This window comes from Psychrobacter immobilis, from assembly GCF_904846065.1.
In the GTDB taxonomy this organism is placed as follows: Bacteria; Pseudomonadota; Gammaproteobacteria; order Pseudomonadales; family Moraxellaceae; genus Psychrobacter; species Psychrobacter immobilis_H.
Genome location: NZ_CAJGZV010000001.1, coordinates 1 through 115,343, shown reverse-complemented (window position 1 = coordinate 115,343; position 115,343 = coordinate 1). Strand labels below are relative to the sequence as shown.

95 protein-coding genes and 1 tRNA gene (1 of these 96 running past the window's edge) are annotated in these 115,343 nt (G+C 42.8%); 51 read left to right on the top strand and 45 right to left on the bottom strand.

The features are described 5' to 3' along the window. The 3 genes from oppC to JMW64_RS00470 all read right to left on the bottom strand — a co-directional run. On the bottom strand, positions 1 to 78 hold the 5' end (the start) of the coding sequence (gene oppC / locus JMW64_RS00480; RefSeq protein WP_060490135.1) for an oligopeptide ABC transporter permease OppC. The gene continues 828 nt to the left of window position 1, outside the view; 78 of the gene's 906 nt are visible here — the first part of the coding sequence; it begins with the start codon at positions 76 to 78; the stop codon falls past the left edge of the window. Between the two features lie 90 nt (positions 79 to 168). Beyond that, positions 169 to 1,089 carry an oligopeptide ABC transporter permease OppB gene (gene oppB, locus JMW64_RS00475; RefSeq protein WP_045442924.1) on the bottom strand — a complete coding sequence of 307 codons (921 nt, stop codon included), beginning with the start codon at positions 1,087 to 1,089 and terminating at the stop codon, positions 169 to 171. Positions 1,090 to 1,390: 301 nt separating this feature from the next. Beyond that, positions 1,391 to 3,058: an ABC transporter substrate-binding protein gene (locus JMW64_RS00470; protein ID WP_227694006.1), complete on the bottom strand. Its 1,668-nt coding sequence runs from the start codon at positions 3,056 to 3,058 to the stop codon at positions 1,391 to 1,393. An 856-nt stretch (positions 3,059 to 3,914) separates the two neighbouring features. Between JMW64_RS00470 and JMW64_RS00465 the strand changes: the two genes are divergently transcribed. The 5 genes from JMW64_RS00465 to JMW64_RS00445 all read left to right on the top strand — a co-directional run bounded on the left by JMW64_RS00465 (position 3,915) and on the right by JMW64_RS00445 (position 9,063). Then, positions 3,915 to 4,967, top strand: a complete 1,053-nt coding sequence (locus JMW64_RS00465; RefSeq protein WP_201552254.1) for a DUF2157 domain-containing protein — start codon at positions 3,915 to 3,917, stop codon at positions 4,965 to 4,967. Further along, complete coding sequence (locus tag JMW64_RS00460; RefSeq protein WP_201552253.1) at positions 4,960 to 6,147, top strand: DUF4401 domain-containing protein; 1,188 nt, start codon at positions 4,960 to 4,962, stop codon at positions 6,145 to 6,147. Before JMW64_RS00465 ends, JMW64_RS00460 begins: the two co-directional genes overlap by 8 nt. Beyond that, a complete protein-coding gene (locus JMW64_RS00455) occupies positions 6,144 to 6,824 on the top strand; it encodes a GDYXXLXY domain-containing protein (RefSeq protein WP_201552252.1) in 681 nt (226 codons plus the stop codon). The genes JMW64_RS00460 and JMW64_RS00455 overlap by 4 nt, the downstream gene beginning before the upstream one ends. A gap of 168 nt (positions 6,825 to 6,992) precedes the next feature. Continuing rightward, complete coding sequence (locus tag JMW64_RS00450) at positions 6,993 to 7,970, top strand: zinc-binding dehydrogenase (RefSeq protein ID WP_201552251.1); 978 nt, start codon at positions 6,993 to 6,995, stop codon at positions 7,968 to 7,970. Between the two features lie 85 nt (positions 7,971 to 8,055). Beyond that, on the top strand, positions 8,056 to 9,063 hold the full coding sequence (locus JMW64_RS00445; protein WP_265089798.1) for a YhdH/YhfP family quinone oxidoreductase: 1,008 nt from the start codon (positions 8,056 to 8,058) through the stop codon (positions 9,061 to 9,063). Between the two features lie 97 nt (positions 9,064 to 9,160). On the opposite strand, the gene JMW64_RS00440 is transcribed toward JMW64_RS00445, so the two are convergent. From JMW64_RS00440 to guaA, 4 genes are all read right to left on the bottom strand, one after another. Continuing rightward, entirely contained in the window at positions 9,161 to 10,312 is a 1,152-nt protein-coding gene (locus tag JMW64_RS00440) for an SH3 domain-containing protein (RefSeq protein WP_201552250.1), read from the bottom strand. A gap of 110 nt (positions 10,313 to 10,422) precedes the next feature. Continuing rightward, complete coding sequence (locus tag JMW64_RS00435; protein ID WP_201552249.1) at positions 10,423 to 11,022, bottom strand: hypothetical protein; 600 nt, start codon at positions 11,020 to 11,022, stop codon at positions 10,423 to 10,425. Between the two features lie 253 nt (positions 11,023 to 11,275). Next, positions 11,276 to 11,962, bottom strand: coding sequence for a zinc ribbon domain-containing protein (locus JMW64_RS00430; RefSeq protein WP_201552248.1), 687 nt, complete (start codon positions 11,960 to 11,962; stop codon positions 11,276 to 11,278). A 370-nt stretch (positions 11,963 to 12,332) separates the two neighbouring features. Further along, the gene (guaA, locus tag JMW64_RS00425; RefSeq protein ID WP_201552247.1) at positions 12,333 to 13,928 is read right to left on the bottom strand and encodes a glutamine-hydrolyzing GMP synthase; all 1,596 of its coding nucleotides are present in this window, start codon (positions 13,926 to 13,928) and stop codon (positions 12,333 to 12,335) included. 615 nt (positions 13,929 to 14,543) lie between these two features. Here guaA and JMW64_RS00420 point away from each other — a divergent pair. The 3 genes from JMW64_RS00420 to JMW64_RS00410 all read left to right on the top strand — a co-directional run bounded on the left by JMW64_RS00420 (position 14,544) and on the right by JMW64_RS00410 (position 19,662). Beyond that, positions 14,544 to 16,301, top strand: coding sequence for an FAD-binding oxidoreductase (locus tag JMW64_RS00420; RefSeq protein WP_201552246.1), 1,758 nt, complete (start codon positions 14,544 to 14,546; stop codon positions 16,299 to 16,301). Between the two features lie 80 nt (positions 16,302 to 16,381). Beyond that, a complete protein-coding gene (locus JMW64_RS00415; RefSeq protein ID WP_201552245.1) occupies positions 16,382 to 18,049 on the top strand; it encodes a glycerol-3-phosphate dehydrogenase/oxidase in 1,668 nt (555 codons plus the stop codon). 44 nt (positions 18,050 to 18,093) lie between these two features. Then, a complete protein-coding gene (locus JMW64_RS00410) occupies positions 18,094 to 19,662 on the top strand; it encodes an FGGY-family carbohydrate kinase (protein WP_201552244.1) in 1,569 nt (522 codons plus the stop codon). Between the two features lie 2 nt (positions 19,663 to 19,664). On the opposite strand, the gene JMW64_RS00405 is transcribed toward JMW64_RS00410, so the two are convergent. Further along, positions 19,665 to 20,831, bottom strand: a complete 1,167-nt coding sequence (locus tag JMW64_RS00405) for a MalY/PatB family protein (protein ID WP_201552243.1) — start codon at positions 20,829 to 20,831, stop codon at positions 19,665 to 19,667. 247 nt (positions 20,832 to 21,078) lie between these two features. Between JMW64_RS00405 and JMW64_RS00400 the strand changes: the two genes are divergently transcribed. After that, a complete protein-coding gene (locus JMW64_RS00400; RefSeq protein WP_201552242.1) occupies positions 21,079 to 21,912 on the top strand; it encodes a hypothetical protein in 834 nt (277 codons plus the stop codon). Positions 21,913 to 22,224: 312 nt separating this feature from the next. Here JMW64_RS00400 and JMW64_RS00395 read toward each other — a convergent pair whose 3' ends face one another. The 3 genes from JMW64_RS00395 to JMW64_RS00385 are packed head-to-tail and all read right to left on the bottom strand — an operon-like array spanning position 22,225 to position 23,815. After that, the gene (locus JMW64_RS00395) at positions 22,225 to 22,680 is read right to left on the bottom strand and encodes a hypothetical protein (RefSeq protein WP_201552241.1); all 456 of its coding nucleotides are present in this window, start codon (positions 22,678 to 22,680) and stop codon (positions 22,225 to 22,227) included. Further along, complete coding sequence (locus JMW64_RS00390; RefSeq protein WP_201552240.1) at positions 22,673 to 22,996, bottom strand: hypothetical protein; 324 nt, start codon at positions 22,994 to 22,996, stop codon at positions 22,673 to 22,675. The genes JMW64_RS00395 and JMW64_RS00390 overlap by 8 nt, the downstream gene beginning before the upstream one ends. A 3-nt stretch (positions 22,997 to 22,999) precedes the next feature. Continuing rightward, on the bottom strand, positions 23,000 to 23,815 hold the full coding sequence (locus tag JMW64_RS00385) for a crotonase/enoyl-CoA hydratase family protein (protein WP_201552238.1): 816 nt from the start codon (positions 23,813 to 23,815) through the stop codon (positions 23,000 to 23,002). A 217-nt stretch (positions 23,816 to 24,032) separates the two neighbouring features. Here JMW64_RS00385 and JMW64_RS00380 point away from each other — a divergent pair, with 217 nt between their 5' ends. Then, the gene (locus JMW64_RS00380; protein WP_201552235.1) at positions 24,033 to 24,710 is read left to right on the top strand and encodes a LysE family translocator; all 678 of its coding nucleotides are present in this window, start codon (positions 24,033 to 24,035) and stop codon (positions 24,708 to 24,710) included. A 65-nt stretch (positions 24,711 to 24,775) separates the two neighbouring features. After that, positions 24,776 to 25,813 carry a 23S rRNA (adenine(1618)-N(6))-methyltransferase RlmF gene (gene rlmF / locus JMW64_RS00375; RefSeq protein WP_201552233.1) on the top strand — a complete coding sequence of 346 codons (1,038 nt, stop codon included), beginning with the start codon at positions 24,776 to 24,778 and terminating at the stop codon, positions 25,811 to 25,813. A gap of 123 nt (positions 25,814 to 25,936) precedes the next feature. On the opposite strand, the gene JMW64_RS00370 is transcribed toward rlmF, so the two are convergent. The 5 genes from JMW64_RS00370 to dnaA form a co-directional block, all read right to left on the bottom strand. After that, positions 25,937 to 26,518: a manganese efflux pump MntP gene (locus JMW64_RS00370; RefSeq protein ID WP_201552231.1), complete on the bottom strand. Its 582-nt coding sequence runs from the start codon at positions 26,516 to 26,518 to the stop codon at positions 25,937 to 25,939. A gap of 154 nt (positions 26,519 to 26,672) precedes the next feature. Next, the gene (gyrB, locus tag JMW64_RS00365; RefSeq protein WP_201552222.1) at positions 26,673 to 29,288 is read right to left on the bottom strand and encodes a DNA topoisomerase (ATP-hydrolyzing) subunit B; all 2,616 of its coding nucleotides are present in this window, start codon (positions 29,286 to 29,288) and stop codon (positions 26,673 to 26,675) included. A 500-nt stretch (positions 29,289 to 29,788) separates the two neighbouring features. Then, positions 29,789 to 30,988, bottom strand: a complete 1,200-nt coding sequence (gene recF / locus JMW64_RS00360; protein ID WP_201552220.1) for a DNA replication/repair protein RecF — start codon at positions 30,986 to 30,988, stop codon at positions 29,789 to 29,791. A 169-nt stretch (positions 30,989 to 31,157) separates the two neighbouring features. Further along, positions 31,158 to 32,333 carry a DNA polymerase III subunit beta gene (gene dnaN / locus JMW64_RS00355; protein ID WP_201552217.1) on the bottom strand — a complete coding sequence of 392 codons (1,176 nt, stop codon included), beginning with the start codon at positions 32,331 to 32,333 and terminating at the stop codon, positions 31,158 to 31,160. A gap of 161 nt (positions 32,334 to 32,494) precedes the next feature. Beyond that, positions 32,495 to 33,940: a chromosomal replication initiator protein DnaA gene (dnaA, locus tag JMW64_RS00350; protein WP_109592278.1), complete on the bottom strand. Its 1,446-nt coding sequence runs from the start codon at positions 33,938 to 33,940 to the stop codon at positions 32,495 to 32,497. Positions 33,941 to 34,563: 623 nt separating this feature from the next. Here dnaA and rpmH point away from each other — a divergent pair. The 8 genes from rpmH (at position 34,564) to JMW64_RS00310 (ending at position 41,997) form a co-directional block, all read left to right on the top strand. Then, positions 34,564 to 34,698: a 50S ribosomal protein L34 gene (rpmH, locus tag JMW64_RS00345; RefSeq protein ID WP_007394757.1), complete on the top strand. Its 135-nt coding sequence runs from the start codon at positions 34,564 to 34,566 to the stop codon at positions 34,696 to 34,698. 200 nt (positions 34,699 to 34,898) lie between these two features. Beyond that, positions 34,899 to 35,270: a ribonuclease P protein component gene (gene rnpA / locus JMW64_RS00340; protein WP_109592276.1), complete on the top strand. Its 372-nt coding sequence runs from the start codon at positions 34,899 to 34,901 to the stop codon at positions 35,268 to 35,270. A gap of 1 nt (position 35,271) precedes the next feature. Further along, positions 35,272 to 35,649, top strand: a complete 378-nt coding sequence (gene yidD, locus JMW64_RS00335) for a membrane protein insertion efficiency factor YidD (protein WP_201552215.1) — start codon at positions 35,272 to 35,274, stop codon at positions 35,647 to 35,649. Between the two features lie 211 nt (positions 35,650 to 35,860). Continuing rightward, entirely contained in the window at positions 35,861 to 37,558 is a 1,698-nt protein-coding gene (gene yidC, locus JMW64_RS00330; protein WP_201552213.1) for a membrane protein insertase YidC, read from the top strand. Positions 37,559 to 37,750: 192 nt separating this feature from the next. Further along, positions 37,751 to 39,196: a tRNA uridine-5-carboxymethylaminomethyl(34) synthesis GTPase MnmE gene (gene mnmE / locus JMW64_RS00325; protein ID WP_201554968.1), complete on the top strand. Its 1,446-nt coding sequence runs from the start codon at positions 37,751 to 37,753 to the stop codon at positions 39,194 to 39,196. A 135-nt stretch (positions 39,197 to 39,331) separates the two neighbouring features. After that, complete coding sequence (gene nrdR / locus JMW64_RS00320; protein ID WP_045442876.1) at positions 39,332 to 39,808, top strand: transcriptional regulator NrdR; 477 nt, start codon at positions 39,332 to 39,334, stop codon at positions 39,806 to 39,808. A gap of 37 nt (positions 39,809 to 39,845) precedes the next feature. Then, the gene (gene ribD, locus JMW64_RS00315; protein ID WP_201552211.1) at positions 39,846 to 40,901 is read left to right on the top strand and encodes a bifunctional diaminohydroxyphosphoribosylaminopyrimidine deaminase/5-amino-6-(5-phosphoribosylamino)uracil reductase RibD; all 1,056 of its coding nucleotides are present in this window, start codon (positions 39,846 to 39,848) and stop codon (positions 40,899 to 40,901) included. A 421-nt stretch (positions 40,902 to 41,322) separates the two neighbouring features. Next, positions 41,323 to 41,997: a riboflavin synthase gene (locus JMW64_RS00310; RefSeq protein ID WP_060492108.1), complete on the top strand. Its 675-nt coding sequence runs from the start codon at positions 41,323 to 41,325 to the stop codon at positions 41,995 to 41,997. Between the two features lie 50 nt (positions 41,998 to 42,047). On the opposite strand, the gene JMW64_RS00305 is transcribed toward JMW64_RS00310, so the two are convergent. After that, positions 42,048 to 44,879: a response regulator gene (locus JMW64_RS00305; protein WP_201552209.1), complete on the bottom strand. Its 2,832-nt coding sequence runs from the start codon at positions 44,877 to 44,879 to the stop codon at positions 42,048 to 42,050. Between the two features lie 349 nt (positions 44,880 to 45,228). On the opposite strand from JMW64_RS00305, the gene fmt reads away from it, so the two are divergent. The 15 genes from fmt to JMW64_RS00230 all read left to right on the top strand — a co-directional run bounded on the left by fmt (position 45,229) and on the right by JMW64_RS00230 (position 61,103). Then, on the top strand, positions 45,229 to 46,278 hold the full coding sequence (gene fmt, locus JMW64_RS00300; RefSeq protein ID WP_406947494.1) for a methionyl-tRNA formyltransferase: 1,050 nt from the start codon (positions 45,229 to 45,231) through the stop codon (positions 46,276 to 46,278). Between the two features lie 119 nt (positions 46,279 to 46,397). Beyond that, a complete protein-coding gene (locus JMW64_RS00295; protein WP_201552205.1) occupies positions 46,398 to 47,966 on the top strand; it encodes a transcription antitermination factor NusB in 1,569 nt (522 codons plus the stop codon). A gap of 41 nt (positions 47,967 to 48,007) precedes the next feature. Beyond that, positions 48,008 to 49,429 (top strand): threonine synthase, encoded by a 1,422-nt coding sequence (thrC, locus tag JMW64_RS00290; RefSeq protein WP_201552202.1) that lies wholly within the window; start codon positions 48,008 to 48,010, stop codon positions 49,427 to 49,429. Between the two features lie 372 nt (positions 49,430 to 49,801). After that, the gene (locus JMW64_RS00285) at positions 49,802 to 50,899 is read left to right on the top strand and encodes a LysM peptidoglycan-binding domain-containing protein (RefSeq protein ID WP_227690087.1); all 1,098 of its coding nucleotides are present in this window, start codon (positions 49,802 to 49,804) and stop codon (positions 50,897 to 50,899) included. Positions 50,900 to 50,975: 76 nt separating this feature from the next. Beyond that, positions 50,976 to 52,247: a DNA-processing protein DprA gene (dprA, locus tag JMW64_RS00280; RefSeq protein ID WP_201552200.1), complete on the top strand. Its 1,272-nt coding sequence runs from the start codon at positions 50,976 to 50,978 to the stop codon at positions 52,245 to 52,247. A gap of 344 nt (positions 52,248 to 52,591) precedes the next feature. After that, positions 52,592 to 53,221: an L-threonylcarbamoyladenylate synthase gene (locus tag JMW64_RS00275; protein ID WP_201552198.1), complete on the top strand. Its 630-nt coding sequence runs from the start codon at positions 52,592 to 52,594 to the stop codon at positions 53,219 to 53,221. 123 nt (positions 53,222 to 53,344) lie between these two features. Continuing rightward, complete coding sequence (locus JMW64_RS00270; protein WP_045447558.1) at positions 53,345 to 53,863, top strand: GbsR/MarR family transcriptional regulator; 519 nt, start codon at positions 53,345 to 53,347, stop codon at positions 53,861 to 53,863. 152 nt (positions 53,864 to 54,015) lie between these two features. Next, positions 54,016 to 54,969, top strand: a complete 954-nt coding sequence (locus JMW64_RS00265; RefSeq protein WP_201552196.1) for a fatty acid desaturase — start codon at positions 54,016 to 54,018, stop codon at positions 54,967 to 54,969. 117 nt (positions 54,970 to 55,086) lie between these two features. Next, the gene (locus JMW64_RS00260) at positions 55,087 to 55,587 is read left to right on the top strand and encodes a hypothetical protein (protein WP_201501688.1); all 501 of its coding nucleotides are present in this window, start codon (positions 55,087 to 55,089) and stop codon (positions 55,585 to 55,587) included. Between the two features lie 23 nt (positions 55,588 to 55,610). Next, entirely contained in the window at positions 55,611 to 56,576 is a 966-nt protein-coding gene (locus JMW64_RS00255; RefSeq protein WP_201552194.1) for a TIGR01777 family oxidoreductase, read from the top strand. A gap of 83 nt (positions 56,577 to 56,659) precedes the next feature. After that, positions 56,660 to 57,115: a hypothetical protein gene (locus tag JMW64_RS00250; protein WP_109592250.1), complete on the top strand. Its 456-nt coding sequence runs from the start codon at positions 56,660 to 56,662 to the stop codon at positions 57,113 to 57,115. 115 nt (positions 57,116 to 57,230) lie between these two features. Then, on the top strand, positions 57,231 to 58,100 hold the full coding sequence (locus JMW64_RS00245) for a fatty acid desaturase family protein (RefSeq protein WP_201552192.1): 870 nt from the start codon (positions 57,231 to 57,233) through the stop codon (positions 58,098 to 58,100). Position 58,101: 1 nt separating this feature from the next. Further along, a complete protein-coding gene (locus JMW64_RS00240; RefSeq protein WP_201552190.1) occupies positions 58,102 to 58,563 on the top strand; it encodes a thiol-disulfide oxidoreductase DCC family protein in 462 nt (153 codons plus the stop codon). A gap of 206 nt (positions 58,564 to 58,769) precedes the next feature. Next, positions 58,770 to 59,804, top strand: a complete 1,035-nt coding sequence (locus tag JMW64_RS00235) for a metallophosphoesterase (protein ID WP_227694004.1) — start codon at positions 58,770 to 58,772, stop codon at positions 59,802 to 59,804. Between the two features lie 156 nt (positions 59,805 to 59,960). After that, positions 59,961 to 61,103 (top strand): metallophosphoesterase, encoded by a 1,143-nt coding sequence (locus JMW64_RS00230; RefSeq protein ID WP_201552186.1) that lies wholly within the window; start codon positions 59,961 to 59,963, stop codon positions 61,101 to 61,103. Positions 61,104 to 61,227: 124 nt separating this feature from the next. Here JMW64_RS00230 and JMW64_RS00225 read toward each other — a convergent pair whose 3' ends face one another. Then, positions 61,228 to 62,631 (bottom strand): alpha/beta hydrolase, encoded by a 1,404-nt coding sequence (locus JMW64_RS00225; protein WP_201552184.1) that lies wholly within the window; start codon positions 62,629 to 62,631, stop codon positions 61,228 to 61,230. Positions 62,632 to 63,085: 454 nt separating this feature from the next. Here JMW64_RS00225 and grpE point away from each other — a divergent pair, with 454 nt between their 5' ends. Both grpE and dnaK read left to right on the top strand, forming a co-directional pair. Next, the gene (gene grpE / locus JMW64_RS00220) at positions 63,086 to 63,685 is read left to right on the top strand and encodes a nucleotide exchange factor GrpE (protein WP_201552182.1); all 600 of its coding nucleotides are present in this window, start codon (positions 63,086 to 63,088) and stop codon (positions 63,683 to 63,685) included. Between the two features lie 192 nt (positions 63,686 to 63,877). After that, on the top strand, positions 63,878 to 65,821 hold the full coding sequence (gene dnaK / locus JMW64_RS00215) for a molecular chaperone DnaK (RefSeq protein WP_045453885.1): 1,944 nt from the start codon (positions 63,878 to 63,880) through the stop codon (positions 65,819 to 65,821). 108 nt (positions 65,822 to 65,929) lie between these two features. On the opposite strand, the gene JMW64_RS00210 is transcribed toward dnaK, so the two are convergent. Together JMW64_RS00210 and JMW64_RS00205 are read right to left on the bottom strand one after the other, a co-directional pair. Continuing rightward, positions 65,930 to 66,739, bottom strand: coding sequence for a methyltransferase domain-containing protein (locus JMW64_RS00210; RefSeq protein ID WP_201552180.1), 810 nt, complete (start codon positions 66,737 to 66,739; stop codon positions 65,930 to 65,932). A 74-nt stretch (positions 66,740 to 66,813) separates the two neighbouring features. After that, positions 66,814 to 68,046: an 8-amino-7-oxononanoate synthase gene (locus JMW64_RS00205; protein ID WP_201552178.1), complete on the bottom strand. Its 1,233-nt coding sequence runs from the start codon at positions 68,044 to 68,046 to the stop codon at positions 66,814 to 66,816. Positions 68,047 to 68,353: 307 nt separating this feature from the next. Here JMW64_RS00205 and JMW64_RS00200 point away from each other — a divergent pair, with 307 nt between their 5' ends. The 6 genes from JMW64_RS00200 (at position 68,354) to JMW64_RS00175 (ending at position 73,425) form a co-directional block, all read left to right on the top strand. After that, positions 68,354 to 68,899 (top strand): porin family protein, encoded by a 546-nt coding sequence (locus JMW64_RS00200; protein ID WP_201552176.1) that lies wholly within the window; start codon positions 68,354 to 68,356, stop codon positions 68,897 to 68,899. A gap of 111 nt (positions 68,900 to 69,010) precedes the next feature. Beyond that, positions 69,011 to 69,553 carry a porin family protein gene (locus JMW64_RS00195; protein WP_045447596.1) on the top strand — a complete coding sequence of 181 codons (543 nt, stop codon included), beginning with the start codon at positions 69,011 to 69,013 and terminating at the stop codon, positions 69,551 to 69,553. Between the two features lie 209 nt (positions 69,554 to 69,762). Further along, on the top strand, positions 69,763 to 70,311 hold the full coding sequence (locus tag JMW64_RS00190; RefSeq protein ID WP_060492090.1) for a porin family protein: 549 nt from the start codon (positions 69,763 to 69,765) through the stop codon (positions 70,309 to 70,311). A gap of 184 nt (positions 70,312 to 70,495) precedes the next feature. Continuing rightward, positions 70,496 to 70,993, top strand: a complete 498-nt coding sequence (locus JMW64_RS00185) for an NfeD family protein (protein WP_193008888.1) — start codon at positions 70,496 to 70,498, stop codon at positions 70,991 to 70,993. 15 nt (positions 70,994 to 71,008) lie between these two features. Further along, positions 71,009 to 71,869: an SPFH domain-containing protein gene (locus tag JMW64_RS00180; RefSeq protein WP_045447605.1), complete on the top strand. Its 861-nt coding sequence runs from the start codon at positions 71,009 to 71,011 to the stop codon at positions 71,867 to 71,869. A gap of 164 nt (positions 71,870 to 72,033) precedes the next feature. Next, positions 72,034 to 73,425 carry an esterase-like activity of phytase family protein gene (locus JMW64_RS00175; RefSeq protein ID WP_201552174.1) on the top strand — a complete coding sequence of 464 codons (1,392 nt, stop codon included), beginning with the start codon at positions 72,034 to 72,036 and terminating at the stop codon, positions 73,423 to 73,425. Between the two features lie 279 nt (positions 73,426 to 73,704). On the opposite strand, the gene hemN is transcribed toward JMW64_RS00175, so the two are convergent. Both hemN and JMW64_RS00165 read right to left on the bottom strand, forming a co-directional pair. Next, entirely contained in the window at positions 73,705 to 75,246 is a 1,542-nt protein-coding gene (hemN, locus tag JMW64_RS00170) for an oxygen-independent coproporphyrinogen III oxidase (protein ID WP_193008886.1), read from the bottom strand. A gap of 469 nt (positions 75,247 to 75,715) precedes the next feature. Further along, positions 75,716 to 78,199: a penicillin acylase family protein gene (locus tag JMW64_RS00165; RefSeq protein ID WP_201552172.1), complete on the bottom strand. Its 2,484-nt coding sequence runs from the start codon at positions 78,197 to 78,199 to the stop codon at positions 75,716 to 75,718. A gap of 370 nt (positions 78,200 to 78,569) precedes the next feature. On the opposite strand from JMW64_RS00165, the gene JMW64_RS00160 reads away from it, so the two are divergent. Further along, the gene (locus tag JMW64_RS00160) at positions 78,570 to 80,147 is read left to right on the top strand and encodes a YifB family Mg chelatase-like AAA ATPase (RefSeq protein WP_201552170.1); all 1,578 of its coding nucleotides are present in this window, start codon (positions 78,570 to 78,572) and stop codon (positions 80,145 to 80,147) included. A gap of 45 nt (positions 80,148 to 80,192) precedes the next feature. On the opposite strand, the gene JMW64_RS00155 is transcribed toward JMW64_RS00160, so the two are convergent. Together JMW64_RS00155 and JMW64_RS00150 are read right to left on the bottom strand one after the other, a co-directional pair. After that, positions 80,193 to 80,894 (bottom strand): phosphoglycolate phosphatase, encoded by a 702-nt coding sequence (locus JMW64_RS00155; RefSeq protein WP_201552168.1) that lies wholly within the window; start codon positions 80,892 to 80,894, stop codon positions 80,193 to 80,195. 152 nt (positions 80,895 to 81,046) lie between these two features. Further along, positions 81,047 to 81,547: a DUF4385 domain-containing protein gene (locus tag JMW64_RS00150; RefSeq protein WP_201552166.1), complete on the bottom strand. Its 501-nt coding sequence runs from the start codon at positions 81,545 to 81,547 to the stop codon at positions 81,047 to 81,049. A gap of 210 nt (positions 81,548 to 81,757) precedes the next feature. On the opposite strand from JMW64_RS00150, the gene JMW64_RS00145 reads away from it, so the two are divergent. Continuing rightward, positions 81,758 to 82,126: a hypothetical protein gene (locus tag JMW64_RS00145; RefSeq protein ID WP_201552164.1), complete on the top strand. Its 369-nt coding sequence runs from the start codon at positions 81,758 to 81,760 to the stop codon at positions 82,124 to 82,126. Between the two features lie 87 nt (positions 82,127 to 82,213). Here JMW64_RS00145 and JMW64_RS00140 read toward each other — a convergent pair. Both JMW64_RS00140 and JMW64_RS00135 read right to left on the bottom strand, forming a co-directional pair. Continuing rightward, positions 82,214 to 82,289: transfer RNA gene (locus JMW64_RS00140), tRNA-Phe, on the bottom strand. Positions 82,290 to 82,411: 122 nt separating this feature from the next. Further along, positions 82,412 to 82,834: a hypothetical protein gene (locus JMW64_RS00135; protein ID WP_201552162.1), complete on the bottom strand. Its 423-nt coding sequence runs from the start codon at positions 82,832 to 82,834 to the stop codon at positions 82,412 to 82,414. Between the two features lie 401 nt (positions 82,835 to 83,235). Between JMW64_RS00135 and hisB the strand changes: the two genes are divergently transcribed. The 4 genes from hisB (at position 83,236) to JMW64_RS00115 (ending at position 86,323) form a co-directional block, all read left to right on the top strand. Continuing rightward, positions 83,236 to 83,901 (top strand): imidazoleglycerol-phosphate dehydratase HisB, encoded by a 666-nt coding sequence (gene hisB, locus JMW64_RS00130; RefSeq protein ID WP_045453866.1) that lies wholly within the window; start codon positions 83,236 to 83,238, stop codon positions 83,899 to 83,901. Further along, positions 83,901 to 84,545: an imidazole glycerol phosphate synthase subunit HisH gene (hisH, locus tag JMW64_RS00125; protein WP_201552160.1), complete on the top strand. Its 645-nt coding sequence runs from the start codon at positions 83,901 to 83,903 to the stop codon at positions 84,543 to 84,545. The genes hisB and hisH overlap by 1 nt, the downstream gene beginning before the upstream one ends. Positions 84,546 to 84,728: 183 nt before the next feature. After that, on the top strand, positions 84,729 to 85,103 hold the full coding sequence (locus JMW64_RS00120) for a hypothetical protein (protein WP_045453863.1): 375 nt from the start codon (positions 84,729 to 84,731) through the stop codon (positions 85,101 to 85,103). Positions 85,104 to 85,201: 98 nt separating this feature from the next. Continuing rightward, complete coding sequence (locus JMW64_RS00115) at positions 85,202 to 86,323, top strand: hypothetical protein (protein WP_201552158.1); 1,122 nt, start codon at positions 85,202 to 85,204, stop codon at positions 86,321 to 86,323. Between the two features lie 25 nt (positions 86,324 to 86,348). On the opposite strand, the gene JMW64_RS00110 is transcribed toward JMW64_RS00115, so the two are convergent. The 15 genes from JMW64_RS00110 to JMW64_RS00040 all read right to left on the bottom strand — a co-directional run bounded on the left by JMW64_RS00110 (position 86,349) and on the right by JMW64_RS00040 (position 104,316). Beyond that, on the bottom strand, positions 86,349 to 87,665 hold the full coding sequence (locus JMW64_RS00110) for a valine--pyruvate transaminase (RefSeq protein WP_201552156.1): 1,317 nt from the start codon (positions 87,663 to 87,665) through the stop codon (positions 86,349 to 86,351). Positions 87,666 to 88,154: 489 nt separating this feature from the next. Then, positions 88,155 to 89,063: a TRADD-N-associated membrane domain-containing protein gene (locus tag JMW64_RS00105; protein WP_201552154.1), complete on the bottom strand. Its 909-nt coding sequence runs from the start codon at positions 89,061 to 89,063 to the stop codon at positions 88,155 to 88,157. 447 nt (positions 89,064 to 89,510) lie between these two features. After that, the gene (locus JMW64_RS00100) at positions 89,511 to 92,156 is read right to left on the bottom strand and encodes an ABC transporter permease (protein ID WP_201552152.1); all 2,646 of its coding nucleotides are present in this window, start codon (positions 92,154 to 92,156) and stop codon (positions 89,511 to 89,513) included. A gap of 19 nt (positions 92,157 to 92,175) precedes the next feature. Continuing rightward, a complete protein-coding gene (locus JMW64_RS00095; protein WP_201552150.1) occupies positions 92,176 to 92,895 on the bottom strand; it encodes an ABC transporter ATP-binding protein in 720 nt (239 codons plus the stop codon). Between the two features lie 21 nt (positions 92,896 to 92,916). Further along, complete coding sequence (locus JMW64_RS00090) at positions 92,917 to 93,732, bottom strand: arylesterase (protein ID WP_201552148.1); 816 nt, start codon at positions 93,730 to 93,732, stop codon at positions 92,917 to 92,919. Between the two features lie 87 nt (positions 93,733 to 93,819). After that, entirely contained in the window at positions 93,820 to 95,088 is a 1,269-nt protein-coding gene (locus JMW64_RS00085) for an MFS transporter (RefSeq protein WP_227694002.1), read from the bottom strand. A gap of 433 nt (positions 95,089 to 95,521) precedes the next feature. Then, positions 95,522 to 95,767 (bottom strand): (Na+)-NQR maturation NqrM, encoded by a 246-nt coding sequence (gene nqrM, locus JMW64_RS00080; protein ID WP_045453840.1) that lies wholly within the window; start codon positions 95,765 to 95,767, stop codon positions 95,522 to 95,524. A 153-nt stretch (positions 95,768 to 95,920) separates the two neighbouring features. Then, entirely contained in the window at positions 95,921 to 97,051 is a 1,131-nt protein-coding gene (locus tag JMW64_RS00075; protein WP_227694000.1) for an FAD:protein FMN transferase, read from the bottom strand. Positions 97,052 to 97,193: 142 nt separating this feature from the next. Then, positions 97,194 to 97,994, bottom strand: coding sequence for an SDR family NAD(P)-dependent oxidoreductase (locus JMW64_RS00070; RefSeq protein WP_201552142.1), 801 nt, complete (start codon positions 97,992 to 97,994; stop codon positions 97,194 to 97,196). A gap of 202 nt (positions 97,995 to 98,196) precedes the next feature. Then, positions 98,197 to 99,432 (bottom strand): NADH:ubiquinone reductase (Na(+)-transporting) subunit F, encoded by a 1,236-nt coding sequence (gene nqrF / locus JMW64_RS00065; RefSeq protein ID WP_045447641.1) that lies wholly within the window; start codon positions 99,430 to 99,432, stop codon positions 98,197 to 98,199. Between the two features lie 123 nt (positions 99,433 to 99,555). Continuing rightward, positions 99,556 to 100,164, bottom strand: a complete 609-nt coding sequence (gene nqrE, locus JMW64_RS00060) for an NADH:ubiquinone reductase (Na(+)-transporting) subunit E (RefSeq protein ID WP_011281361.1) — start codon at positions 100,162 to 100,164, stop codon at positions 99,556 to 99,558. Continuing rightward, positions 100,164 to 100,835 carry an NADH:ubiquinone reductase (Na(+)-transporting) subunit D gene (locus tag JMW64_RS00055; RefSeq protein ID WP_055125671.1) on the bottom strand — a complete coding sequence of 224 codons (672 nt, stop codon included), beginning with the start codon at positions 100,833 to 100,835 and terminating at the stop codon, positions 100,164 to 100,166. Before JMW64_RS00055 ends, nqrE begins: the two co-directional genes overlap by 1 nt. Before the next feature lies 1 nt (position 100,836). Continuing rightward, positions 100,837 to 101,742, bottom strand: a complete 906-nt coding sequence (locus JMW64_RS00050) for a Na(+)-translocating NADH-quinone reductase subunit C (protein WP_201552140.1) — start codon at positions 101,740 to 101,742, stop codon at positions 100,837 to 100,839. After that, positions 101,723 to 102,958 (bottom strand): NADH:ubiquinone reductase (Na(+)-transporting) subunit B, encoded by a 1,236-nt coding sequence (locus JMW64_RS00045; RefSeq protein WP_055125672.1) that lies wholly within the window; start codon positions 102,956 to 102,958, stop codon positions 101,723 to 101,725. Before JMW64_RS00045 ends, JMW64_RS00050 begins: the two co-directional genes overlap by 20 nt. A 5-nt stretch (positions 102,959 to 102,963) precedes the next feature. Next, positions 102,964 to 104,316, bottom strand: coding sequence for a Na(+)-translocating NADH-quinone reductase subunit A (locus JMW64_RS00040; RefSeq protein WP_201552138.1), 1,353 nt, complete (start codon positions 104,314 to 104,316; stop codon positions 102,964 to 102,966). Between the two features lie 1,113 nt (positions 104,317 to 105,429). On the opposite strand from JMW64_RS00040, the gene hisA reads away from it, so the two are divergent. The 3 genes from hisA (at position 105,430) to JMW64_RS00025 (ending at position 108,257) form a co-directional block, all read left to right on the top strand. Further along, a complete protein-coding gene (hisA, locus tag JMW64_RS00035; protein ID WP_201552135.1) occupies positions 105,430 to 106,167 on the top strand; it encodes a 1-(5-phosphoribosyl)-5-[(5-phosphoribosylamino)methylideneamino]imidazole-4-carboxamide isomerase in 738 nt (245 codons plus the stop codon). A 63-nt stretch (positions 106,168 to 106,230) separates the two neighbouring features. Further along, complete coding sequence (locus tag JMW64_RS00030; RefSeq protein ID WP_201552133.1) at positions 106,231 to 107,871, top strand: mechanosensitive ion channel family protein; 1,641 nt, start codon at positions 106,231 to 106,233, stop codon at positions 107,869 to 107,871. 83 nt (positions 107,872 to 107,954) lie between these two features. Continuing rightward, complete coding sequence (locus JMW64_RS00025) at positions 107,955 to 108,257, top strand: hypothetical protein (protein ID WP_045447653.1); 303 nt, start codon at positions 107,955 to 107,957, stop codon at positions 108,255 to 108,257. An 87-nt stretch (positions 108,258 to 108,344) separates the two neighbouring features. Here JMW64_RS00025 and rnr read toward each other — a convergent pair whose 3' ends face one another. The 4 genes from rnr to thrS all read right to left on the bottom strand — a co-directional run bounded on the left by rnr (position 108,345) and on the right by thrS (position 114,809). Next, on the bottom strand, positions 108,345 to 110,639 hold the full coding sequence (rnr, locus tag JMW64_RS00020) for a ribonuclease R (RefSeq protein ID WP_201552131.1): 2,295 nt from the start codon (positions 110,637 to 110,639) through the stop codon (positions 108,345 to 108,347). 142 nt (positions 110,640 to 110,781) lie between these two features. Then, positions 110,782 to 112,026 (bottom strand): toxic anion resistance protein, encoded by a 1,245-nt coding sequence (locus JMW64_RS00015; RefSeq protein WP_109592179.1) that lies wholly within the window; start codon positions 112,024 to 112,026, stop codon positions 110,782 to 110,784. Positions 112,027 to 112,347: 321 nt separating this feature from the next. After that, on the bottom strand, positions 112,348 to 112,851 hold the full coding sequence (gene infC / locus JMW64_RS00010) for a translation initiation factor IF-3 (RefSeq protein WP_045447656.1): 504 nt from the start codon (positions 112,849 to 112,851) through the stop codon (positions 112,348 to 112,350). Between the two features lie 23 nt (positions 112,852 to 112,874). After that, positions 112,875 to 114,809, bottom strand: a complete 1,935-nt coding sequence (thrS, locus tag JMW64_RS00005) for a threonine--tRNA ligase (protein ID WP_201552129.1) — start codon at positions 114,807 to 114,809, stop codon at positions 112,875 to 112,877. Between the last annotated feature and the right edge of the window lie 534 nt (positions 114,810 to 115,343).

The window sequence follows — 115,343 nt, the reverse complement described above, 5'->3', positions numbered from 1 at the left end:
TTGCAAAAGGCTGCGGCCTTTGATTTCCTGAGCCCCTATTTCTGCTAGGTCAGTTGTCTGGTCTGCGGTAAGGCTCATAGTCGTCCTTTTAATAATCTATTTAGCATAATAATAATGAATGATACCCATCAAACCGTATTGGAATGATAATGCGCTTAAATGGTCGCCTTAATACTGAATCTTTGGATCAATTACCGCATATAAAATATCGACGATAGCATTAAAGGCAATGGTCAATACCCCGACTAAAATGGTCAAACTAAGCACTACCCCATAATCACGATTGAGTGCGCCATTAATGAATAACTGTCCGATACCAGGTAAACCAAAGATAGTCTCAATCACAATAGAGCCTGTGATAATACCGACAAAGGCTGGGCCCAAATAAGAGATAACGGGTAGTAGTGCGGGTCTCAGCGCATGCCTCATCACTATTTGGCGCATCGGCAAACCTTTCGCCTTAGCCGTTCGGATATACTGGCTATTCATCACCTCAATCATCGAGCCACGCATGATACGAGCAATACTCGCAACATAAGCGAGCGCTAAAGCGGCAACTGGTAATACAAGGTTTTTGAGTGCCCCGTCATTCCAGCCACCAGCCGGTAGCCATTGCAAAATAATGGCAAAAATCAGCACTAATAATGGCGCTTTAACGAAGCTTGGAATCACAACGCCTGTCATAGCAAAGGCCATCAGTACGTAGTCTATCCATGAGTTTTGCTTAAGGGCTGCGATAACACCGAAGATAAGTCCTAAGACCAATGCCAATATAAAAGCGTATAGACCCAACTCCATAGAGACAGGAAACGACTGCGACAACAGCTCGTTAACCGTATAATCTTTATACTTAAAAGACGGTCCAAAGTCGCCTACCGCTAGCTGCTTTAGATAATTAACATACTGTAGCCACATAGGATCGTTAAGATTGTATTTGGCCTCGATATTGGCCAGTACCGCAGGTGGCAAGCTACGCTCACCCGTAAACGGACTGCCTGGCGCCAAACGCATCATAAAAAAGGAGACCGTGATCAATACGAATAAGGTCGGAATGGCCTCTAAGATACGCCGAAAAATCAGTTTTAGCATAATGCCTCTTTTATAATGATGCTTATTTTTCAGCTAAACTAAAATGAGATAACTAGCACAAACCTAACGCCCAGTTATCACTCAACTAGCAATATTCAATGACTTGGTTTTAAATAAATGATCGATAATCGTCGTTTATAAATAACAAGAGTTTCATCTAACACGCCTAATGAGAGTGGTCGTGAAAAATGAAACTAATGACGCTATCAGCGTTACTTAATAGGAGCGATAAATGAAACCAACTGTTTTTACCGCTCTCAGACATTCAATCGATAGAATTATTCAGCGATCAGTCAAACGATTAGTGCTTAGCAATTGAGAGATTTTTTACCTGCCAATTGTCTAATATATCCTTAGTTGGAAACCCAATGACATAAGGTTTTACTAGACGCGGGCTGACGTAATGATAAATGTTAAGTAAACCCATATCTTGATCAAGCTGAGCTTCAGCTTGCTTGTATAGATTGGCACGCTGCTCAGGGCTAACGCCAGCTTTCAGCGTTTGCGCCATTAAACTGTCAAAGTTAGCATTATTGTATTTACCGTAGTTGCCACTATTGTCAGATTTGGCAATATTTAAGAAAGCTGACGCTTCGTTATAATCACCACACCAGCCAGCACGCGCGATTTGATAATTACCATTACGGCGGGTATCCAAATAGGTTTTCCATTCTTTATTGGTCAAAGTCACATCGACGAAGCCGAGCGCTTGCTTCCATAGTGAAGTAGCCGCGACCGCAGTCTTTTTATGATTGTCATTGGTGTTGTATAGCAGCTCAAAAGTCAGCGGATTGCTATCGCTATAGCCTGCTTCAGTGAGCAGTTTTTTGGCCTCAGTAACCCGCTTTTCTTGATCCCAAGTCGACCATTCTGGACTATTTGCAATATCGCCATTGGTGGCAGGGGGTGTCAACTGATAAGCGGCCGTCTGTCCTTGACCGATAACTTTATCCGCAATGGTATCGCGGTCCAAAGCTAAGGCTAAAGCGCGGCGTACGTTGGGATCGTTGAACGGTGGCTTGACCGTATTAAACTCGTAATAATAAGTACAAAGATAAGGAGATACGGTTAGCTGATCGCCCACTTGCTCTTTAAGCGAAGCGAACTGCTCGGTTGGAATCTCATTGTAGGTCACATCGATTTCACCCGCCTGATAGCGTGCGACGTCAGTCGTACTAGAAGGAATCGGCAGGAAAGTGACGGTATCGATAGTCGTATTAGCATCGTCATAATAAGAAGCGTTGCGCGTTAAAATGATTTTGTCGTTAATTTGCCACTGGGTAGGCTTGTAAGGACCGTTAACCACGATGTTCTCAGGAGCTGTCCACTTATCACCAAAGGCTTCAACGGTCTTTTTATGAACGGGCTTGACTGAATTATGAATCAACATATCTGGAAAATAAGGCACTGGCTCTGATAACGTAATTTGCAAAGTTTTATCATCGATAGCCTTTACGCCAAGGGTTTCAATGCTTGCCTTACCATTAACGATTTGATCAGCGCCTACTACTTTGGCATCGACCAAATAGCTTGAATACGGCGACGCAGTATTTGGATCGACCAAGCGGCGCATACTGTAGACAAAATCCTCTGCCGTTACTGGATCATCATTTGACCATTTAGCATCGCGCAGCTTAAAGGTCCATACTTTATTGTCTTCGCTTTCCCAACTGGTTGCCATTGCTGGAATGGTCTTACCTTCGGCATCCGTATTGGTTAAACCTTCTAACATCTGGCGGCCAAGGGTAGATTCTGGTACACCCGATACTTTGTGTGGATCAAGTGATTCAGGTTCAGTACCATTATTGACGACGAGCGCTTGAGTATCAGCCAGTACATTAGGATCAACGTCAGCTGCTTGGCTGTCAGTGCCAGACTTCTCGCTACTACAGCCAGTCATAGACATGGCGAGCGCAAGAGAGGTAGGCAAAAATATAGAGGACAAAAAGTGATTAGGAGTGCGCATCATATAATAGCTATCCTTGCTGGTCAGTGGCTGGGCGGATCAACTAAATAGTAGTGATTCGAGTTAATATATCCGTATATTGACTACGTTTATTAACAATACTTTAACTAACTATTGGTCATATTGTAGACAACTATTATAATTAAAAACGATACAAATGTCAATAAGTTTTAATTCCTCCCTGATACTAACAAGCAAAATAAGATTGCCGTCAAAGCAGTTTCGACGACCAAAACTTAGATGTGATTACTATTAATTGAGTAACTTTTATAGCTACTTATTACCTTTCATCAGCAATATACTACCGCTCATTCGAAACCTGTCTTATTACCACAAATCTCAGTTTCTAAATCACTAATTATCACTGTCAAGTGAATGAAATCAATGCTATCAAGCAATAAAACCCTAGTAGATATGATGAATTTTATTTATAAGACTATTGTTAATAACTAATCATTTGATAGATTTTTTAAGCCGATGCTGATGAATGATAGTGTGGTATTTTCGACACTCAAAACCAGAATTATTCGCTATTTCAAATCGTACAATTTTTTGATTTTTGCAATTACTTATTTTTGTAATAGCTGAGTAAGACCATGATAAAAATCACTAAATTTAGAATTAATACCTACCAATATCACTATTAATTCCTTTTTATAAAGCTAATAATGCTGATCTCTTGATGAAATTTTGATTGTATAGTCGCGTGGCCGAGCGCTTATATTTGCGCCTATCTCATCCAAGAGCATTTGCTCAGTAGGATTGAGTTTTTTTGAGTAAAAAACTATAAACTTTAGTACACCCACCTCTCACAAAAAAGCTAAGATAAGCAACATCATCTTTTTATTTAGAGGACGCTATGAGCCAACCACGGCGTACTATCGAGCATTTACTCAAGCAAGGCATACTGCCATTGACGCATGCCAACGATGCAGCGATTCATTTGCAAGTCTATCCTAGCAAACGCTCATGGCTGGTCTTTTTTGATAAAGCCATGCTGATTATCGGGGCGATAGCGCTGGTATTATCGCTGGTATTTTTCATTGCCTATAACTGGGTAAATATGGGCAAAATGGGCAAGTTCGCTTTGGTCGAAGGGGCCTTGGTTATCACGATTGCCCTTTACGTTGCGCTCTCTTTTAAACAGAAATTTCAGCTGGTTCGGCAGTTATTATTGCTCATTGCCAGCGTGGTCACGGGCAGCTTATTGGCGCTATTTGGGCAGGTGTATCAAACGGGCGCGGATACGTGGCAGCTGTTTTTTGGCTGGGCAGTATTGATTATTCCGTGGGTAATTATCGCCCGCTCCCCTGCGCTATGGCTGCTATGGTTGGGGCTCGTCAATACTGGTCTCATCTTATATTTCGGCGTTATGGACTTTGCCTTTGTCAGTTATTTTTATGAAGGTGTCTTACAAATAGGCGTGCTTGCCGCTGTTAATTTTGTGGCGCTAAACTTGTGGCTCGTGTTTATCGACCGTCAACCACCATCAGTCACACGCAGCCGATTTAAATCTGAGCTGGATTGGAGCGCTTATGTCGTCGGTTTACTCAACAGCTATTTTATTACCTACCTTGCCATTCTTTATGTCTTTGATGACGCCAATATTGTAATGATGCTGATCACTTTGCTGCTATGGATGAGCTGGTGCGGATTTATGGTTTGGCGATTTTATTGGTATCGCATCAATCTATTAATGCTGACCTATTTATGTGGCTCTGTCATTGTCGTGGTGATGTTTTGGGCGGGTAAGTTGTTTTTAGACAATTTTGATATGGGTGGTTTTCTCATCTTAGCCCTATTATTGATTGGCATGAGTTCAGCGGCGGTTGTTTGGCTGCGTCATGCGGCACGTTTAAACAGCGAAAACAACCTCCCAAGTGCTGTCGTCAAAGGAGGTAATTATGAGTAATGATATGAATAATCAACACTCAGACAATGTCCTTTTACAGCTGCAACAGCTTGGATTAATTGACGGCAATGTGACTGATGCCCGTACTGGTGAGACCAGCGCTAAGGCAACGATAGCGAATAATCACTCTCAAAACGATATTCCTTGGTTTATACAAATACTTTTTGGTCTTAGCGGTATTGTAGCGAGTCTGTTTCTAATCGCCTTTCTGTCTTTATTATTGTTTGGCATCGATGGCTTTGACAGCGTGATTGCCTTGTTAATTACAGGTCTAGTACTCAGCGCGGCGGGTTTTGTGCTATTTAGAAACAAGCAAAGCCGTGATAATACCTTTATCAGTAGCCTAGCATTGGCTATTAGCTCGGCTGGACAAGCCTACATTGGCTTTGCTTTATTTGATAATAATTTGTCACATCCTATAGATGTTTGGCTTTTTTTAATCGTGCAAGCCGTTGTGACGGTCATTATGCCCAACCGTATCTATCGCCTATTGGGTAGCATAATGACGCTAGGTTTGATGATTTATTTGCTTAACTATTATCATCTACCTGAGCTCAACTTGGGATTATTGGCGCTGATTACGACTGGCAGCAACTTATCACGTTATTCTCTATTGCAGCGTATACCCAGCAAATGGCGAGCGGATGTTTTCGATATTATTAAAGCCATTGGTTACGCCAGCGCGCTGATGCTGTTGTGCTTTTCTGTGTACTTTATCGCCGCTGAACATAGTCATAGTCTTGCTTCTTATTATGGCGACACTTTCAGCTATAACTACTATTTGGCGCAAGGGTTGCTTACACTTGCCAGCCTTTATGCCGCTTATCTGATTCTAAAACGTTACGACGTTAAATTACTATCGGCAGCGGGACTCTTCATTGGTGGTGCGATTGTATTGCTTGGGATAATATCGATTTACGTCTCAGGTTTACTGGCGACTAGCCTTATCATCGTCATTGCGATTGCCAATAGCCAACGGGTGCTGTTAGGTTTGGGCGTCACCGCCTTGGTCAGCTATATATTTTGGTATTACTATCAGCTCGATACTTCGTTATTGGTTAAATCTATCTCTATGCTGGTCATCGGTATCGCGCTATTACTCATACGCTGGACACTTATTAAAGGATATCTTGCAAATATAAAACCGAGCGCTAACAACAATCAGGAGCGCTACTCATGAACCAGAAAGTTTTGACTAAGCGCTTGATTGATGACACGTCACCATCCACGCATTGGCTAAAAAAACGAGCCGTTACGATTACGATTGCCCTACTGGGGTTAGCACTGATATTGGTCGTAATGACGATGAATATCATCAAATACGAAACCCATCTCACCACTGGCAAAACGGTATTATTAGCACTTGCACCCGTTGATCCCCGTGGTTTTATGCAAGGCGATTATATGGCGTTAAGCTATGCGCTCGAGCGCGATATTTTTGATGCCATGCGACCAAAGCACCCTCATTCAACACAAGACGAATTAGGCTCAGAACTAGATGTAGAATTAGACGAGCTTGATACAGATTTTCGTATTTATGAGCCAAGCGACGGTTATGTCATTGTGAAAATCGATGACAATAATGTGGGGCATTTTGTCCGCTTAGCTGATAGTAATAGTCGTGAAGGTTTAACTAAAAGTGAGCTGCCCATTTATTACCGCATCCGTAACGGCAGTGTGCAATTGGCGACCAATGCGTTCTTCTTTCAAGAAGGTCATGCCGAGGCGTTTGAAGCGGCTGAATATGGTCTGTTTCGCGTCAATGACAAAGGTGAGCCATTACTCACAGAGATGGTAGACGGTGATTTTACAGTCATCGTCGGCGACATAAGCCAAGAAGATAAAGCCTCTCAGTAGACGTTAATGGTGCGACTACTTATTCGTTACTTATTATGCATTACTACTTATGCTTTACTATACGCGATACGTGTAACGTATAACATTCCTTAACTAAAGTAACATTGAGGGTACTGAGACAAACTTGTTACTGTTGCTCACGACTTAAAAATAATAAAGGAAATGATTATGCGTAGCGCAACTTATAGTACCTTCGGTAAACCATCTGACGTCCTCAGTTTAGGTGACACACCTATTCCTGAACCAAAAGCCAATGAAGTACGAGTCAAAACGATACTCGCCTCTATCCACAACCATGATTTATTAACCATTCGCGGTCAATATGGCTTTAAACCTGAGCTGCCAGCGGTTGGTGGTAGCGAAGCGGTCGGCATTATCGATGCCGTCGGTCAGGATGTCAAAGACTTAAAAGTGGGTCAGCGCGTGGCAGCGGCGAGCGTACAAGCGACATGGGCAGAGTATTTTGTCGCCTCAAAAGACATGGTATTCGTCATGCCTGATAGCTTAGAAGACGAAATGGCGGCGCAGCTCATTGCGATGCCACTCAGCGCGCTGATGCTGATTGAGTTTTTAGCACTAACAAGCGGTCAGTGGGTGATTCATAATGCTGCCAATGGCGCGGTCGGCAAATCGCTCGCCATGCTAGCCGCCGCGCGTGGTATTAACACCATTAATGTCGTGAGAAGTGGCGATGCTATCAAGGAATTAGAAGCACTGGGTATCAAACATAATATCAACACCTCAGATGACGACTGGAAGGATCAAGTAAAAGCCATCCTTGGTGATGAGAAAATCAGTGCCGCGGTTGATTCTATCGGTGGTGAGTCGAGTAATGATCTGCTGGCGTTACTGGGTCATGGTGGCACATTGGCATCGTTTGGCATCATGTCAGGCAAACCAATGGTGCTAGATCCAACCCATATCATTTTTAAACAAGCGATAATTAAAGGCTTTTGGGGCAGCAAAATCAGTCAAGAAATGAGCGTTGAAAACAAACAACGTTTGATTGATGAGCTGATCGAACGTGCTAACAATGGCAATTTAAAACTGCCCGTTGAGGCGACGTTTGATTTGGCAGATATCGTCAAGGCCGTCGATGGCAAATTGCAGGCAAGTAAGAATGGTAAGGTGTTGTTAAAAGCATAAATGACTGTCTTACATACATCGATGTAGTTGCAAATGATGTACGTGCAAGTAAAAACACACACCAAACAACCTCACTAGGAATAATATGATGTCTAATAATAAAACCTTTAAAGCCTTAGTCGTCGAAGAAAATACCGACGGCAGCTTTAGCAAAAGTATTCAAGAACGCAACGTCAGTGACTTGCCAGAAAATGACTTGTTGATAGAAGTGCATTATTCCTCGTTAAATTTCAAAGATGCGATGTCGGCATCAGGCAATAAAAGAATCACCAGACAATATCCGCATACTCCCGGTATTGATGCAGCTGGCGTCGTCGTCAGTGACAAATCAAGCACGTTTACCGCAGGGCAAGAAGTATTGGTATTTGGCTATGATTTGGGCATGGATACAGATGGCGGTCTGGGTCAGATGATCTCTATACCTGCCGATTGGGCATTGCCCTGCCCAGAAACGCTGACGTTAAAAGAAGCAATGACTTACGGTACGGGCGGCTTAACCGCAGCACTCAGTATCCAAAAATTAGAAAAAATGGGTGCAAAACCCAGTGATGGTCCAGTCGCGGTAACTGGTGCAACAGGCGGCGTCGGTACGATCAGTATCGCTATTTTGAGTCAGCTGGGTTATGAGGTGATTGCCTTCTCAGGTAAGCCAGAGCAAAGCGAGCATTTGAAAGCATTGGGCGCGAGCGAAGTGCGTCATCGCGATACCATCAATGAAATTGGTAACAAGCCTATCGGTCGTGAGCTGTGGGCAAATGCTATTGATACCATTGGCGGCGACTACTTACCCAACCTGCTAAAGCAAACCAAATCTGGCGGTGCAGTGACCAGTTGTGGTTTAGCCAGCGGCGCTGAGTTTTCGATGTCAGTGATACCTTTTATCACCCGTGCGGTGTCATTATTGGGTATCGATTCAGTCTATATTCCACTGGCTGATAAAGAAGCTATTTGGCAGCGTGTCGCGACTGATATGAAACTGCCTAATCTTGAAAGCTATGGCGAAGAGATTTCGCTAGAGCAAACGCCAGAATACTTAGATCGCTTTATGTCGAGTAAAGTGGTTGGGCGTTATGTGGTGAATGTGAAAGGTTAGGTTTTTGGTTTAGAAGTTAACTTTATAGATAATGGCAGCATCTCTTTTGAGATGCTGCCTTTTTTATATTTCAAAAATAGCCTTATCTAGACTAAATTTATTTAAAATAAGTCGTATAACGTCTTAGAACCCAACCTTGCTCTAATTCACCATTAATTTCGACTTCTACAAGAAGCCACGAGCGGTCAGATTTGTTTATGACCCTTACAGTAGTACCAATCGGTAAAGAATCAATCACGTTAGAACTCATACTAGGTCTATCGCGAAAATTAAGTAAATCAACCATAACAAATCGATGACCTTTTAATGCTTGACGGTCAAACGCAGTATGTGAAGATCTTATAAATGACCTTATTTCCTGCTTAGTTTCCATTAATTTTGACTCTTCTTTAGCCTGAAGAATATTCGACATATTTAAAAATAAATAGCCAAAAAATAATGGTAATAGATAATAATGGTAAATATAAGATAAATACTTCTTATCTTGATCTGAATATAAACTGAAACCCTTTCCTGATTTGATTTCATCACTTAAATCAGACTCAATTTCAGATATCGGTTTTTCTGTAAATCTCGTTATATCTCCTTGCGTTAAATTAGTGCTTACAACTTCTTCAAACTGAAAATCATTTAGTTTAAATATTGATTGAAAATACTCAAGATTGCGTAACGATTCAAACTGCTCAAAAACACCCGAGTATTTTGATAAGGTGGAATTAGCTAAAGCTACTTGCGATTGTAACTCTCTTGCAAGTTTAAAAGATTCGCTTGCTTCAAATGAGGTACGCGCTGCATCAAAAGCACTTCTATATGGTTCTAATGAATCCCTAATTAGATTTAATGATGAAATCATATCTTCATATACACTAGTTCCTCCTGTACTTTGTATCAGGCTCTCTCTTGCAGACATAAGACTATTATCATAGGCACTCATTCCCTTTGTCATTTCAAGAAAAGTATCTTGCACATTCACTGCTTTTGGGACTCTCAACTGAGCATTCATTGCTATTGCACTATGGTCTACAACACTGCTAGAAACGAAATCCACTGGTTGAACAGCTTTTCTTGCAATATCTGCAATACTTGTAGCTGAATTCATCTGTTCATATTTTGCCATTCTCGGCATAATACTATCTATTGTTTTACCACCAAAAGATAGTGGATTCAATTGTCTCTGAATTTTATCAACCATTTCACTGATCTCTAACATAGATGGTATTTTACTATCTTTTTTAGGATTTTCAGCCACTCATAAGTTCCTTTTGTTCGATAATTTCCCGATAGTCAAAGCTAACCTTAAAGATAGCATAATAGCTAGAAATTTAGAAAATCAATAAATCTTTCAATCAAACAAAATACTCACGTCGTATAATAAAAATACCAACCATTATGTAGCTCCGTGAGAGATATTACCGTAAGGGCATAGGGCGGTATCATATAACCAACTTCAATGTCATTATTCGGCGCTTTGAGGTAGCCAAATTCATTATCCAAAAAGCCACCCATCGTTAGCACGATATAACCGTCCTCTCGTGCCATACTAACGATACCTGAGCGATCTAGCTTCTTACGTAGTAAAGCGACTTTTTCTACATCTAAGTCATCTGCCCTTATCTTTCCAGCATAAGCTGCCGCTATCTCTCGCTCAGTTGTATAGCTGTCATCATTGGAGATAAGCTGGTCATTTAGTATCTTATGGTGACGCCGCATATTACTTATTTGGTAGACGTTGGCATCTTGGCTCAGGGTATCTATGGCTTGTAAATTACTTTTATTCAGCAAAAAATGTACTTGATTGCCCATACCGATTGCTGAAAGATAAAATGCAATCACAGTAACTATGGGAAATATCGCTAATGGCATATAAGAAAATGGTTTTTTATATCCTTTTCTGAATATATTTAACACCGAAAATAATAACCCAGCAATGAGAAAAAATAGCAGAGTCAGCAAACTCAAAATCGGTCCAAAACTGCCAAAGTAGGGAGAATTCAGTAAGCTTACTGAGAGAATAAATAGGACAAGATATGTGATGTATTTTTTATTTTTTGGCGTCATAACAGTCTCATACTGGGTTTGAATATTGATAATATCTTAGCGTGAGTCTGCTATAAATAAGATGAAATAAGGGTGGAAAGGTTATGAATAAATTCCACAATTAAAAGTCATACAAAGAACACTATTAGCTTAATTAGACCGACTTTTAAGTGACTTATACTAACCAAAACCAATCAGGCGCAAACAAATAGGACATACCCATAGATAGCAATACTGATAATATGCTACCCACAATGGCGCCAACCCATGACGTACCACCCTTTGCCGCTAACTCCTGTTCGACCGTCGCTGGGTCAGCTGTATTACTCATGACTTTTTTTATATTTTTGACGCTGTGACTAAAGTAAAAATAATTACCTAAAAGTCCTGTCAGTACTGCCCATGCGACAAAAAAGCTGGTTTGACCTATAGAGCTATACGCCTCCATACCGAGCAGATGCATTAAAATTAAATCGACCGTATTTATGCCAAGTACAATACACAAGGCTACTAGGTACATTTTACGATAGCATAACCAAGATGTTCCCAAGAGCAGTCCAGCAATATTAAAACTGTGAATGCTCGAACCATCCTTATTGACTTCTAAACGTGGCTCACTGTCCTTAAACCATTTATTGCGGTAGAAATCATCATACTTTTTACCAACGAAAGCTGCCAATAAAGCATCGGCATTTTCAGAACTGGAAGCTGAATGGTTTTGCGGGATTTGCGCATCTTTAGAGATATTAACTGGCGTTAATGGTGGCGGTGTTTTTGCTTGGACGTCAGAGAGCTGATGCCCACATTTTGAACAAAATCCTGCCTCGCTTGAATTTTCTTGATTACAGTTATTACAAAACATCTTATCCCTTAATTTTACTAAATACTGAACGATTGATAGGCTTATTTCGACTTTAACAAATAATAGCCAATTAAAGTTGACTATATTATAGATAATAAAGACAAATGTTCAATGAAAAATTAGAGGATTCTTAGTCGCCTGTTTTTTTTAATCAAAAAAAGCACCCAACCAAGTTGAGTGCTTTTTTATCGCTATATTGAACTAATCTAATTATTGATTAGTCGTATATCAATTCATAAAACATGAGTTGAAAAGCTATTTAGATAAGTTTATGTAGTCGAAAATGGTAACAAGGCAACCGAGCGCAGATAGTACGTGTTTGTACATCTAGCTAGGTTAACACCGTTACCGTTTAGAATACTTAAACGGTTTATTCCCACTCAATCGTCGCTGGTGGCTTGCTCGATACATCATAAGTCACGCGTGATACTTCCGCGATTTCATTCATGATGCGGTTCGATACTGTCTCGATCAAATCATACGGCAGATGCGCAAAGCGAGCCGTCATAAAGTCTACAGTTTCAACCGCACGTAGCGCAATCACCCACGCATAGCGGCGACCATCACCGACCACGCCAACTGATTTGATCGGTTGGAATACCGCAAATGCTTGCGCGGTCTTCTCATACCAGCCTGATTTTTCTAACTCTTCCATAAAGATAGCATCAGCAGAACGCAAGATATCAGCGAATTCCTTGGTCACTTCGCCAAGAATACGCACGCCCAAACCCGGTCCTGGGAACGGATGACGGTTAATCATCTTCGCAGGTAAACCAAGGGTAATACCCAATTTACGTACTTCATCTTTAAACAAATCACGTAACGGCTCAACCAATTCAAACGCCAAATTATCTGGCAAACCACCAACGTTGTGATGGCTCTTAATGACGTGAGCTTTACCTTGGTGCGACTTAGCAGATTCAATGACGTCAGGATAAATCGTCCCTTGTGCTAAAAATTCAATGACTTTACCGTCGCTTTGTTCGCTGACTTCACGGGCGCTATTAGCGAATACATCGATAAAGGTTTTACCAATGATTTTGCGCTTGGCTTCAGGGTCAAACTCGCCAGCCAATGCCGTTAAGAACAACTCTTCAGCATCAACACGAATCACTTTTACGCCCATGTTTTCTGCAAAAATTTGCATCACTTGGTCGCCTTCGTGCAGACGCAAAAGACCAGTATCAACAAACACGCACGTTAGCTGATCGCCAATCGCTTTATGCAATAATGCTGCAACGACCGAGCTGTCCACACCACCAGACAAACCGAGCAATACTTGCTTATCACCGATTTGCTTTTTAAGTTGCTCAATACGCATATCGATGATGTTGTCAGGCGTCCAGCTACCCGCGCAGCCACAGATTTCATGGACGAAACGTCCTAGCAATGCAGAACCTTGCGCGGTATGCGTGACTTCAGGATGGAACTGCAAACCATAATAGTGGCGCGAATCATCAGCCATAATCGCAATCGGACAGCTTGGCGTACTAGCAACGATATCGAAACCTTGTGGCGCATCAATCACTTTATCGCCATGACTCATCCAGACATTTAGCTTACCAGCAGCGTCTTCGATGCCATCTATAAGGGTAGATTTGCCGTCAATATTGATAATCGATGCGCCAAATTCATGGATATCACTGGCATGAACTTGTCCGCCGAAGCGCTCTGCCATCGCTTGCATACCATAGCAGATACCCAATACTGGTACGCCTAGATCAAATACGGCATCATTGATGCGTGGGCTGTCATCTGCGTGGACGCTCTCAGGACCGCCAGATAAGATAACGCCTTTTGCGCCAAAATCGATAATGCGCTGAGTGTCGATATCATAAGGAAACATCTCACAGAATACGCCTGAATCACGGACACGGCGGGCGATAAGCTGGCTGTACTGTGAGCCAAAATCGAGAATTAAGATGCGATCTTCTTTAATAGTAGGAACGTTGGCAGCAGTTGTCATAACGTAGTGTCCATCAATAAATAAATTGGTGCGCTATTTTAACAAGTTTGAGCAGTCTATTGGTTATAAAAATACGCTAATCTGCTAACTGGTATATAAATCTATAGCTCATCAGTATAAACCTCTACTTTATTTCATTAATGAATGCATTTCTTCTATATTTTTCTACATCTAGGTAGCGATGATAAGGCACTGTAGAGCAGTCAACAGAATAAAAACGTGATTAATTGACCTAATACTTCTATAGGCAACGCATAAATTCTGGTTCAAGCATTATTACAAACAAGTGTTATTACAAAATAGCCATTATGCTTTTTTATATAGCATTCTACAGAGAAGCCTGCATCGGTGTCGCCTATGATTACCACATATTATTCGGCAACACATGGACTTCATCCGAAATCTTCGCAAGCTTAGTCTCACCGCATTGGTATTTTTATATATTAGGGTTTATTGGTGTTATTTGGCACTACTTAGCGCATAGACTGATAGTTTTGGTGGGGAATAAAGAATTAGCAAGTCGGAACAGCACACCAATCGTTGTTGACTAATGTACAGAAAACAGTTACTTATTATAATCACAGATAATCATAATAAATTGACAGGTATGTCCCTATGAGCAAAATCAAAGCCCTTATCCGAAAACGCCCTAAATCTGACCCGTCTAAAGCTATTTCAGTCAATTCTGATAACCAAAATACCAATAACATCAGTATAGACGCCACCTCAAAGGGTCATACGATAAATACCCCAATCGAGCAAACGCGCTGGAATGGCTGGGGCAATATCAATATTAATAAAAAAGTCTCAGCGCATGGGGCGAAACTGATCAAATCGCATATTGGTAAAACCAAAAAACTACCCTCTGTTAGCTTACAAGAGGTGTTAAAAACTGTCCCAAAATCCCGCTTGCCTGTTGCTATGACTGAGCTTGATACTGTATCTGTCGACAACGAAGTGAGACTTAGACACGCCCGTGGCCAAAGCTTTCCAGACTGGATAGCCATGCATGGTGGCGACTTTGAAGTCTTCCCTGATGGCGTTGCTTTTCCTGAATCGACCGCTGATGTCGAAACCTTATTAAAGCTAGCGAGCGAGCACGACCTTATCGTCATTCCTTTCGGTGGCGGCACCTCAGTCGCAGGTCATATCAATCCACAAAAAGGTTCATGCCCCGTATTGACCATTGCCATGAGTAAGATGGATCAGCTTATTGATTTAGACAGTGAGAGCCAAATAGCTACCTTTGGCGCAGGCACACAAGGGCCAGCAGTCGAAGCACAACTGGACGCACACGGCTACCGCTTGGGACATTATCCTCAGTCTTGGGAGCTATCGACACTGGGTGGCTGGATTGCCGCGCGCTCTAGTGGTCAGCAATCTTTAGGCTACGGGCGCATCGAGCAGATGTTTGCCGGTGGTACGTTGGTGACCCCACAAGGGGTACTCAATATTGCTGATATTCCAGCGTCAGCAGCAGGGCCTGATCTGCGCGAGATGATGATGGGCACGGAAGGTCGCGCTGGTATCTTTACCGAAGTCAAAATGCGTGTGCAGTCGCAACCAGAAGAAGAGCTATTTAAAGTGGCATTTCTGCCTAACTGGGAAGCGGGTAAAGAAGTGCTTAGACAAGCCGTGCAAAAAAATATTCGCCTATCGATGTTGCGCCTGAGCAATGCGGTCGAGACCGACGCGCACCTACATCTAGGTACGACGCCCAGCCAGTTTATGGCCATTAGCACTTATCTAAAAGCGCGCGGTCTCAGCTCAGATAAAGTCATGCTTACTTATGGTGTATCAGGTGATAAAGCACAGAATAAATTGGCACTGACGCAGTTTAATAAGCTATTAAAGCAGCACGGTAGTGTCACGGGTAAAATAACCGATATCATGGGTAGTGTCTGGGCACATGGACGCTTTAAATTCCCTTATTTGCGCGGCACTTTGTGGGAAAAAGGCATCATGGTCGATACCTTTGAGACCGCAACCAACTGGAATCATATCGACGAGCAAATGCAGCAGATGCAACAAGCCGTTCAGACTTCCTTGGCAGATGAAGGTGAAAACGTCATGGCCTTTACCCATATCTCGCACGTCTATAAACAAGGTGCTAGCCTTTATACTACCTACTTCTTTAGATCCGCAAAAGATCACGCCAGCACCTTAAGTCGCTGGCAGAAAATCAAACATGCCGCCAGTTCAAGTTTGGCCAATGGCACAGCGACGATATCGCACCAGCATGGCGTCGGCCGTGATCACGCACCTTACCTTGCAGCTGAAAAGGGTGAGCTAGGTATCCAAGTAACTGCTGATATGCTCAAAAGCTTAGATCCTGAGCAACGTATGAATCCAGGCGTTTTAATTAAAGAGTAAAAGGTCGTCTTAGCGTCACTAGTTGGCTTAAACAGGTTAAGTCGCTGATTAATTTGAGTATCATTTGAGATGAGTCGTTTATGAACCAAGCCAATCAACATCAGCAACGCCAGCAAGCATTAGCGCCTTTATCTCGGCGCTCGTCTCAAGAGGAACCTTGGGATATGCTCATCATCGGTGGCGGCATTACTGGTGCTGGGATTGCTCGCGAGGCAGCAAGGCGCGGCTTAGCAGTTTTATTAATCGAGCAAAAAGACTTTGCGTGGGGCACGTCCAGCCGCTCTAGTAAAATGGTACATGGCGGGCTGCGCTATATTGCCTCAGGTGATTATAAGACCACCTTGCTGAGTGTCCGTGAGCGCGAGCGCATGCTCAGCGAAGCAAGTGGTCTCGTCAACGAGATGCACTACGTCATGCCGCATTATAAAGGCAAGTTTCCACCGCCATGGATATTCAATACCTTGCTACGTGTCTACGATGGGCTCGCGGGCAAGCGCTACTCTAAATACTTTAAAAAGGACGCTTTTTTACAGCTTAATCCGCACATCAAGCAAGAAAACTTTTTGGGCGCCAGTCAATTTAGCGATGCAGTGACTGATGACTCACGCCTTGTGATGCGGGTGCTAGACGAAGCTACCCATGATGGTGCACAGGCGATTAACTATCTTAAAGCTGAGTCATTAATTACTAATGAGCAAGGCTTGGTCGTGGGTGCTACCCTAAAAGATACCACATCCGAAGACAACGGTCATACCTACGATATTCATGCCAAAGTGGTGGTTAGTGCCACGGGGGCTTGGGCTGATACCTTACGAATGCAAGCAAGCAAACAAACAGAACAAAGCTTTCATAAACAAATCCGTCCATCGCGTGGCAGTCACTTGGTGGTCAGTCAAGAGCGTCTACCGCTTAAACAAGCCTATACCTTTTTGCATCCTGTCGATAAAAGAGCCGTCTTTGTCTTTCCGTGGGAAAACCGTACCGTCCTTGGTACCACCGATTTGGATCATCCACCATTGGATGATAACGAGGTCGGCATTACTAACGAAGAGGTCGACTATCTCTTAGTGGCGACTAATGCTCTCTTTGATAATACTAATCTAAGCCGAGGGGATGTCATCAGCTCATGGGCAGGCGTGCGTCCACTGATTTCTGACGGCGGTGATGGTAAGCGCGTCAGCCCGAGTAAAGAAAGACGCGATCATAGCGTCTGGTTGGATAATAATTTAGTGACCGTCAGTGGTGGCAAGCTAACCACCTTTCGCCTAATCGCCCTTGATGTACTGAAAGTTTGTCAAAAGGTGCTCGCACTTGATGAATCGGCTACTCAAGATAATGTGTCATATAGCAGCCAAGTCTTTAGCAATCAACCGCCAACCAATCCTAAATTTACCACCTTACCAAAACCCCTACAACAGCGCTTACAAGGATTTTACGGTCTACAGCTTGATGCCTTATTAGAGTTAGCACATGACGATGATTTGGCTTATGTGACTGACAGCAACACCATTTGGGCAGAGATTCGCTTTGCCGCCCATTATGAGCAAGTCATTCACTTGGACGATTTGTTACTGCGACGCACGCGCCTAGGGTTGATACTGCCACATGGCGCAATGACGCCATTGATTAGCGATAGGCTCAAACAAATATGCCAGCAGGAACTGGGTTGGGATGAGCAAAAATGGCAGCAAGAAGTTGAACGCTATACACAATTATGGCAATGCTACTATTATCTGCCTGCGGCTTAAGCCTATTTTTATTACTGCTTATTACTACATAGTTAAGGATGACTATGACCCATAACCTTGATACCCCTATTTATTTCTTGGCTATTGATAATGGCACCCAAAGCGTCAGAGCGCTTATCTTTGATCAATTTGGTAGCGAGATTGCCAAAGCCCGCGTCATTATCGAGCCGTATTTTTCAACGCAGCCAAATTTTGCGGAGCAACATGCCGATTATTATTGGCAAAAATTAAGCGAGGCTTGCCAGCAATTGTGGCAAAGCTGCGATATTACGCCCGAGCAAATCGCTGGCGTCAGCCTCGCCACCCAGCGCTATACCATGATATGTTTGGATAAAGACAAACAGCCACTGCGTCCTGCCATAGTGTGGATGGATTTGCGTCGCGGCGAAACCAATGACATAGGCTTGCTCAATCCACTCACTAAAGTCATCGGTATGAGTGAGTTGGTACAAGAGGCACAGCAAAAAGCCCGCTGTAATTGGCTTGCGCATCATGAGTCAGAAATGTGGGCAAAGACCGCTCATTACGTCAATTTATCCGCGTACCTCACCTATCAGCTGACAGGCGAGTTGATAGACTCAAGCGGTCACGCCCTCGGTTACCTGCCTTATGATTACAAAGCGCAAGCTTGGTTTAAGCTAAATAACCTCAAATGGCGACTGTTTAGTTGCCGACTAGAGCAAATGCCCAAACTCATTGCACCGGGGCAGCTACTTGGTCATATCAGCGCTCAAGCTGCCGCCGCTACTGGTATTTTAAAGGGCACGCCGATGATTGCTGCCGCCAGTGACAAAGCCTGCGAAGCGTTAGGCGCAGCGGGTCTCGCAGCAGACACCGCCTGTTTAAGTTTTGGTACTACTGCGACGATTAATACCACGTCGAGCAATTATATCGAGATACTTAAACATATGCCCGCCTACACTGCCGCCGCGCCAAATTACTACAATCATGAGTACATGATTTATCGCGGCTTTTGGATGGTCAGTTGGTTTAAAGAGCAATTTGCCCACTATGAAGAGCAGTTAGCAAAGACCCAAGGCATCGATACCGAAAAACTACTCGACAAGGCAGTCAAAGACATTCCAGCAGGCTGTATGGGATTAATGATGCAGCCATACTGGTCACCCGGTGTTCGTCATCCGGGACTTGAGGGCAAAGGTGCGCTTATTGGCTTTGGTGATGTGCATACACGAGCGCACGTTTACCGCGCTATATTAGAAGGGCTCGCTTACGAGCTTAAGCTTGGCTTCGATACTATTGAGAAGCGTACAGGCAAACCCATTAAACACCTGCGTGTCTCAGGTGGCGGCTCTCAAAGTGACTCTGCCATGCAGCTCACCGCCGATATCTTCGGTATGCCTGCATACCGGCCGCATACTTATGAAGCCTCAGGCTTAGGCGCGGCTATTAATTGTGCAGTAGGGCTTGGCGTTTATCCCGACCATTTAACCGCCACTAAGGCAATGGTGCATTTGGGCGATGAATTCTTGCCTATTGACGCCAACGTCCAGCTCTACAAGCGCTTATACAATGAGGTTTATCTCAAAATGTATGAGCGCTTAAAACCTTTATACCAAAGCATCCAAGATATAACTGGTTATCCTACCAAATGATATTATTGTTTGAAATCATTGCTATTTAATGCAGTATGCATACGATTTAACCCTTCTATCAGCAGCGTTTTAGGACACGCTACATTAAGGCGCATTTTTAGATGCCCTTTATTACCGTACTTAATCCCTGCGCTAAGCTCAACTTTGGCCTCTCTAAGCGCGTCATAGAGCATTTGATCGTCTTGCCCATATGCCGAGCAATCAAGCCAAATTAAATACGACGCTTCTGGACGCATCACCTTAATTTTAGGTAAATGATCTTCTAAGAATTGCAGGGTTAATTCAATATTAGCTTCAATATAAGTCAGCGCCTGTGCCAACCACTCACCACCCTCTTCATAAGCCCTGCGCATTGCCGTATAAGCAAATAAATTTAGCTCATGCTCGTCACTTAAACGCTGCTGCTGGTTAATTTTAGTGAGTAATGCACTGTCTTTAGCAAATATCATCGAGCCTTTGATACCGGCAGTATTAAAGGTTTTGGTCATCGAGGTTAGGCTGACTACTTTATGCTCATAGCCTGTTGCTAGGGTTAAAAAAGGCGTAAATGTATGCCCTTTCAAGGTTAAATCTTGATGAATCTCATCACTCACAATCGCCACATCGTGCTTTTTACAAATCGAAAGCAGCGCTTCAAGCTCATCTGCTGTCCATACACGTCCGCCCGGATTATGTGGATTGCAGAATAAATATAGCTTAACTTTATGCTTGATAATTTTAGCTTCTATATCAGCTAAATCCAGATAGTATCGCCCCTCATTCTCCTTTAATGCAGAAGTCACCAGCTTACGATCGTTGTCCAACACCTTGGTCATAAAGGGCGTATAAATAGGGTCATTGATGAATACCGCATCCCCTACCTCGGTAAATACTTTCATCATCAGCACCAAACTTGGCACGACACCCGGAGAAAACAGGATATCCTGCTGCTCCAGCCACAAGTCATAACGACTACCATGCCAGTCGATAATCGCTTGATACAACGGCTCGGTCGGCACGGTGTAACCCAATATGCCATGCTGCGTTACTTGCTCAATCGCCGCTAAAATAGGCTGAGCAGTCTTAAAGTCCATATCCGCGACCCACAGCGGAATGGTGTCATCGGTATAATGCCATTTAAACGACCCCGTGTTACGTCTGTCTATTATTTCATCAAAGTTGTACAGCACCGATGCTCTCCTTTACGGTAGTTTTATATTATAACTGTTCATTCGTCGGCTTAAATGACCTTTGAAAATATAATGCTATCATTATTTGAATAATGGTTAAAAATTAGTGTTACATTAATGTTGCGGACTCTACATATGATCAAGTTATTTATGCCAGAGTATGCTCATATTGCAAGGATTGTAATCTATCGGCTTTTACCCACCCCCCCCCTACTAAGCCAAGATGGCTTGTCTAAAAGGATTTAGCATGATGAAAATGGATTCCCTATCAAAATTAGCACTCAAAATCAGCTCCCTTACTCTCGCCATTGCCGCAACTTCTGCATGCACTGCTATGGCAACAGGTGCTGACTCCCAAGTTTCAAATACCCAAACCACTACGAACAGTACTGCTATTACTTTAGGCAATAGTGCTATGTCTAGCGGCACTAACGACACGGTTGCTATCGGTAATATGGCCAATGCAGGTCTGAACTCAGCAACCGCTGTCGGCGGTCAAGCCAACGCTGCAGGTTTAGGCTCAACCTCTATCGGTTGGCAATCAAAAGCCACCGCTGAACGCGCGCAAGCTTTCGGTCATTTAGCCAATGCTAGCGGTGTTCGCTCTACCGCAGTCGGCGAAGCGGCAATCGCTGGTGGTACTAACGATACGGTCGCTGTCGGCAATAAAGCCAATGCAGGTCTAAACTCCGCAACGGCTGTTGGCGGGGAAGCCAATGCCGCAGGTTTAGGCTCAACCTCTATCGGTTGGCAATCAAAAGCCACTGCTGAACGCGCGCAAGCCTTTGGTCATATAGCCGATGCTAGTGGTGTACGCTCTACCGCAGTTGGTGAAGCGGCAGCCGCACAAGGTGCAAACTCGGTAGCGCTAGGCAATAAATCTATGGCTGGCGGCATGAACAGCATCGCTATCGGTAACGAGGCGAAGGCAGCCAAAAACAACCAAGTCGTCTTAGGTAATGCCGGACAAGTTCAATCGAGTACCGCAGCACAATCAGGTACAGTTAGAATCGTCACTATCGATGACAACGGTACGCTAGGTACGATGATGGTTGACTACTATAAAAAATCAGCTAAATAATAGTAGTCAATCAGTGCCAAGCTACTAACGCTGGTGCAGTTATCACCAGTTATACTCGATAAAATAATGAGACCTGGCCATGGCGGGGTTTTTTTAGTTGGTATGGTTAATTTGCTTGATGGTGTTTTGAAGTACTGCATTAGATTTCGTGGTTATCAAAGTTATTATGAAGCTGGAGCCAATTCTGCCATTTGCTGCTCTATGTAAGTAGACGGTTTCAGCTAAAGTAGCTTAAAGTAATATTTCTATCATTAATTCACCTTTGTAAATATACTACACCCTTTCAAAATCTTAGTAAAAGACTCGTTTAGCTTACCAACGGTTGTGTTGAAACTGATCGAACCTAAAACTATGTACATACCCAAACCCATCAAGATCAGGAAATAATGTTAAATGTCTTATATCAAAAGCCTCTGCTAGCTCTTTGAAAGCTAGTTTTTTAAAGGAAGGAGTAATATTTATAGCTATATATGAATATATATTATTAGATATAGCTACACTTCCAGACGGTTTATTAGTAACTCCGCTATAAAGAAACTGGGCACTTTGAGATGCTATTCTTTTAGAAACTACTGGCGGTTGCCAAACGAATGGATGATCATAACCTTCTAGCTCATTACACACATCCGCATAAGACCTAACTTCAAGCTCATTTTCATATCCTCCAACAAAGTCCGAATGAAATCCGAAAAGTAGCCCATTTTTTTCTTGCTCAGATGTGCAAGCAAACCATAGACCTATTAACAAATTTCTAGAGCAGTCAAGCAATCTCGTTGCAGCTCCATTTAGCTAGTAACTCTAGATCTTTAAGCTCTCTATTATTATCGTATCTATAACCTTGATGAGTAGCATGCTCTAACAAAGATGTCTCATAATCTTGCATGATTTTCTCAGTTACATCTTTATTGTTTATTTTTAATCGCCTGTAAGCTGCGCTATGAATAGGCCATTGAATATTACCTTGCCCTCTCCAAAAATAAACATTCCGACGTTCTGACGCATGTTCTTTCACTAAAACTAATAAATCTTCAATAGACTCTGGAGAAGGAATTTTTCCGAATCGTTCACTATCAAAAAACACCATTATCTACCTTCCCTTAAACTCAGCCGCCCTTCTCTCAACCATCGCCATCGCGCCCTCTTTGGCATCTTCTGAATGAAACAAATGCGGCAGATAGCCATGAATATTGGCGAGTGCCGATTTTGCGCCATTACGGCTGGCATCTTGTGCTGAGGATAGTAATCCTTGTACGCCAAGCGGGGCGGCCGTGCAAATCTCTTTAGCGATAGTTAGCGCGCGCTCATACTCAGTACCATTTGCCACCACTTCGCTGACCAAATTCATTCTATCAGCCGTTTGCGCATCAAAGTTTTTACCCGTTAATAGATACGGCATGGCTTTTTGCCAGCCAGCTGCCACGACAAAGCGTACCGTTGCGCCACCAAACGGCATGATACCGCGCTGGACTTCCATTTGCGCAAAGTTGCAGTTGTCACTAGCGATAACGACATCGCTATTTAACATCAGCTCAATACCAGCAGTGAAACACGTTCCTTGTATCGCCACGACCACAGGTTTGGTGCGTAGTTTGCCACCGATTCCCCATGGATCGATTTCGTCGGCAGCAAACTCAAACGCGCCTTTATCCCATTTATCCTGTAGCTCCATCAAATCAAGCCCTGCGGTAAAGTGCTCACCGTGAGCGAATATCAGCGCACAGCGAAGATTGGCATCATTTTCATATTGAGTGAGTGCATCAGACAATTGCTTAATCATATGGCTATCAAAGGCATTGCGTTTATCGGCACGATTGAGTCCGATCAGGCAGATGTAATCTTGAGTTTCATAGGTAATGCGAGTGTTATTTCCAGTATCATTGCTATTATTACTTTCCGTAGTCATGTTTTTATCCTTTTTAAAGCATTCATTTATAGAGTACAAATTACACTAAATTGATATTACGACAGCTAATAAACCTTCCTTTTAATATAGACATACGTTCGGTGCAACGCAAGCATCGTTTTAGCATGAGTATCAATAGCTGATATCAATATCAGTTGACCTCATTTACGGTAATGTGCAACTATTATCCAACTCAAGACATGACTCAGAGCATTTTATGGAATTTTGGCACGGTTTTTTGCTTATCACTAGCGTCCATCTACTCGCTGCCGCCTCCCCGGGTCCTGATTTTGTATTAGTCTCACAGCAAACCTTGGCAAAAGGTAGACGCACGGGTTTGATTTGTAGCCTTGGTATTACTTTGGGGCTTGCGATACACATCACTTATTCGGTGCTAGGACTGGCAACGGTGATTGCTCATTCGCAGCCATTACTCACCGCTATTAAATGGTTGGGCGGCAGTTATCTTATTTATCTAGGATGGCAAGGTATTCAAGCCAAACCGAAAAAAACATCAGATTTAACAGTTGCTATAAATTCAGATGCAATAGATTCAGATACTGACATTTCCATTAAAAAAGCATCCATAGATACAAGCTCTACAGCTTCCATCCTACGCCGTGGCTTTTTTTGTAATGTCTTTAATCCCAAAGCGCCCGTCTATTTCGTCGCGATATTTACCCTCGTACTCTCACCCGATATACCGCTGTGGCAATTGGCTATTTATGGCGTATGGATGATGGTCTTGCAGATGGCATGGTTTAGTACCGTGGTGATGTTACTGTCTATTCCTGCCATTCATCGTCGCTTTCAGCGTTTTGAACATTGGATCGACCGCGTATTGGGTATAGCGATGATAATATTGGGATTAAATCTGATTTTACGTAGTCGATAAGACGCTAGTGACTCGTGAAATCTGCTAAAATGGTGCATTATATTCAAACATCAAAGCCCGATACTATGACCAGTAAGCCTATGAACCGTCGCCCGACCGCCAACAATCACCGAAACAGATCGCCTGAAACTGCTAAAAAATTAGGGCAGCTACATCCGCGCAATCCGCACCAAGGTCGTTATGACTTTGAAGTATTGACTCGCGCTTTGCCTGAGCTTGCTAAGCACACCATTACCAATCCTAAAGGTGAGTCGACGATTAACTTCTCAGACAGTGCCGCCGTGCGCGTACTGAATCAAGCGCTACTGGCTCATTATTATGGTGTGAAATTTTGGGATATTCCGGAAGGTTATCTATGTCCACCGATTCCGGGACGTGCCGATTATATTCACTACATTGCCGATTTACTCGCGCAGACGACGCATGTGAATAAAGACAATACCCCACCGACTGGTAAAGAAATCCACGCCCTTGATATTGGTACTGGTGCCAGCGCTATTTATCCGATTGTTGGTAGCCAAAGCTATGGCTGGCGCTTTACAGCTTCAGACATTGACCCTATTTCAGTCAATACCGCCGCGCTGATTTGTGAAACCAATCCAAAGCTCAAGAGCGCAGTTAAAGTCAAACTACAGACCGAACCTAAATTTATTTTTAAAAATATCATCGGTCGCCAAGATTACTTTGATGTGGTGGTTTGCAACCCGCCATTCCATGCCTCATTAGAAGAAGCGATGGAAGCCAATAGCCGTAAGCAGCATAATTTGCAACGACATCGTGGTAAGAATGAGAACGCACAAATTAGCCGCAGCTCAACCAAGTCTGGCAATGCCGCACAGAATCTAAACTTTGGTGGTCAGCATAAAGAGCTATGGTCTGAGGGCGGTGAGATTGCCTTTTTAACCAAGATGGCAAAAGAGAGTCAAGATTTCGCTGAGCATGTTGGCTGGTTCACAAGTTTAGTCTCAAAATCAGAAAACGTGAAACCAATGCAATTGCTGTTAAAACAACTTGGTGTTGCTCAAATGCGCATCATTGAGATGAGCCAAGGTCAAAAAAGTACGCGTATACTTGCATGGCGTTTTGATACTGACGAAGAATAGAGAGTAGTTAATATAAAATAGTTATAGTTTCACGTGAAACAAAGCCTTTATTAAAAAAGCACCCCTTTGATCATCAAAGGGGTGCTTTTTATTGTAGAGAATCAAGCCAAATAATGATGCTTATTAACGGATAAACATCACCTTTATACCAATAGCTATCAATACTAATCCACCAAGCATCTCAGCTTTATCCTCAAGCCAAGTTCCAGAAGACTTACCTAAATAGATACCGAAAAAGCCAAATACAGCGGTGACAATAGCGATGATGAAGCACGCTAGCCATGCATTAACTGCCAGTAAATTCAAAGTAAAGCCTGCTGCCATCGCATCAATACTGGTAGCAATAGCCAGCGTAAACATCATACGATGATTGATTTTTTCTTGTATGTCTCCATCGAAACTGTCTGCTAACACCGCTTCAATCTCACCATTAAACGCGTCATATAACATTTTAGCGCCAAGCAGAATAAGAATCCCACCACCAATCCACGGTGCAGCAGTCGCTAACCAGCCTAATAATACTGCACCCAATAGATAACCAATTAGCGGCATCACACCCTGTGCAATACCAAAATACAGCGCTGCATAAATGGCTAAACGAAGCACATAAGCAGATGATTGCTTTTGTGATTTAGCCCCTAGCCCAATTGATACCGCAAATGCATCCATCGCCAAGGCTATCGCAAGTAAAAAAACTTCGATCATTTCTATATCCATTATCTAAAGCAATTCGTAAACTAAGTTTCACGTGAAACAATTCTAACATTAAAAAACCACCGCCTTGATTGCCAAAGCGGTGGTTTTTTTAATTAATTAACAATGATTTCGCAACTCTTTATGTCCAACTTAGATGTCTAAATTAGATGTCTAAATTAGACACCGTCAATGCGTTCTCTTCAATGAAAATACGACGCGGTTCAACATGATCACCCATCAAGCAAGTAAACATATGATCCGCCGCAATCGCATCTTCAATCGTCACGCGTAGCATACGACGGTTTTCAGGATCCATCGTGGTATCCCAGAGCTGATCTGCGTTCATTTCACCCAGCCCTTTATAGCGCTGAATTGCTAGACCACGACGCGCATCAAGCATCATCTGCTGCCAGAGATAATCAAAGTCACGTACAGGGATATCTTTGGTCGTACCAGTCGTTGCTTCACGGCGGATAAAGGCATCCTCTGCAAGCAAGGTATTCCATTCAGCAGACAAACGCAGCAACTTACTGTACTCGCCCGAATTGATAAAGCTAGCATCTAGCAGATAATGATGGGCTAACTGGTGCACATACACCGTAATACGCGGTAGCCACTGTGCTTTTGCTACTGGAGCTTCAGCGTCAACATTTTCCCCGCCTTCAACTTCAATGACAGGCTTCATACCCAGCAAATCAGCAGCAGCAGCATCCATATTTTTAGGCTGCGGCGCATGGATATTGACCAGTTCAATCTCCGGACTCAAGTCACTACCGAAGTGCTCAAGCTGAGCTTGCATCGCCTCTTTCCAAGCTTGCATCGCAGGCAAATCATAAGTCATATCGGTGCTAAGCTTTGGTGTATGCGTTAAAGCATCCAAAATCACCGCTGGGAAACGAATCTGCAAACGGGCTTTAATCAGCTGCGTTTGGTTATAATCATTCAGTAGCGTTTCTAGCGCTTGACCAGTAATCGCAGGCGCATCCGCACTGATATGCAGCTTAGTATTATCAATCGTTGAAGACAATAAGTACGCTTTGAGTGCTTCGTCGTCTTTTAGGTACAGCTCTTGACGACCTTTTTTCACTTTATAAAGCGGTGGTTGGGCGATATAAATATAACCACGCTCGATCAACTCAGGCGTTTGACGGAAGAAGAAAGTCAGCAACAGGGTACGAATATGCGATCCATCAACGTCCGCATCGGTCATGATGATGATTTTATGATAGCGTACTTTATCCGGATTATATTCGTCTGGACCAATGCCGCAACCAAGCGCAGTAATGAGGTTACCAACCTCAGCAGAAGACAGCATTTTATCAAAACGTGCGCGCTCTACGTTTAGGATTTTACCTTTCAATGGCAAGATCGCTTGGGTTTTACGGCTACGACCTTGTTTTGCTGAACCACCTGCAGAGTCACCCTCCACAATGTAAAGCTCTGACAATGCCGGATCTTTTTCTTGGCAATCTGCTAACTTACCGGGCAAACCAGCGATATCTAACGTGGTTTTACGACGCGTCATTTCACGGGCTTTACGAGCGGCATCACGAGCACGAGCGGCATCAATTATTTTGCCAGCAATAGCCTTACCAGCGCTTGGATTCTCTTGCAGATAATCATTAAACTTATCATGCATTGCTGATTCGACAGCAGATTTTACTTCACTTGATACCAGTTTATCTTTGGTTTGACTCGAAAACTTAGGATCTGGAACTTTAACAGATACGATAGCGGTTAGACCTTCACGCGCATCATCACCAGTAGCAACGACCTTCTCTTTTTTAAAGAGATTCTCGCGATCCATATAGGTATTCAAACAACGCGTCAACGCTGAACGAAAGCCAGATAGATGCGTACCACCATCCCTTTGGGGAATATTGTTGGTAAAACAAAACACTTTTTCGTTATAAGTATCTGTCCACTGTAACGCCACTTCGACGCTGATACCGTCATCTTGCTCACTCACAAAATGAAAGACTTCATTGATGCCATCTTTACCGGCATTAATGTAGCTGACAAACTCTGACAAGCCGCCTTTGTGTTCAAACTCATGGCGCTTATCAATACGCTCATCCGTTAAAACAATACGTACACCAGAGTTCAAAAATGATAGCTCACGCAAACGCTTCGCTAAAATATCGTACTCAAAGATGGTGCCAGTAAATACATCGCTACTTGGATAAAAGCGAATTTGCGTACCAGTTTTGTCGGTTGGCTCCATTTGCTGAATGTCTGCATCAGGCACCCCATCGGTATAGGTTTGATGATAGTGATAGCCTTCACGCCAGATATTCATTTCAAGCTTTTTCGATAGGGCGTTAACGACCGAGACACCAACACCGTGTAAGCCGCCTGATACTTTATAGCTGTTATCATCGAACTTACCGCCTGCATGCAAGACAGTCATAATGACCTGCGCCGCAGATACACCCTCTTCTGGATGGATATCGACAGGCACGCCGCGACCATTATCCATGACGCTCACAGATTCGTCTTCGTGGATAATGATATCGATTTGATCACAATGACCCGCGAGTGCCTCATCGATAGAGTTATCCACCACCTCAAAGACCATATGATGTAAGCCTGTACCATCATCCGTATCACCGATGTACATACCAGGGCGTACGCGTACCGCTTCTAACCCGCGCAATACACGAATATCTTTGGAGCTATAATCAGAAGGTAAACTTTCAGGAACCACCGCTGGTGCCGTAGTTTCAGCAATGCTGTCTGACGTCAGTTGCTCGTGGTCGGTAGGTAATGAATCGCTCATGTGCATTCCTTAATCTAGCCATAATCAGCCGTTTGTTATTAGCGCACCACTACGATGACGCCTCATAACGTTATTTTAGACTTAATTTTTATAGTCAAAACCTTTGATAAGCATTACCAGCTAAAACACGATTAGCTAAAAATTCTTGAGTGTTGATAGCGACTTAAAAAGAGTTTCAGGTCCGCGCTTTTTTTCTCTAACATCGGCTTTTTTTTAAATATTATAAAAACCAAGAGAGCAAACAAAACATCTATTTATCAAATACTTAGAAATTTACAGGCATTGGAAAACACCTATATAACGTCATCAAACAACTTGCTGAGAACAGGACAAAAATAAAGCCCTATTTTAGCATTTTTTTGCCTCTAAGTCACTGTTTACTGAGCGTTTTATGCCTATAAAACCAGCTCGCAAAGATAGCCTATATCATTACGAAACGACAGGTAGATAAGTATCGATATAAAAGACCGTGGAGAAAGGAAATAACATAAAGGAGATAATTAAGGACTCAAGATTTGACCTTGTTTCACATGAAACGTACTGGGTTTTGACCAATATTTATGCACCAAAGGCAAAATATCGTCGGTCAAACTGGTCATAAATACCTGACATGGCAGCTGCGCTAACGTCGACAATAGAATATCTATCGCCCTATCATCAAGCTCTGCAGTAATATCATCTAGCAATACCACTGGTGTCACCTGAGCACTATCATTTGATAGATCATCAGTCTTTTGGGTATTTAGCAGTAATGGCAGTTGCGATAAACGCAGTGCTGTAATTAATAGCTTTTTTTCACCACGCGACAATACATTGGCTGCCTGCTCTTTTATAACAGGTACTTTGAGGTTAGTGTCCGCTTCACGCATTGTATCTGAGAGATTGTTATTCGACGCTGTCGAGTCATTAGAGCGCCAATGCACATGAACATCAGCACGGTGATTACCGATACGAGTATATCCCAGTTGCAAATCCTGTTCTAAGCGCTCGTTAAGCTGTATATCCAGCGCAACATTCGTATCGTAACCAGCATTATAACTAAGGCTCAATTGCTCCGCATAAGTAGGCAATAACTGCGCGATACTTTCAGCAAAATAAGGCTGCCATTCTGCAAATATCCGTTCACGATAATGATGAATCAGTGCCGCATGATTGCTAAGTCCTTTGTCCCACGATTTTAGTTCAGCGAGCTGCACTTGGGTCAAATGACGTGTCTTTTTTAGTAAACTATTGCGCTGTTTTAATAGACGCTGATAGGCGAGCCATTGTGGATGAAAGCCTTGTTTCATGTGAAACACTAACCAATCTAACAGCTGGCGACGACTAGCACTCCCCTGCTCTAACATATCCATCGTCGATGGATCTATCAGTAGCGTTGGTAGCTGCTCAGTTAAGATGCTTTGGTTATAGACAGTGGTTTGATTCAGACGTAGAATTGTGGTCGCGTCAGCTTGTTTTTGGATAGCTAGAGTACTACTATCATTGAGTCTAGCGTACACAGTCACTGTATTATGATGATGTTGAATGTAGCGTTTTGGCTGGTGATGACGAAAGCTTTTTCCTCTTGATAGCAGAAATATGGCTTCGAGTAATGAAGTTTTTCCACTGCCATTGGCACCGATAATGACGTTGCAAGCTGTTGCATGTAGATTGACTTCCGTCAGGTTGCGTAGGTTCGATATTTGTAGACGTTCAATCATAATGCCGACAGCCGCCTATTGACGCTACCTATAGAATAGGCAAAAGTTTAATAATTATTGAATTTAAAATACCGGATTTTAATCAAAGAAACTCAGCTTACCTTAATTTTTTAGTGCAAACTGAGTGTCTTTAGCCTCTGTGCTCAAGCCTATTGAAAACATACAGAAACTATATACGCATTGGCATAATGACATACTGATGGAACTCATCATTCAACTGATTGACTAGCACTGAAGCATTCGATTGGCTCATGTGCATTTGCAAGTCACCTTGAATAACGCCAAGCACATCTTGTAAATAAGCCGCATTAAAAGACAGCTCCATCGGCTCACCTTGATACTTCGCCTGTATCATCTCCACCGCTTCATCTTGCTCTGCATTATTAGCACGCACTTCTACCATGCCATCGCTGGCAAAATTAAACACCACACCGCGAGATTTTTCATTACTTAAAATCGCGACACGGCGCAGTACGTCCGTCATTTTTTCTTGATTGAATAAAGCCAGTTTATCCGTATTACTTGGCATCACTCGGCGATAATCAGGGAATTTTCCATCAATCAGACGCGCAGTGAAGGTAACCATCAGGTTTTGATTGACCTGCCCTGCACTATCAACGTCACCAAAGGGTAAGCTCACTTGCAAAAACTCACGACCAAAGCTCAAGGTGACCTGATTGTCTTGCTCACCAAGCATTTTTCCTAGCTCAGAGGCCAAGCGCTCAAGCTCAATCACAGCTTTACGGGGCAAAATAGCCTGCATATTTAAATCAGCACTGACATCGATAACGCTGCGCGCCAAAGCCAATCGGTGCCCATCGGTTGCAACCGTCGTCAGCTGCTGTTGCGACACGTCAAACAACATACCAGTGAGATAATAGCGAACATCTTGAATCGCCATTGCAAACTGCGTTTTATGAATCAAATCGATAAGACGATTGCGACTGATGGTCAATGGCGTGATATTTTCGGGATTACCCAAACTCGGATAATCTTCGCTAGGTAATGTCCCTAAGGTGAAGCGACTCTTGCCACTGGTTAATAAGCAGCGTTCATTTTCTTGAGTGGCCAAATTAATTTGAGCTTGCGCAGGCAATGATTTACAGATGTCCTTTAATTTTATTGCAGGTAAAGTCGTGGTACCAGCTTCAACACAAGCACCAGCAGGCAATTTCAAAGTCGATGTCAGCTCTACTTCTAAATCAGAGGCCGTCAAAATAAGCGTTGATTCGGATAGCTGTAGCTTGATATTGCCCAAAATAACCATATTGTGCCGTTTATCAGCAGCCTTGGCGATCAAATTAATGGCTTTTAGTAACGACTCTCGATTAATCGATAATTGCATGCTTGGTTACTCTTATTTAAATGATTTTTATTATAAAACTTAACAATAATGGCTTAATCATACCCTGTCTATTGACTATAATCCATTCGCTGTCTGTCTACTCGTATTTTTAATATTATAAACCATATCAATCCACTAAAACATAGTGATACCGCGACCTGCTAACCCGCTTGCAACATCAACGCCAGTGTTTTGTAATCCTTATCAAAGGCAGGATCGGCTGCTCGTAGCTCATTAACTTTATCGCAAGCATGCATCACCGTTGTATGATCGCGACCGCCGAATGATTGACCAATCTCAGGAAAGCTATCACCAGTCAACTCACGCGATAATGCCATCGCTATTTGACGCGGTCTGGCAATACTGCGTGTGCGTTTACGACCCATCATTTCTTTGATGGTCACATCATAGTACTCAGCGACCACTTTGCGAATATTATCCATATTCACAGCTTGCACACGCATCGCGACGATGTCTTTTAGCGCATATTGCACCATTTCAAGAGTAATCTGTGCACCCGTCAAGTTAGCATTGGCAAAGACTTGATTTAGAGCACCTTCTAAACGCCTAACATTTGAAACCACATTTTGAGCGATGAATAATGCGCATTCTTTAGGCAGTGTCATGCCATATGAAGCTGCTTTTTTTTGCAAAATTTGCACACGAGTATCAATCTCAGGCGGATCAACTGCTACAGTTAGCCCCCAAGAAAATCGCGATCTAAAACGTTCATCAAATTCGGTCATTTGCGAAGGATGACGATCTGAAGCCAAAATCAGTTGTTTATCACCACTGGTAAAATCTGCAAATAATGTCAAAAACTCATTACTACTTTTGGTTTTTCCTGCCAATACATGAATATCATCTACAATCAATAAATCCACTTTTTTAATTTTCTTTTTAAAATCTTCTATTTTATTATTTCTTAATGAATAAACCAATTGATTAATAAATTTTTCAGAAGTGAAATAATAAAAACTTTGATTATTTTTTAAATAGCGATGTGCTACAGAATGCATTAAATGCGTTTTTCCCAAACCAGAAGGTCCGTATATAAATAAAGGATTATGTCGATTTTTTGATTGGCGCTTACCAAGCTCATAACAGGCTTTATAAGCCAGATTGTTAGATTTGCCAGTGACAAAAGTTTCAAAAGTAAAGTCAGGATTTAGATAACTTAACGACTTGGCATCAGCAGAATCAACCAATTCTGCGTGACGCATATTGGCATCAATATCTGCTTTTGCATTGTTATGATGAATGGTTTCAAACTTATGGTCTGCAGGGGTAGGGGAGGGTTTATCTTCATCAAACAAAGACCCTGATTGCAATTGACGATTGTCTTCGTTATCGCGGCCAGCGTTATCAACACGCACAACCACCTCTTCGATACTTCCCTGACTGTGCTTAGCAACCAGCTGCTGTATCTCTTGCAAGTGGTTTTTTTTGATGTAAGTCACAAAATAATCATTAGGAGCAAGTATAGTCAGCGTTTGCGCTTCTTGATGAGCTGACAATGGTCTCAACCACATAGTAAATACGTTGTCTTTGACGTTATATCGTAGGTCATTTAGACATTTATCCCAAATATTTGCTGTGTCTATCATGAAAAATACTAACCCTATAATTTGAAATAATATTTGTGTTTTAGCAGTGTGATCTGTTGCGTAGCCCTTAATATTTTCCGCAATTATTTCCGTTGGAAACAATATTGGAAGTTACGTTGATAAACTATACGAAGCCACATATTAAGTAGGGGCTAATCTAACACAAATACCCTGTGGATAAAACCTTGTTTTTTGGGGATAAGGCTGTGGATACTTTTATGTATAACTTTGAAAGGTGAGTTATCCATATTTAGCCCACAGGTTATCCACAGGTTTACCCATAGTACAATACATTGATAATAAAAAGGAAAACTTACTTAGCCACAGATAATCGAGCTCCCAATAACAACAATACTTATATATATTAATAGTTAATTATTATAGATTTCGACACAAACTGTGGATAACTTTTGGGAATCCATCACTGAATTAATTAACTGAGTCGTTATTTTTGAGTTATGAATATGAACTTTACACACGATGAATCATTTAAAATGATATTTCCTCTGTCAAAATATCTGTCTGCATCGACATAGATTAAATTAGTTCATTGACCAAGATTCTATGCGGTGGTATAATCCTCCGTTATTACGAATTTAGTCCATTATTTTGATAGGTGAGTTATGAAACGTACATTCCAACCAAGCGTGATCAAGCGTAAACGTACTCACGGTTTCCGTGCTCGTATGGCAACTAAAAAAGGCCGTCAGGTCTTAGCTCGTCGCCGCGCTAAAGGACGTCATCGTCTTACTGTATAATCAGTAGATTGCGATAAGCATGGCTTATAGTGCTTGTTGTGTTTCTATTATTTATAGATTGCGATAGTCAATCACCACAACTGACACTTAGCCATATATTAAAAGCGCCCACATCGGCGCTTTTTTTGTCTCTGTACTTTGTTGTTATTTCTGCGCTATTATTTCCGCTACCGTTATTCGCTCTTATACTAGGTTGTGCTATGTCCAATACTGTTTCAGCGGCAGCTAATGCCCGCTTCACCAAAGAGCAGCGTTTGCTCACGCCTGCAGCCTTCCGTGAGGTTTTTGATGCACCTGAGCGTAAGCTTCATCAGAGCCATCTAATGGCATTTGTGCGTACCAATGATCATGGTCAGCCGCGAGTCGGGATGGCCATTACCAAGCGTAAAGTTCCTACGGCTGTCGCGCGAAATTTAATCAAGCGTCAAATACGTGAACATTTTCGTGTAAAGGCTCATTCTTTAGAAAACAAAGATATTGTTTTTATTGTCAAAAAATCTATAAAAGATATAGATAATAAAGAATTGAAGAATCAAATAATTAACATTATTAAAAAAGTAGAAAAAAAATAAAATGAATTTTTTATTTATTAATTTAAATAATATTCTTTATAAAATTATTTATTATTTTATTATTTTTTATCAAAAGTTAATAAGTCCACTATTACCTGCTCGTTGCCGCTATTACCCTACGTGCTCGAATTATGGTAAACAAGCTTTGGCATGGCATGGAGTCCGAGCAGGCAGTTGGTTATTATTAAAACGTATTGGCAGTTGTCATCCTTTGGGTGGACACGGCATTGATTTTGTGCCGCTACCGTTATCTTCTTATCATTATCAATATGTACCTTTTAGCGCACTAGCTACTAGTGTCAAAGTTCAAGGTTTATATGTTTTTAGAGATAATAAAAGCTATGTGTCTCGCTTAAACCATATGATGAAACGAACATAGCGTTCATCATAGACTGCGAAGTTGTGGATATCTATTTAGTTACCCACAAGTTATCCACACTCTTGGTATCATTTAAGGCGGATTTTTAGTAAAATGATGCACATTTTATGTAAATGACTGGCAATACTGTTGTCACATACGATGATAATTGTACGGTCATGACACATGCCCTAATTTTTCATTCCCTAATTTTTTAATCTAGGAAAGGTTTATGCAAAAGATATTTCGGGTGATGATCATCATTGCGATGTTAATCACCGCTTATCTGCTGATTTTGGCATGGCGAGATGATTATGCCGATGCGCCAGCTGTAGATACGGTGCCAGAAACTACGACTTCAGTAGGTGCTGACATTCCTTCGACAACCGGTGCAGCAGGTGACATTCCGGTACAGACGCTGCCTGCTGATAATAATACAGTGGCTAGTAATACTGTGACAGCAACGCCTGCGAAAGACACAGGTCTAATCACGGTCACCACCGATCGCTATGATATAAAAATCAATCCAGAAGGCGGCGATATTGTTTATGCTGCTCTTAAGCAGTATGACGCAACGCTCGATAGCGATAAGCCTTTCGTATTGCTAGAAAATAATAGCAATCGTGTGTATGTGGCTCAGTCTGGTCTTATTGGTCCTAATGGTATTGATACTGCAGAAGGTCGTGCCAAATACAGCCATACTGCTAATAATTACGTCATGGAAGCAGGGCAACAGACGTTGTCAGTACCGCTTACTTATAAAAAAGATGGCGTGACCGTTACCAAGACCTTTACCTTCACACAAAACAAATATCCGATTGATATTAGCTATCAAATACAAAACGCTTCTACACAACCGTGGCAAGGTCAATTATTTGCCCAGTTGAAACGTGATGATAGTAAAGATCCCGGTATGTCTGACAAAGGCGCGCTCAGTATGGCGACTTATTTAGGCGGTGCTTGGGGTACGCCTGATGATCCATACAATAAGCTCAAATTTAAAGACTTTAACGATGGTGAATTAGCTGTTAGTAGCGATAAAGGTTGGGTTGGTATTGTCCAGCATTACTTTGTATCAGCATGGGTCCCTGAAAACTTTACTGCTACTTTCTTTAGCCGTGAAGCAGGAGATGATTACTTTATTGGTTTTAACAGTCAGCCCGTCAATGTCGCGCCGAATAGACAAGTGACATTAGATGCCACATTATACGCTGGTCCTAAAGTACAATCTGAGCTAAAAGATGTGGCAGTAGGTCTTAATAAAACGGTCGATTATGGTTTATTATGGCCAATATCGAAGATTTTATTTGCTATCTTGGATGGTATTCATAAAGTCATCGGTAACTGGGGTTGGTCAATCATTGTATTGACGATTTTAGTCAAAATTGCTTTGATGTGGTTCTCAAACAAGAGCTACTATTCAATGGCGAAGATGCGTGCTATTGCGCCAAGATTAGCGGCACTTAAAGAAGAGCATGGCGACGATCGTATGAAGATGTCGCAAGAGATGATGGCTATTTATAAAGAAGAAAAAGTCAATCCAATGGCAGGTTGTTTGCCCATCTTGATGCAAATGCCTATCTTCTTAGCGCTATATTGGGTATTGGTTGAAAGTGTTGAGCTGCGTCATGCACCTTGGATTTTATGGATTCAAGATTTATCGGCGATGGATCCTTGGTTTATTCTGCCATTGCTGATGGGTGCTTCGATGTTTGTACAGCAGCAGCTAAATCCGCAGCCAGCTGATCCAATGCAAGCGAAAGTGATGAAGTTCCTACCCATTATCTTTACTGCCTTCATGTTGTTTTTCCCAGCTGGTCTCGTACTGTACTGGACAGTCAATAACTTGTTCAGTATGACTCAGCAATATATTGTCAATAAAAAAGTCGAAGAAGAGCAAAAGCGTCGTACTATTAAAGTATTGGACTAAGTAGCTCATCAATTGATAAAAGACCATCGCTACGGCGGTGGTTTTTTTATGCGTGACATTTTTATTATCCCTCACTGATTTGAAATAAAATAAGCGCAAAGTATGGCTACTTAAAGTTTGCTTTGTCAGTCTGTGTCCAGCCGTCTATAATGGGGGTTTTAGCTATTGAGAGTAATTGTGGATTCCCTAGAGATGGTGTCAAACGTACCTAAAGCATCTGAACCACCTAAAGCATCTGGTTTGGCCACGATTGCTGCTATTGCCACACCGCTTGGAAGAGGTGGCGTTGGTGTTGTACGTCTGTCGGGTGCGCGTGCTTATGACATTGCCTGTACACTAACGGGTAAGTCTGCTTTTACGCCACGTATGGCCAGTTTTTGTCGTTTTTATCAGGCTGATGGTACAGTCATTGATGAAGGGTTAGTGCTGTACTTTAAAGGCCCGCATTCGTTCACAGGGGAAGATGTGATTGAGCTGCAAGGGCATGGCGGCATGATTCTACAAAACCAACTGTTAGCAAGGGTATTTGAGCTGGGCGCAAAACAAGCGGGTGCTGGGGAATTCTCTTATCGTGCTTTTGATAATGATAAATTGGATTTGGTACAAGCAGAGGCTATCGCTGATGCTATTGATGCGACCAGTGCCGCTGCTGCTAGCAGTGCCATTCGCTCCCTTAGTGGTGAGTTTTCAAAGAAGATTAATCAGCTATTAGAGCAGCTTATTCATCTGCGTTTGCATGTTGAAGCGGCAATTGATTTCCCTGACGAAGAAGACGTGGATTTTTTATCAGACGGCGTCATACAAAGTAAACTTGAACAAACGCAAGACAAGATACAGCAAGTATTGGCGACCGCCAAGCAAGGTCAGCTTTTACGTGATGGTATTCATGTGGTCTTAGCAGGTAGACCAAATGCGGGTAAATCAAGCTTGCTGAATCGTCTGGCAGGGCAAGAACGTGCTATCGTTACTGACGTTGCAGGTACGACTCGTGATACGCTGCAAGAGACCGTCGTGCTTAACGGTTTGACGCTGCATTTGACCGATACTGCAGGTCTGCGCGAGACTGAAGACACGGTAGAGCGTATTGGGATTGAACGAGCACGTACCGCCATTACACAGGCTGATATGCTACTGATGGTCTACGATGTGACTCGTGATCTTGAAGAAGAAAGTACGCCGCTACAGCTTGCAGAACAATTATTTGGTGAGTTGCCAGAGGCTAAACGCTTATTGATTATTGCTAATAAGAGTGATTTGTTAAGTGATTTACTAGATGATAGTAGCAGTCAAATACCCTCTGTCTCGCAAATCGCAATAAAAGAACGTGGTTATGAACAAGTTAATGTTTCATGTGAAACAGGTGCTGGTATCGATAATCTGGTCGAAGCGTTATGTGCTAAGGTCGGTTTTCATCCGCCAGAAAACAGCCTAATTGCTCGCACACGTCATATAGATGCACTTAGACGCACAGCCGACTCTTTAGCAGAGGCGCACGAGCAGTTAACGGTCTTTCAAGCAGGAGAGTTAGTCGCTGAAAGCTTACGCCAAGCTCAGAACAGTTTGGGTGAGATTACGGGAGCGTTTAGTGCGGATGACTTGTTGGGCAAAATCTTTGGTAGTTTCTGTATTGGAAAATAATCAGCCGATTTTTTTGAATTGCCTGATACAGCTCGTTAATTCTCAGAAATTTCGGTCTTATCATTCGGTCTTATCATTTGGTCCTATAAATAATGACTGTGACTCTTGCGCTTAATATTGAAATAAGGAAACGCTATGCATTGCCCGTATTGTAACGCGTCAGAGACTAAAGTTATTGATTCGCGTCTGGCGGCAGAAGGTGCGCAAGTCCGTCGTCGCCGCTCATGCAATAGCTGCCAAGAGCGTTTCACTACTTTTGAGATGGTAGAAGTAGTTATGCCTAGAATCATCAAGTCTAGCGGCAAGATTGAGCCTTATGATAATGAGAAACTGCGCCGCTCTATCTTATTACCTCTACAAAAACGCCCTATCACCATTGATGAACAAGAAGCGATGATTAGCCGTATTGAGAAGCGTGTTAGACAGATGGGTGAGCGTGAAATCAGTAGCAAGGTGTTGGGTGAGATCATCATGAGTGAGCTTAAAACGTTAGATGATGTTGCTTATGTGCGCTTTGCTAGTGTTTACCGCGACTTTCAAGATATTGATGCTTTCCATCAAGAGATTGCCAATATTCGCCCAAATGAAAAAGCTGACGATAACGTTAAATAGTTTTTACCCTCTACTTTTTTATTAAGTGTATCTTTTTATGACGCTCTCAAACCATACTCAGAATGCGCAAGACCGCTACTTTATGATGCTTGCGATCGAACAAGCCAAACAGGGTTTATATACCACCAGACCTAATCCAGCGGTAGGCTGTGTCATCGTGCAAGCAGAAGCGATCGTCGGTCAAGGGTTTCATCCGAAAGCTGGTCAGCCTCATGCAGAAGTATTTGCGCTAAAAGAAGCGGGTGCGAGGGCTTTAGGTGCAACTGCCTATGTGACTTTAGAGCCTTGTAGTCATACGGGGCGTACGCCACCTTGTGCTTTGGGTCTTATTAATGCTGGTGTGAAACGTGTAGTAATCGCAGGGCTCGATCCCAATCCGCAAGTGGCAGGACGCGGTGTAAAACTGTTAGAGCAGGCTGGCATTCAAGTGACAGTCGGTATATTAACCGAGCAAGCAGAAGCTTTAAATCGTGGATTTTTAAAGGCAATGCGCACCCAGATGCCTTATGTACGACTTAAAATTGCCACTAGCCTTGACGGTCGTACCGCGATGGCATCTGGCGAGTCAAAATGGATTACCTCAGCGGCTGCCCGCGAAGATGTGCAGAAGCTACGTGCACAAAGTGGCGCGATTATTACCGGTAGTGAGACGGTTATCGCGGATAATCCACAGCTTAATGTACGTTCCAACCAATTAGCTGTACCACCTAAACAAGTTCCTACTCCTAAGGTTGTCGTACTCGATAGGCGGCAGCGCTTAGAATACAGCTTACAGTCTGACTATCAGTTATGCCGCCGACCGGATACGATTTATTGGCGCGAAGATAATTTGACTGAATTACTAAAAAAATTAGTCAGTGATCATCAGTGTTATGACGTGTTGGTAGAGGCCGGTGCTAGTGTTACTGGTAGTTTCTTAAGCCAACAATTGGTAGATGAGTTGATTGTCTATCAGGCGCCTTGTTTGTTAGGCGCGCAAGCAAGACCGATGGTCGATTTTAACCCATTGTCTCTAGCTCAGCAGTTGCGTTTTAATATTTATAGTCATGAAACATTAAGTCCTGACCTTAAATTGACTTTATTACCGCTATAACTTGTTATTTATAAACAACTTATCCACAGTTTGGGATAAATTTTTACTCAGTGTGGATAAGCAGTCAGTGTGGTGCAAGGTTTCACATGGAACTGTGCATAACTTTGTTTCACATGAAACAGGAAAACAGGGTTTTTATAAAATTTTTTACATTAATCTAATATAATCAGTAACTTAGATTTTACTATTAATCTTTCTTAATATTAGCCAACATCTTGTTTTCTGTGGATAACTTAACGGAAATGCGTGTTTTAATACGTTATGAGTTGATTTGTCAGTACTTATCCACAATCTATCCCATCATAGGCTCAATTAAGCTCAAGTTGCACTGAAAAAACTGGCTTAGACAAATGCTAGCACAATATTAATAGATCAAAATATATTGTCTATAAAGACAACATCATAATGCAATGAGGTCGATATGTTTACTGGAATTATAGAGAGTGTTGGAAAGGTTAAGTCCATGCAGCCTACGGGCGGTGATATACGTTTGACGATAGAATCTGATGGTTTGGACTTTAGTGATGTGAAGCTAGGAGATTCTATTGCCTCCAATGGTATCTGCTTAACCGTCGTAGACCTAGGGAGTAATCATTACTCGGTCGATGTTTCACGTGAAACTATTGCTCGTACCGCATTAGAAACCTTGAAAGCTGGTCACACGGTGAATTTAGAGAAAGCGATGCTACCAACCACACGTTTTGGTGGTCATATCGTCGCGGGTCACGTCGATGGCGTCGGCGTGGTCAGTAAGCTGCAACAAGATGCGCGCTCTATCTATATCGAAATCGAGATACCACAAGAGCTGGCGCACTATACAGCGACCAAAGGCTCTATCACGGTTGATGGTATTAGTCTGACGACCAACCTTGTACGAGACAATATTGTCTCTTTAAATATCATTCCACATACCGCACAAGTGACCAATATCGCTAAGCATTGGCTGGTTGGAAATAAGGTCAATATCGAAGTGGATATCGTCGCGCGCTATTTAGAACGTTTGTTAAATAAGTCGCAAACCAGTGGTATGAATACGCCAAGTCCGCAAAGCCAAATTACAGAAGCATTTTTAGCAGATAATGGTTTTATGAAATAGCTGATTTATGAAGTAATGGTTTAAAGCTGAAGAGTCAGTTTTACAGATTGTCATGATTTTATGAAGCTCTGTAAAACCGACTCTAGCTCTTTTTTGTTGATCGGTTTGGCTAAAAACTCATCCATTCCTACTTCTATACAAGCGTTGCGATCTTCTTTGGTATTGTTCGCAGTCAGCGCCACAATCGCAATTTTATCGCCTTGCGCACGAATCGCTTGGGTAGCCTGTAGCCCATCCATGACAGGCATGCGACAGTCCATCAAAATGAGTGAGATATCTTGACGCTGTTGTTGTAGCATATCTAACGCTTGCTGACCATCTTCTGCGACCACACTACGATAACCAAGTTTACTCAATATCTTGCACGTTATTTTCTGATTGGTTGGACTGTCTTCTACTACCAAGATAAGTGGCAATACATTCTCGTTGGCAGCTTTATCTGCTTCGTTTGCTAGCTGCTTATTCTCTTCTTTTATCTCTATGGCTTGAACCAGCTTCTGCCTCGCTGGTAAGGTTAAGCGCAGTAATTCAGAGAGCAATAAAGCCGCATCTAATGGTTTGCTCAAGAATCCTTCATATTTATCTAATAATATAGAGGGAATACGGCGCTCAGGTTTCATACTAAGTAGTATTTTTGGTAGTGACGGATTATCGAGTAGGGTATTTAATGCCTGTTGTTTATCATCATTCACTATCGCCTGATTAGCGGAAGCAATAGAGAGGGTTTCATAATATTCGTAATCTAATAGCAAGATAGGGGCGAGTCTTTGCTCGTCTTGCGCCAGTTTTGCGTTTAATTGTTGTAGATCTAATTTATCTATAGAAGTATAGATAGTAGCTGGCATCGATAAATATGCGCAAAAATCGCGCAGATGTTTGGCACGTAGTGGTTGTTTAATCACGGCTATTAGATGGATATGAGTCAAATGCTGACTATGATGATAAATAGGCTGATAATTTGGACGTCTGCAAGGCAGATAAAGATTCAGACTGCTGCCTTTAGTCATCGTGCTTTTTATTTCAATGAAACCACCTAATAATCGCGCAAAGCTATTGACGTTATTTAATCCTAGGCCTTGCCCAGTCGTGTTCTTTTGCATGTAATTAACGTTTCGATGGGTGTTTTGATTGCTGCTTTTATTAAGCTGAACCAACAGTTGATGTTGCTTCGCTATATCGATGCCCATACCGCTGTCTTTTATGCTAAAACGAATCCAGTCGTGTGAGGCATGATTGGGATTGTCTTTATTGATTTGACTATTTTTAATCAGTGTAGGGTCTTTATTAATATTTACTAAGCTTCGGTTTTTCGTTGCTAATAACTCTGCATTACTGACTGTTTCGATGGTCAGTGATACATAGCCAGAAGTGGTAAATTTCACTGCATTATCTAATAAGTCGTACAAGATTTGCTGTAGGCGCTGATGGTCTGTATCAATACAACGCGGACTGTCAGGTGCAAAAAAATACAGCAGCTCAAGTCCTTGCTGCCTTATCCTTTCTATAAATGATTGACTGACCTGTTGCCCCAGTCTATAAATATCGACAGGCTCAATGCTTAGGGGCGTTTTTCTTACCGCTATCTCCTCAATGTCTAGCACATCATTAAGCGTCGTTAGCATACTCTGACTGCTTTTAATTAAGGATATTAAAATGTCATTCTGCGCCGCAGTCAAGGTCTCAGGATCAATCGGTTCTAGCGTGTCAATCATTGCTTCTAACGGCAGGCGCAAATCATGACCCATCGTCGATTTAATCGTATTAACTTCATCAATTTGGCGTTGTAGCCGTTGATTTTTTTGTTTTAATTGCCCTATTTGACTGGTAAATTCATTAACATTATTCAGCAGTACGGTAAAGCCGTGAACCTGACCATGTTCACCAAACCATGGCGTAACGTGCAATTGGTAAGTCTGCTCATTTTCTAACCCATAGACTGTTAAGGTACGAGTAACGCGTAGGTTGGATAACGTTTGCAGCAATCGTTGCGTGGATTCATCTTTACCCGCGATAAAATCCGTCAGTTCATAGTTGCTATCGCTTTGCGGTAAAGACATGAATATTTGTTCAAAGCGTTTATTGAAAAAGCTGATTTGACCATGACGCATGATCATCAGCATCGGTAAAGGGGATTGATCAACCAAACGTTCAAGACGATGTGTTAGGGTTTTAATGCGGCGATAGTCATTATGTAGCTGGTAGCTGACACGGCTCAGCGCATGGCCTAAACGCAGAAACTCAGGCGTAGATTTTTTTTGCAAAAAAGGCGGCGGACTATAGGCTTCTTTTGCGTGGCTACTTAGATTGTCCGTATAAATCAGCAGCTGTTCCCAATTGGTGCGACGATTGAGCATATACAGCAAAGCGATAATAAAAAGCATGATCGCTGCCATCAATGGCAACCAGTAGCGATAAGATATCCAGTCAATGATCAGCGGCTTATGGCGCAATATAATATAAAGCTGATGACCACTTTTGAGTTTAATGGTGCCGGTTAAGTTGCGATTATTAAGCGTGTAAGCACTATGACTGCCGTTATTAGAAGGGGATGAGCTAATGATAGGAAACGTAACGTTAGCAAAAGCAGGCTCATTGGGCTGAGTATGGCGATGGATATAAGTCTGCCCAGATGGCATCATAAAAACCAGCTGATAGCTTATGTCTTCGAATACGGGTTTTTCTAAAATCCTTTTAATGTCAGGGTTTAGAAGATCATCACGTTCAGTGACTTCATACTGCAATGTTTGGAAAGTATCGATACTGTGTTGTTCACTGTGTTTTTTTATCTCGTGAAACAGCGCAAAATAATAGATAGACAACATGACCAGCAAGGTCAGTGCATAAAATATGAGTAAGCGCTGTAAGGACTGAAACTGTTGCATGAAAGCGTGGTCCTATATCGACACAAGAAACATAGTGAGTAAGTCATCAGTTTGGCACAGTAGCTGGTTTATTCAAGCCGTTTTATCTTTTACGGTTGTACAGCTATTATCTAGAAAAAAATGGTGAATGGCAGTGGAATATCGCTCAATCACGCATTATTTTGTAAATAAACTCATCAATAAGAGCGCCCTGCTTGCTTTCTATTATAAAGACAAACCGTATCATTGGTAACGCTCGATTACCGTTATTACAATCATGGCACAACATCGCAAACTCACCTATAATGAGTCAACCAACCCTATATAATGCCTGTTTATGACTACAATTGCTTCTGCCTCCGATTTATCCATGCCATCTACGACGAAAGATTGCTCATCTAGTAAGCGCTTAAGAGTTGCGTTTGCTGGCACTCCTGAGTTTGCCGCTGTTAGTCTTGAGGCGCTTATCAGCCAGCAAGAAGCATTGAATATAGACATCGTCGCTGTGTATACGCAACCTGATCGCAAGGCAGGACGGGGTCAAAAATTATCAGCCTCTGCAGTAAAGCAAGTCGCATTGGCGCATGATATTGCCGTTGAGCAGCCTCTCACCTTTAAAAAATCTAGTAGTGAAGGGTTGATCGCACGTGAGACTCTGCGTAGTTATCAGCCAGATGTGATGATTGTCGCGGCTTATGGCTTGATATTGCCGATTGGTGTATTGACCACACCGACTTATGGTTGCCTCAATATTCATGCGTCCTTATTACCACGCTGGCGCGGTGCAGCGCCTATTCACCGTGCATTATTGGCGGGTGATAGCGAGACTGGCATTACCATTATGCAGATGGATAAGGGCTTAGATACAGGTGATATGATTTACAAAATCAGCGCTCCTATTGAGGCTGATGATACGGCTGCCAGCCTCCATGATAAAATGGCTGAGCTTGGGGCGACGGCTATTATTACCGTGCTAAAGGACTTGCCACATTATCAAGCACAGGCTGTGCCTCAAGATGACAGTCAAGCCAACTACGCTGAGAAACTGGTCAAAACCGAAGGCGAAATCAACTGGACACAATCCGCTACTGAAATTGAGCGACAAATTCGCGGTTTGACGCCATGGCCAGGTGCATATACTTTTTTGGCAGGGCAGCGTGTCAAGATTTTAGCCAGCTTACCTGTGAATCCGTCGCAGCAAACCAATCAGCCTGCTGGTACGGTCATCAGCGTTGGACGCAAAGCGATATTGGTAGCTTGTGGCAAACAAGTTAGTAAAAAAGAAAACACTGAGCAATCAGCCACTACTTTAGCCATTACCGAATTACAGTTTGCTGGTGGTAAACCAATGACAGCCGAGAAAATCTGCCATGGTAACCAATTAAATGATGGTGACCAGTTCACAGTAGACTCAAAATAATTGCTCCTAAATCAGTTTAATACCGCTTAACCTTATTTATTTTTATATTCGTCATTTAATACCAAATAATCCAACTTTTATCAGACGCTAATTGTTAGACGTCAAGGAAATTCAATTTAATGAGAAGCACTGCGCCAAGAAACAATAAGCTCAAACCGTCAAGCAACCTTATCATGAATGGTAGCGTCCGCGTCCGCGTCATTCGCACTTTACTGGCGATTCAGAATGGTCAGTCGCTAGCAAGCGTCCTTGATCCGCTATTAAACAGTTTGCATGACGGTGATAAAGGGTTTGCTCATGCGTTATTGCTAACGACGTTGCGCCAATGGTATGCCCTTGAGCGTCTACTCGATAGTCTGGCTGATAACTCGATTGATGAAAAAGAAGTACGTACGACTATTCAAGTGGGTTTGACGCAGCTGCTCTATTTACAAGTGGCTGATCATGCGGCGATTCACGAGACGGTCGAAGCAGCAAAAGAGATTGAGTTTGCGCACGCGACGGGTTTAATCAATGCCATCTTGCGTAAAGTCGCTAAGAACCCAAGTAAGTTCCGTAAGAAGTGTGATAAAAAACACAGCTTGCCTAATTGGCTTGCCTATCAGCTTAAGCAAGATTGGAGTGAGCAGTATGACGATCTGATGCAAGGATTACGTCAACCTGCACCGATGTTTTTACGCGTGAATACAGCGGTTACCTCGGTAGAGGATTATCAGCAAGCCTTGGTGGAATTTGAAGTTGAAGCAGATTTGGTTGAGCTAACGAGTGGTTTTAATTTAGCCAGCTCATCGGATGCAGCCGCATCTAATAGCATAGTAACCAAAGGGTTAAGATTACATCAAAGTACCGCAGTCAATGCCTTACCGCAATTCGCTGAAGGAGCTGCTAGTGTACAAGATATGCATGCTCAGCTTGCCGCGCCGCTTATTCATAACGCTTTAATTAATAAGCTGAGTGTTAAAAGCGATGATGCAGACGGCGATATAGACACCAATAACAACGAGATCCGCATTTTAGATGCTTGTGCAGCGCCGGGTGGTAAGCTTGCTCATTGGTTAGAATTAATCAGCTCAAATGAGTCTTCGTTGTTTCACGTGAAACAAGACGATGCTGAAACGTCGCCTGTGATTTCGAAAGTTAAGATTACTGCGATAGATAATGAAGCGCCACGTATCGAGCGTATTCATACTAATTTACAGCGCTTAAACTTAAGTCAGCACGACTTGCAGCAAGCTGAGAAAAATATTGAGCTTAATATTGTCTGTGCTGATGCAACCACATGGCAAGGGGCGGGTAAGAAAAAGAGCAAGCTCGTATTTGACGCTATATTACTAGACTCACCTTGCACAGCGACAGGCGTAATCCGCCGTCATCCTGATATCAGTATCTTGCGTACTGAAGAAGACGTTGAGCAAACGGCATTGCTACAAGCCGATATCTTGCATAATCTATGGCCACAACTTAAAGTTGGTGGTTACCTCTTATACGTCACTTGCTCTATCCTAAAGCAAGAAAACGTCGAGCAGATGCAGGATTTTATGACTCACTATAACAATGTAGTAGCCATTGAATTTAGCGACGATTGTAATTGGGGTATTGAACAGGCGATTGGTCGTCAGTGCTTGCCAATTGATAGCGAGAGCGGCGATGGTTTTTATTATGCCTTGCTGCAGAAAACTGCTGAATAAACCGTTTTAACTAATAATCTCATTATAGACAGGACAATCTAATGAAATATATCAGTACCCGTGGTCAGACAGCGCCGATGGATTTTAGTGATGTGTTATTAATGGGTCTTGGCCCAGACGGTGGATTGATGCTGCCTGAGCACTATCCGAATATTGACAGTGCGACCCTTACTGAGTGGCGCGCGCTGAGCTATCCACAGCTTGCGATGGCGATTATGCAGCGTTTTGCGACTGATATTCCTGCGGCTGATTTGCAAGATATCATTGAGCGTACTTATACCGCTGAGGTATTTGGCTCTGATGAGATTGTTCCTGTCCGCAAACTTGAAGATAACTTATACATTTTAGGCTTGTCGAACGGTCCGACATTGGCATTTAAAGATGTTGCCATGCAGTTTTTGGGTAATGCTTTTGAATATGTACTGAAGAAGAAAGACGCGCGCATCACCATTATTGGTGCCACCAGTGGCGATACTGGTAGTGCGGCAGAATATGCGCTACGCGGTAAAGAAAATATCGAAGTCTTTATGCTGTCACCGCACGGCAAAATGAGTGAATTCCAGCGCGCGCAGATGTATAGCTTGACTGATGATAACATTCATAATATCGCCATCGACGGCATGTTTGATGATTGCCAAGATATTGTCAAAGCGCTACAACAGGATGCTAAGTTCAAAGCGGCTTATAATTTAGGTACGGTTAATTCTATTAACTGGGGTCGTATCCTAGCGCAGATTGTTTATTACTTTAAAGCCTATTTTGCGGTCACTACAAGCAACGATGAAAAAGTCAGTTTTAGCGTGCCATCAGGTAACTTTGGTAATATTTGTGCTGGCCATATCGCACGTGAAATGGGGTTGCCCGTGGAGCGCTTAATCGTCGCAACTAACGAAAATGATGTACTCAACGACTTCTTTAATCAAGGTGCTTATCAGCCGCGTCCGACTGAAAAAACCTATATTACTTCAAGTCCTTCAATGGATATCTCAAAAGCCTCTAACTTTGAGCGTTTTGTTTATCTCTTATTAGATAAAGACAGCGCCCGCGTTCATGAGTTATTTGAAGGGGTGAAATCTGGTCAAGGTTTTGATTTGTCTGACCTAATGGAGGCGGTCAACACTCGCTACGGTTTTGCTGCGGGTAAATCTACTCATGCCGACCGTCTCGACACTATCAAAACACTTTATGAGCAGCATGGACAGTTGGTCGATCCGCATACTGCTGATGGTATCAAGGTTGCCAAAGAGCTACAGCGCGAAGGCGAGATCATTGTTTGTGCTGAGACCGCGCTACCAGTGAAATTTGCAGATACTATCGTTGAAGCGATAGGTCAAATAGAAATCGCACGCCCAGCCCATACCGAAGGCTTGGAGAGCTTACCGCAGCATGTGGTGGTGCTTGATAATGATGCCGAATTGGTCGCTGAGCAAATTCGGCAGCATGTGATACCAAATCCAGCATAAATCAAAGTGGATTTTAATGCTTATTTTCATGAGGAACTCTATAAATTTCAATGACAAACTATAGAAATAATATTCATACAAAAGTTACGCCATTGTAATAAAGTGTTTATGATTGTGTTATGGTAGATATAATTGTAATATTAGAAACAGCGTCGGCGACTCATCATTTTGCTAGACGCTTTTTTAGTAATCATACCAGCCAATTACACTGAACAGCTGCCCTATAAGCGTCATGATAATCGTACGGTTAAGTCCTTTTACGACCCTTATTGCTTGTCACTATTTTAATGACAGTCAAAGATTAAGGTTAAGTAATAGATCTAAATGGTACTAATTGTGGCGACAACAGCGGTACATATTGTGGATATAACAATGAAGATGAGCTTAAAAACGATAGCAAAAGCACTGTTAATCACGACATTTAGTAGTGCAATGCTAATGAGTGCTGCCCACGCTAACAATCCACCACCAGCCATCAAAGCGGATGCGCCCAATCGCTATATCGTTAAAAAAGGCGATACGTTGTGGGATATTTCAGGACGTTATTTAGACAGTCCGTGGCGCTGGAAAGAAATCTGGGCAACCAATAAGCAAATCAAAAACCCCAATCTTATTTATCCTAACGACATCCTTATCTTATGTGTGATTCAAGGTAAAACCTTGATTGGTGTTGATACTGGCGAAGGTTGTGCTGGGGTTGAAAAGCAGTTAACGGGTAACGTGGTATCTAGCACAGTCTCAGTCACTTCAACAGCCAACAGTATTCCACCGCTTCCGTGGTCTGCTATTCAACACTGGTTAGATAAGACAGTCATTGTTAATCCACAAGATTTTAATACCACGCCTTATATATTGGCCTCTAAAAAAGGCAACTTAATTACCGCTAGTGGCGATAAAGTGTATGCCAAAGGTGTGCCACTGATCGTCGGTCAGCGTTATGGTATCTACCGTGAAGGAGAGCTATATGTTGAGCCAAAAACCCAAGAAGTTATTGGTCTAGAAGTCACGCAAGTTGCGACGGGTTTGGTTACTTCGACAGAAACCAACGGCGTCAGCAGTTTGCAGCTCACTGACAGTTACGACAAAGAAGTACGTGAAGGTGATCGCGTATTCGTTGAGTTGAATAACTCTATTCCACCTGTGTTTTATCCAGCCCCTGCAATTGTCAGTCGTGGTGGCATGATTGTCCGAGTCATGGACTCAATCAGCTCAGCGGCGAAGGGTAGTGTCGTTGCTATCAACTTAGGTAGTACCCATGGTGCTAAGCCTGGTGATGTATTGACTGTCTATCAAAAAGGGGCCTTGATCCGCGATACCAAAGACAATGACACGCCAGTACGCTTACCAAATGAGCCAAGCGGTATGGTCATGGTATTCAATACTTTCGATAATATTAGCTATGCTTATGTGCTTGATTCAGAGCTACCATTAAACGTCGGCGACCAGCTGTTACCACCGCCATATCTATAAATGAGTACACTATAAGTGAGAACATGCTCATTTTTGGACGGGATATACTAACTTAGCCTATACGAGCTAGATGATTATGATGGCAGTTACTTCTTCTTTATCAGATGAGCAGCGCGCAGTACTGGCGCTGTGGACTGAGGTGAATGCATCATTATCTGCTTATTATAAGCTCATTATTTCTTTTGGTACAGCAGAGCTTGCTTGGTACGCCAAAGTAGATGCTTGGCGGCAATTGGGTATTCATCATAGCCATCTTGCCCGTCATGAACAGCCAGAGCATACGCAAGCCAGTATCGATAAAATTCAGCAAGCGCTTATCGAGGGGCGCTACGGTCTGCTATTTGCTGGCCAGCCTGATTATCCCGCCCAGCTCTCGCAAATCTATGACCCACCGCCTTTATTATTTTACCGAGGCAATAAAGCACGTTTGCGTCAAGCGCAAATCGCGATCGTCGGTAGCCGAAAACCCACTGCCCATGCCCAAAAAATCACCTTTGATATCGCACAATATTTGGCGCAAGCTGGTTATATCATCACCAGCGGTCTTGCCATGGGTGTCGATAAACGAGCACATCTAGGCGCTTTAGCACAGGCAGATACCGAATATCAAGGTCGAACGATTGGGGTAATGGGTACGGGTATTGAGGTCAATTATCCCAATCATCACGATAAATTGTTTGCCCAAATAATTGAGCAAGGCGGCTGTATTATTAGTGAGCTATTACCGCATACACTGCCACATAAGCATACGTTTCCACGGCGTAATCGTTTGGTCGCTGGATTGAGCTTAGCAACAATTGTGACGGAGGCGACCATTCAGAGTGGTTCGCTGATTACTGCGCGTTTAACCTCCGAGCAGGGCAAACAAGTTTTTGCGATTCCAAGTCATATTGATAATAGCAATGCTGAAGGCTGTCATCATTTGATACGTGAAGGCGCGACCTTAATTTATCATCCACAGCAAGTGCTAGAAGACGTCAATGCTCAGTTGGGTTATGAAAGTTATTCTCATAAATCAAAAGATACTGTGAATAGTGGTATAGATATTACCGAATCTAATGGCTCTCAAAAGAATCATAGCAAAGCTACTAAACATACAAATAAAGATAAAAGAATCGCTGTAATGGCTAACCATCCAATACCCTCTAATATCAAATCTGCTCCCAGTGCTATCGTCGTACCAGAGCATTTAACGCTTGTGTATGAGCAGCTTGATTGGCACGGGCAGGATTTAGATGCGCTGATTATCGCTACCAAACTTGCCACACCGCAGCTGATTGGACAGTTAATGGAGCTTGAATTATTAGGCGTCATTAGTGTGCAAGGCGGACGGTATTTGCGCGTCTAAAATCGTACTTGCTATCGCTTTAGGCTTTTCACTTATCTATTGCCAAGTGATTGACAACAGTACAATCTAGGGCGTGTCATCAATTAGATTGTGAGGCTTAAAATGAGAAAAATTGTAGATAAACAAGGAAGCAATTGCCGTTAATATGAACATATTGACAAAATTGCTGACGATGTTTAGCAAAATTTAGCCATTTTAAGACCACTAAACGTACTAATGTGCTAATTGATGACACGCCCTAGGTGGCTGCTAATAAGGTCGCTTTAAACTTCGCTGCCCTAACTTTTCTTAGTCTTATGTTATGATGAGTGCTTAAATTTCTACCTTTTTGAAGCCTTCAAACCATGGAAAAATCCACATCTTTTACTACTGATTCTGTCACTCAAGCTGCCAAGTGGCTTAAAGAAAGACAGCTACTTGCTTATCCCACCGAAAGCGTTTGGGGTATCGGTTGTGACGCTTATGACGAAGCAGCCGTTCAATGTATTTTATCTATTAAACAGCGTCCACAAGCCAAAGGCATGATCGTCATTACTGACAGCGCTGAGCGTTTAATGCCGTTACTAGAGCCTCTAGAAGAAGGTCTGCGCCAACAAATCATCAAGAGTTGGCAGGCAGATACTGACAGTATAGAGCTACACGGTAAGCAAGCCCATACATGGCTACTGCCTATCCCTCAGACACTTGAAAAGACTATCCCTCCTTGGATCACAGGGCAGCATCAAACAGTGGCGGTTAGAGTTATTGCGCATCCTATGATTCGTCAATTGTGTCAACAACTGGTCGACGTTCAAAACCCATTTGGGCTATTGGTTTCCACAAGCTGTAATCCATCAGGGCAATCGCCTGCTATGACTTTCACTGATGCCTATGGGTATTTTGGCGAGCAAATCAGCTACTTGCAGGCTGACACTCTAGGCTATACTTTACCGAGCCAAATTCGTGACGCAACCACGGGTTTAGTAATTCGTTAGTGCATGACAGTCAACCAAGGGATGAGTGTTATTTATTAATTTCACTATTGACAGAAATAAAAGAATAGCGCAAGATGAGTGAATAAAATAATCAAAACTTATAAATTAGAGTACATATTAATCATGAAACTAAATCCTGTGACCGAAAAATTTATCTTACATTGGGGTGAAATGGGCTCGCAGTGGGGCGTCAATCGCACCATGTCACAGATTCATGCGTTGTTATTCATCATTGGTAAACCATTAAATGCTGAAGAAATTACCGAAACACTTGGGGTTGCTCGCTCTAACGTCTCAAATAGTATTAAAGAGTTGCAGCATTGGGGCTTAGTACAAAAGGTCTCGATATTGGGTGATCGTCGCGATCACTTCACGACCAATACTGACGTTTGGGAGCTGGCACGCATCATCGTGGTTGAACGACAAAAGCGTGAGCTTGAGCCAACTGTGCAGTTCTTACAAGAATTGATGGACAGTCCTGAATTTGAACATGAAAATAATGAGGTAAAGTCACGTATTCGTGATACCCAAGAATTCGTTAGTACCCTAACCACATGGTCATCTGAGATGCTTAAACTGCCCACAAGCATCCTCAAAAAAGTCCTAAAACTAGGCGCTAGTATTAAAAAGGTTTTACGTTAATAGCTGTGTAATTTAAAATAAAAAATTTGCAATACAATTTCTGTTTTGACAGAAATATATGTAATAAATATAAAAGCCAACTAAGTTTAAGTGAGATAAGTTTCTATAAAATAGCAGCAACAAAAAATAGTAATAACAAATGGATGTGTAAAATGACAGTCAATCAGACACACGCTAATAAAAAGCCAGCCATTAAAAAGGCTGTTGCTGCAGTCGAGTGGCAAGACTTGCACCAGTTAACGCGCGGTCAAATCGCTTACAACGTTATTTTGCCTTATCCGTTTTTATTGTTGTCTTGGTGGTTCGCCAGCCACTCATGGTATGTCTTAGCATGCGGGACTTCTTACTTATTTTTTGCTGCCGCATTTCGCCAAGCCCATGATGGTTATCATCATAGTTTAGGGACAGCTAAAAGCACGACTACTGGAATATTACTGTTGCTCAGCGTACTACTAATGACCAGTTTGCACAGCATTCGAGCCACCCATATGGAACATCACCGCAATCCATTGGGCGATAGTGACATTGAGGGCAGTCTAGCAAAAGGCTCATGGTGGCAAGCGCTGCTCGGCGGGATAACTTATCGACTCGATATTTATCGTCAAGGACTGCGTCTAAGTAGCCGTCGCAATCAAAAATTGGCGTGGCTAGAGTTTGCTTTGATTGGTTTAGTTGTCTTGGTTACCTTCGTACTGACCGTATTTCCTTTAACTGTTCCTGCTCTGACCATGTTAGCGCAAGTATTGATGTATCACATATTGACCATGATGTTGGCCAATGCCAGTGTTGGCATCATTGCGGTGTGGGGCGTGCATCATGATTGTGATGAGACAATCGCCCGAACTGAGCGCAATCCTTTGGTTAACTTGCTGACCTTTAATTTGCTTTATCACGTAGAGCATCATCTCTTTCCTGCTGTGCCATCCAATCATTTACCTGAGCTTGCCAAGCGTTTAGATGCAGCAACGCCACATCTGACCAAAGAACATGTATTGCCAAGTATGGTTAACGTCATAGATTTTATCAATTATCGTTGGAACCAATTAAAGAATAAATCTCAAAATAGTAATGATAGTGACTGTCCTATTCGTAAGCGTTTTGCTTAATCAGTAGGCTAAATAAAATCAAGATACTTATCCACCAATTATCCACAGGAATTTCATTGGCTTTGGCAACGCCATATTTATACTTAATTAACGACGAATGTTAATAGGATAAATAGAATGAAAAGGAATAATGAGTTAGGTGTGTATCCTTATCTACAAGTGATTATTTTGTTTGCAGGGCTTGGTAGTATGATTGGTGGATTGATTGCAGAGCTGGCTCTATTGTTCATTTTTAGGAATGCGGATTTTGCCCAAATTGGTTACCAGCCATTACTCTATGTTGGTCTGCTTGGTTTTATTCCTGCTTTATTAACGGGTGTTATCGTCGCTTATAAGAATATATGGCGCGGTGATCATAAGAGTCTACGCACGACATTTTTAGTGGGGTTTATAACGTCAGCAGGTTATATGGGTGCAATCATCCTATATCTAGGCATCAACTCATGGATAGAGGTTGGCGTGCTATTGGCCTTTATGATTGGTATAGGATTGTTTGGCGCAATCAATTCAGCGATTGCCAGCCGCATTGCTTTACCAAAAGTACGTAAAAGTCATTTTGATATTAGTACTAAAAAAGTAGACGATGGCTATGACGGATTAAGTTTTACTAAACGATAAGCGAAAAATATAGGGAGTAGGACATGAATATTTTAATCAGTGGTGGCTCAGGCTTTTTAGGCAGTGCTTTTAGTGACGAGCTTATCAAACGCTATCGTACGCAGGATAAGGACTTACACATTACATGGCTAACACGCGATAACAGCCAAACGCATCCTGACGCGATCAGCATGATGACCTACGATGAGCTAGCGAGTTCGGATAAAAGCTTTGATGTTATCTTAAACCTAGCAGGCGCAGGCATTGCTGACTCGCGCTGGAGCGATGCGCGCAAAGAGCAGTTGCTCGCCAGCCGTATCAAGCCTACCGAATCCTTATTGGCATTTATTAAGCGCACCAGTATTAAGCCCAAGCTAATGGTCAGCGGCTCTGCGATTGGCTGGTATGGCGCACAAGGCGATAAACCTCTTACCGAAATCAGTAATTTTGAAACTGATTTTGCCCATCAATTATGTGAACAATGGGAACAGCTAACTTTGACAGCAACGGAATATGGCGTACCTGTGGCTATCGTGCGAACCGGTGTGGTGATTCATCCTGAAGGCGGCATGCTTGGTAAGTTATTAACCCCATTTAAAATGGGTGTTGGTGGGCAGTTAGGTGATGGCAAACAAATCATGAGCTGGATCAGTCGTGAAGACTGGGTTGGGGCGGTGATATTCATCATTGAAAAGCATCTTGCTAATTATGCGGACACTCAGACTACCGATGAGCACTCGTTAGAAACTATCAATGATACGCCAGTGCTGGTTTATAACCTCACTGCGCCTAATCCAGTGACCAATCATACTTTTACCAAAACGCTTGGAGCATGGCTACACCGGCCCACCTTTTTTACTTTACCCAATTTTCTGCTTAAGCTAATATTTGGTGAGATGTCGACGCTACTAATAGATGGACAAAAGGTATTGCCTCAAGCATTACAGGACGCAGGTTATGATTTTAAACAGCCAACACTGAAGCAAGCTTTAGAAGAGCAGAGTTCGTAAATCATTAAGCGACTGTTTCATGTGAAACATCATTATTATTTACATGATGCTTTGTTTCATGTGAAACCTAAATAGAGGTGTGTATGAGTGATATTGAGATTAGCGCTACAGCCACAGCATCCAGCTATCCTAAAGCTAAGGTAATAGGAACTTATGGATTGTTGGGAGGTGCGATAGGTGGTCTGATTGTCTGCTTATATATGATTGTGATGCTTGTAATTGACGGTAATATTTTTAGGCAAGAGTTAACAGATATTTTCAAAATGCTATTAGCTTCTATTGTAGGCGGATTCTTTTTTGGTTTGCTCCCTACGTTAGTAGCTGGATTAACTATATGTAAGTTGAAGATAGTCTTTGACTCCATACTAAAAATAGTACCGTTATTCTTCATTGGATTCTTTAGTACTTTTATATTTTCAGTTTGGATTATAGCAACGGATGTTTTTTTAGAGAAAATAATATTTGGATTGGTTCTTAGCTTGATAGGTGGAGCCAGCGCTGTGATTACAGGTCTTATCGCATTACCTAAACACAAATAAAATTTAACTTTAAATTTCATTATTGACAGAAATAAAGTAAATTAAAACAGCCGATTAAATTAAGTGGTCGCGCCAGCAAGACAGCTACTGCTTATCACCAAGTAAGGAGAACATCATGCGTCATCCTTCGTTAGCCAATATTGAATGGCAAGATTTGCGACAGCTTAGTCTTGGCGAGACTGTTTATAATATTTTCTTATCTTTACCTTTTTTATTATTGTCATGGTGGAGCGCGTGGCAAGGCTGGTGGTTACTTGCGCTTGTGGCGACTTTTTTCTTTTTTACTGCCGCACTGAGACAAGCCCATGATTGTTATCATCGAACGTTGGGAGTAGGGAAGCTTGCTACTGAAACCATGCTGTTTTTTCTCAGTATCACCATGCTCTGTAGCACGCATGCTATTCGGCACACACATCTCAATCATCATAGAGATCCACTTGGAGACAGCGATGTCGAGGGTAATTGGGCTTGTCTGCCTTGGTATCAGGCGATATTAGGCGGTTGTATTTTTTCAATTATGATTCAGTGGTTTGGCCTGACGCATGGCAGCCGTCGTAATCGTATTCTGGTTGCTTGTGATATGTTGCTCATTTTCGCAGTGATTGCCACCGCTTTTATCACGATGCATCCAGTATTGGTGTATCACGTATTGGTGATGATATTGGCCAATACGATGGTAGGATTCTTTGCAGTATGGAGCGTCCATCATGGTTGTGATGACGTGGTATATGCGCGCAGTGAGCGTCATCCATTGATTAATTTACTGACTTTTAACTTACTCTATCACATCGAGCATCACTTATTCCCAGCGGTGCCAACCAATCATTTACCGGTACTGGCCAAGCGCTTAGATGCTACCGCTCCGCAGTGGACGCAGCAGCCAGTCATTCCTCTTTTAGCCCCAGCCAATCAGTATCCAGTAGTTAACATGAACGAAAAATCTAATAGTCTTGATACTGAGATATCACTCATACAGGAGTCGTAAGATGATTATCCAAAATCATATCAACAGTTATAGAGAGCAAGCGAATTTGTCCATTACCATGTACTACGATGATGCGTGCGTGATATGCAGCACCGAGGCGCATAATATGAAAAAACGTCAACCGGAAAAGATACACTTAGTTCCTGTAGACGAGGGGGTTGATGAGTTGGCGGCCGCAGGATTTAGCCGTAAGGATGCGATGACTTATATGTGTATGCAAGACAGCTACGGCAATTGGTACACGCATATGGATGCCGTACGACTGCTCTACAGGACGGGCGGCGTTAAATGGTCACCGTTATTGTTTTTGCCAGTGGTCAAGCAACTTGGCGACTTCGCTTATCCGTATGTCGCGCGCAATCGATATAGAATCCCAAATTGGGTGACAAAGTTGCTCTATGGCAAAGCGGTGATGCAAGCTTGTGACAATGGCGTCTGTAAAATAGCACCAGATAAACGTTAAAGTACGTTTAGTGGCAACCATTTAGTTTAGTGGCAACCATTTAGTTTTGTGGCAACAGCACCTTGGGCGTAAAGCATATGAAGTTTTCGTGGAAAAAAGGAGGCTATATCCAGAGCATCAAATTTTTCACGTAAGATAGCGTTATCTTTATCTAAGCAGACTTGATTATGTGGTTCTTCATCGTTTTTACTCAGTTGCTAGCTGTTATGACCACCGTTCTTATTTACTGGTTAATAAAGCCAAAAACGACTGCCGCCAAAGCTGTGCTGATAGCTGCTGTCTTTATTATTAATAATAGTGCTCTCATTTATGGTTTGACTGAGTTTTGGGGTGAGCGCTTCCACGTTTATCTGGTCGTTAGTATTTTGCAAGGTTTTATGCTTTATGCGGGTTTGATAACCGCTGTAGTTGCGCTATTCGTTTATCAGCTCTTTAAGCGGAAATCTCGTCCAATACTCTTGCGCACCTTTGCCATTACAGTTTATGTCGCCATTGTTAGCTTAGCGGTATTTAATGCTTATTCACCTGTCGTACATCGTCTAACTGTTACGATTGACAAACCGCTGGCTAAACCAATGGATATCGCGCTTGTCTCTGATACGCATCTGGGTAGATGGTTTGGCAATCGACAGATAAAGAAAATGGTAAGCCTTATCGATGCGCAACATCCTGATGTCTTGGTTATCGCTGGTGACATTATGAATGATAATACGATTGCTTACGATAATACCAATATGCATGAGCAGCTATTAAAGCTAAAGGCACCGCTTGGCGTCTATGCGACTTTAGGCAATCACGATTATTTCGGTTATGACCAGCAGATTACACAGGCGGTGGAAGAGGCGGGCATCAAAGCGCTTGATAATGAGAGTGTGCTATTAGATGATTCAGTATGGCTGGTGGGGCGCTCAGATGATATTGATCGTACCAGATTGTCAGCCGAGGAATTATTAACGCAAGTAGACACAGAAAAACCAGTGATATTTTTGGAACATCGTCCTAGCGCGATGGATGAGGTCAGCGCCCTGCCAGTCGATTTGCATCTGTCTGGGCATACCCATGGTGGGCAGATATTTCCACTAACGCTATTGATGGATTGGTTGACACCGTTAAGCTATGGCAGCAAAAAAATAGCCGATACGCAGTTTTTGGTGACCTCTGGTTATGGCATTGGTCCCGTACCATTTAGACTGGGTACGCGTTCTGAGATTTGGATAATTACGTTGCAGTCTGGTGTATGAGCTATTTAAATAAACAGTGTTGCCCCTATGATAAAGCCTCTACCATATCTAAATAGTAGAGGTTTTTATTTGCTGTTAGGCTGGCTAATAGCTACTTTGCTTGTCTGGTTAGCTAAAAACACACTGCATTGACGCCATCATACTCAAGGATTTTTCATGCGCTACGCATTTTTTATCACCATTTTTGTGCTATTGCAGCTCTTTAGTGTCGGTGCAGCTCTAAGCGTGCAATGGTGGTTACAGCCTTGGCAGACAGCAGGTTTGCAAACTTCGGTATGGGTCATCGTATTCGTTATTACCAACGGTTTGCTGCTACTCAGTGTCAATAGAGCATTTAAAAATAGCTATCGCTGGATCAGTGGTTGGATGTTAGTCATGCATTTCATGCTATTGACGGCTTTAGTTACCAGCCTATTTTATGGTGGATATTGGTTGGTCACATCGCTAACTGGTGATGTACTCGCTACACCGGCTACCGTCGATTTTGGGTTGCGAATATTGGCGTTGGCAATATTTATCGGGTTGTTTTTCTATGCCCTATACAGTGCTTATGCGCCTGTGGTACGTGAGTTATCTATTGATATTGATAAACCTTTGGCTAAGCCATTACGTATTGCGGTCGCTAGCGACTTACATATCGGACGATTATTTGGTAGCGGCGCAATAGATAGGCTGCATTATCTTATTGTGCAGCATAAAGCAGACATACTGCTGATGCCGGGCGATATCATGGATGACAATATACAGGCATTTACTGATTATAATATGGCAAAAAACTTGGCGGAGTTATGCAAAAGTCTGCCATATGGGGTCTATGTGACTTTAGGTAATCATGATTTATACGGGCACGAGCAGCCGATTGTCCAAGCGTTGCGTGCTACTGGCGTGCAGTTATTAAATGACGAAGTAATCGGTATCGAGCATGAAGGTCAACCAATCTGGCTGGTTGGGCGTTTTGATAACCATAAAAGACAGCGGGTAGCCACAACCGATCTACTGGCTCAAGTTAATACTACACAGCCAGTGATACTGCTAGATCATAGACCGAGTGATATTGCTGAGCACAGCCAGCTACCGATTGATTTACAGGTATCAGGGCATACCCATAACGGTCAAATATTCCCCGCCAACTTCATTGTCAGTGCCATCAACCGCTTGGGTTATGGCTATGAAGCCATTGGCAAAGGACACTTTGTGGTGTCATCTGGTTACGGCTTTTGGGGCATTCCATTTCGCTTGGGTTCGCGCTCAGAGATTTGGCTGATCACTGTGAATGGTCATGTTGGAGATAACGTTTAAGCAAGTAATATTTAAGAAAACAATATTTAAGAAAACAATGCTTAAAAAAGTAACGTTTAAATAGTGGCAGTACCATTATATTTTCTAAGTAAACTGGCACTTTCTTATACAACTGTATTGATAACTATGCCGCTAATTGTGACTGGGTATTGATAACGTCACGCACAAAGCTCGCAAACCCTTTAATAATATCATCTGTTGCTTGTCCGATACCTTGATGAATACTCATAAAATGAATAAAACCATGCGGCGCACCAAGAATGGTATGAGTCTCGACTGCTACACCATGCACCTTTAATTTCTTTGCATAAGCAAATGCTTCATCACGTAATACGTCTAATTCTGCGGCGACAATATAAGTCGGGCATACTTTACTATTATCACCAAGCATCGGACAGTTAAGGATATGCTGGCGTGGCAAGGCGCTGTTATCTAAACAAGCAGCATCAAATACAGCCACATCGGCATGATCCAATAATAATCCCTCGCCATATAACTCCCAACTTGGATAATCCGTTTCGATATCCGTCACAGGATATAAAGGCATTTGTGCAAGCGGCTTTGGTAAGCGCTCTAATAAATCGAACATTTTTTGACCTGCAATACCCAGATCTGACCATGCGATTTGCGAGAGCGCAGTGAGTTGTTGAGCAATCAAAGTGGACAATCCGCCGCCAGCACTATCGCCTGCTAGCACGATTCGCGAGGGTAAAGCGCCTAAGGTATGGCAGTGCTCCGCCAGCCAAGCGTAGGCAGTGAGACAATCTTTTAATGCCGCTGGTGCTGGATGCTCAGGTGCTAAGCGATAATCAACACTGACTATCGGCCAGCCCGTTTGCTCACAAACCGCGTGGCAAAATTCATGATGGGTATTGACATCACCAATACAAAATCCACCTCCATGAAAATATAACAGCACTGTTTCATCAGAATTATGAGTATCCGCTTTTTTGAACCCTAAGCCATGAGAGCTCGCGGCTGATTGATAACAGCGAATGGTCATATCGCCATCATCAGCATTGGCAATCACTTTGTCTTCCCAATGCACAAGCTTCTGATTTTTTTTCGTAAATCGTTTCATGTTGCCGATGACATTGTCACTTGTTTGCTGCCATACGTACGGCGCTTGCATCGCCACGGCGTCAGCGGCGAACCTTTCGCGCAGCTCATGCATTGGTGTCAGCTCAAGAGGCGTTTTAAGTTTACTATTCACCGCGAGAATCAAACGCAGGTGAGCATCGGCGTGCAGGTATTGTTTTGAGGTCGGTCCTTTCAAATAACCAACCAAGCTCTCTAATAGTGGCGTTGGCAGATAGCCGACTCCTTTCATGGCATAGTGCAAGGTATGCGGCTGGCAAGTCGTCAACGGGTTATAGCTAAGTACTTTTTGTTTGACGGTCAAACGATTCTCTTGAGTGCCATTTTCTTCTTTTATACCATTATCTATACGATCTGTTGATGCGAGCTTTATCGTCATCAGCGCTTTATTTAATAGCACATTGATTGATAACACGGTTGATTTAGACATAACACTTCTCGTTAAGGATTGTCAGTATGCGTTGTCATATATGAGCGTTTACTTTGATATGAGCCATACTATTTGTAGCAATAATAGAGTAATCAAAAATAAAGTTGAGTATTGTTTGGTAATGGCTTATGTACCAACGGTAAGTTTTTTGGAATAAGTACTGCTTTCTTGTAGCTTGTGTTAACGAGCATGGGTAGCCATTTACTACCTATGAAATTCTGTTTTGAGCACTTTAATCCAGATTTAGGCAATATTTGTTGTAAATTAGAAAAATTCCCTTGGCTTAGGCTTGAAATTTACCTTCATCACCTTTATCAAACAGCTAGTAAAAGGTATTCATAAAAACAATGTGTAAGACGGGTTAATTATTTAATAAGAGCACAGTATCCCTAGTAAATAGTGAACTTGTTGCCTCTTATATAAATTGTCATTATTAAAATTCTAAGGAGCTATCATGAGCGAGCAAAATACCAACCACGAATCGCCTGAGCAAAATGTGGCGCATGACAATATTGAACACAGTGACAGTATTTTAGAAGAAACCATGAAAGAGTTTGATCCAAAGCATAACTCAGGTGAAGAGATGACCATCGAAAATGAAATCGATCTCGACACCTTTAAAGCGCGCATCGCTGAGCTAGAAGGTGAAGTGAAGCAAGCTAAAGAAGTCACCGCCCGTGCCAATGCCGAAGCTTACAATGCACAAAAACGCATGGAGCAAGAGGCGGATAAGAGCAAGCGTTTTGCCTTGCAGAAATTTGCCAAAGAGCTATTAGAAGTGGTCGATAATTTAGAACGCGCCATCGAAAGCGCCTATGCCGATGACCCTGTTACAGAAGGGGTGAGACTGACGCACAAAGCGTTATTGGACGTATTAAATAAGAACGGCGTCGAAATGGTTGACCCACAAGGCGAGAAATTCAACGCGGATTTGCATGAAGCGGTGGGTATCGATGAAGAAGCAGAGGCTGATACTGTCGGTACTGTATTACAAAAAGGTTATAGCTTGAACGGTCGTTTATTACGCCCAGCCATGGTACGTGTTGGGCAGTAGAACTAAAAATTGGATTTTTAGTGTGCTAAACCCTACTATTATTAAGGGTTTTCACAAAAAGTCACACGAAAGACAAATTTTGCATGATGATTGACTTGAAAAAATCCATAAGTAAACCGATATATATAGCAACAAGAGATCAACCACGGTCTGAATAGATAAATACTTAAAACAAATTAGGAGCAAATAATTATGGGTAAAGTAATTGGTATTGATTTAGGTACGACTAACTCGTGTGTCGCAGTGATGGAAGGTGACAAAGTCAAAGTCATCGAAAATGCTGAAGGTACTCGTACAACGCCATCTATCGTTGCTTATAAAAACGATGAAATTTTGGTGGGTCAGTCAGCCAAACGTCAAGCGGTCACCAATCCAAACAACACGTTGTTTGCGATTAAGCGTTTGATTGGTCGTCGTTTTGATGACAAAGTCGTGCAAAAAGACATCGGCATGGTACCTTACAAAATCGCCAAAGCGGATAACGGTGATGCATGGGTAGAAATTAACGGTAAAAAATTAGCACCACCACAGGTTTCTGCTGAAATCTTGAAAAAAATGAAAAAAACAGCAGAAGACTATCTTGGTGAAACTGTTACTGAAGCGGTTGTAACCGTACCAGCTTATTTTAATGACTCACAACGTCAAGCAACAAAAGACGCGGGTAAAATTGCAGGTCTTGATGTAAAACGTATCATCAACGAACCAACAGCTGCGGCTCTTGCGTACGGTATGGACAAGAAGCAAGGCGATAGCACGGTTGCTGTTTATGACTTGGGTGGTGGTACTTTTGACGTATCAATCATCGAAATCGCTGACGTTGATGGCGAGCAGCAGTTTGAAGTTTTAGCAACCAATGGTGATACATTCCTTGGTGGTGAAGACTTTGACTCAGCATTGATTGATTATTTGGTTGATGAGTTCAAAAAAGACCAAGATGTCAATTTGAAAGGTGACTCATTGGCGATGCAGCGTCTAAAAGAAGCGGCAGAAAAAGCGAAAATTGAGTTATCAAGTGCCCAAAGTACTGAAGTGAACTTGCCTTATATTACTGCAGACAGCAATGGTCCTAAGCATTTGGTGGTCACTATCAGTCGCTCAAAACTTGAGAGCTTAACTGAAGAGTTGGTACAACGTACCATGGGTCCTTGTAAGATTGCGCTTGAAGATGCTGGCATAAAAATTGGTGACATCGATGATGTTATCTTAGTTGGTGGTCAGACTCGTATGCCACTGGTACAGCAAAAAGTACAAGAGTTCTTCGGTCAGGAGCCACGTAAAGATGTGAACCCTGATGAAGCAGTAGCGGCAGGGGCTGCGATTCAAGGCGCGGTATTGTCTGGTGAAAAAACAGACGTATTGCTACTTGATGTGACGCCACTAACGCTTGGTATCGAAACGATGGGTGGTGTCATGACACCAGTTATTGAGAAAAACACCATGATTCCTACTAAGAAATCACAGGTATTCTCAACGGCTGAAGACAACCAACCAGCTGTGACCATCCAGGTTTATCAAGGTGAGCGCAAAATCGCTAACCAAAATAAACAGCTTGGTCGTTTTGATTTGACGGATATTCCACCAGCACCACGTGGTCTACCGCAAATTGAAGTTACTTTTGACATCAATGCTGACGGTATCATGAATATCTCAGCAACTGACAAAGGTACGGGTAAAGCGCAAAGCATCCAGATCAAAGCAGATTCTGGCTTGACGGATGAAGAAATCGAGCAAATGGTTCGTGATGCAGAAGCCAATGCTGCAGAAGACGAAAAATTCGCTAACTTAGCGCAAGTTCGTAACGAAGCAGATGGTCGTATTCATGCGGTACAAAAAGCGTTAAAAGATGCTGAAGATAAGGTAACTGCTGAAGAAAAATCAACAGTAGAAGCTGCTATCACTGAGCTTGAAGCGGTGATGAAAGAAGATGATCATGATGACATCAAAGCCAAGCTTGAAGCATTAGACAATGCCTTCTTGCCAGTTAGTCAGAAGATTTATGCTGATGCAGGCGCAGGTAGCGAGGGCATGGATCCAAGCCAGTTCCAACAAGGCGCGGACAATGCAGCAGATAGCAACCAAGCTGATGATGACGTCGTTGATGCTGAGTTTACTGAAGTAGACGAAGACAAAAAATAATTGTGATTTAGTAACTAAACGCAGTTAAAACAAAAAACGCATCCTTCGGGGTGCGTTTTTTTATGGCTGTTATTTATAAGAAATATCCTACCATTCTATATCTTGTCTTCATGATTTAAAGGCACTCACTATCAGTACTTCATAAGTCAAATGAACGATAGGCTGACCGGCGTCATCTTGCGCCGAAAAATGTTGCCAATAATCCGACTCAAACTGTTGCAAGCGTGCCTTTGTCCATACAAAGGGCTGGGTACTGTTGGCTTTTACTTGTGTCTGATTGGTCGATACGCCCGTCAATTTCATATGTTTTAGGACAGCATAAGGACTGGCAAACGGTAACTCGAAACGCTGAGTGGACAGTTTAATTTTCTCAAAACCCGCACTAATCAGTGCCAATCGCCACTCAATGATATCTGGATAGTGGAGACCCTGATCCGTTAGAGTCTTTATTTGCAAAAAGTTATTTGGCGTAAAAGTGTTAAACAGCAGTTGACCTCCAGCTCGCAAATGGCGTGCTGATTGCGCAACAAAGTTTAAGGGGTCATCAAACCACTGCACTGCATTGGCACTGATTATCAAGCTATGCTCACCCTCAAAGTCCATCGTTTCAGCATCGCCAATTGCTATGTCAGCATTGGGCATTATGGACTGTAAAGTAGCCGCTTGTTCAGCGCATAATTCATTGATCAGCCAATATTGACTTTGAATGTGTGCTGCGAGTAGACGGGTCATTTGACCAGTTCCTGCACCGACTTCAAGCACACTATCGTGTTCAGTGTGAGTGAGTTTGTCTATTAAATATTGACAGACTTGCTGCTGAACATTGGCATGCTGATCATAGTCGCTGGCATTGGCAAAATGACGAGCGATGGTTTGTTTTCTGGTGCTAAAGTTATCAGGCGTGGCGAGTGTTTTCATACGGTTTATTATATCCAAGTGAGCCAATTATCAATCGATAGCAGGACTGACGTCGCTGATGTATAACAACAGATTTATAATTGTTGTATCAGTTGTTCGCAGTCTTCATCTGTCAGCTTGGCGTTCATGACCAAACGGATACGAGCGGTGTTTGCAGGCACAGTGGGTGGCCTGATAGGCAGGGCATAAAAACCTGCTGCTTGCAATTGTTGTGCTTTGGCAAGCGTGCTGGCATTGTCACCCAAGATGTAAGGCACAATCGGTGAGTCATAGTGTGGATGCTGGGTGTTCTGGGACACACGGTATCTTGGGTCGATGACTTGACTAAGCTTGGTAGACAACCGCGCTAAATGCGCCCGTTGATTATTTAGCATTGGCATTTTTGCTAAAATAAATCGCGTCCATGCGTGATTGATAGGGGGTAATGCAGTACTAAAAATTAGTGGACGCATGCGGTTAATTAGCCATTGCTTGACGACATCATCGCACATGATATAAGCACCCACCGAGGCAAACGCTTTACCGAAAGTACCGACCAAATAGTCAATATCAGCCAATGTCTGTGTTTCTTCCGCTAGCCCCAATCCTGTATGACCTAATACACCGATTGCATGAGCCTCATCGACATACAGTTCGATACGAGCATCGCTAGCCTTTAATTGTACCAGTTGACATAAATCCGCACGATCACCATCCATACTAAAGATGCTCTCAGTGACAATAATGATGCGTTCAATGTCTGGCGCTGCTTGCTCAATAAACGTCGCTAAATGTTCATAATCATTGTGACGATAACGACGATAGCTGACAAGTTTGCTTTGGCTTAAACGTAACCCATCGATAATGCTGGCATGTACCAGCTTGTCAGCTAAGATCAGTGTTTTGACTGGCAAGGCTGTGAGGGCTGGCAATATACCAAGATTGGCATGATAGCCGCTATTCAATACCAACACCGATTTTGAGGCAGAGATATCACGTTTGCCGACAGCGGTTTGATACCATTCCTGCAACTCAGACTCTAGCGCTTGTAGCTGTGCATCATTTCCAGTGAGCAAGCGTGAGGACGTCGCACTCATTTTAGGTATTTGTGCGACTGATAACAGTGTTAGTTGACTGAGAAATTCGTTTTGTAATTCGGTGTCGCCACCTAAGCCCAGATAATCGTTACTGGCGATATTGAGTAAGGTTTTACCCTCGCTAATAACGTATTGCCCATGATGATGGAGATTGGGTAATTGACGGTATTGTTGGGTGGCTTTGAGTGCTGTAAGCGCTTCTTGTAGGCGGCTAGTTATACGTCCAGTCATTATTTTTACCTTAAAATATTCGGTATCTCTTATTGTTTTATGCTTATTTCTGCTAGAAAGGCGATGAAATGAGTAGGGATTATTGCATAAACTCAGTGGTTGTAACAAAAGGTTTCATATCTTTGCCTTTGTAACCCAAGCACTGATAAATACTTGCAAATCTTAACTCTCATACCATCAAACACTGACAGACGACTTGAAATAGTTTGTTACTATATACCCATCGTTAGCAAACAAGGCGATAGGGCTATAAAAGCCAATATAAATAGATAACTTGTTTGTCCAAATTGATTTTAAGGAGCTAATAATGAAAACTCTACAAAAAACGCTACTTGCACTAGCAGCTGGTTCTTTGTTAACTGTTGGCGCACAAGCCGCTACTTCTTATAGCAACGGTTACACTGGTCAGCCGTATGTTGGCGTCAAAGTCGGTCAGTTTGATCTAGATATCGACAATGCAGATGATCCAACTGCTTATGGTGTCTACGGTGGTTATAACTTCGATCAAAACTTTGGTGTCGAAGCAGAGTATGTAGGTTCAGATGATGCTGATTACAAAAATGGTGATCTTGATGCCAAAACTTATGGCGCATATGGTACGGCACGCTACCAGTTCCCAAATACTGGCTTATACGCTAAAGGTAAGCTAGGGGTTGCTAAAACTGAAGTAGAAGGTGATTACACCGTTGGTCCAGTTGAAGTTTCGAAATCTAGCAGCGACACAGGTCTTGCTGGTGGTGTAGGTCTTGGTTACTCAGTGAATCCTAACTTTGGTGTCGAAGCTGAATACTCAATGATGGACAGTGATGTCGATGCCAAGCTACTTACTGTTGGCGCTCAGTTGAAGTTCTAAAGCCAAAACGATTTATCAGCTAAACGAGTGAGAGAAGATGGCAATAATAATCTTTTCTCATCCAGATACTTTACAGACAAATAATTAAAAATATAACCCTAGGGGAATACTATGAAAACTTTACAAAAAACGTTACTTGCATTAGCAGCTGGTTCTTTATTAAGCATGGGTGCACAAGCTGCCGTATCTTATGGCAACGGTTACACTGGTCAGCCATACGTTGGTGTAAAAGTCGGTCAGTTTGACCTAGATGTAAACGGTGCTGACAAGCCAACCGCTTATGGTGTCTATGGCGGTTACAACTTTGATCCTAACTTTGGTATCGAAGCAGAATATGTAGGTTCAGGCGATGCCGATTATTATAACGGTGATATCGATGCCAAGAGCTATGGCGCGTATGGTACTTATCGTTATCAGTTCCCAAATACTGCGCTATATGCCAAAGGTAAGCTAGGTGTTGCTAAGACTGAAATCGAAGGTAACTATATCGTTGAAGACTCTAATAGAAAAACCATTTCTAACGATGATACCAGCCTTGCTGGTGGTGTAGGCCTTGGTTATTCGGTTAACCCAAACTTCAGTGTTGAAGCTGAATATGACATGTTAGGTAGCGACGCAGATCTTATGACTGTCGGTGCTCAGCTAAAATTCTAAGTTTTTGATTAGCAGTATGATAACTAAAAAACGCACCCTTCGAGGTGCGTTTTTTTGTACGATAAAAAGCACTGTAAGCGTCATTAAAAAAGAGTGCATTTGAAATAAGGTTCTGTTAATATCTCGAATTCGACAATAGTTCAGCTAACTTATATGCTCTGTTATTTTCATTCAGATGGTATTTTTAGTTTTATTTAACAGGAAGATATATGAATACTTTACAAAAAGCTTTGATCGCCCTATCAGTTGGCTCTTTATTGAGTGTCAGCGCGCAAGCGGCAGTTAACTATGCAGGTCAGCCGTATGTTGGTGTAAAAGCTGGTAAGTTCATGGTAGATGCTGATGATCTAGATGATCCTACTGCTTATGGTATTTATGCTGGTTATAACTTTGATCCTAACTTTGGTGCTGAAGTTGAATATGTAGGCTCTAGTGACACTGATATTGATACAGGTACCAGACTTCTTAAAGGTGAATATGACCTTAAAACTTATGGTGCTTACGGTACTTACCGTTATCAATTCCCTAATACTGGTTTATATGCCAAAGGTAAGTTAGGGTTTGCTAAAGCTGAGATTGATGCTTCTTTAAGTGACGTACTTGGAAACACTGTTAGTGAAAGCGATAGCGATAGTGGTGTTGCTGGTGGTATTGGTCTGGGTTATAACTTTAACCCTAGCATGAGCGTTGAAGCTGAATATGATTATGTCGCTGAGGATATTACTCTATTGACTTTAGGTGCTCACATTAAGTTTTAATAAGTTGATTAAAGAAAAAAGAAACGATCGCTTTGGCGGTCGTTTTTTTATGCTCTAAGTTTTAATATGTGTTTCTCATATTTTTCGAAGTATACACACCATATATTGATGATTTTTAAGAAATTATTAATACTAAAAATGTGCTACATTAAAAGTTAGAATGATAAAGATAGGGAATATAGTGATGATGGAGATGCTGTGGCTGATTGAACCTTGGCACTGGTTAGTCTTAGGTTTTATATTGCTGATCATTGAGATGTTTGTGCCGACATTCGCCAGCCTTTGGTTTGGTGCTGCCGCCATCATCGTTGCCGCGCTTTCGTGGCTATTGCCTATTTCTGTCTCTGTGCAAATTATTATTTGGTTGGTGCTTTCTGCCATATTCTTGCTGGCATGGTTCAAGTTTATTAAACCCTTATCAGTAGATCGCACCAAAGCAGGCTTGGGTGGTAGTGTTATCGTTGGTGAAACTGGCATGATTATCGTCCAGCCGCAGCCAGATAGAGCGGGCACTGTCAGATTCAGTGTTCCTATTGTTGGGGCAGCGGAGTGGATGTGCCGCACTACGGGTGAGCCGGTGGCGGTCGGCGATCGAGTGGTGGTGACCGATATTGTCGGTAATGAGCTGATTGTGAGCAGTATGAAATCGCAGGCAGCGATTAATAAAGACATGCAATTATAATAATAAGGATGAATTATGGAAAGCTTTAGCATTGTCATGGTGGTTTTGGTTGCACTGGTTGTCTTTACGGTTTTCAAAGGCGTTCGAATCGTGCCACAAGGCTATAAGTGGGTGGTGCAGCGATTGGGCAAATATAGCCAAACACTAGAGCCGGGTCTCAACCTTATTATTCCTTTCGTTGATGATGTCGCTTATAAAGTGACGACCAAAGACATTGTTCTTGATATTCCCTCACAAGAGGTCATTACGCGAGACAACGTCGTTATTATTGCCAACGCTGTGGCTTATATCAATATCGTGCGCCCAGATAAGGCCGTTTATGGCATTGAAGATTATGAATATGGTATTCGTAATTTGGTGCAGACGTCACTACGTTCAATTATCGGTGAGATGGATCTTGATAGTGCATTGTCTAGCCGTGATGAAATCAAAATGAAGCTAAAGCATGCGATATCAGAAGATATTGCGGACTGGGGTATCACCCTAAAGACAGTAGAAATTCAAGATATTAATCCATCGCAAACGATGCAAGCATCAATGGAAGAGCAGGCGGCGGCAGAGCGTCTACGCCGTGCGACAGTGACTCGTGCTGATGGTCAAAAGCAAGCGGCTATCTTGGAAGCAGATGGACGTTTAGAGGCGTCACGTCGTGATGCCGAAGCACAAGTGGTATTGGCGAGAGGTTCTGAAGAGTCTATTCGCTTGATTACTAATGCAATGGGCGAGGAAGAGATGCCTATTGTTTACTTACTTGGTGAGCAATATATTAAGGCGATTCGCGAGCTGGCAGAGTCTGACAATGCAAAAATGGTGGTATTACCTGCTGATATTTTAAGTACCATCAAAGGTATGGTGGGTGACAAGCTTAAGGTTTAATAAGTCATGTATAGCCATGTGTTATAGCATTAACTCTTAAAATGGTCAGTGAGCTTCTTAGGCGCTGGCTATTTTTTCGACTGTCAATTGTGCTGAACGCTACATCTAATAAATAACTCATATGGTTCGTTTAACAAGAATAAAATATATATCAGGGATAAAAAATGACGATACAAAATATTAATACAGAAATCATTCAAATAAAAGACTTTATCCAAGGCACGGCACTACCTTATACCGTGCTAGATGATACGCATATCAATGCTGCGTATCCTGAGAGGAAGCTTGAGATTAGAGGGGGTGGTTTTGGCTCAGATGCAGCGGCTCATCCAACCAATGCCAAGCAATTTTATGTGCTCACTGATCGCGGTCCCAATGCGGATTTTGCAGGTAGTGCAGGCACGGGTAAACAGTTTTTAGTACCTGACTATACACCGCGCATCGGATTGTTTGAGCTACAAGCAACTGGGCAGATTATTAAGATCAAAGAGACACTACTAAAGGACGCAAATGGCAATCCTATCTCTGGGCTACCGAATCCACAAGCACTCGGCGGAACTAATGAAGTCCCTTACGATGTCGACGGCCAGCCGATGACCATGAATCCCAATCTACCTTTTGATGCAGTGACCAATCCTATCAAAAACGATATCAATGGTTTAGATCCTGAAGGTCTTGCTGCGCTAACAGATGGTAGTTTTTGGATCAGTGATGAGTATGGTCCTCATTTGGTTCATTATAATGCGCAGGGGGTGGAGATTGAGCGTATTAATGCCTTTGCGAGCGATCAGCGCAATAATGTGATGGCTAATGGTCAGCTGATTTTACTACCAGCAGAATTTACCAAACGTCGTGCAAATCGCGGTATGGAAGCATTAACGATTACTCCAGATCAGAGCACACTGGTGGGTATTATGGAGTCTTCTATGGATAATCCTGATCAGTCAGGTCGTGTCTCTAGTTTGACGCGCATCGTCACTATCAATCTATACTCTGGTCAAATAGCACAGTATTTGTATCGTCTCGATCATGCTCACCATGTGACTTCGGGTATCGTTGCGATTAACAATCACGAGTTTTATTTGATTGAACATGATCGCAAGTTTCCCCTACAAGACAAGTCTGCGCAAAAGCTCATTTATAAAATGGATCTCTCGCAGGCGACTGATATTGAGAATATTTTAAATACAGATAATATCAAGCAAGATCATGTATTGGGTTTAACGATCAATGGACAAACACTTGAGCAGCTTATTGCAGCAGATGAAAAAAATTGGCAATTGCTGAAGGAATTGGCAATCAAACCAGTCAAGAAAACCTTGGTCGTCGACGTTCTCGCGACTGTAGAGTATCCGCATGATAAGTTAGAGGGTTTGTGGTTGCGTCAAGATGGCTCATTGGGTCTACTAAATGACGATGACTTTGCGATGACGGATTCAATGATTGCCAATGCTAAAAGCACAATCGAGCAGAAATATTTGGACAGTGAAAAAACAATAGAAGATGCAAATAGGCTATATATGGTGATGCCTTCTGAATGTGGTGATGTCTACTAAGTAGGCTAGGGCATGTCCTCAATTCAATTGATCATATCTAAACGGGCTAAAAATGGCTAAGTTTTGCTAAACATCGTTAAATAGCTGGTTAATATCCAGATATTATCTGTGCTACTTTCCTCGTTTGACTGCAATTTATCTCATTTTTATCACCATTTTTGAAATGAGGACACGCCCTATAGGTATTTTTTGTCAATCATCAGCTTTATTAAACACCATAAAAAAAGACCTCGAGTAAGGTCTTTTTTATGACTGCTTTTAATTTGTGGGATCACTCAATCAAATAACTTTTGAGAAACGATTCTTATGTTTTTTCTCAAGATATTCATCAAATACCATGGCGACATTACGACCTAATAATCGACCTTTTGGTAGCACGCGAATACCAGCCGCGTCCATATCGATGAGCTTGTCTTCTTGCATGGCGCCAAGCTGTTGAATCTCATTGATAAAGTAAGTGATGGCATCGATACCAAATTTTTGATTGATGTCTTTAAAATCGATATAGTCGTGACAGAGTAGATTCATAATCACATATTCACGCAAGCGATCTTTGATAGATGTTTTGATGACTTTTACTGCAGGCATGGCAGCCGAGTTACTTTGTGCAGCATCGATGCTCGCTTGATAAACTGATAAATCTGTATCATTTTGCAAAATATAGCGGGTATTGGCATTGGCAATTTGACTGATAGAGGAGACGCCGAAGCCCAATAAATCACAATCGCCCATGATGGTATAACCTTGAAAGTTACGATGCAGTTTGCCCTCACGCTGCGCCACGGCTAATTCATCATCAGGCTTGGCGAAGTGATCAATACCGATATATTGATAGCCAGCTTCGGTCAGCGTATTGATGGTATTGCCAAGCATCGTCAGCTTGGCTGCTGGGTCTGGCAAATCAGCTTCTTTAATCTGGCGCTGGGCCTTGAAACGTTCTGGCAAGTGTGCGTAATTGAATACTGACAAGCGATCCGGCGACATCTCGATGATACGGCGCACCGTTTTATCCAAGGTTGCGGGTGTTTGATGCGGCAAACCATAAATCAGGTCGATATTGATAGAGTGAAAACCTAAGTCACGCGCCTCATTTAACACATTTTCAATGAGCTCTGCTGAATGTACACGGTTGACGGCGATTTGTACCGTTTCATCGAGGTCTTGTACGCCTAAACTGACACGGTTAAAGCCAAGGTTACGCAACACTTTTAACGTCTCGCCACTCAGCTCACGTGGGTCAATTTCAATAGAGTAATCGCCTTTGTCTTCAGGTAAGAATTCAAACTGAGTTTGTAAAAACTCCCACAGTTGAACCATTTCTTCATCACGCAAAAATGTTGGCGTACCCCCACCCAAATGCAGCTGTTTAACGAGGGGTTTGCTACTACCTTCTGGGACAGGTAGAAGGCGGCGTTTGTGCTTAATCTCAGCGATTAAATACTGCAAATAATCGCCTGAGTCGCTATTTTTCTTGGTGATAATTTTATTGCAAGCGCAGTAATAGCAGAGGTGACGACAGAATGGAATATGAAAATATAAAGACAGTGGTGCACGAGCTTCACGGTTTTGAAGGATCTTTGACTCAAGACCAACAGAGATAGGTGAGAACTCTAAAGCGGTCGGATAGGAGGTATAACGTGGTCCTGAACGATTGTATTTATTAATAATAGCTTCATCAAAGGCAGGTAGCTGCTTACTCATCATACTGCCACGCGTACTGGCATAAGGACTTTCTGATTGCATAACAGGGCGTGTCGTGGTCGGTTGCTCTCCTGCACGATTGTAAGGCTGCTGAGTATTTAATTCTGAATGTTCTGTCATGCGGTACTCCTCGTTTTGACCTTGAGTATTACTGTTCTTACATCTCTAACGACCAAATATCTGAAAGCCAGTAGGTGTTTGATAGATGATTAATAACCATAATAACTTTGTTATCAATAATAATTTTCACAGCGCTATATGCTGCTAAATTGATAGCCATCAATAAGCACTATTATAACAAATCCTTGTTTGCAGTGGGGTGGTCGGCGAGTTTTCTTACATACAAACTGTCTATGATAAGTCCATTTGATTTTGGCAATTATACTCATACCCCTCTTGCGGTTAGCTGGCTAAGTGCTGGCATCATGATGCATCGACGATATTCAAACAGACTGCTTCCATAAAGTAAAAAGACCTCAGCATATATCTGAGGTCTTTTTATCACTAATTTAAGTTATCACTAATTTAAGTTATCACTAATTTAAGTTATCACTAATTTAAGTTATCACTAATTCAAGTTACGTCAAACTTATTCTTTTAGCTGGATTTTATTGCCAACGGCTTGCTTGCTAACGTCATTAGCATTGAAGGGTAAACGAATCCAGTTTTTATCGGAATAACGATGACTCTGGTCACGATGGAACGGTCGAGTAGTATCAGAAGCTTGCGAGTAACCTAATAAGGCTTCTGCTACAGGGCCGCTTTTATCAAAGGTAACGGTTTGCATATATGTCGGACCAAAATTAATGAGGTAGTTTGCGCCATCATTAGCGCTTGTGCCTCTCGTTTCTGCAACATTGAATACACCTTCACGACCAAAACCACCATGCATAGCAATACGCTCATCGTTTTTACTAGCATCAACGATATACTGCAAATCAGATAAAGACGCATCAAGAGCGATGTTTTTATCTTGGAAGAACTTAATGGAATCTCCTAAAGCAGTACGTGTATCCGCACTAATAATTAAACCACGAGGCGTATTGACTGGGTCTTTTGCATCAAATTTAACACTGAATATCGTATCCGTCGTTTCATTAAAGTCCACATTACGCCAAAACTCTCTAAAGACATGAGCGCCTTTGCTCTCTAAATTATTACGACGATCCCAATTACTCAAGATATTACAAGCATTAGTTGCATCAATAGTAGAGCCGCCTGTCAAAGGCATGCTAGCATTCGCTCGACAATCTGCTAATACGTCGTCGAGTACCAACTCAGCGACATAACTGCGGTTACCATAGACGACCTTTTGCATATTGTTTAAATTGAAGTTAGTACCGCCCAAGTTATCTTTATTACTGAATCGATCTTGTATTTGAACCAGTCCCATACGTGAGCGCATAAGTAAGGGAACACCCGCTGCTGGAGTAGCACCTAAGAAGGGGGCTAAACGACGACGTAGGAGCGGTGAAAATCCAGTCAGTGGTTGCTCTAAATTGCTTAACCAATAGCTATCGTTCGAGTTAGCAACATAATCATCGCGGATCAAGAAAGGTAAGTTTGAGCGCCCAAAAATACCTGCTTGCGGTGAGTCTGTATCAACTCCCCATTCACAGGCAGCGTTACTACCATTCAGTGCTGGCAAGTCAGAGGCAATTAAGGCACCAAGGAAGGGGCCAGATGCAGCACTACTACAAGCTTCAAGCTTAGCTTTGGTCACATTTGGTACGGTTGAGATGTCAGCATAGAGTGCCTTACCATTACGGTCGGTAGCAATAGTATTAACAAACCCAAGACCAAGGACGCTTTGCATTCTATCGACTAAGTCCTCAACGCTCGTAGCCTTATTCATACTACGCCACTGATTGAGTGCTCTTGGGTTTTCAGAGGCGGCATCACGGATAGTATAAGCTAGATTATTAGCGCCCCATGCTGGTAATTGACCATTGAGTAAATTGACCGCTAACATCGGTCCATATTGTGAGACATAAATATTGTGAACCTGCGTCTGATTATTTGGTAGCTGAATAGTGACAGGAACGGTTTCGATATCACGCTGCTCAGTCACACCAGCGCTATTAGTATAATTGTATTTGAGAGGATCTCCATCAACTAGGCTCAGCTGATAAAGCGTAAAACGTTTGGCAGTGGATACGGTATGGCTCCAAGCCACGTCTTTGTTAAAACCGATGTTAGGGAAAGGCTGACCTTGTTGAGCCGCGCCCATCACATCCAGCTCACCTGGCATCGTTAAGTGAAATTGATAGAAGCGTTGGACGCCATCCCATGGCTCATGCGGATTGCCATACATAACCCCGCTACTAGTACCGGTCACCTCCTTACCAAAGGCATAGGCATTACTACCGCCACTCATCGCATTAATCGTATCCATATTGAATGCAGGTGCTGACTCTACGACAGGGTTTGCGACTGGAACACTACGCATTCTTGAGCTACCCTGAACGCCAGCAATAGAGGGCGGTGCCGCTGCTACAATGGGACCGACGAAATTAGATAAGCCACCACGTAGATTGGCTTTACCGTAGACCGTCAATAAATCATCTAAAGTAATCTCGCGTACCCATTCAGCATTGGCACAAGCGGGATCGATATTAGCCACGCCTTTGTCACGTAGATAACGGCTATAGCCTGCTGCATAACCTGTCACAGCATCAATGACTTCAGGGTCTTGAGCTGCTAAAAATTCAGCTTTTCGCTTGTCAGTGTTGTACCACGTATAAAAAGCATCGCTAGCCAAATTACCGTCAGCGCCTAGATACAGCATACTCTGACCGCTAGCGACTACAACTTCACGCGCTAGTGAGCAGAAATTATCTTCTGCGAATGCATAACCAACGCCATAACCAAGGCCTTTGTAATCCTTTGCGGTGATGTGCGGCATACCAAACTCAGTGCGCTGAATATCGGCTTCATAATTAGTGGAAGGTAGTATGACATCATCGTCATTGAAACTATTGTCACTGTCTGAGCAGCCGAATAGTCCTAAAGAGACTGCTACTGTCAGTAGCGTGAGTGTGGGCACACGCCGATTATGCATCTTTATGCTCATAAGTTTATCCATCCATGGTAGTAGGTATTATATAAAGTAGGTGTTATATAAATCTGCAGCAAAAAGCCGCCAGCAAACTTTAGATGATCAATAAAATCCTTTTATTGCCAATACTCTTGCTAATCCTTAGTGCTTTGTAGTGCGATTAAAATTATCCAATACGTTAATAATGTAGTTAACAGGTGTGAGAACCTTTGGATAATCTTTGGGGCAGCATAGCCGAATAAGACTGAGCGAAAGAGCATCCGTTTATCATATAACAACTGTTGATAACTATGCTAGTAAATAAAATGAGACAATAAAACACGACATTTGCGCACTGATACATAATACTCTATTATCAATTATTCCCTATATTAGGAAAATGCTGATGTCGTTTGCACAAGTCTATACCCGTTCAGTCGTCGGACTGCATGCGCCCAAGGTCATTATTGAAGTGCATCTGTCGCAAGGGTTGCCAGCATTGACCATTGTCGGTTTGCCTGAGGCTGCGGTACGTGAGAGCAAAGACCGTGTACGCTCTGCGATTCTGAACTCTGGCTTTCAATTTCCTAATCGTCGTCTCACTATCAATCTAGCCCCCGCTGATTTGCCTAAAGATGGTGCACGTCTTGATTTACCGATTGCCATCGGAATCTTGGCAGCCAGTGATCAATTGGATCCAGAAGTATTATCAGGGTTTGAGTTTATCGGTGAGTTAGCGCTCAATGGGAATTTACGGCAAGTGACAGGCAGCTTAGCGGTGGCACGAGCGATCAAAGCTGAGGCGCTGGCGCCCAAAGTATTGCAGGTGGCAAATATCACTGAACAGGAGCTGAGCGAACCGCAGCCAAAACCACAAACACCGCAGCTTATCGTACCGATTGATAATGGTGCTGAGGCTAGCCGTGTGGATGGCGTGACGATACTAGCCGCGCAAAGCTTAAAGACAGTTTGTGACCACTTACAGTCGTTAGCGAATCCAAGCGCAGCCTATGACTCTTTGGACGTTGTACAACCGAGTCCAGCACAGCAGCATGTTGGCTATCAAGTGGACTTGGCTGATGTCAAAGGACAGCATCATGCACGGCGCGCGCTAGAGATTGCCGCTGCTGGTGGTCATTCGCTGTTATTTACAGGGCCACCCGGCTCAGGCAAGACGTTAATGGCGTCACGGCTGCCGACCATATTGCCGGATTTAAGTGATGAAGATGCATTAGAGGTTGCCAGTACTTATTCAGTGGCAGACAGCGATTACGATTATGGAACAAGACCGTTTAGGCAGGTTCATCACACCATATCAGCCGTGGCTTTGGTGGGTGGTGGCTCACGACCAAAACCGGGTGAAATTACCCTTGCCAATAAAGGCGTATTATTCCTTGACGAATTGCCAGAGTTTGATCGGAGCGTGCTCGAGGTATTGCGTCAGCCATTAGAAGCCAAGAAAATCACTATTAGCCGTGCCAACTCGCAGATGACTTTTCCAGCTAATTTCCAATTGGTCGCTGCCATGAATCCATGCCCATGCGGCTATGATGGCGATACCTCAGGGCGTTGTCGCTGCCGACCTGAACAGATTAAACGTTACCAAGATAAACTATCAGGTCCACTGCTTGATCGAATTGATTTGCATATCACTGTACCTGCGCTGCCAATTGCCGACTTGCAAAATGCTCAAGCTGGCGAAACCTCCGAACAAGTGCGCGTTCGAGTCATTGCCGCACATAAACATCAGATGCAGCGGCAACAAAAGGTCAATAATGAGCTTAGCCCTAGCGAGATTGATAAATATATCCAACTAGGAGAGGGTGAACAGCAACTATTACAGCTCGCTCAGCAGCGTCTGAATTTATCGGCACGCGGTTATCATCGAGTATTGCGAGTGGCGCGTACCATTGCTGATTTGGCTGACAGTATCGATATTACAAGCGCTCATGTGTCTGAGGCGCTGAGCTATCGGAGCAAATAATAATTTCAAAGAATGGCTTAAATGAATCATTCTAATGTTCAAATTTTAGCTGTCTATCTTATAATTTTTGAAAATATATTCTACTAATGCCGCAAAATCATCAAAGGCTTCGGTCGGGTTTAGCTCACGGATATCTTGTCCGTAGTTGTAGCCATAAGACAGCCCGAAAGTATCCATATTGGCGTTTTGTCCGGCTAAGATATCGTTTCTAGAATCGCCAATCATCACAGCTTGTTCTGGAGTGACGTTCAACGCTTTACAGACATGCAGTAGCGGTGCTGGATCAGGCTTTTTAGTTGAGAGACTATCACCGCCTAATACTTCACTGAATAAGTCCTGCCAGCCAAAGGATTGCAATATTTTCGGTACAAAACGAATCGGTTTATTGGTCACTAACGCCAGTGTAAATCCTGCCGCTTTTAGCTTTTTTAGTCCGCTATCGACATCTGGGTAAGCAACGGTTTTGCTACCACTGAGATTTTTGTAAGCCTCAAAAAACAGGTGCTCTGCGTGATTGGCTTCCTCGACCGTCAACTCGCCTTCTAACACGTCTACCTTACCTACTAGTGCGCGCTCTACCAGCAATCTTGAGCCGTTGCCTATCCAGTTTCGTATGGTCTCGATAGGGTAAGTCTTTTTGCCCAGAGTGGCTAACATCGCATTGGTCGCATCAGCCAAATCTGGCACACTATCAATGAGCGTGCCATCGAAATCAAAAATCAAAAGTTGCTTAATACCTACAGTCATTATTATTTACCCACGCTATCAATTTTATACTTTTTTGGAGTGTTAGCTCCAAGCCCTCATTACCTTAGCACAGCAAATCATGAATTCAATTATTTAACAGTCTGTCATTATAAATATTTCTATCTTTTCAGGCTGGGGGTAATATTTTATGCTTATTCAACCTCTTTATAACGTTCGCGATGTTCCTTTTTCATTCTTAAATAATCTTCGTTCTCACGACACTCGTCCCATTTTTGTTTAAATATGCGCGCTGACTCTGCTTTGACTGGGTCTTCGATTTGTCGTGGCAACTCTTCGCGACCATGTGCGCCGCTCTGACCTTTTTTATCATCGGGCACTGGCCCTTTATATTTTTTGCCGCCTTTGTGATTGGCATAACGACGGGCGCGGGTATAGCCCATTTGAATAAATTTGCGCGCCATATCAGCACCCATAAAGTCATCAGCCGCTAGATAATCTAAAAACATCTGATAAATTGTCTCGCTGCTCTCAAGCGCAATATCAGGGGTAGCAAAGCGCCAGTGTGGCAGGATTTCAGACTTATACGGTTCTATCAATAATACGCCTTGCTCGCCGCGACCGACCCGATACAGCTCTGGCTGCGCGCGCAAATCTAGGTTTTTATAATCCAAATCGTAATCGAACGCTCTCATCGCTTTTCCCTATTAGTATTCGTCATCTGTCATCTGTCATCTGTCATCTGTCATCTGTCATATTTATCATTATCAATACTATCGAGTATACTGAGCGCCACTGTCTAAAAAACAGCACAAAAATGTTATGCAACCGTGACAGTAAGCATTTAGCATGAGAAGCATGGCGAATAGAATTAATCATTGAGCAGGTCTGAGTAGGTTAAAGTTATGACAGTTAATAAAAACATCCTCAATAGCATCAGTCTAGCTGGCTCGACTGTTACGATGTCGTTAAAAAGTATATTTGTGATATTGGTGCTGCTGCTCATCAGCGTGTTAAGCACCAATGTTGCCTATAGCGCATGGTTTGAGCAGTTGATTCCGCAAGGAGAAACTTATACGGTACGCGAGATAGATCGTGATTTGGCGTTCGTGATTGATGGTTTCATTTATGATGCGCGCACGTCCTGCTTTTTAGCAGTGGGCGATAGAGTGATATTTTTTGAAGGGCGTCATGGTATCGATTACCGCGCGACGGTTTATGACTTAGACTCGCGAGAGCGTTGCGAGGTGTTATTAAGAAGACGTTTGTCATAAGCTATTAGGCTTATTTCAGAACGGAATACAGGCATAAAAAAAGCCCCGAACATTGCTGTTCAGGGCTTTTTAGAACTCTTAAACGAATGGTGGCTCGAGGCAGGTTCGAACTGCCGACACACGGATTTTCAATCCGTTGCTCTACCGACTGAGCTATCGAGCCGTCTTCGTTGAGGCGCTATTAAACTAAATATAGACGTTGCTGTCAAGTGGTTTTTGCATAATAGAAGATAAAAGACGATAAATAATCAAATATTGGCAAAATTAACTGTTTCTGCTCTCGATTTAGTCTTTAACACGCAGTAAATCATACTCGCTCATAATACGATGAATATCCGCATCGGCAGGGACAAACTCACGGACGCCTTTTTTTACCTCGGCATCATAGACCAGTTTAATAAACTTAGCATCGATAGCGCGACCGCGATTTTGTGGATGTACCGTTAAATATTGCAGGCGCTTGGCGTCGGTTTGCCCATCATCAAAACAGGCAACCGCAGCGATAGGCTTGTCATTGAACATACCGACATACAGACATTGCCCGCGCTTAAAACCCTGCTCAACGATATTTAATACCTCGATACTATCAGGCTGCTCGTCATCGCTATCATATAATGCCTGCAAGCGCTCTGCTAGCTCATTGTCGCGAGCAGGTTTTTTGATAAGTGGTGCATCCAAGCTATTAATGGCGATCGCTTCTAAAGGCATAGCAGTTCCTATAAACAGAGAGTTTCTATCGTATAAAGTAGCAGTATGACACAGCAAAAAGTTATAACACGGCAAAAAGTCATAGAAAGTGGGCTGTAGAATATGATATCTAAAAGTCAGTGCAAGTCATGATTAATAATACTGAACACACTATTTTAGCAGAATGAGGTAATTTTGTGCGTGGTTTACCGCTTGGTCGTGGCAGTAAATGTTAGGGTTTGCTATGATGAGGCTAGATGATATTTATTACGTACAAACTCTAATACCTTGATATCTTTTGTATATATCATTTTCTAATACATTTTTTGCTAGCGCTGACCCAGACACTAGTAAAATATTTAGACATGTTTTGCCTTATTTATTGACCGCTTTTCACTGATAAAAACTGATAGAGAGTAGCCATGACCGCCAATGCAATGACGACTGCTGATACACCTGAGCAAAATGCACCAAAAAACCTAAATTTACATGGTCGCCCTGAACGTATTGCGACCGTTGAGCGCATCACTGCTGAGACCCAAGTGACTTGTACCGTCAATCTTGATGGTACGGGTCAAGGGGTTGTAGATACTGGCGTACCTTTTTTGGATCATATGATTGACCAAATCAAGCGTCACGGTTTGTTTGACTTAGAGATTAAATGCAACGGTGATACCTTTATCGATGACCATCATAGCGTTGAAGACACTGGTATTACCCTTGGACAAGCATTTAACAAAGCATTGGGCGATAAAAAGGGTATTCGTCGTTATGGGCACTTTTATGCGCCGCTAGATGAGGCATTGACCCGCGCTGTCGTCGATCTATCAGGACGTCCGGGTTTACACATGGACATTCCATTTACCCGTTCGCATGTCGGTAATTTCGATGTTGACCTGTTTAGTGAATTCTTTTATGGTTTCGTCAATCATTCTTGGATGACGGTGCATTTAGACAATCTAAAAGGCAAAAATAGCCATCATCAAATTGAATCTACCTTTAAAGCGTTTGCTCGTGCGCTACGTATGGCGTGCGAATATGATGAGCGTGCACTCAATACTCTGCCATCGACTAAAGAGGCGTTTTAATGGCTAAAGTAACCAAAGTAGCGCTACTAGATTATGGCATGGGTAATTTGCATTCCGCCAGTAAAGCCTTGTCAGTGGTAGGGGCAGAAGTCTCTATCACCAATGATCCTAAGGTTGTCGCTGCGGCAGATAAGATTGTCTTCCCCGGTGTCGGTGCTATGCGTGACTGTATCGCTGGCATGCATGAAGCAGGGATTGATAACGTCATACGCCATGCGGTGTTTAATAAGCCTGTTATGGCTATTTGTGTGGGCATGCAGGCATTGTTTGAGCAGTCCGCTGAAAATGGTGGTACAGACTGCTTGGGTATCTTAAACGGCACTGTAGAAGCATTTGACCCGACGTGGAAGGATCAGCAGGGCGCTACCATCAAAGTACCGCATATGGGTTGGAATACCATTAGCGGTATGGATTTTGACCACCCATTGTGGCATGGTATTGAGGACAATGCGCATTTTTACTTTGTGCATAGCTATTATTGCGAGCCTACTAACAGCTCACAAGTGGCAACGATATGTGACTATGGTCAACCGTTTTGTGCCAGTGTCATCCAAGATAATTTATTTGCCACCCAGTTTCACCCAGAAAAAAGTCATACTGCTGGCTTGCAGTTGTTGAAAAATTTCGTCGAGTGGAATGTGTAAGTAGGCGATAAACGTGAAGTGAATATTTAATTTAGTAGAAGGTAGATTATCCATTATATAATCTGCCTTTTTTATGCTCAGCCATCACTTTGTAGCTACCACTCTTTAGCTATTATAGTTTAGCCATCATGGTTTAGTGATACTCTCAGTCGTTTTCTACTTGCTTATATTTGGAATACTCTAGTGGATTTTACCGCTTTTAAAATCAATGTTATTGAAGTATCTGGCCTTGCCAAAGACGCCTTACATATCTATGTCGGCGTCGGCATCTATCTTTTGTGTTTGCTTGTGCTGCGTCCTATCATTAAAAAGCAAAGCATCAGATCATTCATGGCTTTAGTCGTCGTGACGGGCATTGCCTTATTGGGCGAGTATTTAGATAATCGAAATACGATTGAAGCATCAGGCATGGCTGGCTTAAGCCACGAACAGCTGGTCGCAAGCCTCCGCGATTTGATCAATACGTGCCTGCTGCCTTACGTGCTCTATGCGCTGAATAAGTGGACGAAGATATTCAGTTCATTCAATCCGTCTACTAAACTTTTAAAGCAGCGCTAATATTCCGAAGTAATTTTATTTCAGATATCAAAAAAGTAAACTTAAGTAGGATTTTATGGTGTAAAATTCATAATATAAAATATATAGCAGACCATATTATGTCTTCATTTAAAATACCTACTTACATTTTTTCTTCTATTATTCTATGTCTAACGATGTTTAGCTATCATTCAGCAGTGGCAAGTCAAAACGTCATCATTGACCTCAATAAACCCATATCGGCAGCACTTTTGGCACAGTACAATCGTGATGGTATCGAGATTGACTACGATGATACGACTGTATTGAAACACGTTTATGTGACGGCAAAAGATGGGGCAATCGCACGTCAGTTACCAAGCGGTGCTGCTCGAAAAGTGAAAAGCTATGCCTTTGGTGAGAAGTTAGACGTCATTGAAGATAGAAAGGACTGGTATGCGGTGCAAGACAGAATTCGTAGAGAGTATGACGAGGACAATGATGGCATTGTAGAGACAGACGTTGTTAAATGGGAAAAGGTCTTTGTGAGAAAAGAGCAAACGGATTCTACTATACCTGCCTCGCTAACGTCCAAAGATTTAGACATACTAGCATATCTATCCATTGGCGAAGACTACGAGACTTTTGAAAATGGCAAAGCACTTAACGATTACCTAAAAATAGAGCTAATTGATAAGGCTTTGTTTGAGAAGAAACGTCCACTTGCCGTTGATTTTTTATCAAAAGATGAAAGTATTAAAAAGAGAAATGGGGTGATATCCATTCCAACTGCTGGCAAGGTAGTAACGTTCACTGATAAGAATGTAGATAATGATGGGTATCAGATTTTTGAGTACGTAGGTCAGATTGCCCCGTTAAATCAGTATTTGGTCAGTGGAGGTTACTGGGAAAGCGGTGACTATAAGATGATTGATAAAAATTCGGGTGAGACGACGCAGACGTTTATAGATTATCCTCATATCTCGCCCAATAAAAAATATATCATCTCAGCCTATACCAACCCATATGAGCAATACACCGATCTAGAGCTGTATAGAATTAAGGGAACAGACATCATCCCGATTATGGGTGCAGGCTTTAGGCATTGGATGCCTATGGAGGAGCCAAGAGACATATTTTGGGCAAGAGACGGCTATTTATATTTAGCGGTTACTCATAGCGCCGCCTTCTGGAAAGAAAACGGCAACTTTAATGATCTTAATGATACTTTTCAATATATTAGGATAAAGGTGGCTCTATAGAGACGCCACCAAGACCTTTACAAACCTATTTTTTATCATACAACTCACGCACTACTTCACCAATCGCTGCAATACCATCAGTCAGCGTCTGCTCATCCGCCGCGATACTCATACGAATACATTCATGCGCATGCTGATAATCGCTAACATCGACACCAGGGAAGAAATACTGACTTGGTACGATGAGTGTGCCTTTTTCTTTTAAAATCTCGTATAGCTCAACCGTGGTAATCGGTAAGTCTTTAAACCATAGCCATAAGAAAATCGCGCCTTCAGGCTTATGAATCATCAACGGGTAATCACCCAAAGATTCTTTTAACAGCTTCACGGCAAGGGTCGCCTGCTTTTGATAAAACGGTTTAATCTCATTATCAGCTAACTGCTTGATACGATCGTTTTCTACCAGTGGCGTGGCAATCGCTGCACCGAAGCGTGTCGGCGCTAGATTCACCACAGCATTCATCGCGCTGACCGCTTCGATAACTTTTGCATCGGCAACGATAATACCCGTACGCATACCGGGCAGACCAATTTTAGACAGGCTAAAGCACAGAATCGTATTGTTATCCCACGTCAAATGCGCGTCTGAATAGATGATGTTAGGGAAGGGCATACCGTAGGCATTATCGATGATAAGCGGTATGTCATAACGTTTGGCAATCTCGGCCAAATGCGCCATCTCTTCATCAGTCAGCACGTTGCCAGTCGGGTTGGTCGGGCGTGAGCAGCAAATCGCGCCAATACGGCCTTCTTTCAGCGCTGGCAAGTTCTCTAATGCGTCAAAATCGACACGGTATTTAAAGAAACCTTCCGCGCCATCATGAGTCACTTCATTGATATGTGGCAATACCGCTGCGAAATGCTGACCTTCGACATGCACGTCGCTATAGCCGATATACTCAGGGGTCAATGGCAGTAGAATGGATTTGTTTACAGACTGGCTCTGTTCGTCAGCGAAAGCGCCGCCAAACAGATTAAATAGATAGAAAAACGCATTCTGTGAGCCATTGGTGAGGGCGATATTTTCTGACGTGAGATTCCAATCATAATGACGGTTAAAGAAGCCAACCAAGGCATCGATAAATGCGGCATCCCCTTGTGGATTAGAGTAATTCGCCATGCTGATAATCGCGCTGCTGTTAGCCTCACCTGCATCATTATCATTGCCAAGCGCTTTATACGTCTCCAAAAATAGCTCATTAACGGCATCAATTTTGGCAGGGTTACCACCGCCCAGCATGTTGACTGGCTGATCGCTTTTTAGCGCGTCGCCCAAATCGTCCATCAATTGTGAGATGCCAGTGGGCTGGGTAAATTTTTGACCGAACTTTGAGAATTTCATAAGACTACCATGCTGTTTTGGAGGGTTTGATAAGAAGGAATTTGATTGATAAAAATTAGGCTAGTATAGCAAATGAGGGCTAGGTAATTCCCCCAATAAATCAGCAAACTGCATGGCTGATATTGGGTTGTATGCATATACATCTAGTGAAGCGAAAAAACGCTCTCTAGATGAGTAGAAGGCGTTTTGGTTTTAGGGGCTGAGAGTTTTGTAGCGAAAACCTGCTTTTTGTTTGTAATTAGTGGTCTATAGCGCACAGCACCTAAACCCACTAAGCTACCGTCTCAATCAGAGATAAAAAAACTTATTATGGTGAAGTTTACTACGTTAATTGAAACCTTAAATTAAGTTTGGGTATTAGAGTGAGTTCTACACACTGATAAAGTAGACAAACTATTAAAGCAAACTTATTCTAACAAGTGATGATTACAAATGTGATGTCCAAAACTAAAAATGACGTCAATGATACTTAGAGTAAATCTTACAAATTTATCCTATTTTAATTTTTTTATAATCACTATTGGATTTGCTACCAAAGTCAAGAATTTTCTCCACGATTAGCTTTTTAGAGACATCTTGTTCCTCCATGGTTTTAGATATTTTGAAAGCAAACATAGCATTATGTATAAAAACTTGTCTATCGTAAAAATAAGTTAACCTACCTAATGATGTTTTATATATGGAGAGGAATATGACTGATATTAGCTCTAAAACTATACCACTAGTTATTACAAGCGGTTGGAAATTTCCATTTCTAACTTCATTATTTAAAAAGTCGTTAGGGAAAATATAAGAAAACATTCCTAGAAATATAATAATCAGGCCAATAGTCATAGCACCAATAGAGTATCTAAAACTTTTTGTAGTTTGATGTAATGCAATAGAATAATATTGTTCTAATTCAATCCGGCTATGTGTAATAAGAGGTATAAGTTTTTCTGCATCACTCTCATCTAAAATGTCTTTGTAGTGAATTTGTTGCTTTTCGATATTAGCCAAGTTTTCTTTAAACTCTTTCTCAACATTGTTTGCAAATAATGAGAGGATATTAGATACATATGGTCCTAGAAATATAATAGGTAAGAAAGGTAATATCCAAATAAAGAATAGAATTATTATTGCAAAAATAATTTTAAAGCTGACAGGGTCTGTGCCCCAAATCCAAATATAAGGTATGAAGTTAAAGAAAGTATAATATGCTAAACCTATGGTTAGTACTGTAGTAATGATTATTAAAGATACAAACGCTACAACTCTGGCAAAATTTCCTTTATATTTTAGATATTTGATCAAGGGTGGTTCTTTTTTCTCAACTATGGGCTCTATAGGAAAGGTTGTATTTTCTTCTTTAGCCTTAGCTGAAATTTCAGCTTCATATAGATTTTCTTCTTCTATCATAATAAGTCTCTAAAGTTTATAGGCTGCTGAAGTATAAAAGCTTTCATAAATAGATTTAATATTTAAGCTGACTAAATTTACCTGAGGTAAGTAATTTCAAATATTCTATTAAATCTCGCTAAGAGTAAGTGATTTGATATAGGATGTATTGTACAGATATTGGACTATATTTTTATAGAAATAATTTAATGTAGAAATTGATACTCTTCAATATTTTATTATATTTAGCAATTATTAAGTTAAAGCTTAGCCCTGATAGAAGTGTTTATTTTGGTACATTGAGCACATTACAAGAGCTAGGGTTTGGTGTAGTTATGCTGGCAAGAGACGCACCAAACCTTAGCCACCGCATCGTTTATACTAATAAATAATAGCAAATGAAAAAACCCCTATTTAGAAGTCCTTTTATAGGGGTTAAAACTTAACACACTTTCAGCCCTTCTCATTCTAAACCATCGCCCTAACTCTCGCCATAATTCCGCGTCCAATCACCAGTTTCACATAAATAATAGCAATGGCAAACAGCAAAGCAACTAACGCAATACCACCGAGTCCTAAGTTTGCCCACGGCACACTAAATTGTAGGTTAAACCATTGCGTGATTGCCGCCCATGCGCCAACGCTGGCGATGACCACGGCAAAGGTCGCCGCACTAATACCAAGCACACCCAGCTCTAGAATGTTGAGCATATACAAGTCACGCTTTTGCATACCCAGCAGTCTAAAGGACGCGCTGTCCTTCATACGATCTTGCGAGGTAGACAGTAGCGAGCTGATCAGCACCATGACGCCAGTGAGTAGGGCAAGCAAGGTGAACACATAGACCAAGCGGCTCATTTGTACCACCAGCTCTTGGATTTGCTTCGCAATGGCAGTGCCATCAATGGTGGTGACAGCAGGGAACTCGCGTACCAGTTTGCCTTGTAGTTCTGGAATTGCATCTTCTGGTACGTGTGCAGTAGCAAACTGAATCTGCGGGGCAGCGGACAGCACAGACGGCTCAAATAAGAAATAGAAATACGGGCTTGGGCCACGCTCATAGCGCGTGCGAATACTGGTAATCTGCCCGACGATCTCAATCCCTTGAATATTAAATCGTACTTGATCACCCATGCCGACATTGAGCATACTGGCGGCAGTATCTAAAATAGACAAGGGTTTGACTTGCTCATCTGTCGCATCGATAGGGGTGTATAGCGCGTCATCTGTGAGTGATTCAGTAATGTATTCGGTCTCCATGACCGTATCTGCGTAGCTCAAATTAAACACACGCGTAGGGTCATCAAACCCATCCTCAGGCTCGATATCTTTTACTAGGACATCATTGGCCGTCTCCACACGGGCACGAATGACCGGATAATAGGTGACAGGTGCTTCAATGATCGCATCAATATCGTCATGTTGATCGCTCTGCACATCCAGCAGAAATAAGTTAGGTGCATCTTCAGGATAGGCATTGATAAACTGCGCATTGATACTGTGATTGAGTGTGGTGATAAGCGTCAGCACCGCCACGGATAACGATAAAGTGACAAAGAACAAGGCCGATTGGTTGCCTTTACGCGCAAGGTTATGAATAGCGATACGCTGCATCCAGCTGACCTTGGTATTGCTCGCCAACTTGTTAAGCAGCCAGAGCCACCCACGCGCCAATAGCCAAAATATCGCCACAAAGCCAATCAAGCCGCCCAATAAATGTGCTCCTAATGACAGTGAGCCAACTTCATAAGCAAAGAAGGCATACAGCCCTGCCAGCACCAAGCCATACCATAGTAGCGGCACGCGTCGATACCAAGGTAAATTTTGTGTTTGCGTACTCGCACCTTGATTGAGTAGGGTAGCGGGTTTGGTGGTGTTAAGCGCGCTCAAACCACGCTGCGCAATTAGCAACGTCAGAGCTAAGGCAATCACAATAGTCTTAATTGCACTGATTGGATTGATGGCGAGACCAACATCGGCAGGCAAGATAGCCACCAGATACGGCTGACCGATTTTAAGCAAACCTAGACTCAGTATAATCGCGGCGACACAAGCAATGGCAGTGGTGACGATAAGCAATTGATAATAGCTACGTTTGAGTGAGCCAAGCGGCTCACCCAATGCCAAGCGAATGGCGTTACTAGACTGCTGCTTGGTGACAAACGCACTAATGACGCCGTACATGGCGACCGCAGATAGTAGCAGCACCGCGATGACCAGTAATTTTAAAAACATCAGTACATTATCAGAGATACGTGAGACCGAAGTGTCTGCGGACTCTGCGTCAGAGAGCTCGATATCAGGGTAATTGGTTAGAATATCTGTGAGCTTGTCACGCTGCGTCGTTATCAGTTCGGGATCGCCTGCCATCTCAATACGATAGTTTATGCGGCTACGTTGACCCAACAGATTGGTCGCTGCGAGTGAGTCCTCATGCATTAAGACACGTCCACCAAACCCAAAGGTGGTCAGCGGACGATCAGGCTCTTTGGTCAATACATCACTTATTGTGAACTGCGCATCGCCAATGGTGATACGGTCACCGACATTGGCCTGTAGACTACTGAGCACTTCTGGCGCGACGATGACACTGTCAGAGGTTAGCTGCTCCCACAGCGGCTGTCCTGAGGCAAGCTCCGCTGTACCGTATAAGGGATAAGACGGCGTGACCGCTTTAATGCTGGCAAGCAAGGTTTGCTCATCATTGACCAGCATGGCGCTAAACTGATAGTCATACACCGTCTGCGTATCGGGGATGGTTTCTACCTGCGTCAATACTTCACTTGGCCAGTCTTGCTTACTGTTTAAAATCAAATCGCCACCAACGAGCGCGCGCTGATTGTCATTGATATAGCGATCGACAGACTGCTGCACAGAGTCGAGGGTTAGGTAAGTTGCAAGCGACAGGGTTAATGTCAGTAGAAACAATACTGGATATACCCAGCGCTGCCACCAGCTACGGCTGAGTGCTTGCGCGCCCAGTGTTTGAAAACCTAGGGTACGGGTAAATAATTGGTTTAGGATACCGCTAGGATAGCTGGACTCTTGACGCATACTGGTATCAGTCTTTTTTGTATCAGCTGGTGGTTTATTGTCTGTGGGCTTACGATTCATTAAGATACAATCCAGTTATTCATGTAGGTACAATCCGCCCATCATGCATGGTGATGACACGATCTGCCATTTCGGCAAGTGCAGGGTCATGAGTCACCACCACCAGCGCCGAGCCAACCTGTTGACGTAAGTCCAATAGCAGCTGCATAACTTGATCGGCATTTTGCTCATCGAGGTTGCCCGTTGGCTCATCGGCGAACACGATTTTTGGATGCGATACCAGTGCTCGTGCAACAGCTGTACGCTGCTGCTCACCACCTGACAACTGATTGGGTAAGCTATGACGTCGATGACCCAAATCAACGGCGTCAATAAGCTCGTCTACTCGTGCTGGGTTTGGACGTCTCGCAATATCAAGTGGAAAGGCGATGTTTTCGGCTACTGTCAAGGTTGGCAGTAGGTGAAACGACTGAAAGACAAAGCCCATATCGTGCTGACGAATGACCGCTAGCGCATCTTCGTCAAGACTGCTGAGCATTTGACCTGCTAGCGACACCGTACCGCTATCGGGATAGTCTAATGCCGCCAGTAATCCTAGTAAGGTGGATTTACCTGAGCCTGATTTGCCCATAATGACCACAAACTCGCCAGCGTTGACATAGATATCTACGTCTTTAATGATTGATAGGGTTTGCTCGCCGACTTGCACGGTTTTGTTTAATTGCGAGGCGGTGAGGAGGACTTCTTTTTTATAATCTACTTGTGGCGTTGAAGCGGCAATCGAAGGTGATGATGTCATTACAGTGTCTCGTTAAGTAGTCTAATTTATCGTATTTTTTGTCGTATCGTCTTGAGCATTTTCAGTTGCATTGTCTGCATCGGCTATTTTTAGCGCTTCTAGTTTAGGCGCTAGAATAGGTAGGATATTGTCATTAACGATAATCGCGTAGCCCTCTTTGGTCGGATGAATTGCGTCGGCTTGATTGAGCGCAGGATCACCGCCCACACCATCCAAGAAGAAAGGAATCAGCGTCACGTTCATGTCTTTGGCGACGCGAGGATATATCGCTGCAAATGATTTTACATACTCAGAGCCAAGGTTGTCATAGATTTGCATGCCGCCCAAAATGACGATACTGCCATTATCCTGTAGACGTTTGACCGCGGTACGAATATTGGCTTCAACTGTCGCCACATCGATACCGCGTATGGCATCGTTAGCACCGATAGTCAAAATCGTCACATCAGGCTTAGTTTGTAACACCCAGTCTAAGCGATTGACCAATCCCGTGCTGGTTTCACCGCTCAATCCTGAATTGATAACTTTGGCATTGTCGTAACCCATTGCTTGCAGACGATCTTCTAACTGAGCAGGATAGTTGTCATCTTTATCCACCCCAAGACCTTCTGTCAGGGAGTCGCCCAATGCCAAGATCGTTAATGGCGCTTGCTGTGCAGTGGATGTTGCCGATTGCTCAGATTTTGTCGTTTGAGGTTCGGCAGTTTGAGTACTGTTTTGCATGCCATTATCGGTGCTAGGTTCAGATGGTTTTTGGCAACCACCGAGCGCCATTACGGCTGTTAACATAGCCAATGTTGGTAAGTGTCGAGCGAAACGAATGGATAAATTCATCATGATTATTCTGTCCTATAAGCAATCAAACCAGTGTAGCAAAATAAGACAGACACCAATATTATCCTAAGGTTACTGTAGTTTTTGATATTAAAGCTTTTTGCCATCGACCATCACTGGACGACCCACTACCCAAGCAATGACGACGTTGATAACCATCAAAATGAGCATAATGAATAGGGGTAAATCCCAGCTGCCAGTCGCTTCATGTAGCCAACCTGTCCCTAAGGGACCAAAAAAGGCAATCAAATAACCGACGAATTGCGCCATACCAGACAGCTCACTAGATTGGTTGGTCGTATAAGTACGTAAGGGGAACAGCATCATACTTAAGGTAAAAATAGCGGAGCAGCCAATGCCCATCAGACCTGACCACAACCACGCGAGGTCGGTAGATAAATAATTGATTCCTAAAATACCAATAACATTCAGCACCGCTGCAAACACCGCCAGCGCCTGAATAGGGCGGCCGCGATTGATCAGCCACGTCAGGCTCAAAATAGAGACTGGCGCCATAAACTGAAACACTGAAGCCATTTGTCCTGCCTGCACTGCAGATAGCCCTTTGCTGACCCAAATGGATGGCAAAAAACTGGCAACAGTATAAAATAATAGTGATTGCAGCCCCATAAATACCGCAATTTGCCAAGCAAAAGGCGTACGCCACATGGAGATGTCAGATGCTCCAGAGGTAGGTGTTACAATGGCTTGATGACTAGACGAACCAAGACGCAACCGCAAAAATATCCAAATAATGATCGCAAAAATACCCAATAGCGACCACCCACCCAGTGCCCATTGCCAGCCCACTTGCTCAGATAATGGTAGTACAACTCCAGCGACGATGCCTGCCGTTACCGTCATCGTTAGACTAAATAGCCCTGTTATGAGTGGAATATGCTTGGGCGTACGCTGTTTAATAACAGGGGCAGCTAAGGTATTCGCAAAACCGATAGCCAGGGTCAACAATAACGTACCAATCAAAAACCCAGACCAAGTGGGAATAACGGTACGAATCATCATACCAATCGTTAATAATGCAATCATCGCAATGAGTGTATTCTCAAGCCCAAAACGCTTACCAATGGCTGGCGCGATCAGTGCGCCCACCGCAAAAGTCAGCATGGGCACTGCCCCTAGCCAACCAATCTGCGTCTCAGAGATATTGAGGGCATCTTGTACGACAGGGGCAATAGAGCCGAGAGCAACAATAGGCGCACGCATATTGGTGGCGAGCAAAATCATGGCACATAAAATGAGCCAAAAAGTGAAGCGTGAGGAGGGCAGCTCAAACGGTGACGGCGTATCTGAATGAGACTGTAATGGCACATCAGGTGGCAAATCAGTAGAGGTAGACATAGCAGCACGACTATTAGAATAAGAAAAAGGACACGTCATTAAACAGCGCCGAACCATCGTCGCTTGTAAATAACACCAAAGAAAACGCACCTAGACGGTGACTAAAATCATTAATTAGAATCGTAAATTAGAACTAGAGATTACTTGCAGAATACAAGATATATGAGTAACCATTTTGAAAGCGCGCTTATCTTCAATCGCCTATCAACTGGATACGGTATTAGATTTATTTAGTCTACTATTATTAACAGGCCTTGCACGTGCCGTATTGATATCCAAAATGTCTTGAAGCGATGCTAACTAGATACGTCGCGGCTGGCACAACTAAAAATAGCGCCAGTCCCTTGCAAAGGACTAGACGCTATTATAAGAACAGATGTTAGGTAAATACTACCAGCGTATGGTAACAGACGCGGTATTTATAAGAATTTAGCTATACAGGTCTGCCTAGCTGAGCGGCTTTAAGGGCGTTTTCTTGCTGTTCTGCCACGATTGAATCACACTTATTGGGATCATTTCCACAAAACGAGCAATTTTCATCACCCATTAGTTTAGCAACGCCGCCACAAGATCCTCTAAGCGGCTTCTTTTTAACCATATAACCGATACCCATAAAGATAAAGAACAGGACGAATACGGTAAAGGTAATGGCAAGCATGGGAAGCAATTGACTAAGCATAGAGGAAACCTCGATTTTTAAAAATAGTGTGGCTATCTACTGGAGTAATACCTTAATAGTATAGCAAAACCAGTATAGCAAATTTTTGTATGGCTCGTTGATGGTTATCGAGCCGTTTACAGTATTGCGACTAAGTTCTATTGCCACCAAGCTCTAAGGCTGTTTGTCAGCACGTAATGCTTGCATCGCTGGTGTTTGTACCACTTGCCACTGGTCAGTATTCTTATCAGAACCCGTCGTCTTTGCCTCATCAGCTAAGACAACAAACAAGGCGGCTATATCTTGTGCTTTGGCTGTTGCAAGGGCTTTTTCATAAGGCATTGCAGTGAGGGCGGTTGCCCACGCATCTGCTAGTGCGACTGAGTCTGCTGCAACGGTTACCGATGGTACGCCGCCCGCGATAGGCTTGCCAGTGGTGGGGTCAATCGTATGACTGTAGCGCTGACCGTCGAATATGACGGAATTACGATAGTTGCCAGAAGTTGCCAAATACATCTGATTATCGGTATTGATGGGTTGACGAATCGCTGATATTGTCTGACGCTCGCTGACCGTACTGTCCTCAATAGGCGCATCAATCGCAATTTGCCACGGCTGCTGTTGGTTATTGACCCCAGAGGTTGCAATTTCACCCCCTATCTCTACCATGTAGTTGCGAATTTGATAGTCATCTCTGAGTACATCGGCAATCACATCGACGCCATAACCTTTAGCAACTGCTGAGAAATCAAGCCCGACGCCATCTTTGGTTTTATAAATGCTCTGCTCTTTTTGTATGATGCTCTCAAAATCTACCAAGGCTTTTGCTTGAGCAATCTCAAGTGCTGTTGGCGGACTTTGCAAGCGCTCAACGGTCATGGTGCTACCAAAGCCCCAAGTCTCTACCAATGGCATGACGGTAGGATCAAAGGCGCCACCAGATTGCTGATAGACGATTCGTGACACATCAAGCACGTGAGCAAAATCTGCATCGATAGTGAGGGGGATGTCTTTACCTAACTGGTTGAACTGAGAGATAGTAGAGTCTGCTTGATAGGTAGACATACTGTCATTGATTTGCTGCAAGCGCTTATCAATCGACGCTTGGATGGCTGCTTCATCTGCATCCGCAGGTAGCTGATAACTGATATGGTAGCTCGTTCCCATGGTCTCACCGCTGAGATAATCATAATCTGGCGTTTGCTGGCAAGCACTAAGACTGAATACAGCACTGATAGCCATAACGGGCAATAAGGTGGTTTTCATCGATTTTCTAGACAATGAGAGTGGGGCTGATTTTTGCATTATTGGTTTTCTCATATTAATCATAATGGCTTTTATGGCAAAAGGGTGAGTGGCACATTCTATTAGCGTCGCCCATTTTACACCCCTTGTCACCCATAACGCCAATCATCGACTTAAGACCTAGTGGCTTAAACGACTAGATTTATTTTACTTTTGATTCACGGATGAGCTTATATAGTTTTGGCGGCGATAGGCGATTGACCGTGGTCGCCAGCTTTTCTTTATTACCTGCCACGATGATATATTCTTCACCCTTAATCAGGGCTTTGACAACTTGTTTGGCAAAGGTAGCTGTGGTTAATCCTTTATTGGTTGCCTCGTCCATCGTTCCTTGCGCGCTACCGTCACCAGTCAAGGCGTTAATAGAAATACTGGTTTGAATAAATCCTGGGAATATCGTCGCCACCTCTATGCCTTGTTCATGCAGTTCTGCACGCAGACTGTTTGCCCACATATGAAGTGCGGCTTTGGCTGCTCCATAAGCGCCGCGATATTGTGTGCCTAATAAACCTGCAACACTTGATACCATGACAATTTTGCCGCTGCCTTGCGCGATCATATTGGGCAGTACTAGTCTGGTCAGACGTGTCTGCGCAAAATAATCTATCTCCATAATTTGGCGCTCAACTTCTTCAGTGGTTTCCATAATAAGCGAGCGTTGACTGATGCCAGCATTATTAATAAGCCAATCAATTTGTCCGGCTTGAGCTTTAGCTGTCTTATACGCGTCTTTTGCTTGTTTGGCATCGGTGATATCAAAAGGGATGATGAAATGGTTTTTGCTGTTTTTACAGCGGTTTTTGACTGCTACTAATTTTGCCTCATCACGCCCACTTAAAATAATGGTGGCACTATGTTTGGCAAAGGCGATAGACAATGCTGCACCGATACCACTAGAAGCACCAGTAATCCAAATGGTCAAATCTTTAATGTTGGTTTTCATAGGAATCCTTTCTTAAGGCAATAAACAATTAATAATATAGCAGAGGGCAGGCGGTCTGCTATTTAGATTTGTAGGCTTATTATGCAAGGGTTACATTTAGTCAAAGCCAAAAAAAGAGCCTCAATTGAGACTCTTTTTTATTTATCACTTTAGAATACTTTTTTACGTAACCATTTGCTTAGCCACTTGCTTAGTTACTCACTTAACCACCGAAGTCATCAAGCATGATATTTTCATCTTCCACGCCTAAGCTGTGTAGCATGTCGATGACCGCCGCATTCATCATCGGTGGCCCACACATGTAGTATTCACAGTCTTCTGGGTTTGGATGGTTTTTCAGATAATTTTCAAGTAGTACATTATGGATAAAGCCGGTTGGACCTTCCCAATTGTCTTCTGGTAATGGATCAGATAAAGCCACATGCCACTCAAAGTTATCAAACTCTTCTGCTAGTTGATCATAATCTTCAACATAGAACATCTCACGGATAGAGCGTGCACCATACCAAAAGCTGATTTTACGCTTAGTATGTAAGCGTTTAAGCTGATCGAAGATGTGCGAGCGCATTGGTGCCATACCAGCACCACCACCAACGAAAATCATTTCAGCGTCAGTCTCTTTGGCAAAGAATTCACCATAAGGACCTGAAACCGTCACTTTATCGCCAGGTACTAGGCTAAATACCCATGATGACATTTTGCCTGGTGGAATACCGTCAGGACCGCGTGGCGGTGGACTAGCGATACGAATATTAAACTTAATAAGGCCTTTTTCTTCAGGGTAGTTGGCCATCGAGTAAGCACGAATAACTGGCTCATCAACTTTTGAGACATAGTTGAAAATACCAAATTTTTCCCAGTCTTCGCGGTATTCTTCGTCAATGATAAAGTCTTTATAATGCACTTCATGCGGTGGCGCCTCTAACTGCACATAACCACCAGCACGGAAGTTCACTTCTTCGCCATCTGGAATTTTAAGGACCAGCTCTTTAATAAAGGTAGCAACGTTATCATTAGAGAGAACTTCACATTCCCACTTTTGTACATCAAAAAACTCAGGGTCAATCTCGATTTTCATGTCTTGCTTAACGGCTACCTGACAAGCCAAACGCATGTGATTGCGAATTTCGCCTTGAGTAAAATAGCCTTCTTCGGTGGGCAAGATAGAGCCGCCCCCTTCAATAACGCGGCAGCGACACTGCGCACAAGTACCACCGCCACCACAGGCTGAAGATAAGAAAATACCTTCGCTTGCAAGGGTTTGTAGTAATTTACCGCCTGCTGGGGTCACGACGTCATTATCGGGATTATCATTGATATGGATGGTAACATCGCCTGAACTGACCAGTCTTGAGCGCGCCGCCAAAATAATGGCAACGAGGCCCATGATGATCAAGGTAAACATAGCAACGCCACCAATCGCCGTAGCGTAATCCATGGTAGGTATCCTTAATCTATGGAGTAGGGGTGCGAAAAGACGTCATTGCGTGTTTCCTGAACCCCTACCGAATAAATGAATTAAATAGGTCAAATCGCTAAATAGGCTGTTAAGCTTAGCGGTCTAAATTGACATACCGCCGAAAGACATAAAGCCAAGTGACATCAGACCAACTGTGATAAAAGTAATACCAAGACCACGCAGCGGTGCTGGAATGTCTGAGTATTTTAACTTTTCACGGATACCGGCCAATGCGGTAATCGCCAATGCCCAACCGAAGCCTGCGCCCACACCATACACGACAGATTCGCCGAAATTATAGTCTCGCTCAACCATAAATAGTACACCACCTAAGATGGCGCAGTTCACAGTGATAAGTGGCAAGAACACCCCAAGGGCGTTATACAGACTAGGAACGAACTTATCGAGGAACATCTCTAGAATCTGTACGGTCGCAGCAATCAAGCCGATATAACTGAGCAAGCCCAAAAAGCTTAAATCGATATCAGGGAAACCTGCCCATGCCAGCGCACCATCTTTGAGAATGAACTGAAAGAGTAAGTTGTTTAATGGTACGGTAATCGCCATCACGACGACCACGGCAACACCCAGACCAATAGCGGTTGAAACCTTCTTTGATACGGCCAAGAAAGTACACATACCTAAGAAATAGGCCAGCGCCATATTCTCAATAAAGACTGAGGTTATAAATAAACTAACATAATGTCCCATTAGTGACCGCCTCCATGTGCCATGCCTTTAGACTGCGGCTTCATTACAAATTCAGCGTCTTCAACCTGCTCAGGTTTCCAGATACGGATAATGGCAATGAACAAACCAATAATAAAGAATGCTGACGGTGGCAACAATAATAGACCGTTTGGAATATACCAACCGCCATCAGTGACAGGCTGTAGGATGGTGATACCAAACCACGTACCTGAGCCAAGTAGCTCACGGATAGTCGCAACAAACAGCAAGACCGCAGAATAGCCAAGACCATTACCAATACCATCTAAAAAGCTTGGCACTGGTGGATTGCTCATGGCAAATGCTTCGGCACGACCCATCACGATACAGTTGGTGATAATCAAACCAACGAAGACCGACAAGCCTTTACTCACATCATAAGCAACGGCTTTTAGCACCTGATCGACCAAGATAACCAAGGAAGCAATGATGGTCATCTGTACGATAATACGAATGCTTGAAGGGATTTGCTTACGAATGATCGAGATAAAGAAGCTTGAAAACGCCGTGACTAAGGTCAACGCCACACACATCACCATGGCATTGGCCATGCTTGTGGTGACAGCCAGTGCCGAACAGATACCAAGAATCTGTAGGGCAATGGGGTTATTATCAAAAATAGGCGAGGTTAAAATACTTTTAGTGTCAGCCATGTTATGCCTCCTTGCCGTTTGCTACTGGTCGTTTGGCTGCCAGTTCGGTTTCAGGTTGAGCGATCAGTGTTGATTGCGCAGCTTTTGTATCTGCCGCATTGTCAATCGCTTGACCACTCTCTTTACGTAGCGTATCTAAATAAGGCTTATAACCTTGCTCACCCAACCAAAACTGAATCATGTTACTGACACCGCGACCGGTCAAGGTTGCACCACTGATACCATCGACCCAGTTCTCTTTTGGTGTACCCGCTTTGGTCACACCAGTGGCAACATTACCATTTTCGTCATATGAGTGGATACCGCTCCACTTCGCACGCCACTCTGGCTCTTCGATACGAGCACCCAGACCTGGGGTTTCTTTATGCTCATAAAAGCTGATACCTTTGATGGTATTCATATCGCTTTCAAGGGTTAAGAAACCATAGATAGTGCCCCATAGTCCATAGCCTTGAATCGGCAAAACAACCATTTCAGGTTTGCCTGCGTCATCTTTTTTAACATAGACTTTGGCATATTTGGGTTTACGACCAATACCAGCAGGGTCATTGTTGCCTAAATCTTCACTCAGTGCTTTATTTTTAGTCGCTTGGCTTGCATCATAAGCATTACGATCAGGAATGCCAGCGGCTTTTAGCGCTTCATCATCAACGTAGCTGCCTTTACTTAAGTCAATAATTTCGACATCGAAATCTTTAAAACGTTCAGCAACATCATCTGCTGTATCAGACTCGGCATCGTACATGCCAGCGGCAACCAAGATGTTTTTGTTACGGTCTAAGCGTGCGTTTTCAATTTGAGCAGGTTTTAGACCAACCGCTACTGCTGAAACTAAGACGGAACACACCAAGCATAGCGTCAATGCCACACTGATGGTTTTCGCATTATTACTTTTGGGCTTGGACATAACGAACCCTCCGAGCTGTTTGGCGTTTGATGTTTGCTTGGGTCACAAAGTAATCAAACAATGGAGCAAATAAGTTGGCGAATAAAATAGCCAGCATGATGCCTTCTGGGAAAGCTGGGTTCACGACGCGAATCAATACCGTCATAAAACCAATCAAGATACCATAAGCCCAGCGTCCTTTATTGGTATGCGCCGCTGATACAGGATCGGTTGCCATAAACACGGCACCAAAGGCGAAGCCGCCGATAACTAAGTGCCAATAGAACGGCAGGTTCATCATCATATTGTCTTCAGAACCAATCATATTAAAGACAAGAGAAGTAGCAATCAGACCTACCACACAACCTGCCATAATACGCCATGAAGCAATACGTGTCCAAAGTAGAACGACGGCACCCATTAGGATAGCCAGTGTTGATACTTCACCGATACTGCCTTGCATGTTGCCTAAGAACGCATCACCCCAAGTGATGGCATTACCATAGACGTCGACGAAGTCCTGAGGAACGACACCTAACGCGGCAAGACCAAGTGGCGTCGCACCAGAGAAACCATCAACGGCAGTCCATACTGAGTCACCAGACATATAAGCAGGGTAAGCAAAGTATAAGAATGCGCGACCCGATAGGGCAGGGTTCAGGAAGTTTTTACCCGTACCACCGAACACTTCTTTTGCGACTACGACACCAAAGATAATACCGAGGGCAACTTGCCATAAAGGGATATCTGGTGGTAAACAAAGCGCAAACAGCACTGAGGTCACAAAGAAACCTTCGTTGACTTCATGGCCGCGTACTACGGCAAAGATAATCTCACAGAGAATACCGACCGCAAAGGTGACGATATAAATCGGTAAAAATTGCATAGCACCGTAGACGAAGCTTGCCCAGATACTGTCTGGGTTATAGCCTGCCATACTGGTGATAACGGTACGCCAGCCTTCAGGCTGTAAACCAAGGGTTGCAATCGCCGTTAGTGCTTGATGACCGATGTTGTACATACCCCAAAACATGGCTGGGAAAGTACATAACCATACGGTAATCATAATACGCTTTAGGTCGATACCGTCGCGTACGTGTGATGCTGAGTATGTGGTTGAGCTTGGTTGACGCAAAAACGTATCAAACATCTCAAAGATAGCATAGTATTTTTCGTGTTTGCCACCCTTGGTGAAAGACGGCTCCATACGATCGAACATATTGTGTAAAAATTTCATCGTGGTTAGCCCTCCAGCTCTATGCGTGTCAAGTTATCACGCAAAATATCACCGAATTCATATTTGCCAGGAGATACGAAGGTGCATAATGCTAAATCTTCTTCGTCCAATTCGAGCACGCCCAAATCTACGGCGCTAATCATGTCTTCGACAATTAATGCACGTAGTAACTGTGTAGGCAGATAATCTTGCGGCATGACCTCTTCATAAACCCCGATAGGTACCATCGCTCGCGGTGAACCATTACTCGTGGTCGTAAAGTTATATTTCTTATTACCAAAAAACTTAGAAATATAAATAGGCAGCTTAGAGAAGCGGTTGGTGCCGACACTTAGGAAATGGAACGCTGGACGTTCACGCCCTTCAGGCAGCACACTGATTTGGTTATGAAAGCGACCAAGATAAGCCGTATTGCCAAACACTTTGCGACCTGACAACACCGAACCGGAAATAATACGGTTCTCGCCAGCCGCCAGCTGTCCTTTGGTCAGAGCAGCGATATCAGCACCGCGCTCAGTAGCCACCAAACGTGGCTTGGTGACCGCAGGACCTGCCAAACTAATGATACGGCGCGTATATAAGCGACCGCTGGTGAATAGCTTACCAATCGCAATCACGTCTTGATAGCCAATCGTCCATACGGTCACGCCGCGCATGATTGGGTGCAAAAAGTGAATGTGCGTGCCAGCCAGACCAGCAGGATGCTTACCAGCAAAGCTATGATACTCAGTGACATTATTAGCCGCCGTTTTGGCAACTGGCGTCAACTGGGCATCACCATGATGGCAAACAAAGGTCTTGGGGCTGAGTGTCGATAAGACAGCAAGTCCGTCATTGAACGCTTGCAACTGATCGTTAATCAGCAGCATTGGGTCAAATGCTAATGGATTGGTATCCATAGCGGTGACAAAAATAGCATGAGGACGGGCACCGATTTCTGGCGCACGGCTATAAGGGCGCGTGCGAAACGCGGTCCATTCGCCAGAGGCAAGCAGTTGGGTTTCAACAACTTCAGCGTCTAGGTCAGCAAGTTGCTGGGAGTCATAGCGCTCGAAGTCTACTTCTTCACCGTTTGGGTCGACCGCAATCACAAGGCTCTCAAACACACGACGTTCACCGCGTTTAATCGCGACGACTTTACCAGCAGCAGGGGCAGTATAGATAACGCCAACTCGTTTTTTGTCTTCAAAAACGGGCTGACCCTTTGCTACGATATCACCTTCTTTGACATTCATCGTGGGCTTCATGCCCACATAATCATAGCCAATAACGGCGACATGTGTCGGTTGGTGCTCAGATATCTCGCGGGATGATTCACCGGTGATGGGCAAATCCAAACCTTTTTTGATGGTAATCATAAGCGAAAACTTAGTCCATAGTCTAAAACGATACCAGACGTCCTGTTTGGTATATCGGTAGCATGAACATCTGCGTCATTCAATAAAGCCCCCACGTCTCTCTTCCTATAGTAGGATAGTGACAAAGGATCTCTAAAAATAACGCATGATCATAACTACTAGTAAGAGTATTAACGCTGACCTTAGACTCCTTAACAACACGTTAATGTCTTATTCGAATGACCAAAGTGGCGACTGGCTACCAAGGTGTATGTTAAAACCATCAAATCAAACGCAATCGTTCAAGCCTTTAGCGAAAATGATTGTGTAGACAATAGCTCTATCATACGTTTCATTGAAAATTAAAGCTTGTAACACCAGCGCAATTGACCACCCTTATTGGTTTGATATCTTGTTAATAGATACGCAATTAGATAAGAATATAGCCAAAAGATAATCTATCGAAATAGATGATAAACTGGTTGACAGACGAACTAGCGAAGCCATTATTAAGTAGATTTCACTCACATCAATAAGCGGCTATACAGCTAGTAATGACTGTTCTAAAATAGTTAGCTAGTGATAGAGAGATGATAGAGACTATAAAAAAGAAAGAGGCGTCATTAGAGTTTAGTGCTGTAGAGTAGACTGTTTAGAGGCCACCAGTTGAAATTTCTAATATAACCCTTCTTAGCAATATGTCAGCCAACATCAAAAAGATGCACTTAGCTGCTGCTCGACTCATCCTGACCGCTATGCAACACTAAGCCATAAATGACTCAATAAAAAGCGCAGCGCATGGTTACTATCACATAGAAACAAATAAAAATTTACCTAGGATTATACGCTAAATTGACCTAAAATTGCCAGTCAGTAATTGAATTTATCTAATGTTGCCAGTGATTCAATGTATTAAAACTTATGGTTATGATTGACCGTTTTTTTATGGTCATTTCTATCTATCGAAGCGGATTTTGGATCTATCATGGATAGCTTTTGATTCGTCTATATATTAAGTCACTTTTGACTTATGTTTTTATGCGTGTTTAGAGGGTGTTGAACGTTCAATACACCCTGATTTTTGAATCTACTTTTCTAAATATATTTATTGTTGTGCTTTATAAGGAATGCTATATGTGTGCTGTGCCTGTCATTATCCCGGCGATTGATTTAAAAGATGGTAAATGTGTCCGCTTAAAACAAGGCCGTATGGAGGATAATACGGTTTTTTCTAATGATCCAGTGGCCATGGCAGCACGCTGGGTAGAGGAAGGTGCACGTCGACTGCATTTGGTTGATTTGAATGGGGCATTTGACGGCGTACCCGTTCATAGACAAGTGGTGAATGACATTACCAAAGCGTATCCGAATCTGCCTATTCAGCTGGGCGGCGGTGTGCGCAATATGAACACCATTGAGCAATATATTACGGCTGGTTTGACTTATATCATCATTGGTACAAAAGCGGTCGAAGATCCTGAGTTTGTCGCAGAAGCTTGCCGCGAATTTCCGGGTCATATCATTGTAGGTATCGATGCTAAAGATGGCATGGTTGCCACTCATGGCTGGGCAAATGTGACGGATACCAAGGCGACCGAGCTTGCGAAGCGCTTTGCAGATGTTGGCGTATCGTCGATTGTATACACCGATATCAACCGCGATGGCATGATGCAAGGCGTCAACGTTGAACAAACTGTCAATTTGGCACGTGAAGGCGGCTTGACTGTGATTGCTTCAGGCGGCGTGACCAATATGAAAGATATCGAACTGCTGAAACCTTATGGCGATTGTATTGAAGGTATCATTACTGGTCGCGCGATCTATGAAGGCACGTTAAACTTGGGCGAGGCACAAGTTTATTTAGACAGTTAATGATTATTGAACATTCAGTAAAGAAAGATGAGTACGAAAATCTATAAAAAGCAAAGGATGCTTATGAACACTGACTTTGACCGTTCAACGATGTGCGATTTTATAAAAGCGTGCGGTCAAATGCTGTTGTTACTAAGCATCCTTTTTGCCTTTCCAGTGTATGCGGCTGGTGAAGAGGTGACTGGTATCACCTCTGCATTGGGGATAGATACAGCAGAAAACCCGGCAGCTGATAAACCTTTACTTGATGCGACCTCAGAAGAGGAAGCTTCAGCATCTCCAGTTGTCATACCTGAGCCAGCACCACCGCCCATAATCAGTGGTGAGAGCACCAATAATGCGCAAATCGAAACCACTCCTACTCCGCAAAAAGATAATGACATCCGTCAACGTATTCAGGGTATTTTTTCTGAAATAGAAGGTCTGCAGGCTATCAATGTCAGCGTTACGCAAGGTGTTGTCACCTTAACCGGAGAGACGCCGAACGAGAAAAAAGCGCAACAAGCCATTAATTTGACCAACCGCCTGACAGATGTGGTCACTGTCGAAGATCGGATTGATCGTACCCTTGATGTTCAAGACAATGTCACTACCGTTTATCAAGGTCTTAAAGCCCAAGCCAAAAATCTAGTCAAAGCCTTGCCACTCCTATTGGTCGGCATTGTCCTATTTGCATTGGTGACATGGTTTGGTAGTTGGCTGTCTAATCGCAAAAAAATGTGGCAGCGGCTCACGCCCAATCCATTTGTCGCCGAATTGCTGTCACAAACCGTTAAAGTCATTTTTATTATTTTCGGTTTGATTCTTGCGCTGAGTTTGATAGGCGCCGAAACCATCTTAGGTACTTTGCTTGGCGGTGCAGGCGTTATCGGTATCGCCGTTGGTTTTGCGGTCAAAGACACTATTGAGAATTACATTGCCTCGCTCATGCTCAGTATTCGCCAACCATTTCGCGCACGTGATCATATTTTGATTAATAATCAAGAGGGGATTGTAGTACGGCTAACCTCACGTGCGACTATTCTGATGACTTTAGATGGCAACCAGTTGCGCATTCCCAATGCTGAAGTATTTAAAGCAACGATCTTAAACTACACCAAAAATCCAGAACGTCGATTTACCTTTGAGTTAGGCGTTGATGCCAATGATGATCCATTAGCAGCTATCAAGGTCGGACTGGATGCGATACATACATTAGCATTCGTTTTAGATGAACCAAAAGCAGTGGCTGTCATTACCAATGTTGGCGACTCTAATATCATTTTAGAATTTAAAATTTGGGTGGATCAATCAGATACGGATTTCTCAAAAGCACGCAGTATTGCCATTCGTGAGACCAAGCATGCGTTAGAAAATGAAGGCTTCAGCTTGCCTGAACCGATTTATCGTTTGCGTTTTAATAGTAACTTAGAAAAAGCGTTTGAGCATATGCAGGACAGTAACGCCAGCAGTGCTAATACTAATATGACAATTACGCCAATCACGCCCAAAGTGACCGATAAAAACCAGAATGAAGATAATAGCGTTGATGATAAGGACAAAAAACAAGCAAAGGCTCGTGCCAAATTGATTTTACAAGGTCGCAATGCTGATGAGGTGCTTAACGCTCGTCCTGACGACAAACTCATGGAAAAAGTTGAACAGGAAATTGCAGAAAGCTCTGACGAGACTGATTTACTGAATAATAATAGCCCGCAAGAATAATTTGCAAAAACCTACCAAAAACTAGGCATAAAAAATGCAACGAAACGTATATCTGATTATCATTCAAATACGAGACATTTTTTATGCAAATGAAACACTTGATTATATTCGCCCTAGTGGGCATGGTTGCGTTACTAGGTTTCAACCTCATTAATGGCAATCAACGTGATAAAAATAGAGAGCTAGTCATAAGTGACGCAGGATCTGAGCAATCTCCCGATACAGCGTTACCAAATACGGATGATGTAGAAAGTGGCTCAGTAGATGTCGCAAGCCAGCCACTTGGTAAACAGCCTAAAGCCATTCTCGATAATGCTACCGCGAAAATAGATCAGGCTCAGGAAGCAGACAAGGAACGTCTAGACCAGATGAGTAATGCGCAATAATGATTTAAGTAGTCGTTATAAAATACTACGCACAAAAAAGGCCAACGATGACGTTGGCCTTTTTATTATTTGAAGCGTTTGCTAACACTAGCTTTTCTTACTTGCGCCTTTACTACGGCTGCCAGTCTTTTTAGCGGGGCCTCTTCTATCAGTACTTTTCTTCTCAGTACTTTTCTTAGAAGGCGCGCTCTTCGTTTGATTCATTTCACTAGATTGCAATTTGGCTTTTAAATCAAAGTCAATTTGTAGCAGATCCATATTGACGCCAGCAACTTTCACTTTAACGCGATCGCCCAGTCCGAACAATGTCCCTTTGTCTTTACCGATCAGCTGTTGTTGCTGTTCATCGTAAACAAAGAAGTCATCACCGACATTAGAGATGTGAACCAAACCATCAATATATAAGTCAGTCAAGGTAACAAACAAACCGAAGCTTGTGACTGTAGTGACCACACCTTCGAACTCTTCACCAACATGATCTTTCATATAGTGACACTTGAGCCAAGACTCTACATAGCGTGAGGCTTTTTCGGCTCGGCGCTCAGTATCTGAGGTTTGCGTGCCAGCCGCTTCAAGAGAAAAGTCCATCACTGGCTGCTGGGTATTGGTCACTTTTGCTTTGATGGCACGATGCAGCATCAAATCAGGGTAACGACGAATCGGCGAGGTGAAGTGGCTATATTCGTCATAAGCTAGCCCAAAGTGACCGATATTGTCAGGCGCATAGTTTGCTTGCATCATTGAGCGCAACAGCATGCTGTGGATACTAATCGCATCGGGTCTGTCTTTGGTGGCTTCAATAATGCGCTGATAATCGGCTTGCGTTGGATTTTCTTCTGGAAAGCTTAAACCAAAATTCTTTGCGTATTCGTGAATACGCATTGATTTTTCGCCATCAGGTTTGTCATGGTTACGATATAAGACAGGAAGCTCATGCTTGAGTGCAAAGTTCGCTGCACAAGTATTGGCCAGCAACATACATTCTTCAATGAGTTTTTGAGCATCACCGCGAGTACGCGGTAGGATTGCTTCGATACCACCTTTCTCATTAAACTTAATGTATGTCTCAACTGTCTCAAACTCCATTGCATGACGCTCTTCACGCTTTTTAAGCAGTAGCTCATACAATTGATGTAAGGTATCGACAGATTTTTTGACGTCTTTATTACCCGTTAGTGAGGTAGGTACGCTCTTATCTTCTGGATTCTCAAGATAAGCGTTCACTTGATTATACGTTAAGCGTGCTTGTGAGTGCATGACAGCAGGATAGAACTCATAACCGGTCACTTTGCCTGCTCGTGATATTTTGATATCGGCGACCATACAAAGACGGTCACGGTCAGGATTCAATGAACACAGACCATTAGAGAGTACTTCAGGCAACATTGGAATCACACGATGCGGGAAATATACGGACGTACCGCGCTCGTAGGCATCTTTATCAAGTGGCGAGTTTGGTGTGACGTAATAACTGACATCAGCAATCGCAACTAAGACACGATAGTTGCCACCAGAGCGTTTTTCGGCAAATACGGCATCATCAAAATCACGTGCATCTTCACCATCGATAGTCACCAACGGCAAATCACGCAAATCTTTACGACCTTTTAAATCTTTTTCAGTCGGCTCTTGATAATCGTTGGCTTGCTTCAGTGCTGCTTCACTAAAATCTGATGGGATGTCATAATTGAGTAAGGTGGTTTCAATAATCAGTTCGCGATCATTGTCATCAGACAGTACTTCGGTGATTTTACCCGTCGCAAATTCATGCTGATTTGGCCAATCAATAACATCAACCTTAACAGGAGAGCCTTGCTTGGCATTCATCGCTTGTACATTTTCTTCAGTAACGGTAATCGGCTGGTGATTATTTGGACTACCAAGCTCGACACAGTAGCCATCTTCATCACGCGCTAATGTACCAATGAAGTTATTTTGGCGACGTTCAACGACATCGACGATACGTCCTTCTGTGCGCCCGCGATTGTCTGTCGATGTACCGACTGCATCTACAGTGTCACCGTTGAAAACCCAGCGCATTTGCTTTTCATGCAAAAACAAATCTGGCATATCGCTTAATAATACAAAGCCAAAGCCTTTCGGATGTGCAGACACTGTACCTCTGACGACATCTTGCTTGGTCACCGTGCGATAGCGATAAGGACGACCGTCGCGGTTTACTTGTCCATCACGTGCCATCGCTTTTAGGCGATTGCCTAAAGCGTCAAACTGGTCTGGGTCATCAATATTAAAGGCTTTTGCCAATTGTTGATGCGTGACTTCACCATGCTCATTAATCGTACTGAGTATCAGTTCGCGACTAGGGATAGGATTGTCATATCTTTTTGCCTCACTTGAGGCGTTTGGATCGTTCCAACTCATAAATTACCGTATCTATTTTTAAAATTATTAATAATGGCTATCTTAACACGAACGACGTTGCAATATCTTGCGTCAATTGTCTTAAGTGTATTTGGTAGCAGGAAGTGGCCACCTCTAATAGGCAACAACTATTAAAAACAAATCAAATGTCGATATCGACTGTACTTGATCTATTGGTTATCTTTTTACTGTCTATCTCTTTCGACACTTCTAATACTGTTGTTTGATTAGACTTATCCAAGTATTTCTGAGCCTTATCGACTTCAGTAGTCAAAGTATTGACCGTCTGTTTCATGTTCTCTAGCGCTTCAATTTTATAATTGCTAATCATATCCATCGTATCATAGACGTTATTGAAAGCGTTTTGCAATTTATCAAGCTCAATGCTGCTACTGGTCGCATGCTCATGGATTTCACCTGACTGACGTTTTAGCATCGCTGAGGTCGATTCAATTAAGCTACTGGTGGTTTTATTTAAAGCAGTAATTTGATCAAGCACCAGTTTTTGATTGGTCATCGCTTGTGCAACCACGACCGCTGTACGTAGTGCAGATACGGTGGTTGTGGTGGCTCGATCAACGCCTTTTATCAATTCTAAGTTATTGCGGCGAATGGTATCGAGCGCTAAATAGCCTTGCACGTTCACGGCTAACTGAGTTAAAAAGTCGGTGTTTTTTTGACGCACATAAAACAACATCTCTTCTTTAATAATGCGTGCTTTTTCGGGATCGGTCGCTTCTATCGCATAAACCTTCTGTTCTAACTGCTCATCAATCTTTTTGCCGACATAAACGTATTGGCGTATGGATTGCATCAGCTCCCACATATTGACTTTTTCTTGCTCAATCATCGCATTGTCTTTGAGCAGCTCATCCTTACCATTATATAGACTGGTTACTACGGCGTTGATATGTGATTGTGCCGATTCATATTGACGGAAGTAATCCTGTACTTTATTGCCAAATGGGATGAGACCGAATAACTTACGCGAGCTGGTCAGCTCTTTTTTACTGGGATCTAAATCTTCGACGATGCCGCGCAACTCAGTCAATGACTTGGCGATAGGGGAATTATCAAACAAGCTGTCATTGAGACTTTTGGCGGGTAAATCAAGCATACGATTAGACACTTGGGCTGATTCACGAATCTCTTTGGTGCCGAGATTATGAATCGATTGCACATTTTGCTGAAACTCAGCACTGTGCACAGAATTATTAATCACATGATCAACAAAGGCATCGACCTTGGCATCAAGTTCTGGGATTTGGCTGTCATCCAATTTGACCATCTGATCTGCTTCGCTTTTTTGTATTTCTCTCACAGGTTCAGGCGCGGTTAGAGAAATACTTGGCGTCGTTGCGTTTTCTGGTGGGGTCAATTCTTGCATGAAATTTCCTTCAATATTGGATAAAAGTAGTGTTTTTGTCAACGACTCTGATGGTCGTGATATACGTTATTTTTATACACTTACTAGAAATTTTTAATAAATGCTGATTAGCAAATATAAAACAGACCTTTAGATTACCGCGTAATCAAATGGTTGAGAAGGTAGGTTTTGTAAAATAGAGTCAGCCAATTATATCTGACTAAACATATTTAAAAGAGATATGTATCTATGCACACAATAAAAAACCATCAATATCCCGCAGTATATTGATGGTTAAGGTTATACATATCTATATTGACTAACAGCCATCTAATAAACAGATTACTTTTTCTTAGTTGGCCCAAGCAGCATACCCATCTGACGACCTTCCATCTTAGGATATTGCTCAACGTTAGCAATCTCAGCAGTATCTTCGATAATACGATCTAGCTGCTTGCGACCAATTTCTTGGTGCGCCATTTCACGGCCACGAAAGCGAATACTGATTTTAACTTTGTCTTGGTCTTCCAAAAAGCTGACGATTTTTTTCAGTTTAACCTGATAATCAGCTTCTTCAGTACTAGGACGCAGCTTCATCTCTTTTAGCTGAGTTTGCTTTTGGTTCTTTTTAGCTTCTTTCGCCTTTTGCTTTTGATCATAGAGGAAATGCTTATAATCCATGATTTTGCATACTGGCGGTTTGGCTTCAGGAACCAATTCGACCAAATCTAGACTGTCCTCACGTGCCGCTTTCATCGCGGTTTCGATATCGACCACGCCCATCTGTTCGCCGTCTTCTTTAACGAGACGGACTTCTTTGGCTGTGATATCTTCGTTGATGTTCAAACGGTTTGACTGTTTAATAGGTATTACTCCTCATCTGTTTTTGGGGTCTGTCGGCCTTTTTCGCTGACAGCGGTCTGTACTAATGTAATAAATTCTGGAACACTCATCACGCCAAGGTTTTCACCTTCACGCGTACGGACGTTGACACTGCCCGATTCGACTTCTTTATCCCCTAATACTAGCATATAGGGAACGCGTTCTAATGTTTTCTCTCGTATCTTAAATCCAATCTTTTCGTTACGCAAGTCACTAATAGCCCGCAAACCTGACTTTTTGAGTTCGCTGACCACATTTTCACAAGCATCTGCCTGTTTATCAGTGATATTCATCACCACCACTTGTTGCGGCGCTAGCCAAACGGGCATCCAACCAGCATAGTTTTCAATCAATATACCAATGAAGCGCTCGAATGAACCTAAGATGGCACGGTGCAACATAATAGGTACTTCACGCTCGTTTTGCTCATTGACGAATTCGGCATCCAGGCGCTCAGGCATGTTTGGGTCAACCTGAATCGTACCGCACTGCCAGACGCGTCCTAAAGAATCTTTCAAACTAAATTCAATCTTCGGACCATAAAATGCGCCTTCACCTGGCAGATAAGCCCAATCTAATCCTGAGCTATCTAATGCATCGGCCAAAGCTTTTTCGGCAAAATCCCAAGACTCATCACTACCGACCCGTTTTTCAGGACGGGTCGAGAGTTTCATAATAATATTATCAAAACCAAAGTCTTCATAAACGGCAAGAGTTAGCTTAATAAAGTCAGCGACTTCTTGCTGGATTTGCGACTGTGTACAGAAGATATGAGCATCATCTTGGGTAAAGCCGCGTACACGCATCAAACCATGTAGTGAACCTGATGGCTCGTTTCGATGGCATGAGCCAAACTCTGCCATACGTAATGGCAGGTCACGGTAAGATTTTAAGCCTTGGTTAAATACTTGCACGTGGCAAGGGCAGTTCATCGGTTTTACCGCATAATCACGATTTTCACTGGCAGTCGTGAACATGTTAGTCGCATAGTTACCCCAATGTCCCGAACGCTCCCACAAACTACGATCGACGATTTGCGGTGTTTTAATTTCTTCATAGCCATTATCATGCTGTACTTTACGCATATATTGCTCAAGTACTTGGTAAATAGTCCAACCATTTGCATGCCAAAACACCATACCCGGCGCTTGCTCTTGCATATGGAACAGATTTAACGCTTTACCAATTTTACGATGGTCACGTTTTTCAGCTTCTTCGATACGCTGAATATAGGCTTTTAGGTCTTTCTTATCCGCCCATGCTGTACCATAGATACGTTGCAGTTGCTCGTTCTTGGCATCACCGCGCCAATATGCACCAGACATTTTGGTCAGTTTGAATACTTTTAAAAATCTGGTGTTTGGCACATGTGGACCACGGCACATATCGACATATTCTTGATGATGATAGAGACCAAAGGCTTCTTCGCCTGGCATATCATTAATCAGCTTAAGCTTATAGTCTTCACCACGTTCTTCAAAGATTTTAATGACTTCATCGCGTGGCGTTATTTTTTTGATAACGTCATAATCTTGCTTGATGAGCTCCATCATGCGTTTTTCAATGGCTGCCATATGCTCTGGTGTAAACGGCGTTTCGCTATAGATGTCATAATAAAAACCATCATCGATAACGGGACCAATCACCATTTTTACATCAGGATATAGCTGCTTAACAGCATGACCTAATAGGTGAGCACAAGAATGGCGAATGATATCGACACCGTCATCATCTTTTGGTGTCACGATTTCAACCTTAGCATCATGAGCGATAGGGTCGTGCGCATCAACTAGATGACCATCTACACGTCCGGCGACCGTTGCTTTAGCCAATCCTGCACCAATGCTTTGTGCCACTTCCATGACGGTGGTACTACCTTCGAAGTTTTTCACGCTACCATCGGGTAAAGTAATCGCTACCATAATCTATTCACCTTTTTGCGTCCGTTGGCAGTGATGATTGCAACCATCAATCATATAACCGCAAGACTGCGTCAATTATATCCAACTGCTATGATATGTTATAAGAGATAGATATCACTTAAAGGCAAAATTTCAAACAATCAACCGTTGAATAATCAAGGCTAATAAGAAATGCCATTAAGCAATATTATAAAGTCAGCTATTATAGCAAAAACTGTGTATCAACACTAGATAGTAAGGGATTAGGTCGGCTTCTATATATAGATGCTATCTATACGAATATCAAGAAGTGTAAATCATAGTTAGCTAAGGACACAGCGAAGGCAATTATCAATAAGCAGATAAATATGCCAAAAAGTCAGTATGGAGCCTCAAAATTTTAGCTTAAAGTAAGTTCTTAATGGCAACGCTATAGATGACAATTAATGAATATCGATAGATACTGTTTAAAGCTGAGTAATTATTTACCGTCTAATTTAAGAGAATTAAATGAATATTAATCTTAACTCATTGAAAACTATACATTATTAAAAG

Excerpts from the sequence above, each read along its gene's own strand:
- oppB (WP_045442924.1), bottom strand. The coding sequence starts at position 1,089 with ATGCTAAAACTGATTTTTCGGCGTATCTTAGAGGCCATTCCGACCTTA.
- JMW64_RS00470 (WP_227694006.1), bottom strand. The coding sequence starts at position 3,058 with ATGATGCGCACTCCTAATCACTTTTTGTCCTCTATATTTTTGCCTACC.
- JMW64_RS00465 (WP_201552254.1), top strand. The coding sequence starts at position 3,915 with ATGAGCCAACCACGGCGTACTATCGAGCATTTACTCAAGCAAGGCATA.
- JMW64_RS00460 (WP_201552253.1), top strand. The coding sequence starts at position 4,960 with ATGAGTAATGATATGAATAATCAACACTCAGACAATGTCCTTTTACAG.
- JMW64_RS00455 (WP_201552252.1), top strand. The coding sequence starts at position 6,144 with ATGAACCAGAAAGTTTTGACTAAGCGCTTGATTGATGACACGTCACCA.
- JMW64_RS00450 (WP_201552251.1), top strand. The coding sequence starts at position 6,993 with ATGCGTAGCGCAACTTATAGTACCTTCGGTAAACCATCTGACGTCCTC.
- JMW64_RS00445 (WP_265089798.1), top strand. The coding sequence starts at position 8,056 with ATGATGTCTAATAATAAAACCTTTAAAGCCTTAGTCGTCGAAGAAAAT.
- JMW64_RS00430 (WP_201552248.1), bottom strand. The coding sequence starts at position 11,962 with ATGTTTTGTAATAACTGTAATCAAGAAAATTCAAGCGAGGCAGGATTT.
- guaA (WP_201552247.1), bottom strand. The coding sequence starts at position 13,928 with ATGACAACTGCTGCCAACGTTCCTACTATTAAAGAAGATCGCATCTTA.
- JMW64_RS00420 (WP_201552246.1), top strand. The coding sequence starts at position 14,544 with ATGAGCAAAATCAAAGCCCTTATCCGAAAACGCCCTAAATCTGACCCG.
- JMW64_RS00415 (WP_201552245.1), top strand. The coding sequence starts at position 16,382 with ATGAACCAAGCCAATCAACATCAGCAACGCCAGCAAGCATTAGCGCCT.
- JMW64_RS00410 (WP_201552244.1), top strand. The coding sequence starts at position 18,094 with ATGACCCATAACCTTGATACCCCTATTTATTTCTTGGCTATTGATAAT.
- JMW64_RS00400 (WP_201552242.1), top strand. The coding sequence starts at position 21,079 with ATGATGAAAATGGATTCCCTATCAAAATTAGCACTCAAAATCAGCTCC.
- JMW64_RS00390 (WP_201552240.1), bottom strand. The coding sequence starts at position 22,996 with ATGGTGTTTTTTGATAGTGAACGATTCGGAAAAATTCCTTCTCCAGAG.
- JMW64_RS00385 (WP_201552238.1), bottom strand. The coding sequence starts at position 23,815 with ATGACTACGGAAAGTAATAATAGCAATGATACTGGAAATAACACTCGC.
- JMW64_RS00380 (WP_201552235.1), top strand. The coding sequence starts at position 24,033 with ATGGAATTTTGGCACGGTTTTTTGCTTATCACTAGCGTCCATCTACTC.
- rlmF (WP_201552233.1), top strand. The coding sequence starts at position 24,776 with ATGACCAGTAAGCCTATGAACCGTCGCCCGACCGCCAACAATCACCGA.
- JMW64_RS00370 (WP_201552231.1), bottom strand. The coding sequence starts at position 26,518 with ATGATCGAAGTTTTTTTACTTGCGATAGCCTTGGCGATGGATGCATTT.
- gyrB (WP_201552222.1), bottom strand. The coding sequence starts at position 29,288 with ATGAGCGATTCATTACCTACCGACCACGAGCAACTGACGTCAGACAGC.
- recF (WP_201552220.1), bottom strand. The coding sequence starts at position 30,988 with ATGATTGAACGTCTACAAATATCGAACCTACGCAACCTGACGGAAGTC.
- dnaN (WP_201552217.1), bottom strand. The coding sequence starts at position 32,333 with ATGCAATTATCGATTAATCGAGAGTCGTTACTAAAAGCCATTAATTTG.
- dnaA (WP_109592278.1), bottom strand. The coding sequence starts at position 33,940 with ATGATAGACACAGCAAATATTTGGGATAAATGTCTAAATGACCTACGA.
- rpmH (WP_007394757.1), top strand. The coding sequence starts at position 34,564 with ATGAAACGTACATTCCAACCAAGCGTGATCAAGCGTAAACGTACTCAC.
- rnpA (WP_109592276.1), top strand. The coding sequence starts at position 34,899 with ATGTCCAATACTGTTTCAGCGGCAGCTAATGCCCGCTTCACCAAAGAG.
- yidD (WP_201552215.1), top strand. The coding sequence starts at position 35,272 with ATGAATTTTTTATTTATTAATTTAAATAATATTCTTTATAAAATTATT.
- yidC (WP_201552213.1), top strand. The coding sequence starts at position 35,861 with ATGCAAAAGATATTTCGGGTGATGATCATCATTGCGATGTTAATCACC.
- mnmE (WP_201554968.1), top strand. The coding sequence starts at position 37,751 with ATGGTGTCAAACGTACCTAAAGCATCTGAACCACCTAAAGCATCTGGT.
- nrdR (WP_045442876.1), top strand. The coding sequence starts at position 39,332 with ATGCATTGCCCGTATTGTAACGCGTCAGAGACTAAAGTTATTGATTCG.
- ribD (WP_201552211.1), top strand. The coding sequence starts at position 39,846 with ATGACGCTCTCAAACCATACTCAGAATGCGCAAGACCGCTACTTTATG.
- JMW64_RS00310 (WP_060492108.1), top strand. The coding sequence starts at position 41,323 with ATGTTTACTGGAATTATAGAGAGTGTTGGAAAGGTTAAGTCCATGCAG.
- JMW64_RS00305 (WP_201552209.1), bottom strand. The coding sequence starts at position 44,879 with ATGCAACAGTTTCAGTCCTTACAGCGCTTACTCATATTTTATGCACTG.
- fmt (WP_406947494.1), top strand. The coding sequence starts at position 45,229 with ATGCCATCTACGACGAAAGATTGCTCATCTAGTAAGCGCTTAAGAGTT.
- JMW64_RS00295 (WP_201552205.1), top strand. The coding sequence starts at position 46,398 with ATGAGAAGCACTGCGCCAAGAAACAATAAGCTCAAACCGTCAAGCAAC.
- thrC (WP_201552202.1), top strand. The coding sequence starts at position 48,008 with ATGAAATATATCAGTACCCGTGGTCAGACAGCGCCGATGGATTTTAGT.
- JMW64_RS00285 (WP_227690087.1), top strand. The coding sequence starts at position 49,802 with ATGAAGATGAGCTTAAAAACGATAGCAAAAGCACTGTTAATCACGACA.
- dprA (WP_201552200.1), top strand. The coding sequence starts at position 50,976 with ATGATGGCAGTTACTTCTTCTTTATCAGATGAGCAGCGCGCAGTACTG.
- JMW64_RS00275 (WP_201552198.1), top strand. The coding sequence starts at position 52,592 with ATGGAAAAATCCACATCTTTTACTACTGATTCTGTCACTCAAGCTGCC.
- JMW64_RS00270 (WP_045447558.1), top strand. The coding sequence starts at position 53,345 with ATGAAACTAAATCCTGTGACCGAAAAATTTATCTTACATTGGGGTGAA.
- JMW64_RS00265 (WP_201552196.1), top strand. The coding sequence starts at position 54,016 with ATGACAGTCAATCAGACACACGCTAATAAAAAGCCAGCCATTAAAAAG.
- JMW64_RS00260 (WP_201501688.1), top strand. The coding sequence starts at position 55,087 with ATGAAAAGGAATAATGAGTTAGGTGTGTATCCTTATCTACAAGTGATT.
- JMW64_RS00255 (WP_201552194.1), top strand. The coding sequence starts at position 55,611 with ATGAATATTTTAATCAGTGGTGGCTCAGGCTTTTTAGGCAGTGCTTTT.
- JMW64_RS00250 (WP_109592250.1), top strand. The coding sequence starts at position 56,660 with ATGAGTGATATTGAGATTAGCGCTACAGCCACAGCATCCAGCTATCCT.
- JMW64_RS00245 (WP_201552192.1), top strand. The coding sequence starts at position 57,231 with ATGCGTCATCCTTCGTTAGCCAATATTGAATGGCAAGATTTGCGACAG.
- JMW64_RS00240 (WP_201552190.1), top strand. The coding sequence starts at position 58,102 with ATGATTATCCAAAATCATATCAACAGTTATAGAGAGCAAGCGAATTTG.
- JMW64_RS00235 (WP_227694004.1), top strand. The coding sequence starts at position 58,770 with ATGACCACCGTTCTTATTTACTGGTTAATAAAGCCAAAAACGACTGCC.
- JMW64_RS00230 (WP_201552186.1), top strand. The coding sequence starts at position 59,961 with ATGCGCTACGCATTTTTTATCACCATTTTTGTGCTATTGCAGCTCTTT.
- JMW64_RS00225 (WP_201552184.1), bottom strand. The coding sequence starts at position 62,631 with ATGTCTAAATCAACCGTGTTATCAATCAATGTGCTATTAAATAAAGCG.
- grpE (WP_201552182.1), top strand. The coding sequence starts at position 63,086 with ATGAGCGAGCAAAATACCAACCACGAATCGCCTGAGCAAAATGTGGCG.
- dnaK (WP_045453885.1), top strand. The coding sequence starts at position 63,878 with ATGGGTAAAGTAATTGGTATTGATTTAGGTACGACTAACTCGTGTGTC.
- JMW64_RS00210 (WP_201552180.1), bottom strand. The coding sequence starts at position 66,739 with ATGAAAACACTCGCCACGCCTGATAACTTTAGCACCAGAAAACAAACC.
- JMW64_RS00205 (WP_201552178.1), bottom strand. The coding sequence starts at position 68,046 with ATGACTGGACGTATAACTAGCCGCCTACAAGAAGCGCTTACAGCACTC.
- JMW64_RS00200 (WP_201552176.1), top strand. The coding sequence starts at position 68,354 with ATGAAAACTCTACAAAAAACGCTACTTGCACTAGCAGCTGGTTCTTTG.
- JMW64_RS00195 (WP_045447596.1), top strand. The coding sequence starts at position 69,011 with ATGAAAACTTTACAAAAAACGTTACTTGCATTAGCAGCTGGTTCTTTA.
- JMW64_RS00190 (WP_060492090.1), top strand. The coding sequence starts at position 69,763 with ATGAATACTTTACAAAAAGCTTTGATCGCCCTATCAGTTGGCTCTTTA.
- JMW64_RS00185 (WP_193008888.1), top strand. The coding sequence starts at position 70,496 with ATGATGGAGATGCTGTGGCTGATTGAACCTTGGCACTGGTTAGTCTTA.
- JMW64_RS00180 (WP_045447605.1), top strand. The coding sequence starts at position 71,009 with ATGGAAAGCTTTAGCATTGTCATGGTGGTTTTGGTTGCACTGGTTGTC.
- JMW64_RS00175 (WP_201552174.1), top strand. The coding sequence starts at position 72,034 with ATGACGATACAAAATATTAATACAGAAATCATTCAAATAAAAGACTTT.
- hemN (WP_193008886.1), bottom strand. The coding sequence starts at position 75,246 with ATGACAGAACATTCAGAATTAAATACTCAGCAGCCTTACAATCGTGCA.
- JMW64_RS00165 (WP_201552172.1), bottom strand. The coding sequence starts at position 78,199 with ATGAGCATAAAGATGCATAATCGGCGTGTGCCCACACTCACGCTACTG.
- JMW64_RS00160 (WP_201552170.1), top strand. The coding sequence starts at position 78,570 with ATGTCGTTTGCACAAGTCTATACCCGTTCAGTCGTCGGACTGCATGCG.
- JMW64_RS00155 (WP_201552168.1), bottom strand. The coding sequence starts at position 80,894 with ATGACTGTAGGTATTAAGCAACTTTTGATTTTTGATTTCGATGGCACG.
- JMW64_RS00150 (WP_201552166.1), bottom strand. The coding sequence starts at position 81,547 with ATGAGAGCGTTCGATTACGATTTGGATTATAAAAACCTAGATTTGCGC.
- JMW64_RS00145 (WP_201552164.1), top strand. The coding sequence starts at position 81,758 with ATGACAGTTAATAAAAACATCCTCAATAGCATCAGTCTAGCTGGCTCG.
- JMW64_RS00135 (WP_201552162.1), bottom strand. The coding sequence starts at position 82,834 with ATGCCTTTAGAAGCGATCGCCATTAATAGCTTGGATGCACCACTTATC.
- hisB (WP_045453866.1), top strand. The coding sequence starts at position 83,236 with ATGACCGCCAATGCAATGACGACTGCTGATACACCTGAGCAAAATGCA.
- hisH (WP_201552160.1), top strand. The coding sequence starts at position 83,901 with ATGGCTAAAGTAACCAAAGTAGCGCTACTAGATTATGGCATGGGTAAT.
- JMW64_RS00115 (WP_201552158.1), top strand. The coding sequence starts at position 85,202 with ATGTCTTCATTTAAAATACCTACTTACATTTTTTCTTCTATTATTCTA.
- JMW64_RS00110 (WP_201552156.1), bottom strand. The coding sequence starts at position 87,665 with ATGAAATTCTCAAAGTTCGGTCAAAAATTTACCCAGCCCACTGGCATC.
- JMW64_RS00105 (WP_201552154.1), bottom strand. The coding sequence starts at position 89,063 with ATGATAGAAGAAGAAAATCTATATGAAGCTGAAATTTCAGCTAAGGCT.
- JMW64_RS00100 (WP_201552152.1), bottom strand. The coding sequence starts at position 92,156 with ATGAATCGTAAGCCCACAGACAATAAACCACCAGCTGATACAAAAAAG.
- JMW64_RS00095 (WP_201552150.1), bottom strand. The coding sequence starts at position 92,895 with ATGACATCATCACCTTCGATTGCCGCTTCAACGCCACAAGTAGATTAT.
- JMW64_RS00090 (WP_201552148.1), bottom strand. The coding sequence starts at position 93,732 with ATGATGAATTTATCCATTCGTTTCGCTCGACACTTACCAACATTGGCT.
- JMW64_RS00085 (WP_227694002.1), bottom strand. The coding sequence starts at position 95,088 with ATGTCTACCTCTACTGATTTGCCACCTGATGTGCCATTACAGTCTCAT.
- nqrM (WP_045453840.1), bottom strand. The coding sequence starts at position 95,767 with ATGCTTAGTCAATTGCTTCCCATGCTTGCCATTACCTTTACCGTATTC.
- JMW64_RS00075 (WP_227694000.1), bottom strand. The coding sequence starts at position 97,051 with ATGCAAAAATCAGCCCCACTCTCATTGTCTAGAAAATCGATGAAAACC.
- JMW64_RS00070 (WP_201552142.1), bottom strand. The coding sequence starts at position 97,994 with ATGAAAACCAACATTAAAGATTTGACCATTTGGATTACTGGTGCTTCT.
- nqrF (WP_045447641.1), bottom strand. The coding sequence starts at position 99,432 with ATGGATTACGCTACGGCGATTGGTGGCGTTGCTATGTTTACCTTGATC.
- nqrE (WP_011281361.1), bottom strand. The coding sequence starts at position 100,164 with ATGGGACATTATGTTAGTTTATTTATAACCTCAGTCTTTATTGAGAAT.
- JMW64_RS00055 (WP_055125671.1), bottom strand. The coding sequence starts at position 100,835 with ATGGCTGACACTAAAAGTATTTTAACCTCGCCTATTTTTGATAATAAC.
- JMW64_RS00050 (WP_201552140.1), bottom strand. The coding sequence starts at position 101,742 with ATGTCCAAGCCCAAAAGTAATAATGCGAAAACCATCAGTGTGGCATTG.
- JMW64_RS00045 (WP_055125672.1), bottom strand. The coding sequence starts at position 102,958 with ATGAAATTTTTACACAATATGTTCGATCGTATGGAGCCGTCTTTCACC.
- JMW64_RS00040 (WP_201552138.1), bottom strand. The coding sequence starts at position 104,316 with ATGATTACCATCAAAAAAGGTTTGGATTTGCCCATCACCGGTGAATCA.
- hisA (WP_201552135.1), top strand. The coding sequence starts at position 105,430 with ATGTGTGCTGTGCCTGTCATTATCCCGGCGATTGATTTAAAAGATGGT.
- JMW64_RS00030 (WP_201552133.1), top strand. The coding sequence starts at position 106,231 with ATGAACACTGACTTTGACCGTTCAACGATGTGCGATTTTATAAAAGCG.
- JMW64_RS00025 (WP_045447653.1), top strand. The coding sequence starts at position 107,955 with ATGCAAATGAAACACTTGATTATATTCGCCCTAGTGGGCATGGTTGCG.
- rnr (WP_201552131.1), bottom strand. The coding sequence starts at position 110,639 with ATGAGTTGGAACGATCCAAACGCCTCAAGTGAGGCAAAAAGATATGAC.
- JMW64_RS00015 (WP_109592179.1), bottom strand. The coding sequence starts at position 112,026 with ATGCAAGAATTGACCCCACCAGAAAACGCAACGACGCCAAGTATTTCT.
- thrS (WP_201552129.1), bottom strand. The coding sequence starts at position 114,809 with ATGGTAGCGATTACTTTACCCGATGGTAGCGTGAAAAACTTCGAAGGT.